This is a genomic window from Leifsonia sp. NPDC080035 (assembly GCF_040050925.1).
In the GTDB taxonomy this organism is placed as follows: Bacteria; Actinomycetota; Actinomycetes; order Actinomycetales; family Microbacteriaceae; genus Leifsonia.
Genome location: NZ_CP157390.1, coordinates 167122 through 280977, shown reverse-complemented (window position 1 = coordinate 280977; position 113856 = coordinate 167122). Strand labels below are relative to the sequence as shown.

The following is a 113856-nucleotide window of genomic DNA, read 5'->3' as shown; positions in this document are numbered from 1 at the left end:
TTCGCAACCTCCCGCCAGTTGCTTTCGGAGTGAGCCGTCGAGTCAACGGAGCATTGGGCTTGGCTGCACGAGACTGCGTATGCACTCTGGGACGTGAAAGCTAAAGCAAATAGGGAGACGATTGCGAAGAGGACTCCTAATAGGGCTATATGTAGTTTGTTCATGGCATCCCGAATTACTTGCCCAATTGGTCAATCGTGCTCTGGTCGCCCTCGTCAAGCTTCACTTCTACCTGGGAGCTGACAACCTTGCCGTGGTCGTCCAGAAGCACCTTGACGTTGCTGTTAGGGGTGCAGCTGATTGTCTGGTCTCCGATTACCAGTGTGCCGCTGTTGTCACACGTATAGTTCTTGGCTGAGTTCATAGCATCGGCTGCGTCAGAAGCGTTGGGTGTAGGGGAAGCCGGCTTGGGCGAGGTGGTACTAGATGACGTGTGTGCGGGCGTTGGCGAAACAGGGCTCGTCGCTGTACAGCCAGTGATAGTCAAAGCAGCAATGAGGGAGCCTGCGATAAGCAAGTTTCGTTTGATGTTCATGGTTCTCCAGGGTTGATAAGTCTTCTACCTATAAGTATCGGTTGGTTTCTTAAACTTGCACAAGCATAGATGTGCGGGGTCGAGTGAGGAGCGAACCTTGCTATGCAAAAGGGGGGAGCTGGAGAACTCCCCCCTTCGGTTTCACACACCGAGTACCTCTTTCGATACTTAGGAGACGGGCTGTGCCGATTTGGTGGTCAGCCCTTCACTATTACATATCGGCAGAAGTAGAAGATTTGGATGGTGTGCGGCACTGTTTGCTTGTCTAACTCCACGCCTCTTTGTAGAAGGCGAGCAGAGCTTCAGGCGAGAACTCTTCTCCGTATTCTGCGAGTTCTGCTATCGAGAACGGCGTTGTGAGGCTACGTAGTCGTTGAAGCTGTTGTTCAACGCCAGCGTTCGGTTGTACGTCACGGAAGAGGTCTTCCATTGCTTCTTGGTATTCAGCCGTTCCTCTGGCTTCTCGGTTGTCAAATGATGCCTTCATGGTGTCTCCTTGGTCGATGTGCGTTCCGCGACTTGCGGTACTCCCTATATCGGTACTTTTGGAGAAACTAGGTGAGGGGCTGAACTCTGAAAGCTTCAGCCCCTCCCGACTACTTGCGTAGGGAGAAGCCACTACTCGTGTCCGCGACGCCCATTGAGTTCAACATGGTTTGCATCGCCTTCTCTTGACCCGCGTGGAAAGCCATGTGGTCAGCCATAGCCTCATCGAGCCAAGGAAGCGGTACTCGTAGGTGGGCGGTCTCCTCTACGAAGTCCTCAACAGTCTTTACGTCTCCGAAGGCTCTTTTCATCGCTTCGTCGTTGCCGTTGCGGATGTTTTCTTGTTCGATGCGGGTCGGAACGAAGGCGGAACGGAACTTGGTTCCCTTGGGGTCACCCTCGGTGGTCATGTACGCCAGACCCTTTACGTCGAGCGGCAGCTCGTGAGCGGGAAGAAACTCTTCCTTCTGGTCAAATACCATGACTGTTTCGGCTTGGTTGGCGGTGCGTACGGAGAGACGGTTCGCGTGGTTTCCAGTGAAGGAACGCGGAGTAAGGTCTGCGGACAATCGCTGGGTAGCACTAATGAGCATGATGGAAGTCTTGCGTGCTTCTGCAGCGAGCCTTCGGTAGTTGTTACGACGGGGCACGTCGTCGCCCTTACCGTCGTTCGCTGAGAGTACTGCCGCGAGTTCGTCCGTTTCTACCAGAATCCCTGGGTATGGGAACAACGCACCATTGGGAAGGGGGAGCATGCCCCATTCGTGTGGCTCGACTTTCTTGCGACCAGTCATGGCGAGCAACTGCATTCGAAGCTGCATCTGGGTCATCAGGGCATCGAGGAGTGGTTCGACGCAACACACGCCTTTTGTGATGAAGGAGTAGCGGTCTTTCCATAAGGCGAGTTCTGAAAGGTTCGGGTCGATTCCTATCATTGCGAGATTCTCGATGTGAGCTGCTCCGATGCGAACATTCTGCTGAAGAATGGACTTCCCAAACCCAGAGGTGCCTGCGATGAGACTGTGTACTTTCAAGCTGATGGTTGCAGTAGAGCCGTCAGGCTTGGTGCCGATGGGTAAGCGTTCAATGTCGTAGGTAGCCATGATTACAAGCTTCCTTCCGACTCGCGGTATGCCTGAAGGTCTTTGGTTGCGTCTACAGCCTTCTCTAGTGCGAGAGTGAATACGACGTTGCCTGGAGTGGGGTCTTCATCCTCAATATCCAAAGCGTGCATCCCCAGGTTGTTGGGCAACGTCTTCAGAATCTTCACGAGGTCGTCGTCTGTCTTGCCTACGACGTTGTTTCTGATTGCGACTTGGATTGCTTTGCCGCCGTCAACGTAGTCAATGAAGTAAATGTGGTCGGAAGCGGCTCGAAGTCTTGCTTTCTCATCTACTTCTGTCTTGCCGTCGCGGTTGGTCTTTTTGAACTGCGATGGTGGGGAGAAGTAGTCAACAGTACAGCGAGCAATTTCCTGCTTGATGGACTTCAAGTCGCGAGGTGTGTTGTCTCTGCTGGAGTGGTTGAGTCCCCAGTCAATGAGAAAGACAAGGAAGAAGTAGAGAGTCAACCAAAGGGCGGTCGCCACGCTCGCGAATATGAATAGGCTTGCAACGAAGGCTGCAAGTGTGTAGATGACCACGACAAAGCCAGCAGTGTGAAGAAGGCTGCGAAGTGCAGCGAAGAACCGACTGGTTCGTAACTCAATCTCACGAACAGTGAGGTTTGTTGAAGTTCTCGCGAGAACGATTGCCACTAGTACGGCGACCAGGAAGCCGAGAAGCAACCACGCCTTGAGCGTGATGGTAGGGGCGTACTGCGAGTTGTCCCAGTGCGAGAAGAATAGAACAAGGATGAGGGCGAACCCCCAAGTGGCGAACACGGCTAGTGGCGTTGCAACTAACCGCCACGTGTCTCTTACGGTGTGTGTGATGTGTTTCATCAGTTTCCTTTCGTGTCGATGAACAGTGAGCTGGAATGGTGCTCAGCTTCTATATCGGCATTTGTGAGGAAACTGGAGAAACGGGGTTACCTGCCGTATTGGGTAAGCGTGCGAACGCCTTCTGAATTGTTGAAGACGTACTGTTGCACGCCTGCCTGGTATGTGTGAGTGGCTTCTGTCAAGCCGCCTCCTGCCAGCCAGTGAACGATTGTGATAGTTGCGAAGAGGATGAATAGGGAAAGGTAGATGTGGTTTGCGATGAACTTGAACATGATGTGTCTCCAGGTGTGTGAATAGAGGCTGTTGTTGCCTCATAATTCATCCCTAACAACCCCGTTTCTTGAGATGCACACTTATGAGTGGTTTCGGCAGGCTTTCTCCAAACTCGTGCGGGGAGTTTGTCCTTTGCGTGCGGGAAGAAAAGGAGCACTCGCAGGGAGAAGCCCCCGCCTGGACTTAGGCGGGGGCTTCTCCCTGCATCCAGTCGCTTCGCTACTCCCAAATCACGCCTGTAGGCAGTGAAATGCCACTGGGTGGAGGTGTCGATTTGGGCGGCACAAGGACAGGTGGTAGGGGTGGCAGAGGCGGTAGTAGCTTCAACTCGGAGTTCCTCGGTGTTCCCGCTGACTCTCCTTGTGCTGCCATCGCCTTGAGCTGTCTTTCCATATCGTCGTTCTTCTTGATTTCCACTACTCGTGACTTGGAGCGTTTTGTTGCCCGCTCCTCCTTGCGTGCCTTCTTGTCTGCCTGAGCTTGGTCGAATGCTCGTTCCTCATCCTGAATGGACGGAAGGGTGGTGTGTTCATCTTCGGGTGACTGGCTCGCCTTCGCATAGCCGTAGATAAGCTGCTCGTGCTCCTGGAGGGGTCGCCCGCCGTTTGATTGTGGCTGGCTCTGGAGGTAGTCGAACATGGCGACGGTTGTCGACCAGCGATGTGGCAGACGGAGTGCTTCCCCCATCCCTAGTGCGTCGTGAACAAGCATCGAGAATGAGTATGGTGTCTCGGTGCCTCTTGAGAGCGGCGTTTCCATCAACCTGCCTATAACCGCCTTGAGTGCGGCTACCAGCTTCTGCGTATAGCTCGGGTCTTTCTGGGCGGCAGCCGTCGAGCGGAGAAACAGCCCAATATCGTGTGCGGCATGTGCCTCTCTGCGTAGGGCGTCGAAGTTAGCCAGTCGTTCACGCAACTCAGCGGAGTCTGCCCGCTCTTGGCGTGTAGCGTCCGACAGCTCCACGTAGCGTGCGATTAGCAGTTGGCGGCGAGCGTAACCGCGTCTCTCATCTGGAGTCGGTTCGTACCCCTGGAGAATCTTCTCTTGGTACTCCTCGTAATTCTTGCGTTCTGCATACCCAGTCTCGACGGCGAGGAGGTCGAAGGCTTTCTGATTTGCGAAGAACTCCTCTTTCGCCTTCTCAAGCTCGCCCGCTTTGCGTTGGCTTTCGGGTGTGTTCTTGATTCGCTCGTATTTAGCTTTCGATTTCTGGTAGTACGGGATGGTGTGGGTCTGGCATCTCAGCCCTGGTCTTGTGTTACACATGTGTCTCCTTCGGTTTCGATCTCTATATCGGAAGAAACCAAGGAGTTCGGTTGAGCATCTTTCTTGCCGCAACCAGCAGACACCTCCCAAACGGTGGTGCCCTCCTAAGTGGCTGGTCTTTGGAGGGCACTACTGTCTCTTAGCAGTTAGCTGCAAGGGCGTGTCTTATGAGGTCGTGACCGCCTCCCGACTTTGCAATTGCGTAGAGGGACTCGGTGTCGTCGTGGTCGAATAGCCACATCACCAGTTCTGCGGTCGGTGTGTACCCTGCTCGAAGCAGCTCCTCCATGTACGCGGCACGCGACTTGTATCGCTGGCTCTCCAAAGCGGCGGGTTCGATGTCGTGATAGCAAGCACTGAATTGGCGTTCCCATTGGTCGCCTGCCTGTCGGATTCGGTCGGGCTGTCTCATGCCGCCCGCCCTTGCACTTGAGCCAACGAGCAAGAGGAGCAGAGAAAGTCAGCCCATCCTGATTCAGCTTGGTACAGGCTGAGGTTTGCAGTTGAACCGCATTCATCGCAATTGCCGTAGGTGTGGAAGGTCATTTGGAATCGCCTCGCACCACTTTTAGAACAAGTCCAGTGATGTAGCAGGGTACTGGAATGAGTGTGATTGCTAGAGCAGCGGGAATTGCGGAGTCTGGGATTGTAAAGTTGATGCCCTGGACTACCATCGTCGTTCCAAGGAGGAGGCACACAACGCCTGCAAAGAGGTAGATGATGCGTGCCTCGGGGGAGAGCGACGACAAAGCGGAATCCAGGTATCTCGCCACTGGGTTAGCAGCCTTGGCGGGAGATGGGATTTGCTTGTATACCGCGTCCACTTGTTCGGTCGAACTGCCGTTTGGTGGGGTCGTGAGAATAGACATGATGTCTCCTATGTGTGTGAGTTATGAGGCGACCACCGCCTCATAATTCATCTCTAACAACCCCGTTTCTCGAGATGCACACTTTGCGGAGCAAAAGGTATGGCGGTACAAATAGCCCCCCGAGCGGTGACCACTCGGGGGGCTAATCGGTCGGATGCGGTGCTATGCAACGGTTTCTGCCTCCTCCACCGTCGAACCGTCAAAGACCCTTAGGCTGCCCAAATCCACACCGCCGTGTTCCGTCACATCTACGGACACCATCCCTGCGGGGGAGTCGAAGCCCCCAGCACGAGCGAACCAGTTAGAGCCAGCGTCCAAAGCCATGCCCTGAAGCCATGTGCGGGGAACTCCGCTCGCGGTTGTTCCTAACGAGGTGAAGAGAAGGTGGTGGTAATGCCCCGTCAGAAGAAGTTCAGTGTTGACTAGTTCCCCCGAAGCAGTCTTCTTGGCTAGCCAGCTTGCCATTCCCTGGCTGCCTGGGCGGGACTGGTCTCCGTGGTGGAGAGCGATTTCGTGCCCCCAGAGGTCTAGGGAGGCAATGTCATCCCACATGCTTGCGGGCGAGTGATAGCTGATTTGTAGACCGCCAGCCTTTGTCGTACGCTCCACGAGCTGGTGTACGGTCAGCCCCCAATCGTCGCCAACCCTCCCGAGCTGTTCTTTGCCGCGACGCCACCGAGAATGGTTGGAAGGGGTGACCATCACATCAAGTTCCTGGACGCCGCGATGCACTGTCGTGATTAGCTCGTGGAGCACTGCGGCGTAGATGTTCACGGCTTCTGGCTCCGAAACGTCACTGGTGAATAGCTGGCTTGTCTGCTGATTGACGCTCTCGATGCCGTCGCCGCCGTCTGCGACTACAGCCCTCTGCACAGGGCGAAGCTTCAAGTCGCGAGTGACTTCGGCTCGAATACGGTTCATGCGTTCTATGAACTCGGGTGTTCCACTCTGGACGCCGCGTCGCGAATCGACCTTGCCTATCTGGGGGTCGGTAAAGAGGTAGACCCGTGCTCGCCCTTTGGCAGTGGGCTTCTGCTGAAGGGGGCGAAGCTTGCGACCCTTCGTAGCCGTATAGAACAAGCTGAGGTCGATGTTGTCGATGGATGGTTCTGGCTCGTAATAGCGAACAGCCTCTCTCCATTCACCGCTTGGCGTCTGCCAGCGACTTCGGCGTACGCCGTTTGAGCCTTGTGGCACTTCTGTATTCATTAGAGATTCCTCCGTGTGTGAGCTGGACAGAAGTTGTCCAGTGGAGGGTTCCTAACGACTGCGTTTCCCGAAGTGCACACTTTTGGGTAGTGGACGGGATGAGGAGCAATTGCAAGAGCCTGTGCCCTCACGTTTGGTACTAGTGATATAAACAGTGAAGGCTTGAACAAGCACAAGTAACCCAAGTCCAGGAGGAAGAGCAATGGCTGAGGCAACCGTCGAGACCGTTTCTGTCAATGAAGCATCGAAGCTGACGGGGTACAGCCCGCAGCGACTGAAGAACCCCGAAGTTCGTGCGTTCCTCATCGAGCAAGGTGCAACCTTTGCCACTAAGAAGGGCGAGCAGAGCGTAATCCCGCGTACCGCCGTGGACGCCCTCGTGGACAAGTTCGGTGCTGCTCGCACTCGCTCCAGCTCGAAGGCTGCAGCGTCGGTTGCTGGCAGTGACGGCGAGCTGGCTCAGTTCAAGGCTGATATCGCCGCCCAGGAGAAGAAGGTCGCTAAGGCTCAGCAGCGGCTGGACGACGCAAAGGAGCGGCTCGCAGAGGAGAACAAGACGTTGACGAATCTCAACCGTGAGTTCAAGAGCCTCAAGCGGAAGAAGGAGCAGACGCTCGAAAAGCAGATTGCCGAGCACAAGGCAGCCATTGAAGCTCTCCTCGCTGAGAAGGAGATTGCCAGCGAGGACTAACCAGTCCTTACACAGAGAGAACCCCACCGCCTTACTTCTGGCGGTGGGGTTCTCTCTGTGTAGGGACTACTTGCGTTTGAAGCCGAACACCGAACGCTTGCTCTGCTGCTCACGGAGCGAGGCAAGCTCCGCCTCCAGCTCTGCAATTCGAAGCTCCGCACGCTCTAGGGCGGAAGGCTCGGGCACTGCACCCTTCGGGGGCTTGACGCCGATCCAACCAAGCTGTCGCAATGTGGAGTGGGGGATACGCCACCCTTCAGCATCGACCTTCGCTCCAGCCTCAATAAGGGCAGCCTTGTTGTAACGAAACTTGCCGAGTGAGAAGCCCGTAACGGTTGCCGCTTGTGCAAGTGAGTAAACACGTTCGGTGCTTCCCATTCTCGTTCTCCATTCTGTTGCCTCTTGTAGGGGGTAATACAAACGTAAGAGCTACGTCTGACATAGCTAGTACGTTCGCGACTGTGGGCAGTTCGCGAGGTTGAAGCGTCCAAATCGCTTCTCATTTGGGAAGCGAAAGTGCAAATGCCACCGAGAGGGCAAGAAACGCCCCTCTCGCAGACTTTCTTAGGAAACGAGGGTGAATGTGTCACTGGCGATGCTCAACGCCGTAAATGGCGAAAAGTGCCTGCGTTGGGAACTATGTCCTCTTAGTGCGGTAGGTAAGTCATGGCTGATGAAACGTGCTGTGGCGTTTGCAGGGGTAGGTGCAACGCATCAACCAACGCTTGTGTAGTCGCCTGTTACAGAGTCGTACATGTACGTGTAAAGCGAGCCTCGTGACTGTACGCCCGTGCTTCTTGCGATGAAGTGTTGGCCGTTACCTGTGGCGATGAAGCAGTAGTTCTCGGATACCGAGACGGACAGTCCTGGCTCCGAGTGCGTAGTGCCCCCGCATCCTTGGGAGCGAATGTCGATGGTTCGCTCTGGATTGTCAACTAGAAAGCTGGTGATAAGGGGGGCGTTGGTCTGCACGTCACTTCGAATGAGGAACGTACTCGATGCATCCAAAGCCGTGACTTGCGTGTTCACAACTGCGGTCATCACCACCAGCATCATGCTGAGCGAGACGATGGCTTCAAGAAGTGTGAAGCCCGTTTCTTTGCCCGTGCTTTTGGCTCGACTGCGTAGTTCATGGATTGCGTTCATGGGGTCTCCTCGTGTGTATCCACCTCCTATATCGGGCGTTTGACTGGAAGAAGCCGGCTTGGTCGTATCCGTCCGATTCGTGCGGGATGAATCTGCCGATATCACTCCTGACAGGTTGAACAGTTTGACCCGTCAGGAAGGTACGAGATGTGTTACTCAATCGCTGAGGGCGGACGAAGATGTTCGACAGGTAAGGCACTGCGAGACAAGCGAGCAGGAGCCAAAGAACGGCTGGAGACATGGAGCCGCCGATTGCATGAAGCAGAGAACAAACAAGAGTTCACCGCCCTGAACAATCGAGAGAAGGAAGTCGCCAAGCGGGGGATAGAAAGAGAGCAGAAGAAGCTCCAGGCACTGGACAATGCCATAGCTCAGCACGAGCAACTAGAGCAACGTAAGGCTCAAGAGAAGGCACAGCGAGCATACGCAGCTAAGAAACGTGTAAGGGAAACAGCTAGTGCGGCATTCACGGCTAGCGAGTGGCAGGAAATAGAAGACCGTGCCAAGGCGGAGGGAAAGTCCGTTGCCGAGTGGTTCAGGGATGCCAGTATCCGCTTACCTCAATTCACGAACCAGACTGCCGAGCACAGGCGTAGGAAGGTCGGCGGAGGAACTATGGGACGCCCAGCCTCTGAGACGAATGTAGACAGGCAGAGTGGAGACCACCTCAGGGTTTCCCGAACCATCAACGTTGACGCAGAGACCAAACAGCGGCTCTACGACGAGCGGGCACTATTCGGTGAAGCCGAGACGTACGACAAGCGTTCTGGCGAGGCACTAGGTAAGAAACCCTACATAAGTGAGAGTGACTACTTACATGCTCTTGCGTTCAACCAAGACCCAGCGGCGATTCGAGGACATGTAGCGGCGAAGAAGGCTGACGCTGTATACGACCATATGAGCAGGATGGAACGAGAGAACAACGTGGAGCAGGAAGACGTTGCTGCATTCTGGACTGCTCGCATTCTGGAGGTACGAGCCAAGCATGGGCTGCCGACTCTTGAATAGGCGTCATCCAACTGACCCCCGCTGAACTCAATTCAGTGGGGGTCAGTTGCGTTATTGAGGGGGAAATGCGGCAAGTGTCTGGCTCGCCGCAACTGCAATGCTGTGGTCAGCATCGGCGGTGAGCAGTACCAACGCGTCACGTGGGGCGTTTGGGTCTAACGCAGTAAAGAGCTTGAGCGTAAAGTCCTTGCTCTTCGCCCACCTGCGGAAAGTTGCGGGAGGGGGAGTCGGGCAGGAGGGAGTGTCCTCTAGTACTGGCATTGCTGGTGTGTTCATTCGGTTCCTTTCGATTTGGCTCCTATATCGGCACTTTCAGTCACGAGAGCTTTCGTGACATACGTGAGCGGCAAATCAAGAAGCTCTGGGTGATAGTCGCGGAGGTAGCCATCCAGCTCCGCTTGCTTGATGCGGCGTGATGCACCACCTCGGAGGGCGAGGTTGCTCGAAGACGCGAGCACAACCAGACCAACCGTTCGTCTGTGAACAGTGTCTGCTAGCTCCCGCAGCAGCGACTCTGCTGCGGGCACGAGCCGTTTGGCGGCGTCCTGAAGTTCGGCGTGGCGGTCAGCCCCAGCCTCACCGCTTATGCCGAGGGCGAGGGTTTGAAGGAGACCTTCAGCGTCCATGTCGCGATAGCTCATAATTCCCAGTCTCCATCTATGCCGTCGAAGAGGGTCAGCTCTGCCTGTGCGTCGTCAAGTTGGATTTTCTTCTTGCTACCGCTGATGGTGAGCGACTCACCTTTGAGGTAGCGAACGGCTTGTTGTTCGGTTAGCCAGTACGCAAGTCCATCCCGAAGCAGGAAGAAGACCTTGTTGTTGGCGAAGTTGTAGTTGCCGTCGAGGGCAAAGTGGTAAGGCTGGAAAACCGCCCTATTCCCCGTGGGCAGTCTGTCGAAGTACGTGTAGCCGTCGAGTTCTCGTCGCCCGTTGTACACGTGCCCTTCTGTTCGTGCTACCAAGAGCCTGTCGTTTTCGACTCCGTAGACGGGGCGGACTTGAGGATTCGGGTGACCTTGGTTTGAACTGAAGTAGATGGGTCGGACGTTGGGGCGGGTCTGTGCCGAATCGAATGAGAAGTATGTGCCTCGGGAAAGTTCCCACTTTCGCTGTGGTGGCTTGATGTGAATTGTCATTGCTAGTTCTCCAGATATCAGGGCTGGTTGAGCCTCTACGTGATATCTATCGGCTCGCGTTTCTTGACGTGCACATTCGTGAAGCAGCAGGCGTAAGCACGAGTGCCCCCTCTCGATGAAAGGGGGCACAGGGCGTGGTGCTTGGTTTTATGGCTGCCAGTGGAAACTGGTCACTTGGGTGATGCTTCTTTGGGCTGAACGAGCGTCCTCAGTGGAGAGGTAGAACTTCCCGTTGAACTCGATGAGGTACAAAGGGTGCTCGACGGTGTACGAGTAGCCTTTGTCGTCGTCCCCCCATGACGGTTCGTGGGCAAGTGAGTCACTTAGTGCCTGGGCGGTCTGGTCATCGAGCTGGACGATGTAGCAGCCGTACCCAGATGTACCGTTGTCCATGTGTGCCTCTAACTGAGACGAGGTAAGAAGACGGACAGCGGTTGCGTCACCTTGGCTCACGCCGTGGAAGCAGACGTTTAGCCATTTGGCATCGTGGATGGTCGCGAAGCTCGCGGAGTTCACGGGCGTAACGTTCTCAATGTTTGTAATCCTGTCACCGTCAAGCTGACCTGAAGCTCCGCCTGCGTAGGCAATAATGGTCGTTGACGAGGAAGTATTAGATTCGTTGAGGTTTTGCTGAATGGCATATGCGAGTTGTGAGGCATCGCTGGCGTTCACAAATGTGCTACTTGTCAGAGTGACCCAGTAACCGTGCGTGAAGAACTGAGCTTCACCAACGTTCTCGGATTGGTTGAAGAACCCAGTGACGATGGAAGGGTTGCCGTAGTTCACGACCTTCTGCGAGTTGCTGTTGGCTTCGTTCTCGTACTTGAGCACCTGGCTCGGGGAGAGGTGAACCACTGAAACACCGAGTGCGTCTCCACCGATGGGGTTCTTCCATTGACAGTAAAGCCCTCCGCGGTCAAGGGCGGCTGCTGGGCTACCGACTGGACGGGCGGGCTGCTCTACGGGCTGGTAGTTAGGGTTGAATGCCGCGACCTGCTCGGAAGTGAGCACTGTAGGGCATGAAGCTGGTTGCGATGGTGAGGTGCTCTTCGGGCTGGACGTTGGTGTTGGGCTGGACGCTGATGTTGTGCCAGTTGTAGTTGGTTTTGGGAGCACTAGAGCAACGACTGCTACTAGGGCAATGAGAATGCCGAAGACTACTAGGGCGATTTGTGCGATGCGGTGACGCTTCGCTTGTTGATGGTTTTGGGACATTGTGGTTCTCCTTGGTGTGCCTCCAATCTGAAGGGCTACTAGTAATATCGGCAGTTTCGAGAAATGTTGAGAAACGAAAGAGAACCCCACCGCCTCGGGTATGCGGTGGGGTTCTCGTCTATGGGGTCATTAGCCTCTGCTGCTAATAGACCAGGAGAAGAAGAGCTCCTCTTCTCGGGGAGGCGGGTCTGGCACGTGTCGGTGATCGCCTGTGCTGCCCGCGGATCGCTTTGAAGATAGTGGTGGGCTATCTGAGATTGCAAGCTCTGGCTGACGAGTAAATGCGGCATCGTTGAACTGGTGCGGATGTATGACTTTCTTCCCGCCCAGTAAAGACAGATGAGCAACAATCAGTACGCACTTGAAAAGGCTGACGGTCGCTCTCGGTCAGTGGCTTGGTTCGGAGAGCGGGACTCCTGCGAAGTACAAAACTGAACCTTGTCCTTGGGTGGTGAGGCAATCCGCAAGGAAGAACGGATCAAACGTCACGCCGTCCTCGGTCAGAATCTGAACCGCCGCTAAGAGCAGATGAGCGGCACTGGCATTACTCGGTTCAAGGAACCAACCGCCTATTCGGAAACTATCTGGGGTCTCAGCGTGTAGGTCTGTTACGAAGTCGACCCGCCCAGGGATGTTCTCCTGGAGACGGTGTGCGATGCGGTGCCCCTGTTCGACTGTGATGTGCATAGTTGTTCCAATCTTGTTGAGTGATTCACGGTGCACACCATTGGGAGGTGCACCGTAGGTGGGACGCTAGAAGCGTTGATCGCTTCGAGCCTCTCGGATAATGCGAGCCATCTGGCTAGAAATCTCGTGTGTCTCCAGCTCCGTACGTTCAGGAAAGAGCGATTCCAGGAAATCGCGGACTTCCTGATACACCGCTTCCTCCTCTTTAGTGGCGGCGTTCACACTTGTAATTGCATTGGTTCCGATGCGTCCATTGGTAGTCATTGCGGTTCTCCAGGATTCGCTGAGCTTTTGCCTCATAGTTCATCCCTAACAACCCCGTTTCTCGGAATGCACACTTTGGGGTGGTTTCGGCGGGCTATCTCCAAACTCGTGTAGGCAACCTGTCTTGAGCGTGCGGGAAGAAAGTCGGACGCAGCATGAAGATGCCCCCCGCTGAGTGGATTGCGGGGGGCATCTTCATAGGCAAGGACTTACTTACGAGCTAGCTTTACTCGCCAAACGACGAGCACAATTCCAGAACCCATTAGAAGTACCGCCAAGCCGAGCCAGAGATAGCTGAAGTCAGAGCCTGTGTGAGCGAGAACTTCAGGGGTTGCTGCTGCTGGCGTAGGAGCGGCAGTTGGCGTCTCCGACTGTGCTGGAGTCGGGGTGACAGTTGGTGTTGGCGTGGGGGTCACTGGAGGGGCTACTGCCTTCGTGACAAGTGCACAGCTTGCCGTTTCGTCTCCTCCCTCTCCGCCGAGGGTTACCTGAACAGTGAAGTCGGACACAGAGCCGTCGTACGGGAAGGTGATAGTGAGTGGCTCGCTTGTCGCGGTTATCTTGTCGCCGTCCACCGCGACAGCTCGCGTAGCGGTCTCCTCGCTAGAGAAACCTGATAAGTCGATAGCGACTGGTTCGCCTGACCCGTCCGAATAGGTTGCTCCAATGGTAGAGCTGTGGAAAAGGTAGCTATTAGTATCTGTTCCGTTGCTCTCCGTAAAGCGAGCTGGGGATACGGACGGGTCGAACTGTAAGCCTGTGCTGCCAGCTAGTGGCGTGTATGCACCTGAAGCGGTGAAGACAACGGAAGCACTCACTTTGCCGTTCTCATTCTTGGCGTCTTTCACTTGGCAAGTGTTCTGAAGCCACTCGTCGTTGGTGTTTCCCCCATTGGCGATGATTGGTTCGGCGGCAACTGGCGTAGAGGTGCTGAAGCCTTGCAATGCGTATCCGTTGGAGGTGACGCAAATGGTTCCGTTTTCGCAGTCAGATTCCTGTACCGCGAACTTGGAGAGGTCGTAGTACCAGTCGCTGTGAACTTCGACTAGTTCGTGAAGTGCAATCATGTAGCTACTACCGTCGGCGGCTTGTGCCTGAACGTAGATTGTTATTACTCCTTCATAGCCATATGCGTTCAAGTGGGAGCCGTTGGCGTCAGTGGTGGTGTACTTGAAGGTGGCTGATGGGAACACGAGGCGGACATCCTTAGAGAGTGTGGTGTTCTCCGCGACAAGGACTCCGTTGGCGTCAGTAAAGCTTGCTGGTACGTAGGTGCCTCGGGCTACAACGGGGATGCGGGTTGCGTCAGCGTCTTTGCCAAGGTACGGGTTGGCGGGGTTTGCGACTTGCTCTGTACTTGTGGAGTAGTCCTTCCATGTGCTTGTTGGCTGTACCTGGCTCTCAACCCCTAGGACTCGGACGCTCTTCGCCCAATCGGTGGAGCGGCTGAGGGAGAGGTGGACTGTTGAAGTGAGCGGGATGTTCGCTTGGTCAGTGTTACCGTCCGCTTGAACATAAGTGTCGCCACTGACCACGGTTCCTTCGGGAACAACGGAGGAAGGCTTAGAGTCTTGGTTTCCACCGCCTAGAAGGACGGTTCCGAAGATGCTTCCTCCCACGGGAATCTTGCGTGATGCGGCGGGGAAGCTGCTTCCAGTCTTGCTGCCCCATGCGTCGGTCGGGTATGCCTCGCACGTGGTTACAGCGGCATCGTCTGTATAGCAGTACTTGTTTGTCTCGCTCGCTGCGTCAGGTGCGGCTTGTGCCGCTGGAGCTGCAACGCGTACCTGAGGGGCTTTCATCGGCTGAGGTGCAGACTGCGATGGGGCTGGTGCGGCTGGCTCTACCGTTGGGGCAACAGGAGTCCCTTTGCTTGCGTCTGGAAGGTTGGGGGCGACGAAGTTCGCAACGGTGCTCAATTCTTTGTTCTGATTGGCGGCATTTCGGATGTTGTCTAGCACCGTGATGGTGGCGAAACCTACTGCATGTGAAGGCACGCTGTCGTAGATGGTGAAGCCGTTGTATCGCTCTAGGAGGGTTCCGTCTGCGTTCTTCTGAGAGGCGACGGACGACCCTAAGCCTGGGTTTGCCTTCCAGTTCGGATTGCTGAGGTTGTCTTGTGCGGCAGCGTATTGAGCTTGGCAATTGGCGGAAGTGTTCGCCAAGGTGGAAAGGACGATTCCATTCCACGTGCAGGTGTACAGACCATCGGCGTTCTGGGTAGTGCTTTCGGTTGGTGCTGTTTCTGCAACGGCGGCGGGGGCGGTGACGACCACCGTTCCGAAGGTCATCGCGAGTGCTGTGAGCACTGTAAGTAGTTTCTTCATTGTGTCTCCATTTGGTGTTAGGCAAAACGGTTTTCATGCCTCACGTTCTATATCGGCATTTGCGGAGCAAGTGGAGAAACGAAGTTTGTACATAGCGTCAGAGGTGCTGTCTAGGTTCGAACTAAGGCATGACAAACGGAGGACGCAAGTGATTGAGATTCAGCGTGAGCGGCGTGGTTACGACTTTGTACCTACGGAAGCAACGGAGTGGGCGAAGCTGTACAGCACCGAGAACGTCAAGGCAGGAGAGAAGCTCCTGGTCGCTCATTACTTCATCGGCGGGATGGATTGGTATGTGGCGGAAATCGACGTCGAGGCGTCGCTAGCTTTCGGTTATGCGATGCTGCGACAGGGAGGTGACGAGTGGGGCTACTTCTCGTTGGATGAGTTGGAGAAGATCGCCGTTCATCCGATTGCGGTTGTTGAGCGTGATCTGTACTGGACGCCTAAGCCGGCTAGGGAGGTTCTACCTCCAGAAGCTTGGGACTGGGGTGAGTGACCTGCACACCCCAACACGCGAAGAGACCCTCGTTGACGTAAACCGACGAGGGTCTCTTCGCGTGTTGTCGAGAAACAGGGAGGTTCGGCGGAAGTCATAGGAGTTGAACGAACGAACGATGACCTTGAGAAACGAGAGAGTCGTTGGGCTACATGTCGGGAAACGAGGAAGCGAAGCTCAAGTCAGGAAACGGAGGATCGAGAAACGGGATGTCGAGAAACGAGGGAGTTAGGAAATCAACAGCTACAGACGAGGCGACAGACCAAGCTAATGCCGAGGGCTTGTCCCGAAGGCAGTGCGACGGGCTGTAGACGAAGGCTGTGCTGTTGATTTCCTAACTCCCTCCACTAATTTCAATTTGTGAGAGGGCTTGTATGTGCAGGGTACGAGCTGGCGATAGACAGACCTGTGCTTTGTACAGCTGCCCGAAACCTTCAATCAAGCCCAGTGGTTGTAACCAGCTCTGACCCTGATTGCGAAGCAATCGAACCCCCTTGGGGGGCAGTCACTGGGATGCTGCGGAGCAGTGTTCCAGTGGGTGATGGTTTACTTCAAAGCGAGTGGCTGTGGAGGGCGAGCTGTTCGGCTCGCGGTTGTGTGTTCTCAGTTGTCGGTGCGTTACCCCGTAAGTGCCCATAGCTCTAACCCCCCCTGTTCGGAAAACTGGCATAAATCGGGGATCATTTTCGTCACAGGGCACGACCTTGCTTAGGGGTCGTATGGAACGGTCGGGTATTACTCGCTCTTATGCTTCGTTGAAGCACTTATCCATCAGGGCTGGGGGTCTCCACCACAAGGGTGGAGTTTTGTGAACAATGCTCTCCCCCGCTCGGAGTACTGGGATGTAACGTAAACGCTGCGAAGCCTGGCTTGATTGCGTCAACATTGTTCTCGCACCAATGGGCTGTATCTTCCCAATCTGCCTCTTCCTGCTTCCGCATTTTCGGTTCTTCGTTGAACTTTCTAGCTACGTTCGTCGGCTTACTAAACCCGCTTGGTCATGTTCAGGACGATGCCCTGCCCACCTCTTGGCGGTCGCACTAGCCTTCCCTCCTCCAGTGGGGAGGAGTTAGACACGGTGCTGCATGCCCGTGCCATGTGGCTCATGTTGTTCGGTCGCTAAGGGATACCTCCCAGAGCTATGTGTGTGATGCTTTCACTTCTTTATCGGCAGAATTGCGTGAAGTGATTTGTGCAAGTGTTTTTGGGCTGCTTGCTGCGGTCGCGGGTGGGGTGCTCCAGAATGACTACCAACGTGAACCTCAACGATTGGTGACTGGTGAGCATAGAGAAGTTGGAGCCAGGTAAGACCCTCAGCGGGTTCGTGATCGACGGGGTGGAGGAAACTCCGTACGTCGTGGGCACGTTGACGCTTGATGAGCGAGGCGTTGAGGTGGAGCTTCCCTATCTCCCTCATCTGCCCACGAAGCAGTTCGAGACGATTGAGCAGTGGGTGGACGGGGAGGCACTCCCAGCGAACCTCATCTTTGAGACGCTTGGTGGACGGGTTTCGCTGTACGGAAACCGCAGCACTGGCTGGACTTCAGGCAATATCTCGCAGGGAAGGTTCCGCCCTGACGAGGCGGTGCTCGGTGATCGCATGGGGGATTTGCAAGAGCCGCTCACCGTGACCGAGGTCAAGTCCACTCTCGATGGACTGTCCGAGTGGACGGGATTCAAAGCAATCAAGCAAGAGACGCACGTAGACGAGCAGAGTCGTGTCAAGCGGATTACCGCTGAGGTCGAATCTGTCGATGAGTTCACCTGGCAGCAGGGCGACGCCAAGATGACGATTACGACTCACTGGCACGGTGACGGCAAGCGGAACGGTCTTCACATTGACGAGTGGGTCGTGCTGACGACAGAGTTCCCGACTTCCCGCCCGTTCATCAACCACCTGATGGAGCAACGGAAGGTGCGTTCCTTGCTGACTCTCATGCTCGGTGCGGGAATCGCCTGGCGTAAGCACGAGGTGAGGGATGAAAGGTTCGCTGTGGTGATGCCTGACGGCTCGCTCCTCCCTCTCTTCTACGAGGTGATTAGCCGCCGAACAGTCCGTGACTACGCCTTGCCCGTTCCCGACCACACAGCTTTGCGGCGGGATGGCGTTGCCTACTTGCCGCAGCTCCAGCCAGCAGCTCTTACTAGGTGGGCTGCCTTGTACGAGGAGTGGAGCCGTGTCATAGACCCCACCGTTGGAGTGCTGAGCCGCTCAGGGGCGTTCGCTGAGGATATCGTCATCAGCACGAACCTCAGCTTGGAAGCGGGCGGTCACCTGCTTCCCGCTTCTAAGGACGAGGAAGCTCTCTACGGCAGCAAGAAGTCAACTTCGCGGCACATCTTCCGTTGCCTGGAATCGCTGGGGTTGGACTGGAGTGAAGCGGCGGATTCCCTGTGGGGTTTGGCTGAAGCAATCGCTGATAACTACAACACCATCAAGCACTATGACCGTGGCGAGATGCCACCGACTCAGGAGACGTATGTGATTGGGCGGCTCTCGCTCGTAGTGGTGCGGCTCCTTGCCCTGAACCTTTTGGACGAGACAGGTCAGCTTGTGAAGGCTTACGGGGAGAGTTGGCAATTCCAGCGGCTGCTCCGCTACTTCGCGGACTCCAACCTCCACATAGATTGGAAGGGCGACTTCGTTCCTGCTTCGGCGTAGGCGAGCCGAGTAAGCGATTGGTGGCTCGCTACAGTCGTCATATGCGACGAAGGCGTGATGTACCCATTCGCGATGACGCTGCCGCCGAGAGGCGAGCGTGGGACGTGTATCACGCCCACGCTGAGTGGATTGCTCGCGTCGATACCAAGGCTTCGATCTTGCTCGCCCTCCAAGGAGTCGGGCTGGGTGTGGTGCTGACGCTGAGCGGCAAAGACGGAGTATTCGCCTCGCTACCGCACTGGTGGGATGTGCTCGCCTTCGTGGCTGGTGTTCTCCTCTTGCTCGTGGCGATTGCCCTCGCGGTGCTGGTGATCGCTCCACGCGTGACCGCTGGTCGCCCCTCAAGGCGGGCACTGCATGACTACATCTACTTCGGTCACACGAGGTGGTGGAAGCCAGAGGACTTGTCGGAAGCATTGCGGGACAGTGCCGTGCCCGTCTTGAGCCGACAACTAATCATCTTGGGTCGAATTGCGTGGAAGAAGCACCTGTACGCGATGTTCTCGACGTGGCTGTTCCTGGCAGCCGCAGTCGTTCTTGTAGGTCTGGCAGCGGTTCGAGTTTTGGGGGAGTAAGTGGAGTCGAAGTATCGGGCTTATAGCTTCGTGGATGGAGCATCTCGCATCAGGCAGATACTCAATCAGTCCGACATCGACTATCAGGAGCGAGACAGCCTTCCCCCAAGAGACGCCCTAACGTTCAAGAACGGCTTCTACGCAAACTGCTCCGCTCTTTTCATCGACATTCGAAAGTCGTCCGAACTCCCCGCGAAGCACAAACGACCAGTCCTCGCTCGTCTATACCGAGCATTCGTAAGTGAGATGGTCGCTGTTCTCTGCGGCGATGTGGATGTGAGGGAGGTGAATATCGTCGGTGACTGCGTGTGGGCGATCTATGACACCCCATTACAGCGAGACATAGATGGAGTTTTCGAGCGAGCATTCACCGCCAATTCGATGGTGAAGATACTCAATAAGGAGCTTTCCAATCGCGGAATCACAACCATCCAGGTAGGTCTTGGCATGGCTTGGGGTCGAGCCTTGATGGTAAAAGCGGGGTACGAAGGCAGCGGAATCAACGACGTTGTCTACATGGGAGACGTGGTGAACCGAGCGGCAAAGCTCGCCGCACAAGGGAACAAGACCTACTTTGACGACACGCTCATGGTCGATGACGTTTTCTACTCGAATCTCAACGAGCACAATAAGAGCCTTTTGCGGTGGAACCAGAGTCGGGGATGCTGGCACGGTGAGGTGATCCAGACAGGCATCGAGGAGTGGACGAACGAGCAATACTCGTAGCAATTCCCTGCCATAGTCGTCGTATGGCGACCGCTCTAACGACTGACTCTGCGATGCGTGGGCTTCTCTTCGTACGGCTGATGAATGCCCAGGGCATCAAGCCGAAGGTCTCGGAGGTCGAAGCCTATGCGTCAACGCCGCTGCCTGCGGGCGTGATGGACTATCTGGGGCAAGCCTGGGGCTTCAATCGGCAGGTGAATATAGTGCAGTACCTCACCGATGCGGGCTTCGTGATTGTGGTCGGTAGAGAAGTTCACATCACACCGATAGGAGTCGCATTCTGCGACGCAACGGAAGAGCTGCCATCTGCTCGAAAGTCTGTCGAGGCGAAACCGTTGGAGGTCGTCGGTCGGCTCGAAGACCCTGTGACCTACGCGGAGCTTTTGGCGGAAGTGGACAAGTGTAAGGACTCCCTTGTAGTCGAGCCGTACATACCGCCAGCCGAGTTTGCGTCGCTCCTCAAGCTTCCAGAGGTGAAGCGGGTTCTCACGAAGGAGACATACATCATCCAAGGCGGCAAACGAGTGTCCGTCACTGATCGGCGTCGCAACCTCGCCATCGCCCTAGGCGGTCGCTCGGATGCGGAGCTACGGGTGCTACCCAAGGAAATCAAGGAGCTTCACGACCGATATGTTCTGCCCTCTTCGGGTAGCGGTTTGATGGTCGGCACGTCACTTGGAGGCAGTCAACTCACTGTGGTTGTGCATCTGAGTGAGGATTCCACGCAAACGCTTCTCCAGCACTATGACGAGCTGTGGGCGAAAGCTGAGGTCGTGGAGCCAATTGGTCGTGAAGCCCTCGACTCGCCCACGGGTGATGCCTAGGCGACCTGGGGGAGGTCGAGCACGACGCTGAAGAGCACTCGTGCTCGCCTGGTGGGTGCTAAAGTCTCATTGCCTCCAGGGGCACCTTTGTGGCTTACTGCAATTTCCAACGCATTCCTTGCGGCCGGAAATCAGGGAGCTGATAAGAGTGCTCAGTGGGCCGTCGAGATCGACGGCCTAGATTCTTGTTGGCACTCCTGCGTGGCACCGAGCCTCCGACACGGCACCAGCAGTAACCGTCTTCGCATCGTTGGCCTTCATGACGATTGACCATCCGGACTGACTCGTGAGCACCTCGCGCATCGGGGTATGAAGCTGGTCACCGACGACTTCCTCGTGGACCACATAGATGTGGGCGAATGCCGCCTGAATCAACAAGCGTCACGTCTGATCGCTTGCATGTCGATGGCGCTGGTACGGATTGGGCAAGAGGTCTAGACGGGCGTTGACGAATGCCATGCCTGACCCTCCAACTGTGAACGCAGGAACTTCTGGGCGCCTACTTAGTTATCGAGCGTTGCCTGCCGACTGGCATTTGCGAGTCGACTTATCGTGCGATCGATAGAGTCGGAAATGAGCGGCTCCTTCGAGACGCCGACTAGTTGCAAGGAATGGCCGCCGAAGTGACTAATCCAGACCTGCGGAAAGAGGGCACGGCCCGGTGACACAACCAGAGTGGACGTCCGACGGTGTCGCCCTGCCGCGCATGGTAGAAGAAGCCCTGGGCGCGAACGAGCTCGTGTTCTTCTGCGGGGCCGGTGTTTCGTCTGCACCCCCATCAGAGCTTCCAGGGTTCCGTGGCCTTGCCCGGGAGGTGGCGATCAGCTTGGCACACCCCGAGCTGGTTCCGGAGGACAAGCGTGTCCCGGTTCAATTCGATGTTGCGATGGGCAGGCTCGACAGAATCAGCAGCGACATCCACAGCCGCGTGAGTTCGCTACTCAAGGCCGCGGTGACTCCGAACGACTATCACCGCGATATTTGGCAGATCGCGACCGCTCACAGCAGGTCGCCAAGACTCGTCACCACCAACTTCGAACTTGCTCTTCGAAGGGGCCGCAACCGAACTCTCTATCCACGCGAACTCGTATGTCGCCCCGACGCTACCCCTGGGAAATGACTTCTCCGGCCTTGTTCATTTGCACGGCATTGTGGACCCACCGCCCAGCACACGCATGGTGCTCACAGATCAGGACTTCGGACGCGCTTACATTACAGAGGGGTGGGCGACCCAATTCCTCACGCGGATGTTCGCACGCTATACCGTTGTGCTTGTCGGCTACAGCGCAGAGGATTCCATTGTCCAGTATTTGAACCGCGCGCTCCCGTCCGGAACGAGACGATTGGCGTTCACCAAGAAAGCGTCCGACTACGAGCTCTGGGACCGACTGGACATCACCCCAATCCCATTTCCCTCCACTCCGGAGAACGAATACGGAGCATTGCAGTCGTTTCTGAGGAGCTGGCGCGAACGCGAGACTGCCGACGCAGCCGATCGCTTTGACCAGGTGCAACGGTTCATCGATGCAGGCGTCGACGCGGCGCAGGAGGATGTGTCAACGGCGCAGTGGCTGCTGTCAGACCCCGAGCTTGGCCGCCACTTCCGCACCCATGCCCGCTCATCCGAATGGCTTGCGGCGCTTGACTCGCTTGGCGTGTTGGACGACGTCTTCGCCAGTTCGACCGAGGAATCTCAGGACACGCTTGAGTGGGCCCAGTGGATACGAGCGTCCATCGACGACGATGATGGGGCGACGCTGCTGGCAGTACTTGCCGGCCATGAGGGGCGGTTTCACGCCGCCCTGTGGTTCCAGATCTGGCACAAGCTGTATGGCGACTTCAACGGGTCACTGGCGCATCGAAAGCTCGCGTTTGTGCTGGCCGCCGCGGAGCGGGAGCGTGACGACAGCCGGCTATCTGCCCTGGTGTCGCAAATCGTCGATAAGGACCCGATCACGGCGGAGCGCCTCTTGGTACACCTTCTCGAACCGACGCTTCACATGAAGGTCTCAAACGGCTGGGGTTTTTGGGACGACTCGCTCGAGACCCGACTGCGGCTTCGCTGGAGAACTTCAGCCCTCAACAACGCGTGGCCACGATTGATGCCGGTATTGCAAGACAGGGGCCACCTCTTGTCCGCGATCCTGAATCTCATTCGGACGGTGGAAACCACCGACGCGTTCTTCACCGGGCGAGGCCACCCGCAGGCGATCTCCGTTCGGAGGCAACAGGTCGAGGACGGTGGTCTCTCTCTTCGTGACGATGCATATGTGCTTGTTGTCGACATGGGTCGGGATCTCCTACGCGAAGCGGTGCGCGATCACGGGGTGGCCGAGGCTATGCGGCTTCTGGACGATCAGTCCGAAATGAATCGAAGGCTCGCTATTGACGCGCTGGCTGATGCGCGCAGCTCAGAGGCGGACGAGCTGATTGTTGTGCTGATTCAGCGGGGACTGCCCTTTGTCTTTCGGAGCCGCCCCGAGGTGTTTCGGCTGATCGCCTTTGCTTACGAGAACGCGAGTGAGGCGTCGAAGGCCGCCTTCATCGACTACGTGCAGACTGCGAGCCGGTCACCTGAAGAACACGAAATCGCCGACTACGACCGGTACAACATCTTCGTGTGGCTGAGTAGCCGCGCTCCTCAGGACGACCCTGTCCGCAGTGTTCGAGACGAGATTGAACGACAACGAGGATTCGAGCCGGATCCGTCGCCTAATCTGACCATGGGCTTTAGCCTGACCGATTCGGAACCGTCCACAGACGCGAAAGGGATCTTCGAACACCTGAGCGCGGAAGAGCTCGTTTCGGAGTTGGCTTCTATTGAAGCTCTAAGGGACGATTTCCGCAGTGGGGTGTTTCTCCGGGAGCTCAGCGCATACTTCGAGAAGTGGCCCGACCGTCATCTGACGGTCCTTGACGCGATGATCGCCGCACAATACTGGGATGACGCGGTGTGGAAAACCGTCGTCGAAGACCTCGTTCGACAAGACGCCTGGGTTGCAAGCGAAATACTCGATCGCCTAGACGCGCACCAGCCCAGTACTGCGCAGATCGGTGCCCGGATTGTCTTCCCCGTGGCTTATCCGACAAACGAGCTAGGTGGCCCCGTTGACAATCCGGTTGAGAGAACACGCCTCCTCCTGGGGTTATGGAAGCGGTCCTCGCACGAGCAGTCGGTTGTCCCGTCGACAGACTTTTCCGAAGCCCTCGGCTCGGGTCGGGGTTCCCTGGCGCACTATTACGTGGAGACGCTCCTGCGCGCGGCGCAGCAAGAAGGGGACGAAGCGAGACTCACGGAAGAGGGCACCGCAGGACTTCTTCTTCTCCTTGATGGCCAGAACGACAACCCGGCTGACCCGAGCCCGATGATGATCGCCGAGTACGCCAGCTTCCTCGCGTACCGCGCACCCGAGTGGTTCGATGAGCACTTGGCGCCGAGGCTCGACGTGCTAGACGGCACGCCGCAATCACTCACGCTCTGGGCCGGCCTATTGTCACGGGGACTTCGTCGGGCGCAGATGCGGCAGCGCTTCCGCGACCAAATACGTGGCGGCTACGCACGAGTCAAAGCATCCCTGCCGTCGCTCGTCGAGGACTACATTCAGCGCCATGCGGAGTGCTTCACGATGGATTCAAAACCCGAAGACCTGGCGTGGCCGGATGCATTCCTGGCGCACGCGGCGCCGGACGTTCGTGCGCGGTGGATCCGTGCCGTCGCGTACTACCTCGACACCGAAGAACCGAGCTTTCAACCGCTGCTGTTCGGCCACTGGCAGCACCGCCTGGACGGGCAACCGGTGATCACGCCGGAGGAGCAACCGGCGCTCCTCCGGTGGCTCACACTTCCAGGCATCAACGTGGTTCGAGCGACGCAACTCTTCACTGGCGGTCCAACCGTGACCGCGGGCAACGATTCGCTTTACGACTACTACGACCTCGAGGATTTCCCACGCGCCGAGTATCCAGCAGAGTATCTCCGCGTCGCTAAACACTTGATGGCAGGGAACCGCTTCCCGCCACCGTTTGCCGGCCAGCTCGTCGAGGTCGCACGCGGTGTCGGTGCTGACGATCCCGTTCTCGCGCGCGACGCACTCAACATGGTCCTGAGTCTTGGCTACTCGCCAGCTCGAGGCGCATTGCAAGAGCTCGACAACCAGTGACGGATCGGCCGCCGCTCGGCATGGCCGGAGCACTAGTGATGCTTCCGCCGTCGATCCTGCACGTCCACACTCGCCTGACGCAGCGCCTTCTTGACGGTCTTGTCATTGAACCCCCAACTCGATCCCGATCTGCCGCAGCGATTCGCCCTCGCCGTAGAGTCGGGTAGCGTGGCGACCTCGGCTGGGGGAGAGGCCACTTGTTTGTCGTTCGACCCCCATGCGGTTAAGGCGGTGATGAACTGTTTACTCGGTTGTGTCGACCTCCCGCGCGATATCAACGGGACGCATCCCATACCGGTAAAGCTCGACGATTTGAGTGCTTTGGCTCGTAGTCAGGCGCGTCGTACGACGAGTTCGCTGTAAATGTTCCCGCTCAACGTACTCAGAGGTCGCTTGGGTACCGGGGTCCCGCGGGCCGGAATCGCAGCGCGGTGACACTCGAGCGGAAGTCCTGGCGGTCGACAGAGTCGAGCTGGACTCTCTCGCGCAGGCCGGCGAGCAGCGTCGGCCCGTGGCCCGCTAGGACGGGCTGCACTACGAAGACGTATTCGTCGATCAACCCTAGGTTCGCCAGCGCGAGGGGGAGCGTCACCCCGCCGACGAAGAGCCCATCGCCCGGCTCCCGCTTGAGCCGCTCGACCGCTTCACGCAGGTCGCCCTGCAGCAGCTCTGCGTTCCAGTCGACCGACGGAAGCGTGCTCGACACCACATGCTTCTTTGCGCCGTCGATCGCCTCGGCAAAGGGGATCTGCCAGTCGTCCATCCACTCGGGCCAGGTGCCGGAGGCGGGGCGGCGCCAGGCGGACTCCATCATCTCGTAGGTGGTGCGGCCGAAGATAAGGGCGTCGGCTCGCTGCATTTCGGCGGTCCAGAAGCGCATTGACTCCTCGTCGGGTGGGAAGCCCGCCTCGTGGTGGACGCAGCCATCGAGCGTAACGTTGATGGCGTAGCGGAGGGGTCTCATCGTGTTCTCCCTTGATGCACGCGGACTGTTCTCACCGGACGTTACTGGGCGGGTTAGCATTTTGGAATGACCAACCAGGCTCCGACCGAAGACGTCTCGATCGGTGGGGACAGCATCCGGCTCGGGCAGTTCCTGAAGTTCGCCGGGCTGCTCGACTCCGGCGGGGACGTGAAAGAGGCGATCGTCGACGGCGAAGTGACCGTGAACGGCGAGGTCGATCGGCGCCGCGGGCGGCAGCTGCAGCTCGGCGATGTCGTCACGTTCGAGGGGCACAGCGTCCGCGTCTGCGGTTGATGGTGCACGTTCCAACCACGTAACCCGACATCAGCCTTCGACATGACTACCGCGCCAGCGCCGATGCACCACGTTTTTCGTGCCTGGCTGAGCGGAACTAGGTACTTCACCTGATGGGATACGGCAGAGTACGAAGGTGACACTCACGACAGACGACGCGCAATCACTGGTCCCCATCTGGCCCGCATTCGTAATCCCCGTCCTCTCGATCCTCGCGAACGGCGAGACGATGCAACGCCGTGAGCTGCATGACGCGGCGGCGGATGCTGTCGGACTGTCCGCCGATGCTCGGACGGAAACGCTGAACTCTGGTGGCACCCGCTACATGCAGCGAGTCGGCTGGGCGCTCAGCAATCTGTCGAAGGCGGGATGGATCGACCGGCCGGCTCGCGCTCAGTACGCAATCACAGACGCGGGGCGCGAGGCTCTCCGCCTGCACGCGGATGGGTTCGATTACGCCAAGGCGCGGGAGGTATTTAGGCAGTACTGGCCCGAACGACCAGTCCGGGCAACGAGCATTGAATTGAGCGACGCTTCCCCGGTCGATATCGCCGACCCCGTCGAGCAAATTGAGGACGGGATCAATCGCATCGAAAGGGAAGTCGGCGAGGAGCTCCTCGCACGGCTTCGCGAGAGCCACCCAGACTTCTTCGAGCAGGCCGTCGTCGACCTGCTTCTGGCGATGGGTTACGGCGGAGCGGAGCAGCGCGGCAAGCGAATCGGTGGTCCGAACGACGAGGGCGTCGACGGAATCATCGACCAGGACGCGCTCGGCCTCGACCGGATCTATGTGCAGGCCAAGCGCTACAAGGACGGGAACACCATCGGACGGGAAACGATTCAAGCGTTCGTCGGCGCCCTGCACGGGTTCGGTGCGAGCCGCGGGGTGTTTCTCACGACGAGCAGCTTCACATCCGGGGCCATCGAGTATGCCAGGAATGTGCAATCTCGCGTGATCCTTATCGACGGTAAGCGTCTGGTTAGCTTGATGATCAAGTACCGTGTCGGGGTGCAGGTCAAGCGCACCTACGCGACCGTCGAGGTCGATGCTGACTTCTTCGATGAATAGTCGGGACAGACGTGATCACGCCACTCTCGCTCGATGATTCCGATTCGGCCACCGATGATGAGGTGGTCGCGGCCTATGTGGCTGACGGCATGGATGAGGACGGTGCGCGGGCGTTTCTCGCCGTCCTCCGAGGACGCGTCCCGACGGATTGGCCCTTTGATTGAGCGCTGACATGTTCTGAGCGCAGTCATGTCTGCGGAGTCGCTCCATGCGAGGCCGCCTCAGCGAGCCGGTTGCCTAACTGTCCGCCGTCCCAGCTAGGTTCGATATGTCACGCTCGTCATGCGGCGGGTGTGCAAACCAAGGAGACCTCACCCCCGTCATGACACCTGTCACAAAAGAAGGCCAGCGCGCCGAACTACACAAGACGATTTGGCGAATCGCGAACGATTTGCGCGGAAGCGTCGACGGTTGGGACTTCAAGAGCTATGTGCTCGGCATGCTCTTCTACCGATTCATCTCGGAAAACCTTGCCGCCTACATCGACAAGGGCGAACACGAAGCCGGAGACGCGAACTTCGCGTACGCGAAGCTCTCCGACGAGCAGGCCGAGCTTGGTCGAGTCGAGACGGTACGGGAGAAGGGCTTCTACGTCCTCCCGTCCGAACTGTTCAGCAACGTCCGTGCGCGCGCAGCCGGCGACCCGAACCTCAACGAGACACTCGAGCGCGTGTTCAAGAACATCGAGGGCTCGGCGCTCGGCACCGATAGCGAGGAGGACCTCAAAGGCCTCTTCGACGATCTCGACGTCAACAGCTCCAAACTGGGGAACACTGTCGCCAGGCGCAACGAGAAGCTGGTGAAGCTCCTGAACGCCATCGGCGATCTTCCACTCGGCAACTTCGAGGACAACTCGATCGATCTGTTCGGTGACGCCTATGAGTACCTGATGCAGATGTACGCGTCCCAGGCCGGGAAGTCGGGTGGCGAGTACTACACCCCGCAAGAGGTCTCCGACGTTCTGGCGCGGATCACCGTGATGGGCAAGACGCGCGTCAACAAGGTGTACGACCCGGCGTGCGGGTCTGGCTCGCTGCTGCTCAAGTTTGCCAAGGTGCTGGGCGCGGACAACGTCGGCGGTTTCTACGGCCAGGAAATCAACCTGACGACGTACAACCTGGCCCGGATCAATATGTTCCTGCACGAGGTGAACTACGAGAAGTTCGACATTGCACACGGCGACACCCTCATCGAGCCCCAGCACTGGGACGATGAACCGTTCGAGGCCATCGTGTCGAACCCGCCCTACTCGATCAAGTGGGAGGGCGATGCGAATCCACTCCTCATCAACGACGAACGTTTCTCGCCCGCCGGAGTGCTCGCGCCGAAGTCGAAGGCCGACCTCGCCTTCACGATGCACATCCTGAGCTGGCTGGCGGTGAACGGGACGGCGGCGATCGTCGAGTTCCCCGGCGTGCTGTATCGCGGGGGAGCGGAACAGAAGATCCGCAAGCACCTCATCGACAACAACTATGTGGACGCCGTGATCCAGCTGCCCCCGGACCTTTTCTTCGGCACGACGATCGCGACCTGCATCATCGTGCTCAAGAAGTCCAAGTCGGATAACGCCGTGCTGTTCGTGGACGCGTCGGCGGAGTTCACACGAGTGGGCAACAAGAACAAGCTGACGTCGCACCATCAGGACAACATCCTGCGTGCTCTCACGAATCGCGAAAACGATGACCACTTCGCGACGCTTGTCTCGAATGAGGAGATCGCGGCCAACAACTACAACATCGCGGTGTCGTCGTACGTCACGGAAGAAGACACTCGTGAGGTCGTGGACATCGCCGCGCTCAACGCCGACATCGCGCGGATCGTCGCCCGGCAGACCGAGCTGCGGGCGTCGATCGACGCCATCGTCGCTGACCTGGAAAGAGGCGCCGTATGACGGATGAGCCCTCCGGAGAAGTGATTCTCTACCAGCGCGACGACGGCTCACCCGCGATCGAGGTGCGTCTCGATGCGGACACGGTGTGGCTGAGTCAGCAGCAGATCGCGGACCTGTTCCAGACGTCCCGCACAAACGTCGTCGAGCACATCCAGCACATTTACGAGGAGGGTGAACTCGACGAGGAACCAACCTGTCGGAAATCCCGACAGGTTCGCACCGAGGGCTCTCGTCAGGTCGCCCGCGAAATGCGCTTCTACAACCTCGACCTGATCATCTCCGTCGGCTACCGCGTCACGAGCAAAGTCGCGACCCAGTTTCGCGTCTGGGCGACCGCGCGTCTCCGCGACTACCTCGTACAGGGTTACGCGATCAATGAGCGGCGACTCGAGCAGCTCGGCTCTCTCGTGCAGATTCTCGCCCGCTCCAGTGACGAACTGGTTGCCGGGGTTGCCGACGTGCTCGGTGAGTACCTGCCGGGCCTCACCTTGCTCCGCGACTACGACGAAGGACGCATCGACACCGCTCCCGGTGCCGTTCCCGACTGGACGCTCACCCTCGACGAGGCCCGGTCGGTCGTCTCCCACGTGGCCGCTGAGTTCCCCGACGACGGATTGCTCGGCAAGGAGCGCGGGGACGCGCTCGACGGCGTGATCGGAGCGATCTACCAGGGCTTCGGCGGGCAGGATCTGTATCCGACCGTCGAGGAGAAGGCGGCGAACCTGCTGTATCTGGTCGTCAAAGACCACCCGCTCGCGGACGGCAACAAGCGCAGCGCCGCGGCGCTGTTCGTCACCTTCCTCGCCCGCAACGGACTGCTCTTGGGTGCAGGCAGTGCACCGCGCATCACTAACAACGCTCTTGCCGCGATCACTCTGATGGTCGCGATGAGCGACCCCAAGGAGAAAGACATCATGATCGCCCTCCTCATCCGCATGATCACGGAGAGTGGAGCATGAGCCGCATCGACGAGCTGATCGCGCGACACTGCCCGGATGGAGTGCCGCGTCGGCCTCTCAGCTCTCTTGGAAAGCGGAATAAGGGCACTGCCATAACTGCGTCAAAGATGAAGGCGATCGGCGATGGCGGGCCAGTCCGAGTGTTTGCGGGCGGACAGACCGTCGCTGACGTCGCTGAGGACGTGATCCCTGCGAAACACGTGGTTAATGTTCCGAGTATCATCGTGAAGTCTCGCGGGCATATCGGGTTCAGCTATTATGAGCGCCCTTTCACACACAAGAATGAGCTTTGGTCGTACTCGATCAACGATGCGGATGTTGATCAGAAGTTCGTGTACTACTACCTGCTAACGCAGGTCGATAAGCTTCAGGGACTGGCCCGTGCAACGTCAGTGAAGCTCCCACAACTGAGCGTCAAAGACACCGACAATCTCCGAATCCCCGTGCCGCCTCTCGAGGTGCAGCGCGAAATCGTGAGAGTCCTGGACCAGTTCACTCAGCTGGAAGCGGAGCTGGAAGCGGAGCTGGAAGCGCGAACGCAGCAGTATTCTCACTACCGCCTCCGCATGCTGAACAGCATCGTTGGAGAATCTGTCTCGCTGGATAGTCTCGGTAAGTGGCAGGGCGGGGTGACCCCATCCAAAGCCGATCAGCGCTTCTGGGACGGCGGCCACATTCCCTGGCTCGCGTCGATGGACATCAGTGACGAGAGCACCGAGGAGATCCGGGGGCGGGTGACGAACGTGGCAATATCTGAGACGTCGCTCAAGGTTGTTCCCGCTCCTTCCGTGGCCGTCGTCATGCGCTCGAACATTCTCCGTCGACGCCTTCCCATCGGATTGATTCACGTCGACACGACAGTGAACCAGGACGTGCGGGCGCTCATTCCGCGCCCAGGTGTTGATGCGGCATACGTGTACCAGGCTCTTCGGTCGGTGGAAGAAGAGATTCGCGCGGTGTGCGTTCGAACGGACGGATCGATGGCGGCGGTGAACTCGGCAGCTTTCTTCTCGTGGGAGATACCGCTGCCTTCACTTGAGGAGCAACGTCGCGTGGCTGAGCGTCTTCGAGCGTTTGACGCGCTCGTCAATGACCTCAGTGTGGGCCTGCCGGCTGAGATCGCGGCTCGCCGCAAGCAGTACGAGTACTACCGCGACAAGCTCCTGACCTTTGAGGAAGCCGAAGTATGAGTGACAACCGCCCCCTCACCTCCGTTCCGCTCGTCGTCTCAGACGAATCGACGGTCGTCGCCGAGTTCGAGGCCGAGCTGAGTGGCGCATCCGGGTACCAGTCGGAGGCGGTCCTGGAGCAGGAGTTTATTCGGCTGCTGGAGTCGCAGGCATATGAGTACGCGCAGATCTCATCCCCCGCGCAGCTGGAGGCGAATCTGCGTGCCCAGCTTGAGATTCTTAACGACATCACCTTCAGCGATGCGGAGTGGAAGGGGTTCTTCGAGACGCGGATCGCCAGTGCGAACGATGGCATCGTCGAGAAGACCGTGCGCATCCAGGAGGACCACGTCCAGCTCCTGAAACGGGACGACGGGTCGACGAAGAACATCGCGCTGCTGGACAAGGCCAACATTCACAACAACAGGCTGCAGGTCATCAACCAGTACAAGCTCGGCAAGGGTGAGGGTGGCGCGATCTACGCCAATCGGTACGACGTGACCGTGCTCGTGAACGGGTTGCCGATGGTGCACATCGAGCTGAAGCGTCGCGGAGTGGACCTGCGACAGGCGTTCAACCAGATCGAGCGCTACCAGCGGGACAGCTTCTGGGCCGGATCCGCCCTGTTCGAATACGTGCAGCTGTTCGTGATCAGCAACGGGACGCTGACCAAGTATTACTCGAACACGACTCGCGACCGGCACCTCAAGGAAATGCAGAAGCCGGGGCGAGGCCGCAAGACCTCCAACTCGTTCGAGTTCACCTCGTGGTGGGCGGATGCGCAGAACAAGCCGATTCGGGATTTGGCCTCGTTCGCGCGGACGTTCTTCGCCAAGCACACGCTGCTGAACATCCTCACTCGCTACTGCGTGTTGACCGCCGATCGTCTGCTGCTGGTGATGCGGCCGTACCAGATTGTCGCAACGGAGCGGATTCTCCGGAAGATCGTCGTCTCCACCAACTACAAGCAGTTGGGCTCGGTCGCCGCTGGCGGCTACGTGTGGCACACCACTGGTTCCGGCAAGACACTCACGAGTTTCAAGACTGCGCAGCTGGCGACCGCGCTGCCGGGCGTGCACAAGGTGCTCTTCGTCGTGGATCGCAGAGACCTCGATTATCAGACGATGCGGGAATACGACCGGTTTCAGAAAGGGGCCGCGAACTCCAACACATCGACAGCGGTGCTGAGGTCGCAGCTCGAGGATCCGGACGCGCGGATCATCATCACGACGATTCAGAAGCTCTCCTCGTTCATCAAAGCGAACAAGGGCCACGCGATCACGAGCGAGCATGTGGTGATCATCTTCGACGAGTGCCACCGGTCGCAGTTCGGCGACATGCACACGGACATCACGAAGGCGTTCAAGCGCTACAACCTGTTCGGCTTCACGGGAACGCCGATCTTCGGGGTGAATGCGGCCTCCGGTGGGAACCCACAGCTCAAGACCACCGAGCAGGCGTTCGGGGAGAAGCTGCACACCTACACGATCGTCGATGCGATCAACGACAAGAATGTGCTGCCGTTCCGTGCCGACTATGTGGACACGATCGCGGTCGGCGCGGTCATCGACAAGGATGTGCCGGCGGTCGACACCGAGGGTGCATTGTTGGCGCCGGGGCGCATTCAGCAGATCGTCCACTACACGCTGCAGCACTTCGCGCAGAAGACCAGGCGTGCCTCCAGCTACGAGCACTCCATCGTCACCAACGTCGCCGAGTCCAGTCGCGCTCGCCGCCAGGTCGAGGCCGTGCGCGAGCAGCGGCGCGTGCGCGGATTCAACGCGATCTTCGCGACCGCCTCCATCGATGCCGCGCGCCGCTACTACAGCACCTTCCAGAAAGAACAGCAGGACCTGGCGCCGGCCCAACGCCTGAAGATCGGCCTCATCTACTCCTACGGAGCAAACGACGCCAGCGACGATGGCATCATCGAGGACGAGGCCTTCGACACGGATGCGCTCAGCCTGGACGCGCGGGGGTTCCTCGAAGAAGCGATCCAGGACTACAACGATCTGTTCGGCACGAGCTATGACACCACCGCCGACCGCTTCCAGAACTATTACAAGGACCTCTCGCAGCGGCTGAAGAACCGGGAGCTCGACCTCGTCATCGTGGTCAACATGTTCCTGACTGGCTTCGACGCCACGACCCTCAACACGCTGTTCGTCGACAAGAACCTTCGGGCGCACGGCCTTATCCAGGCGTTCTCGCGGACCAATCGCATCCTCAACTCGGTCAAGACGTATGGCAACATCGTCGCTTTTCGCGACCTCCAGAAGGCGACGGACGATGCGCTCGAGCTGTTCGGAAACAAGGATGCGAAATCGGTCGCTCTTCTGGGGCCGTACTCCGAGTACTACGACGAGTACGCGGTGAAGGTCAACGAACTGCTGACTACGTTTCCTGTTGACGAGCGGATCATTGGCGAGGCTGCTCAGAAGGCGTTCATTCAACTGTTCGGACAGATTCTGCGTCTGGAGAACATCCTCGCCTCGTTCGACGAATTCGCAGGAAACGAGATCCTCACCGCGCGGGACATCCAGAACTACCGCAGCGTCTACTTGGACCTCTACTCGGAGTTCCGCAAGGACAAGGACGCGGAGAAGGAGCCCATCAACGATGACCTCGTCTTCGAAATCGAACTGATCAAACAGGTCGAGATCAACGTCGACTACATCCTGATGCTTGTTCAGAAGTACCGCGCCGAGCATGGCGATGGCGAGGATACGGAAGTCCGTGCCCGGATCAGTCGTGACATCGACGCCAGCCCGACGCTTCGCAGCAAGAAGGACCTTATCGAAGCGTTCGTCGACTCCGTCTCGGTCGACGGGGCGGTCGACGAGGAGTGGGAAGCGTTCATCGCGGGCCGCCGCGAATCCGAGCTCGAGGCGATCATCCGCGACGAGAGCCTTCGTCCGAACGAGACGCGGGCCGTCGTCGAAAGCGCCTTCCGAGCTGGCACACTTCGCACGACGGGAACGGAGATCACACGGGTGCTTCCGCCCGCGTCTCGGTTCTCCGCTGACGGTGGTCATGGTGAGAAGAAGCAGCGCGTCATCGACACGCTCAGCGCCTTCGTCGAGCGATTCCTGGGGCTCGCATCCTCGGTCGACCCGGAATGACGGGTCGTACGGGGATGAGCTCCGTACTGGGGCGCCTCGAGGGCCCGAATCGCGGTCCAGACCGGTGCCGCGCTCCGCGAAGAGCGCGGCACCGATCTCGCAGCGCTAACTCAGCATCACGTCGGCCTGATCGCCGCCCAGGAACTCGAGCGGGTGGACGGTGTCCTCGTCGTCCATGACCCACAACCGTGCCTCCGGCGGGCAGTGCGAGAAGAGCTCAACCAGATCCGCGATCGTCCAGTGCTGGTACGTCGGTGATTCGAGGATGCTTCCATCAGTGGTGGGCGCGAGCCGGTATCCCGAGGGGACCTGCGACATCGGGTTCTCCTGTCAGTACAACGCGATCAGCGTTGGCAGCGCTCCCGATTCATGTTCGCCATTCTGGCAGGTCTGCATAAGTGGCGCAGCGCCCCCCTTGCCACCCCACCCCGCGACGCGGCATAGTCGCGCGCGTGGACCTACACCTTTCCGGCGCGAACGCCGTCGTCACCGGGGCCAGTCGCGGCATCGGGCTCGCGACCGCCCGCGCCCTGCTCGCCGAGGGCGCCTCCGTCATCGGGGTTGCCCGGAAGGGCACGCCCGAGACCGACGAGCTTGCGGGGGACGAGCGGTTCCGGTTCGTGGCCGCCGACCTCTCCGATCCCGGGCAGATCGACGGGCTGCGGGAACAGACCGAGCGGGTGGATGTGCTGGTCAACAACGTCGGGTCGGCGCCTCCTCGGCCGGGCGGGTTCGCATCCATCACCGACGACGACTGGATGCGCACGTACGAGCTGAACGCGCTCGCCGGGGTGCGCGTCACCCGGGCGCTGCTCGAGAGGATGCCGGACGGGGCGGCGATCGTCACGATCGCGAGCGAGAACTCGATGCTCGCCGATCCGCTCGTCATGGACTACAGCGCGGCGAAGGCGGCGGCGCTGAGCTTCTCCAAGTCGCTGTCGAAGGAGCTCGGTCCGCGCTGGATCCGCGTCAACTCCATCAGTCCCGGGCCGGTCGCCACCGCGCTCTGGCTGGGCGACGGGGGAGTCGCGCAGACCGTGTCCGCGGCCGGCGGCGGCACGCCAGACGAGGTGCGACGCGGCGCGGAGCAGGCGATAATCACCGGGCGGTTCACGACGCCGGAGGAGGTGGCGACGCTCGTTGTCATGCTGGCGAGCCCGCTGCTCGGGAACCTCACCGGGGCCGACGTGGTGATCGACGGCGGGATGCGGCAGACGATGTGACGCACGAACAGGAGAAGAGCATGGACGACCTTCGAGGATCCGCGGCGGAACGCCTCGCCCAGCTGGATGCGCTCGGGGCGGGAGACGTCACGGACGAGTGGCTGCGCCGCCAGCTGCGGGCGGCCCTGCACGAGCTCGCGCAGGTGGAGCCGGTGGCCGACGCCGAGGCGGAGCGGCGCGAAGACTTCTGAGGCGGCGTCCCGCTCACTCGTGTTCGGGCAGCAGCGGCGTCGACCATCCCGGGTCGCGGCCGAGCTGTGTTGCGCGGGCGACCGAGGACGCGCCGAAGCGGTCGCGGACGGCGTCGAGCACGGTGTCCAGGCGTGCGCCGTCCTCCCACTCGATCGGCAGCTCGGGCTGGAAGCTGTCGGAACGTCCCAGCTGTGACAGCGAGACGCCGATCAGGGTGATGCCGCGCGCCGCGATGTCCGGCCGGGCGGAGGCGAGAAGACCCCGCGCGATCGTGAGCAGCACGGAGGTGCGGTCGGTCGGGTAGCCGAGCGTGCGCGACCGCGTGGCCTTGGCGAAGTCGCCGAAGCGGAGGCGGAGCACGACCGTGCGGCAGGTGCGGTCGCCGTCGCGGAGCCGGCGGGCGAGCCGGTCGAGGATCTGCGTGAGGATCACATCCAGCTCCTCCGGCGTGCGCGGGCGGGAGCCGAGCGCGCGCTGCGAGCCGATGGATCCGCGGCGCTTCGTGGAGTCGACTGGACGCGGGTCACGCAGCCGGGCCAGCGCGTGCAGGTGCGCGCCGCTGGCCTTGCCGAGCAGCCGCTCGGCGGCGGACTCCTCCAGCTCGGCGAGCTGACCGACGGTGCGGATCCCGAGCCGGTGCAGCTTCTCCGCGGTGACGGCGCCGACGCCCCACAGCCGCTCCACCGGGAGCGGAAGCAGGAACTGCTCCTCGCGGTCGGGCTCGACCAGGAGCAGCCCGTCGGGCTTGCTCACGGCGCTGGCGACCTTGGCGAGGAACTTGGTGCGCGCGATCCCGACCGAGATGGCGAGGCCGACCTCGGCGCGGACGCGCTCGCGCAGGTGCGTCGCGATCTGCTCGGGCGAGCCCGCGATGCGCCGGAGGCCGCCGACCTCCAGGAACGCCTCGTCGATCGAGAGCCCCTCGACGAGCGGGGTCGTGTCGCGGAAGATCGCGAACACCGCCTTGCTCGCCGCCGAGTACGCGTCCATCCGCGGAGGAACGATCACGGCCTCTGGGCACAGGTCGCGCGCCTGCCGGCCGCCCATGGCGGTGCGTACGCCGCGCGCCTTCGCCTCGTAGCTCGCCGCCAGCACGACGCCGCCGCCGACGATGACGGGGCGGCCGCGCAGGTGCGGAGCGTCGCGCTGCTCGACGGATGCGTAGAACGCGTCGAGGTCCGCGTGCAGTACGGTCGCCTCGCCGCGCATCCCGCTCTCCGATCGGTCCTGTCCCCAGGGGAATGGTCGCAGGGACCGCGGACATCGGCGGGGCGACGGGGAGCGACGGGGAAAGGAGCGGGCGTCGGCTCAGCCTGCCGCGGTGCGCCCGGTCTCGTGGATGAGTTCCGCGACGCGATCGACGCCCGCAAGCACGGCACGGGGCGCGGCCGAGAGTTCGAGGGCGTGACAGTGGATGGCGACCGGTGCCCCGATGATGTCGAGTGTTCGGGGCTTTTCCTGGCCTGCTGCGTAGACGAGGTGACCGTCCCTCAGACCGTAGCGGGTGCAGTAGGTGACCATCTGGTACACATCGACGTTCGGGTAGCCGGCCGGCCGCTCGGACTTGTACTTGGCGTCGGCCACGGCAGCGATACGATCGCCCCGCTCCCAGACGATGTCGGGGCGCACCACTGCGTGTCCGTCGACATCGAGACGGTCGCTTCTCTGGCTGATCACGCGTCCACCGAAGCGTTCCAAGGATTCGCGCAACGCCTCAGAGACGAAGTCCTCGAAGACCTGGGCGACGTCGACAAGGAACGCCGACGCTGTGTGTCCGCCTGGCCTGTGCTCGATGGACGTGTCCGCGAGGATGAGACGGGCCAGGGCCAGCGCCGGCTGGTAGTGCTCTGTTCGGCGATCGGCGAGCGTCACCGGCGCCGGAAGACCGCGCGGGAGGGCTCCGACGTCGGCGAACATCCCCCGGAAATGGAGTAGCGAGCGCCTCGCGTCGGGCGCGAGGAGGGGGAGTCGGAGCAATCGATGGATCGCGGCCGCGAGGATCCGGTTCTCGTCGATGTCGACAGTGAATTCGTCGAAGCGCAGCTCCAACGGCGAGGCGAGTCCCGGCCTGCGCGTGAACTGGTCGACGAATTCGATGCGTCCGCGCACCACCGTGTCGGTGTCGTACCGTTCGCGATACCCCCGCAAGAGGCCCTGGCCGACTGCCGCGCTCAGCTGCCGGAGGAATGCGTCTGCGACGGCCGGAACGAGGCCGTCAGCGGAATCGAGTGCCGTGTGTTCCGGCTGCCAGATCTGCCGGCGGTGCGCGTAGCCGAGAAGGAAGAAGAGTCTGCTGATCGCAAGCTTGGGCCGGATGTCGACCTGGTGGCCGTCGATCGTAAGCGATCCGACCTTGCGCACCTGGCTCACGGTCCATCTGCCGTCCGTCCCGGACGGGACGACGGTTGCGATCTGGCGAGCATGGAGCGCGACGGCCACCGACCGCGGGAGATCGAACTCCTCCGGCGCGTCCCACTCTTTCAGTACGACGTGCATGCTCAGGCGGTGCGCTTCTGCAGCTCGGCCCGGAGCGCCTCCAAGCCGTAGCGCCCCGCAATGTCCGTCCCGTCCCCATAGTGGTGTTCGGCGAGCAGCGGCAGCAGCTCGTACGTCCAGATCTCCTGGAGTCGCGCCGACCCGAGGTCGCGGTCGGACGCCATCAGGTAGCTCGGGCCCACCCGGAATTCCCGATCGTCGATGCGCTCGTTGAGAAGTGCGAACAGCTCGCCGATCTCAGCGGGCAGGTCGTTTGCATCCAGCCACGCCGGAAGCACCTGGGCGACGGGTGCCTCACCGGGATGCAGTTCGAGGAAGGCGAAGCGGCGGCGCATCGCGGCATCCATCAACGCGATCGAGCGGTCGCTCGTGTTCATCGTGCCGATGATGTAGACGTTCGCGGGAAGGGTGAAGGTGGTGTCCGGCTCGTAGAGGAGGCTGACGCGTTCGTCGCGATACTCGAGCAAGAAATACAGCTCTCCGAAGATCTTCGCGAGATTGCCGCGGTTGATCTCGTCGATGACCAGGACGTAGTTGAGCTCGGGGTTCTTCGCCGCCTCGTCCGCGATGCGCTTCATCGGTCCCGCCTGGAGCGTGTACACGAGCGCACCGTCCTGCGTGGCGGGCCGCAGGCCCTCGAAGAAGTCCTCGTAGGAGTAGCTCGGGTGGAACTGGACGAGCCGAACGCCGCCATCCCCGCCGGCGATGTGGTCGGCCAGGGCGCGGGCGAGGTAGGTCTTCCCGGTGCCGGGAGGTCCGTAGAAGATGATCTGCTTCCGACGGCGCAACACGGCCAGAGTGCGATCAAGCCAGTCAATGCCGATGAACACCCGCGCCGCGAGTTCTTCCGTGGCCGCGGGAAAGGTGGCCTTGTCGAGGGGTAGTTCCGAATCTGCCATTGCATCGGCTGTGTCCGTTTCGTCGCCCCGACGCCACACACGCGCGTACGTGTCGTCATAGAAGTCGACCGCCCTGCCTGCTTTCACTTGGAGGGCGCGCGTAATGCGATTGAGGTCGACGTCGATATCGCCCTGCTCGCCGCCCACCTCGCCTACGAATGCGTCTCGGATCGCGAGCTTCTGGTCGACGGCGACGATCGACTGGAAGTAGTCGGGACGGATCAGATACAGGAGCGCGTTACGTTGCGTGGGGGAAGACGGCCCCTGCACCTCGTCCCTTATGAAGTCTCGCAGGAGAAGCGGATCGTCGAGGAGGGCTAGTTTCCGCTCCGAAGCCAGCCCGACCCACAGGTTCAGCGTGTGGATGATGATCGACATTGCCCCGAACAGTTGGCCGCCCATCCATCGGCCCGGATTGAAGGCGCCCGTCGGCAGGGCTGCCAGTACGACTTCAGGAATGGTGACCGGGTGCTCCATCAGTCCGAGCACCGCCTCGATCCGCTTTCGCTTCCTCGTTTCGCCGATGGTGCGCCTCCAGATGGGAAGCAGCTGCCACGTGACGAGCTCGGCCATCAGCAGCTTCACGTCGTCGGACGCTCCGTCCAGCTGGATCGCAAGCTTGTCGATGAAGTCATCGCCCTCCACGTCCGGCCGCCCCACGAATCGAGCCATCAGCTCGGCGACGTTCGTCGACGTCCAGATCGCGCGCCCGGGAACGAAGACCGACTCACCGCGTCTGAGACCGTTGTCAACGAAGAGTGCCGCGGCGTCCCGCAGCGCCTGGTCGCCTCGCCCGTTGGGAACGATGATCGACGCAAGCTGCGTGTCGACGTCATCCTTCTGGACTGAGGGGGTCGGGATCTCGGGAGAGCTCATTCTCGTCCTTTCGCGTGCACAGGCGGCATTGAGCACGATATCGGCATACCGAGCGGCCGGAACTCGAACGGCGGTGGGTTCCCGCGTTCTGGGGGAACGGGCGCAGGCACCTCTGGCCACTAGTCTGAGATTCGCCGGCGCCCGAGCCGCGCTCCCGACCAGAAGGACCCCGACGATGGACGACGAGATTCAGCTGATCAGCGACGGAGACGGGCTTGCGGTGATCGGCGATCCCGCCGCCGTTGACCGATTCCTTGCTGCCGAGGGACTGGCGTCGTCTGACCTCGGGTTGCCGCGTCTCGGCGCGATCGCACACGTCGCGTCCGCTGGCCTGCAGGCCGGTTCGGAGATCGCCGCCAACTCCGGCCGGTGGGTCAAGCTGACCGAGGAGTCTGCACAGCTGGTCAAGAAGTACGGGCTGATGAAGAGCAAGGACAGCGGGCTCGATCTCGGAGTCGTCTACTCGAAAGGCGACGCCCACGGAATCAAGGCGATCGTCCAGTTCGCGAAGGGGCCAGGTGCGGCTCTGACGAATCCGGCGATCCTGGCCGGCGCCGCGGGCATCATGGCGCAGCTCGCTATGCAGCAGACGATGGACGAGATCATCGGCTACCTGCAGACCATCGACGAGAAGGTCGACGATATCCTCCGTGCGCAGAAGGACGGGGTGCTCTCGGAGATGATCGCTGCGCACCTGGTGATCGAGGAAGCGATGCTCATCCGTGACAACGTCGGACGTGTCTCGGAGGTGACCTGGTCCAAGGTCCAGACCACCTCGATATCGGTCGCGAGCACGCAGATGTACGCCTTGCGTCAGCTCGATGCGCTCGCCGAGAAGCTCGAGAACAAAGCCAAGGCGGGAGACCTGGCCAAGGCGGTTCAGGACGCGGAGGCACGCGTCCGTGAGTGGCTTGCCGTGCTCGCCCGCTGTTTCCAACTGCAGGATGCGCTGGCGGTGCTCGAACTCGACCGGGTTCTGGACGCATCTCCCGAGGAACTCGACCGCCATCGCCTCGGTCTGCGTGCTGCGAGGAGGACACGCATCGAGCAGGTCTCCCGCAGCACGGGACAGTTGTTGTCCCGTGTCGAGAGGACGGCCGCGCGCGCGAATGCCAAGGTGCTCCTGCACCCCGGCGCCTCACGTTCCGCCGTCGGATCGAGCGAGAAGGTCGCAGCGGCGCTTGCCGACTTCCACGCTCTGCTCGGAATCGAGAGCGCCCGCGAGCAGCTCACGGCAACCCGATGGCGGGATGCGGCAGCGGACGCCAAGGACAAAGCGATCGAAGCGGGCGCAGACGGCGTTGACGCGGCACTGCGCATCGGGAACAGCGGGGTCGATCGGGCCAAGGCGGTGGTGGGACGGTTGTCCGACGAGGTCGCAGAGCGGACGCACAGGAACCGCGGACCGTCCGGTCGCGACGGCTGAACGTTCGACGTTCAGCCGTCCGTGGCGATCCCGATGCCGAGGCAGCCGGGCGCGGCCGGAGCGCCGGCGATCACCGTCTCGTGAACGCCATGGCGGCGGCCCGCATCAGCCCGAGGACCGTCCCCACGATTGTGCTTCCGCCCACGGCGACTCCGATCAGCATGAGCAGTGGCTTCCAGGCTGCATACATCGACGGGATGATGCATCCCGTCGGCGATGTGCACGGCTGGTTCGCGATCCCACGCAGGATGAGAATACCCACCAGGACCGCGGTTGCGACGGCCCACAAGCGAAGGACGTGCAGCAGAATCGCGCGCCGCGTTGGCCGGGGCTGGCTGGTCCGACGGGCTGGCGGGCGTCGCTTCTTGCGCGGTGCCGGTGTGTTCGCGTTCGCGCCGGACTCAGGGAGCCCGACCCTCGCGACGAGGCGCTCGAATCGCTGCATGACCCTGAGGGTGTCGGCCGCTCTCGGATCGACGTGCCAGGTCCCCGGCTCCTCTGCGGCCAGTTTGATGAGTTCACGTTTGGTGGCAGCGAGAGGCGTGGACTGCGCCGTCAGCCATGCGACCAGAGAGTGCGCATCCACAACCGCGATCGATCGATCGCGCGGCGACCGTGAGTCCTTCAGCGATGAGACTCCGACGAGCGCGATGACGGAGGTGACCGGCACCGGGAAGCCCGACTTCACCGAGAGCCGGCGACCGACGTCGGCGCCGTCGCGGTGGGCCGCTGACAGATACGGCTTGTTCGCGCCGTTCACACGCAGGACGCGATCGCCAACCCACACGGCGGCGCCGGCATGGTGCTTGGTATTGATGGCGAAGACGCCGCCCGGTCCGATGACAAGGTGATCGACATCCTTCGTCCCGGCGCCGATCGGGACCGAGTGCCGGACGAACCACTCCGGTCCGAGTTCCTGCAACAGGGCACCGACCGCGATCTCACCAAGCGCGCCTCGGTACCACGGCCACGCGTCGCCGTGGAGGATCACACGTTCCTCGGTCCGGAGGGAAGGGTTCTGCTGCTCTGCAGCATGCTGCACTTCGAGGCACTTGAGGGCCACCGCGTAGCCGGCAGGGCGCGACGACAGCGCGTTGATGCCCGCGAAGTCTGTGCGCGTACCTGCGGTCGTGACCGCTTCGGCCGGAACATCCCCCATGGATGGCGACGCTATCGAAATCGCCGCCGCGCCACTCACCCCAGTCGAGGGGATGCCGCCCCCGAGGCGTCCGCGAGGCGAGGGGCGACGGGCGCGACGGTTGTCGACCGCCGGCTCAGCAGAGCGAGCTGCCGTCCGACCGTCCCGCCCCACGGAGCACCGCCGACCCGGAGCCGAGCTCGGACCATCCTCCCGTCACGCCGAACTCGGCGATGCCCGCGGTGCGCATGACGACGGCGTCGCCGGCGAGGAGGGAGGCCAGCTGCTCCATCCCTGGATTGTGGCCGACCAGGACCACGGTGCGGACGTCGTCCGGCACGTCGCCGAGGACGTCAAGGAGCTGGTCGGTGGATGCCGCGTACACGCGGTCGTCGAGTCGTGCGGGAGGAACGGTGGGGAGTTCCGCGGACGCGAGCTCCCACGTCTCGCGTGCGCGGCGCGCCGGGGAGACGATGGCCAGGTCGATCGAGTCCGCGCGGCTCGCGAGCCAGCGCCCGGCGAGCGGAGCCTGAGCGCGGCCGCGCTCGGCCAGCGGCCGGTCGAGGTCCGCGAGGGACCCCGACCAGTCCGACTTGGCGTGCCGCAGGAGAAGGAGGGTGCGCTCTGTCGTCGTCACCCACCCAGTGTGGCGCAGGGCCGTCAGTTCCAGGCGTCGATCTTCTGATCGCGCGGGGCCGGTGCGCCCGCCCCGGTCTCCAGGAGGGACTTGAGACTCATCAGGAAGACGCCCCACTTGGTGCTGCAGTGGTGCATGAAGGGGACCGGCTCCGCCCATCCCTCGTGGATGAAGCGGACGAGGGTGTAGTCGCCGTCCGGCTCGATGGCGAAGTCGACGTGGGTGCCGATCCACTCGGCGGGTCCGTCGACCACCTCCCAGCGGACGTGGGAGCCGGGGTCGAGCGCGACGACCTTCATGTCGATGTCGCCCGGCTCGAAGCGGAACTGGATGACGCCGTCCAGCGACGGGTCGCCAGAGGTGTTCTCGGTCCACCAGCCTGAGAGGCCGTCGAGGGTGGTGAGGGCGCGGTAGGCCTCGTCGGCGGAGGCGTCCTTGACGCCCACCTGATGCAGGATGTCGACCATTCTTCAGTGTCCTTTCGTGATGGGTTGCGCGGCGTAGGCGGCGAGGCCGGTCAGGCAATCCGTCCAGCCGTCGCCGTGCGCATCGACCGCCGCCTGGTGCGGCAGGCGCTCATGGGTGATGACCACCTCGGTGCCGGATGCGCGCGGCTCGAAGTCGACGGTGACGAGCGTGTCCTCGTCCTCGGTGACGGGGGAGCGCCAGGTGAAGGCGAGGCGGCGCGGCCGGTCGATGGTCAGGTAGGTCCCGCGGTGCACGATGGGCGCCTCCAGCGTGTGCATGATGATGCGGAACTCGCCGCCGACGCGGGGGTCGGCGGTCACGTCGGAGTGCGTGGTGGGGCCGGGACGCATCCACACGGCCAGGGCCTCCGGGTCGAGCCAGGCGTCGAAGAGCGGCTCGGGGGCGGCGGCGATGAGGCGGGAGACGACGAGCGGGGCGGTCATCGGGCGTCCTCCGGCGACGTGTCGGCGTCCGTGACGGCGCCCGGGCCGGTGCCCGAACCGGTGACGAAGCGGTCGAGGGCGGCGAGGCGGTCGGTCCAGAAGGCGCGGTAGTGGTCGATCCACGCGGCCGCCTCGGCCATGGGATCGGCGTTGAGCGAGAGAACGTGGTTGCGGCCCTGGACGGTGCGGGTCACGAGGCCGGCCTGCTCGAGCACGCGCACGTGCTTGGAGACGGAGTTGAGCGAGATCGTGAAGTTGCTCGCGACGTCGGTGACGCGTTCGTCGCCGGCGGCGAGCCGGCTCAGGATCTCCCGCCGGGTCGGATCGGAGATGGCGCCGAAGACGCGGTCGAGTGTGGCTGTTTGATATTCACCCATGTGGGTGAATATAGCATGGCGAGGGAGATGCCGCTACCGGCCCCCGAACTGGTGGCGGGTTGCTCGGAGGCCCACGGCGCGGCCGCCCATAGGGTCCATCGAGTGACGGAGATCAGGGACGCGGTGGACGCTGCGATCGCGGGGACATTGACGGACGCAGGATGGGCCCAGCTGCTACGGGAGGGCATCGCGTCCGGGCAGGAACTGGACTTCATGCCCCGTGCCCGTGACTACCGGGTGATCTCCCGGCTGATCCGGCTCGGGCACGTTCCTGCGGTCAGCGTTGCCGCGCCGGTCGTCCGCGAGGCGCTGCTGAACCACGCGGCGCACGACCCGAACGGGCTGCTCGTGCGGGGGCTGCGCATCGTGGGCGAGCTGGACCTCGACTTCGCGACGCTCGGCTTCCCGGTCCGGATGACGGGCGTGCGCATCGAGGGCGACCTCGGGATGACGTCGCTGCGGGCGGGGGATGTGGAGTTCGCCGGGTCCTGGATGCGGAACGTCCGGCTGAGTCATGCCCGCGTCGAGAACGACCTCTCGCTGGTGGACTCGGTCGTCGACGGGAGCATCGACGCCACGGTCGCGTCCTTCGGCGCGCTGAATCTCGGGGGAGTCCGGGTCTCCTCGCTCGAGAACGCGGCGAAGGCGCTGGTGATCGAGCTGGCGGACGTCGCCGGAGACCTCCAGCTGGGGGACGCGGACATCCGCGGGGCGGTCTCCGCGATCGGCGTCGATGTGCGCGGCTCCTTCCTGCTGGACGATGCCCGGCTGGGGATGCCGGTGCCGGTCACCCGCGGCCGGGGCCGCCGCCCCTCGGCCGCTCCCCGGCCCCGGAGGCCGCGCAACCCGGCAGAGTGCATGCTGTGCCTCGACAGTGCTCGGATCGGGGGAGTGCTCGACCTGTCCGGCGTGGTCTCGGGGGCGTCCATCCTCGCCAGAGGCGTCACCGTGGGCGGCCAGGCGAAGTTCTCGCGCCTGCAGATCCGCTCGTTCGGCGCTGCTCCCTCCGTGCTCTCCCTCGACGGGACCACGGTCGTCCACGACGTGTTCCTCGACAGGATCGTGGCCCCGCAGGTCTCGATGACCGGCGGATCCATCGGCAGCGACCTCTCGCTGCGCGAAGCCCGGTTGACGCACGTCGACTCTGTGTCCGCGCGATTCGACGAGACCACCGTCGGCGAATGGCTGATCCTCGACGGGAGCACCATGGCGGCCCGGTTCCAGCTGCGCGGCGCCGCAGTCGGCGCCCAGCTCTCGGCGGTGCCGTCGGGAGCGCACGTCACCCGGATCGAGCAGATCGACCTGTCGCGCAGCACCATCGGCGGCGACGTCACCCTTGCGGCCGAGATCCCTCAGGGCCTGATCGCGAACCGCACCGACATGCGGAGCGTGTTCCACCTGAACCGTGCGGTGCGGATCGGTCCGCCTGCGGCCGCCGCCTCGCCGGCGGGCGCGGTCGTCATCGCCCGGAACGCGACCATCCACCGGCTCCAGCTCGGACTCGACATCCCGCTCGACGGTCCCCTCGACCTCTCCGGCGCGCGCATCGACGTGCTGGACGTCGGGGAGTTGACGGACGAGAACACCCCGGTCGGAGCGCATGCGGACGGCGCCGGGGAGGCGGACCCCGCGACCCGCTTGCCATCCATCCGCCCCACCGGGACCATCGAGATCGGGTCGGTTTCGGGGTTCCTCAACGACGGCTGGCGGCACGCGGCGGCCTGGCTCGACGGTCGGCCGGCGCCGAAGCCGGCACCCGAGTCGAGACGGACGGACGACGCGAGGGCGCAGCGACGCGGGCGCACCTTCGGCATCCAGCCCTGGATGGCGCTCGCCGCCGTCTTCGAGAACTCCGGACGCGAGTCCGAGGCGCGGCGCCTCAAGTTCGAGGCGACCGACCGATTGTTCCGGCACCGCTCCAACTGGTTCTCGTCGGCGGTCTGGCGCCGCATCACCAAGATCACGATCGGTCACGGCTACTACTCGCAGCTCGCGCTGGTGTGGCTCGCCGGCCTGTGGCTCGCGACGACGATCCTGATCGCGGTGAACCCGGCGGCGTTCTCGCCGACGGACCGCGAGGCGGCGATGGAGCAGCCGACGGCCGTCTCGACGGTGGTTCCGGACCCCGTGCCGCCGGACGAGAGCGTCGCGACGCTCACCACGGGGTCCAGCGACCCTGCGCCGACGGCCTACCCGGCCTTCTCCGCGCCCCTCTACGCCGTGGATGTCGTGGTGTCACCGGTCGGCACCGGCCAGTCGGCGGCCTGGTGGGTGAGCGGCGACCTGTGGCTGAGCGCGCTCATCACGCTGATCAAGCTGACTGCGTGGAGCCTGCTCGGCCTCTTCGTGACGGGAGTTTCGGGCATCCTGAGCAAGAGGTGACGGGGGGCGCTCCTCACCACTCCCGCAGCTTGTCCGGGTTCGCGACCACCCACACCACGGCGGCGGCGCCGACGCGGCCGGACGCGACGACGACCGCCGTCGCGGTGCCGTCGCGGCGGGCGACGATGCCGGGCGCGCCGTTCACCGAGCGGACGGCGAGCTCCCGGCCATCGGGCCGGCCGAGCACGACGACGAGGTGCGCGGCCGGGTCCGCGGTGAGGGCGGGGCTGGCGCGCAGGCCCGTGCCGCCCGCATCCACGACCACCCGCACGCCGGGACCGAGCACCCGTGCGACCGCGCACGCGTCCCCGGTCCCCAGCGCCTCGCACAGTGCCGCGGTCAGGCGGGCGTGGTCACGCCGCTCCCGCCGTCGACGACGCTCGCGCATCCGACCGCCCTTCGCCGCCGTCGTCGAGTGCGCCCGCCGCCTCCAGTGCGTCCGGTGCCACCACTGCGTCCGCCGGGCCGAGCGCTCCCGGTTGCTCCGGCACCGGGGTCAGCCGGTCCTCGAAGAAGAACCGGGAGGCGCGCGCCCGCGCCCGATCGACCAGGCGCAGGTGGCCGTCGCCGTCCGGGCGGGCGGCGTACGGGGCGGCCGCGTCGGGTCCGACGAGCCGGTAGCGCTCGTGGGCGTCGACCGCGCCGTGCACCTCCACGTACTCGCCGCCAGGCAGCCGGACGATGCGTCCCGTCTCGTACCCGTGCAGCAGGATGCTCTGGTCCTTCTTCTGCAGCGCCAGGCACACCCGGCGGGTGAGCAGGAACGCCAGCACCGGTCCGAGCACCACGAGCGCCTGGAACGAGTGCACCACCACCTCGAGCCCGATGTGCAGGTGTGTCGCCACGAGGTCCGCGCTCGCCGCACCCCACAGCGCGGCGTAGAACACGATCCCCGCGACGCCGATACCGGTGCGGGTCGGCACGTTGCGCGGCCGGTCCAGGATGTGGTGCTCGCGGGAGTCGCCGCTCAGCCACTCCTCGACGAACGGGTAGACAGCGACGAGCAGCAGGAACACGCCGACCACGAGCAGCGGCACGAGCACCGCGAGGGTCCAGGTGCGGCCGAGCCACTCGAACTCCCAGCCGGGCGGCACCAGCCGCAGCGCCCCGTCCAGGAACCCGGTGTACCAGTCCGGCTGGCTGCCCGCCCCGGCGTCGCCGGGGGAGGACGGCCCGTACAGCCAGATCGGGCCGATGGTGACCGTCGCGGCCAGCAGCACGAGGGCTCCGGTCGTCGCCGCGAGCAGGCCGCCGGCGCGCACGGCCAGGTTCGGCCAGACCGGGACGCCGACGATCACCGTCTCGCTGCGTCCCTCGCCGGGGAACTGCGCCGCCTTGTGCAGGTACGCCTCGCGCCAGCGCCCGGCGAGCAGCAGCACCAGCAGCACCGGCACGACAGCGATGTGGATCGGGTACAGGTGCTCGATGATCTGCCCGGGGAACTCGCCGCCGAACAGCAGCCACGACAGCCAGGTGCCGATCACGGGGATGCCGAGGACGATGCCCTCCACGATCCGGAGGCCCGTGCCGGAGAGCATGTCGTCCGGCAGGGCGTATCCGCTCCAGCCGCCGATCAACGCCACGATCAGCAGCCCGAACAGCAGCAGCCAGGAGGTGCGGCGCGGACGCCGGAACGCTCCGGTGAAGAAGGCGACGAGCAGCTGCATGATGATCGCGGCGGGCAGCAGCAGCGCGGCCCAGTGGTGGGCCTGGCGCAGCAGCATCCCGCCGGGCAGCTCGAACGAGATCCCGAGCGTCGACTGCAGCGCCTTCGACATCTCGGCCCCGGCGAGCGGCGCGTACGGGCCGGTGTAGGTCACGCGCGTGCTCGACGGCGCGTATGCGAACATCAGGATGAATCCGGTCACGAACAGCACGAGCAGGCAGGCGAGCGCCACCACGCCGAACATGTTCGTCCAGTGCAGCGGCGCGCGCCGGGTCGCGAGCTCCGCGCGCAGCGCGCCGAGCCGGCGACCGGCGGCCGAGCGGGACGCGACCCGCCCGAACCGGTCGGTCAGGGAGGCGTGGGTCCTGCGGTCGACGGGCATCAGCGGGCCTCCGCATCCACGAGCTCGGCGGTGCGATCCGCGGTGCGTTCGGCAGCGCGATCGGCGACACGCTCGGTCGCACGCTCGGCCGCATCCGGCTCCTCGCCGAGGAACGCCCGGCGTGGATGCTGCACCGACAGCAGCGAGACGATGTCCCGCCCGAACACCACGGCGCTCGCCCAGACCAGCAGCACCCGCACCTTTCGCTCCCACGTCGGGATCGCCAGCACGTGGTAGCCGCGGTGCATCACCCAGGCGAGGAAGCCGGTGATGACGATGCCCCGCCACTGGAAGATGCCCGTGCCGAGGCCGAGGGTCGCGACGACGCCGAGGCTGTGGTGCACGTAGTCCCTGGTCCGCTCGCCGCGCAGGCTCGCCACGATGTTCGCGGCCAGCCGCTTGCCCTGACGCACGGCGTGCTGCGCGTTCGGAACGGTCAGCGCGCCCGGCACGCCCGACGCCAGGTCGGGGACCGCCGCGTCGTCGCCCGCCGCCCAGGCGTCCGGCACCGGCTCATCCGCCGTGCCGACCCGCAGGTCGGGCCGCACGATCACCGAACCGCGCGCCGTGATCGGCAGGTCCGTGTTGTTCGCGATCACCGGGTTCGCGCCGTTGCCTGCGGTCCAGACGATGGTGTGCGCGTCGAACTCCTCACCGGTCGAGAGGACGACGTGGCCGCCCTCCGCCGACAGCAGCTGGGCGCCGAGGTGGATGCGCGCCCCGCGCTCTACGAGCGAGCGCACCACCCACGCACCCGGCTCGTCGGTGACCTCGGGGAGGATGCGGTCCCGCGCCTCCACCAGGTGGAACGACAGGTCGGAGAAGCGCAGCTCCGGATACGACTTCAGCAGCGCCGTCGCGAGCGACAGCAGCTCGGCGAAGCCCTCGACGCCCGAGAACCCGCCGCCGACGAACGTCACCGTCAGCAGCCGGGAGCGCTCGGCTCCCGGCGGGAGCAGCGACGCCCGGTCGAACGCATCCAGCAGCCGGTCGCGGATGGCGACCGCCTCCTCCACGTGCTTCATGCCGATGGCGTGCTCGATGACGCCGGGGATCGGGAAGGTGCGGGTGACCGCCCCCGCCGTCACCACGACGATGTCGTAGCCGAGCTCGAACGGGTCGCCGTCGCGCGGCTGCACGGTGACGGTGCGCTCGGCGTGCCGGATGCGCGTCACCGTGCCGTGGATCAGCCGCGCCCGGCGCAGGTGGCTGCGCAGCGAGATCGCCGCGTGCCTGGCCTCGATCGACCCGGCCGCCACCTCCGGGAGGAACGGCTGATAGGTCATGTACGGCCGCGGGTCGACGACCACGATCTCGGCCTCGCCCTTCCGGAGCTTCTTCTCCAGCTTCCAGGCCGTGTAGAAACCGGCGTATCCGCCGCCGACGATGAGGATTCGACGCATCGTTCTCGACCTCCTGTCCTCATTGACTAAGACAGACGAGGTCGCCGATTTGTGACAGCCGGGCGGAAAATCCTTACGCGGGGACGGGGATGCGCGCCAGCTTCTGCGGGTTCAGCACCCAGAGCAGGCGGCGGATGCCGTCGGCGGTGGCGTCCACCGTGACGAACGCGACCACGGCGTTGTCGCGGACGAGCACCGCGGCCGGCTCGCCGTTCGACTCGACGATGTGCACCGTGCCCTCCCAGAACCGGTTCGCGAACGCCCGCAGGTACTTCGCGACCACCGTGCGGGTGCGCACCGGGATGCGGGAGGCGCGGGCGAGACCGCCGCCGTCCGAGTAGCTGATGATGTCGGCGGTGAACAGCTTCTCCAGCTCCACCATGTCGCCCGACTGCGCGGCCTCGAGGAACGCCTCCAGCATCCGCCGCTTCTCGCTCGTTCCGACCTCGCGCACGCGCCGCTCCTCGGCAAGGTGCTTGCGAGCGCGGCTGACCAGCTGACGCGCGGAGGCCTCCGTCGCCTGGATGATCTGGGCGATCTGCGCGTACGGGTAGTCGAACGCCTCCCGCAGCACGTACGCGGCGCGCTCGGTCGGCGAGAGCTTCTCGAGCAGGGTGAGCACCGCGAACTCGAGCGCCTCGCCGCGTTCGGCGCCGAGCAGCGGGTCGGCGCTGGTGTCCACCGGCTCCGGCAGCCACGGACCGATGTAGGTCTCGCGGCGCACCCGCGCCGACTGCAGCTCGTTGATGGCGAGCCGGGTCACGGTGGTCGCGAGGAAGGCGGCGGGCTCGCGCACGCTCGCGCGGTCGTAGGTCTGCCAGCGCAGCCACGCCTCCTGCACCAGGTCCTCGGCGTCGGCCACCGTGCCCATCATGCGGTACGCGATGCCGAACAGGCGCGGACGCACGGCGGCGAAGGTCGCCGCCGCGTCGTCCACACCGTCGATGATGCCGATCCCGCCGCCGTCTTCCGCCATGGTCCGAATGCTAGCGGCCCTCCTCGAGCCAGGTCGAAAAACCGGTTTCGGCGATCCGCTGCTCCGCGATGCGTGGGTCCTGACCCGGGATCAGCGAGGTGTCGTCCACGGTGCCGCCGAAGTAGCCGGCCGCGGGATCGGTGACGACCGTCCTGGCGTCCCCGCGGGCGGCGAGGATGCGCCGGGCCAGGTCGTCCAGGCGCAGCCGCTCCGGGCCGGCGAGCTCGACGATCGCGTTCGCCGGCGCCGTCACGGCGATCTCGGCGAGAGCGGCGGAGACGTCCGCGGCGGCGATCGGCTGCATGAGCACGTCGGACAGCGTCGCGGTGTCGTCCCGGGTCGCGCCGTCCGTGAGGGCGGGCACGAACTCGAAGAACTGCGTGGCGCGGACGACGGTGTACGGAAGGCCGGAACCGGTGACGATCCGCTCCTGGGCGACCTTGGCCCGCATGTACCCGATGTCGGGCAGCCGGTCGGCGCCGACGATCGAGAGCACGACGTGGTGGCCGACGCCCGCCTCCTTCTCGGCCGCGACCAGGTTGCCGGTCGACCGCTCGAAGAAGTCGAGCACGGCGGCGTCCTCGAATGAGGGCGAGTTGGGGATGTCGACGACCACGTCCGCGCCGACGAGCACCTCGGCGAGTCCGACGCCGGTGACCGAGTCCACGCCGCTGGACGGCGACGCGGGCACCGCGTCCACCCCGCGCTCGCGCAGCAGCTCGACCAGGCGGCGGCCGATGAGCCCGGTGCCTCCGATGACGACGATCTTCATGTGCTCCTCCGTTCGGGACGCGGCGTCTCCACGCCCTGCACAAGCTCCGACCGGACAGCCTCCGCCGGTGTGACAGCCCGGCGCAGAAAACTTCGGAATCGGTGTCACGGATTCCTGGTGGAGGCGGTCGGAGCTGTTGCAGGATCGGACAAGACGGAGGGAGACACCATGACGGCATCCGGAGACGGGAGCGTCGAGTACCCGGACGAGGCGGGCTACCCGGACGGCGAGGGGACGCTGGACGAGGGGACCGGCGCGTACCACGGCGGCGACGCGAACAGCGACGACGACGGCGGAGAACGCGACGCCGAAGGCGCGGACGGCGTGGAGGTCGAGGTGGAGGAGCCGCAGGGCATCGACCAGCTGGACGAGTTCGACGCGCCGGACGCGCGCGACGAGTAGGGCCGGTCCGGCCGAGTCGTGAGGTAAGAGCGGGCACACCGGGTTTCAGGCGGCTTCCCCCGCGGGGTATGCGCCAAGCAGATCACGGCTGGTCCCACCCGCCGCCGGACCCTTGCCGGGGCGCGGACTCAGACGGTGTTCCAGCGCTTCAGCGGCGCCGGGTTCAGGCGCACCCAGATCATGCTGACGAGGGAGCCGGTGAAGTCGACCGCGATCGCGGCGAGCGGTGCGCCGGTCCGGGTGAGCATCAGCCCGGCCTGCCCGTTCACCGAGCGCTCCTCGATGCTCACGCCCTCGCCGTTCGCGAAGCCGTGGGCGAGCAGGACGCTCGCGTCGTCCGGGCCGCGAACCACCCGGATCGTGGGTGTCTGCTCGTCGCCGCGGTCGACGACGACGGCGACGCCCGGGTGCATGAGCGCGCGCATCCCGGCCAGGTCGCCGCGGGACGCCGCCCGGCCGAGCCGTCGGACCGCCTCGCGGTGCGCCGGGCTGCCGATCCAGTCCTTGACGGCCGCCCACGATTCCGCGAGCGCCGGCCGGAGTCCCGTTGCATCCATCGCCGCATCCACCCTTCGCGTCCCGCCCGGTGCGGGCTCTCACTACTCAGACCGCCGGCGGCCGCCGAATGTGACAGGTGCTGAGCTTCCGATTCGTCACGAACGCGTGCCGTTCGTGACGAATCGCGCGCATTCGTGACGAATCGAGTCGGCTACTCGGCGAGGAAACGCAGGATGCGCTCCCAGTGCCGCGCGATCAGGTCGGGGCCGCCGTCCACCCGCTCCACGGTCGCGTTCGGCAGGCCGACGGCGTACCAGTCGGCGTCGTGGACGGTCGCGTCGCCGTCGCCGGAGCCGTAGACGATCAGCGCATCGGCATCCACGTGCGGCGCCGAGAGTCCGGGCGCGGCGAACGCCCGGCGGTCGGCCGTGACACCGAGCCCGCCCTGGCGCCCGGCGTCGTCGAGCATCCTCCGCAGCCGGTCGTCGTACCCGGCGGGGCTCGCCGCCCAGCCGGGTGCCGGCGCGTCGATCGGGGGATGCTCGGCGCGCGCCGCGTTCTGCGGCGCCAGCGGGCTGATCAGCACCAGCCGGTGCAGCAGGTCGGGGTGCCGCGAGGCGAGCTCAGCGGCGTAGACGGCCCCCTCGCGCCAGCCGATCGCGCTGATCTTCCCGTAGCGGGTGGCGGTGGACAGGTCGGCGCTGCGCTCCATCGCCCGCAGGTAGCGCGCGACCGCATCCACCCAGGCGTCGACGGACACGTCCCACGGTGCGGACGATCCGTATCCGGGCCGGTCGAAGCCGATGATGTGCAGCCCGGACCGGTCGGTCACCCGCGGCTCCGGGTCGAAGGCGGATGCGCCGGGGGTGGGATGGAACAGCACGGCCAGGTGGTCGGCGACCGGATCGCCGATGCCGCTCATGCCGACGGTGTGGCCGCCGGCCAGCTCGATCTGCCGGAACGTCATTCGTCTTCTCCCTCTGCCGCAGGCCCTGCGGCGAACGCATCCACTCGATACCCCGCGGCGTCCGCCTCACGGAACCGCAGCCCGTGCCCGGGCGCCGACGCGTCCGGGACCAGGTCGCCGTGCACCACCGGCGGCACGCCGTCGAAGAACATCCTCTCGATCCGCTGGTGGTCGTGGAAGTACTCGACGTTGATCGCCTCGTCGTACGCCGCCGCGACGGACGCGTGCAGCGCGGGCGCGGTGTGCGCGCTGATCGGCACGCCGAACGATCGCGCCAGCGCGGCGGCGATGCCGAACCCGGTGACGCCGCAGCGGGTCGCGTCCGCCTGCAGCACGTCCACGCAGCCGCCGACGAGAAGGTCGCGGAAGTCGGCGGGCGTGTATCCGTACTCGCCCGCGGCGACACGCATCGGGGCGGGGATGCGGTCGCGCAGCAGGCGCAGGCCGTCGCGGTCCTGGCTGGAGACGGGCTCCTCGAACCAGGTGACCCCGTCGATCACGAACTGCTCGGCGAGGTCGAGCGCGGTCTTGCGGTCGTAGGCGCCGTTCGCGTCCACGAACAGCTCGACGTCGCTCCCGACGGCGGCGCGGGCCACCTGCACGCGGCGCAGGTCGTCGTCGGGATGCGACCCCACCTTCATCTTCACGCTGCGCATCCCCTGGGCCGCCCAGCCGCCGAGCTGCGCGGTCAGCTCGTCGTCGCCGTAGTCGGTGAAGCCACCGCTGCCGTAGGCGGCGACGCGGTCGGCCGCGCCGCCGAGGAGCTTGACCAGCGGCACGTCGAGCAGCCGCGCGGCCAGGTCGTGCACGGCGATGTCGACGGCGGCGATCGCGCTCGCGCACACGCCGGGCCAGCCCGCGTTGCGGGTGGCGCGTGCCATCGCCCAGAACAGCCGGGACGTGTCGAGCGGGTCGGCGCCGCGCACGACGTCCCACAGCGACTCGCGCACGATGCCGAGGGCCGAGGGCGACGTGTACGCGTACCCGAGACCCGTGGTGCCGCCCGCGGTCAGGCGCACGACGAGCACGCCCGTCGCATCCCACTCGATCGTGCCGTCGCTCTCCGGCCGCTCCCTACCGTCGGTCACGGTCGGGACGCAGTAGGCGCCCGCCTGGAGGGAGTGGATGCGCGGATCGTGACTCGCGCTCATCGTTTGTCGCGGTCGTCGCGGCCGTCGCGGTCGATGTGCAGCGCGTCCTTCACCCGCTCGACGCCCTCGGTGAGGAGCGAGGTGGCGGAGTCCTTGATCGCCCCCAGCCCCTCCGGGTCGCCCTTCAGCAGCGCGAGGCCGGTGTTCTTGGCGAACTCGTAGGTGATGTGCGGCGGCAGCGGCGGCACGTTCTTGCTGGTGTGCGCGTCGATCACGGTGACGCCCTGGTGCGCGAACGCCGCGTCCCAGGCCGCCTCGATCTCGTCGTCGGAGGTGACCGTGACGCCTCGGAAGCCGAGCAGCCGCGCCCATCCCGCGTAGTCCACCGACTCGACGTCCTGCGAGGTGGGCCACACCGGGTTCGCGTCCTCGGTGCGCATCTCCCACGACACCTGGGTGAGGTCGTCGTTGTGCAGCACCAGCACGATGAAGGTCGGGTTCGACCAGCGGGAGAGGTACTTCTTCACGGTGATGAGCTCGTTCATCCCGAGCATCTGGAACGCGCCGTCGCCGATCGTGCAGACCACCGTGCGGTCCGGGTACGCGAACTTCGCGGCCGTCGCGTACGGCATGGCCGCGAGCATGGTCGCCAGGCGCCCGGACAGGTCGCCGCGCATCCCGTCGCGGAGGCGGATGTGCTGGCCGTACCAGTCGGCGGTCGTGCCGGCGTCGCAGGTGACGATCGCGCCGGCGGGGAGGCGCTTGTTCAGCTCGTGGTAGACCCGGCGCGGGTTCACGCCGTCGTCGTAGTGCTGGTCGGCCTGGGCCGCGATCTCGTCGTCCCAGTCGCGCATCTTCCCGGCCACGGTCTCCTGCCAGGAGAGGTCGGCCTTCTGCCGGAGCAGCGGGAGGAGCCCGGCGAGCGTCGTCTTCACGTCGCCCCAGATGCTCACGTCGGTGGGGTAGCGCAGTCCCAGCTGCTCCGGCCGCAGGTCGACCTGGATCGCCTTCGCCTGCCCGGTCTTCGGCAGGAACTGCCCGTACGGGTAGTTGGTGCCGAGGAGGACGAGGGTGTCGCACTCCTGCATCTGGTCGTAGCTGGGGCGGGAGCCGAGCAGCCCGACCTGCTGGGTGTGGAACGGGACGTCGCCCGGCACGACCTGCTTGCCGCGCAGCGTGGTGATCACCCCGGCACCGGAGAGCCGCGCCGCCTGCAGCACCTCCTCGCTCGCGTCGGCGGCGCCGTGGCCGACCAGGAAGGTGACCCGCTCGCCGGCGTTGATGAGGTCGGCGGCCGCCTGCAGCTGCTCGGCGGGCGGAGCGATCGCCGTGGATGGCGCCACCGCGCTCGACCGGGAGACCCACATCTCCGCGCCGGGCTCGGCCATCTTCATGCCCTGGACGTCGTGCGGCAGGATGATGACGGTCGGCTGCTTGCGCGTGATCGCGGTGCGGAACGCGGTGTCGACGACGGCCTGCGCCTGCTCCGGCGAGACGATCGTCTGCACGTACTCCGCGACGTCGGAGAAGGTCTGCTCGAGGTTGCTCTCCTGCTGATTGAAGGTTCCGAACGAGTTGAGGCCCTGCTGGCCGACGATCGCGACCACCGGCTGGTTGTCCATCTTCGCGTCGTACAGGCCGTTCATCATGTGGAACGCGCCCGGGCTGGAGGTGGCGATGCAGACGCCCACCTCGCCCGTGAACTTCGCGTGCGCCACCGCCATCAGCGCGCAGATCTCCTCGTGCGTCGGCCGGATGTACTCCAGGCCCTCGCCGGCGCGCTCGGCCTTGCCGAGCATCCCGTCGAACTCGCCGATGCCGTCACCAGGGAAGCCGAACACGCGCCGCACGCCCCACTCCCGCAGCCGTCCGATCACGAACTCGCTGACCGTCGTTGCCATGTTCTGTCTCCTTCGCGTGTCGGCGCCCGCGCCGCTCAGTGCTCCGGGCGCTGGATGAGCCGGTCGGCCGCACGGGCGGCCACGGCCATGATGGTGAGCGCAGGATTGGCGCTGCCCTGGGTCGGCAGCACGCTCCCGTCGGTGATGAGCAGGTTGGGTACAGCGAACGTCCGGCAGTCGCCGTCCACAACCCCTTGAGTCTCGTCGGCGCCCATGCGTGCGCCGCCGACAAGGTGCGCGTAGCGCTGCACGGTCATCGTCTCCTGGGCGCCCGCCGCGTCGAGGATGCGCTCCATGGTCGCTTGGGCCGCCTTCGCGAGCGCGCGGTCGTTGTCGCACTGGGAGTACGAGAAGTGTGCGATCGGGAGTCCGTACCGGTCCTTCTCCTCGGCCAGCGTGATCCGGTTGTCCGCCTGCGGGAGGAACTCGCACAGCGCGCCGAGGCACGCCCAGTGCACGTAGTCGGACATGTAGCGCCGCAGGTCGGCGCCCCAATGGCCCTGCGCCATCACGTGCTCCGCCCAGGTGATCGGCAGCGGCGACACGGTCTGGATGGAGTAGCCGCGCTTGTACGGCTTCGACGGGTCGGTCTCGTAGAACTCCTCGGTGCTCACCTCGGGAGGCGGCGCCTTCCACATCCGGATCTCCTCCGCGAAGCGGCCGGCGGTCTGGGGCGCGCCCTGCACCATCAGGTAGCGGCCCACCAGGTCGAAGTCGTTGCAGAGCCCGTCCGGGAAGCGGGCCGACGCCGAGTTGAGCAGCAGCCGCGGGGTCTCGATCGAGTACCCGGCGACGGCGACCATCCGGGCGCGCTGGAACCGGGGGACGCCGTCCTTCACGTAGTGCACCCCGGTCGCCCTGCCGGTGCGCTGGTCGATCTCGATCGAGGTGACCATGCTGTCCGCCCGCACCTCGGCGCCGTGCTCGAGCGCGTCAGGGATGTGTGTGATCAGCGGCGACGCCTTCGCATTCACCTTGCAGCCCTGCAGGCAGAACCCGCGGTAGATGCAGTGCGGGCGGTGGCCGAAGCGCCCGTTGGCGATGGCGACCGGGCCGACCTTCGCGGTGATCCCCGCCGCGTACGTCCCCCGCAGGAACGCCTCGCCGTTGCCGGAGACGGGATGCGGCCGGTGCGGGTAGCCGTGCGGGTCGCCCCACGGCCAGTGCTCGCCGGCGACCGGCAGCTCGTTCTCGATGTCCTCGTAGAACGGGGCGAGGTCGCCGTACGCGATCGGCCAGTCGGCGCCGACGCCGTCGGCGCTGAAGGTGTGGAAGTCGCTGGGGTGGAACCGCGGAACGTAGCCGGCGTAGTGCACCATCGACCCGCCGACCCCGCGCCCGGAGTTGTTGGAGCCGAGCGGAACCGGGTCGTCGCCGCCGATCTGGCGCGGCTCCGTCCAGTAGAGGTGGTGGGAGCCGGCCTCGTCGCTCACCCAGTCGCGGGCGGGATCCCAGAACGGCCCGGCGTCGAACGCGACCGCGTCCCAGCCGGCCCTGGCCAGCCGCTGCAGCATCACCGATCCGCCGGCGCCGCAGCCGACGATCGCGATGTCCACCTCGTCGGTGTCGTCGAAGCGCCGCATCCGCTCGCGCAGCCGCGGCTCCTCGCGGGAGCCGTCGGGGGTGAGCAGCCAGGCGGAGTCGTTCCGTTCGCGCAACGCGCTCATCGTCCCGTCCCGTCCTTCGGCATCTCCTCCGGGCGGGTGTCGGCGACCTCGAACGGCTCGCGCCGATCGATCCCGAGGTTCTTGTAACCGCGGGGATACGCGGGACCGGCGAAGCCGATCTCGTCCCACGCGGCCGGGTGGCTGTAGAACGCGGTGCACGCGTAGCGGGTCCAGAGGCTCCAGATGCGGGCGCGATGGAAGCCGCGCCAGTCGCCGTCGCCGTCCTTGATGCCCGCGAGGATCTGCTGCTGCCGGTCCTCGGTGCACGCCGCGAAGGTGGTCCCGTCGGTCTCGCGCGCCTCGTCGTCGAGCGCGGAGAGGCTGGTGTGCCACGACTCCCAGTCGTCGGACATGTCGTCGTAGTGCCAGCCGTCGGTCTCCTTCCCGGCGAGCCGCGCATCCACCATGGCGGTCACCGGGACGATCCGCTCGTCGGGGCGCTGGTCGAGCAGCCGGTCGAACAGCGCCGTCGCGGCCGCCTCCTCCACCGCGTCGAAGAAGCGGATGTCCGGAGGGCGCCCCACGCGCGAGAAGACGACCGAGCGGGTCTCCTCGTCCCACTTCTTCGCCTGGTCGAGCACGTGGAAGCCGGGGAAGCGCTCCGGCACGTCGTCGCTGTGCGTCGTCACTTCTCCCGCCTCAGCACCGCGGCGAGCAGGCCCATCCCGCCGACGAGCGTGACAAGCAGCGGCGCGAGCAGCGGAGGCCCCATCTCCAGGTTGTACCGCGCGTTGCGCCAGCCGCCCGGCTTCTGCGCGACCCCGCGCGCGTGCAGCCAGGTGCCCTGCAGGCCGTTCGCGACGATCGTCGCGGCGGCGATGGGCAGCAGGGTCTTCGCGGCGGTTTTGCTGAACACCCCGGCGACGCCGGCGATCGCGCCGACCGGCCCGAGGACGATGGGAGCCCACATCCACGGGTCGCCGAAGCTGGCCTTGTCGTGCTCGAAGTAGATCTCGCCCGCCGTCACGACTGCGCCCACGGCGGTGAGCCCGGAGAGCGATCGCTCGAAGCGGCCCGTCTCCACATTCCTCACCAGCCGGTCGATGCCTCGTACGGCCTCGTTCCTGCGCAGTGTCGTCCGCGCCCTCCGCTTCGTGCGTCCCACAGCGCCTCCGTCCTGTGCGTCAGCGCAAGCGTCGCACCGAGCGGCCACGAGGTGAAGTGGTGCTGACGGGGTTCTCAGAAACGCCGGTCGGCGGACCGCTGTCGATGGAGCGCGAAGGGACGCGACGCGCCGTCACCCGTGAAGGTGAGCGGCGCGTCGCGTCCCCGGTGCGTTCGTCATCGTCGGGAGACGGCGGCGGCCCCGGTGTCGCCACCGGGGCCGCGCGTCACATCGTCAGTCGCCGGTCCCGGTCGCGATGCAGCTGGCGACCGCGAACTGACCGGACGCCTTCTGCTCCGAGACGACCTTGCCGTCGACGGTGATGCTGCAGGCGACGTCGCCGCCGTCCTGGCCGGCCGTCGCCGTGACGGAGAAGCTGCTGAAGTCGAACGTGCCGCCCTTCTTGACGGTGGTCGTCTTGGTCCACGGCAGCGCCTGGTCGGACGCGCTCTCCGACTTCGACCCGCCGTCCGAGTACGCCGTGTAGACGATCGACGCGGTGGTGCTGGTGCCGGTCACGTTGTAGACGACGTCGACGGGCTGCGAGGCGACGGCCTCGTCCTGCTTGATCGACTCCTTGATCGACGAGTCGACGGCCGCGGCGAACATCGCGGTGTACGCGATCGAGAGCACGATCGAGAGGATGATGGCGACGCCGGAGAGGATCGTCCCGGTGAGCGCGAGGCCCTTCGCCTTGTTCTTCTGGACCAGCCCGACGATCCCGAGGACCAGGCCGATGAGGCCGAGGAACCAGGCGCCGTAGTTGAGGAACGGGATGAACGCCCCGATCAGGGCGAGGATGCCCAGGATGAGGGCGGCGATGCCGAGGCCGTTCCCGGACTTGGCCGGGGCGGGAGCCGCGTACTGCTGTTCGGGTGCAGGAGGCGGGGGGAGCGTGCTCATTGAAGATCCTTTGCTGTGGGTGATCGTGCAGTGGAGGTTCAGGTCCCCCAAAGCCTTCTCAGACTTTCAGAATCGAGACATCCTCGTCCAACCCCCGAAGGGGGGAGCGGCGGCCGCCGGGAGAAGGGGACGCGACCCGCCGTTCCGCGGGTGCGGATGCGGCGTGTCGCGTCCCCTCGGCGAGGGCAGCGGGGCTCAGTCGGCGCAGACGCGGCGGATGAACGTGGTCACGTGCTCGCGCAGGGCCTCGATGCGCTGGAGGCGCGCCGCCTCGACGTCGAAGCCGACGTAGGCGAGGGCGGGGCGTTTGCGCACGTTGGTCGAGCACTCGAACCCGGAGCACACGAGCGTGCCGAGCGTGTTGCCGTTGCGGCCCGCGGCGCCCGCGCGCTTCGCGATGAAGAACACGACCTCGTTCGGGAGGTGCACGTCCTCGCACCACGAGCACTGCGGCCGGCTGCGGACCCCGCCCTCGGCCTTGCGGAGCAGGACGCCGACGAGCTCGCCGTCGACCTCCGCCACCACGTACCCGAGGTTCGGGTTCTTGCGGTCGCGCCAGCCGAGGAAGTCGATGTCGTCCCAGCGAGTGGCGGCCAGGTCGGGGAGGGTGAGCTCCTTGCGTTCGCGCTGCGAGGCGTTCACGAAGGAGGAGCGGAGCTGCTGCTCAGTGAGGGGAAGCATGGATGAATGTCCTGTCTGTCGTATCCGGCAGGGGTCGCCGACGGCGCCGCAGACCGGTGGATGGGATGCTCGCGACGCGGCGGCGGCACGACGGCACGACGGCACGGCCGCACGATGGCGCGCGGCTGGCCGACGGCGCGGCGCCGCGCTGACGCGAGCGGGGGCGCGCCCGAGAGCGGGCGCGCAGGATCACCGGAACAGGTGCAGGGCTATCTCACGCCGGCGATGACGACGCCGACGACCTCCAGACGCCCCGAGGGCGGAGACGAGATGAGCTGATTCACCCGGACAGTCTACGACACGCCCGGGATGCCGCGACGACCTGGGGATGGACGCGGTGTCGATTCGGTCGAGAGGAATCGCCATCGTGTCGATACACGCGGGGCGGCCGCGCTGCCTAACATCCTCTGCATGACCAGCGTTGCCATCGAAGACGAGCCCGACACCGACAGGCTGCGGATCGAGGACGTGGTCATCCTCGGCTACGACTGAGCACGAGGGCCGGGAAGGGAAGCGCGGCGGCGACCGGCACACCCGAGATGCCGATCGCCGCCCACCGGGAATCGCAGTACTGCCGCCCGTCCCCATACGGTCCGGCCTGCCGTCCGGTTGCTTAGTGCACACAGTAATCGGGCGGAACGGGTTGTCAACCCCGGCGGCGGAACATCCTCACTCGACCTCGGCGGCGAGTGCCGTGATCGCGGCCGCCACCGGCCCCGGCGCCTCCCACGCGGTGAAGTGCCCGCCTTTCGACAGCCGCTCGAAGCTGCGGATGTCCGTGTAGCTCTTCTCGGCGAGGCTCCGCGGGTACTCCGCCTCGTGCCGCTGGACGAGGATGCTCGCAGGCACCTCGATCACGGGGTGCAGCTCGTCGCCCGGCGGGGACTCCGTGTACGGCCGGAAGCTCGTCCCGATCGACCGGGTGACCCAGTAGAGCGCCACGTTCATCAGCAGGCCCTCCGGGTCGTCGTCGACAAGGGCGTGCCCGTCGCTCCACGCCCGTACCTTCTCGGCGATCCAGGCGAGCAGGCCGCTGGGGGAGTCGACGAGGGCGGCGGCCAGCGTGTCCGGACGGGTGCCCTGCTGGTGCGCGTAGCCGGACTCGGCGGGCACCGCGACCGACGCGAGGAACGCGCGCTCCTCGTCCGTCAGCTCGACGCCCTCGCGGCTGCGGGCCGAGAACGACGCGTGCGTCGCGACGATGCCGACCGCGGCCGGATGCGCGCCCGCGAGCCAGTCGCTCACCCCGGCCCCGACGTCCTCTCCGTAGGTGAGGTAGCGGTCGTAGCCGAGTTCGCGTGTCATGAGAGCGTCCCAGCGATCCGCGACCGCCGCGGCGGAGAACGGGACGGGCAGCGCGCCCGAGAAGGCGTACCCGGGCAGCGACGGGACCACCACGTCCCTGCTGCCGCCCAGCGCATCCAGCAGGGGGAGCATGCTGGCGAACGAGTACGGCCAGCCGTGGGTCAGCACCACCGGCAGCCGCTCGGGATGCGCGCTGCGCACGTGCACCAGGTGGATGCGGCAGCCGTCGACGGTCGTGACCGCCTGGTCGTACGCGTTCAGCCGCGACTCGGCCGCCCGCCAGTCGAACGCGCGCCAGCGCTCCACCAGGGAGCCCAGCACCGCGGGCGGGATGCCGGCCGACCAGTCCGGCCCCGGCGTCTGCTCCGGCAGGATGGTCGCGTCGAGGCGGCGCTGCAGGTCGGCGATCACGTCATCGGGCACGGCGATGCGGAAGGGTTCCATGCGCCGACGCTACGGGTGACCACCGACAGTCCGCGCGTAATGTGGAGGCATGGCCGAGGACCGCGGACAGGACAGCGATCCCCGCCTGGAGGCCGTCCGCTACCGGCTGCGCCGCGACGCGGAGGCCCGCGGGGAGAGTGTCGAGGAGAACAACGCCGGGCAGCCGACGATGGACCAGAGGGCGCACGTCATCGAGAACGCCATCCAGCAGGCGATCCGGCGCGGCGAGTTCGACGATCTGCCGGGCGCGGGGAAGCCCTTGCCAGGCCTCACCGGCACGCACGATCCCGACTGGTGGATCCGCCGCAAGATCGAGCGCGAGCAGCTGACCGGCCTGGGGCCGCCGGCGTTGACGCTCCGCACCGAGGACGCGGGCCTGCACGCGAAGCTGGACGGCCTCGGCTCCGAGCGCGCCGTCCGGGAGCACCTCGAGGACTTCAACCGCCGCGTCGTCGACGCGCGCCGCCAGCTGCAGGGCGGCCCTCCCGTCGTCACGCCGACGCGGAACGTGGATGCCGAGGTGGCGGCGTGGCACGACCGCCGTACCGAGCGCATCCGGGCGGCCGAGGCGGCGCGTCGGGCGGAGGAAGAGGCGATGGCCGCGCTCAGCAGGCGCGAGCGGAGGCGGTTGCGCAAGGGGCGCTGACCGCGCCCCGCGCTCACTCCGACAGGTGCTGGTTCGTGTTCGTGTAGACGATGGAGTCGGCCGTCGCCCCGACGAGCCCGAGCGTCACGCGCAACAGCTGCGGCGGGAGGCCGTCGTTCGGCGGCGGGGTGTCCGCGCCCAGGGTGTAGGAACGGCCGTCGGCCGTCGTCGCGGTGATCGAGTCGAGGTAGACCTGCACGTGGCCCTTCAGCGTCATCCTGTCCGCCGTGGTGGCCAGCGACGGCCCGGTCTGCTTGCGGACGGTCAGGCTGAAGCCGTCGATGGTGATGCTGTCCGCCGTCAGCTTGAGCACCGTGGTGCGCGAGCCGTCCGCGAGCGGGACGGTGACGACCGAGATACCGGGGAGTCCGGTGAAGGAGAGCGACCGGCTGCCGAGCTGCGCGGGCGGCTGCGTGAACACCGGGGCGCCCGCGTCCGGTCCAGAGGGGGCGACAGGAGTCGGCGTCGCGGAGGGTGCGGGGGCCGGGGTGCCCGACGTCCCGGGGCCGGCGGGCGTCCCCGGGACGCCGGGCACGCCGGGGAGGCCGGGCACACCGGGCAGCGTGGCGGTCGGCGACGGCGTCGGGGTCGGTGTCGGCGAGCTGCACGGCATGATGATCGGGATGCAGAAGGCCGTGCGCGCCGAACCGGATGCCGGCACGGGTGCGGCGCCGAGCCCGGCCACCGCGACCGTGGCGCACGCGAGAACGGCGCCGGCCAGGGTGCGAAGACGGGTGGTCCGCGCCGCGTTCACGCCGTCGCGTCCTTCGGTTCCGGTTCCGCGTCCTCCGCTGTCGCCGTCGCGGCGGGCTCCGACGCCTGCTTCGGCATCCACGCCACCGTGAGCACGCCGCCGACCGCGGCCAGCAGCATCCCGACGAAGAACCCGCCGAGGTTGACGCCGACCAGCGAGTAGACCGCGACGGCGAGGGCGATCACGCCGTAGAAGATGCGGTGCGCCGGCATCGCGATGACGAGGATGCCGAGCAGCACGAGCAGGAGCGGGATGATCGTCGCCTGCAGCCCCTCGATGCCGAGCTGGACGTGGATGCGCCCGATGTCGAGCTGGCCGGAGAAGAACATCTCGATGCCGCCGAGTGCCGTCAGCACGCCGCCGACGAACGGGCGGCGCTTGCGCCACACGCGGAATCGGGCCCAGGCGCCCGAACCGTCGTGCGCAGCAGCGCGGCGGACGGCGTGCGCGTTCAGAAGCATCCCTTCGAGCCGTCCGTGAGCTGGACGTGCATGCCGCTCAGCGTGAAGACGGAGGCCTGGGTGCTCCACGCCGTCTGCTTGAGGTTCGAGATCGTGACGGTGTCCGCGTCCTGGGCGAAGTCGCCCGCGGTGCCCTTGGCGGCGGTGTTCACGGTGGAGGCGTCGACGCCGATCCGGATGTTGTGGAATTCGGACTCGCCCTTGAGGTCGGTCATCCCGATCTGGAGGTCGGACGCGGAGGCGGGGTTGCCGCCGCCGCCCGCGGTGATCAGCATCCCGACCTTGCCGAGAGGCGTGTCCGTGACGACGGACTGGCAGAGGTCCGCGAGGGTTGCCGACTTGATGTTCGCGATCGCGACCTGGTGCTCCTTGCCCGCGGTGTCCGGGGCGACGCCGGCGTACTGCGAGAAGCCGGTGCCGTCGAGCTTCGACGCGCTGATCTGGAACTGGCTGCCGGAGACGGCGAACGAGACGGGGACGGCGCCCTGGGCGACGCCGGTCATCAGGACGGTGGAGACCACGGCCACGGGCACGGCGGCGAGCACGATGCGTCCGGTGTGCGAGCCGGCGAAAGAGCGGAACTTCATCGATCCTCCTGTTCGGGGGACTTGACAGCGACGGTGCAATCAGCCCTCTGCGAGCATAAACGCTATTGACCGATTGTCAATAGCGGGGCTCGCGCCGCGGCCAGACCGTGTAGGAGACGGCCCAGAGGGTATCGATGAGGAGGATGATGCCTGCGATCCGACCCGCGTCGAGCAGCGCCTGCGTCCGTGACGGGTCGCCCGCGAGCACCCACAGCAGGCCGAGAACGGCTGCGGTGATCGCGACGGCGAGGAGCGACCTCCCCACATGCAGCCAGCACGCCTTCGTGTACGCGGCTCCGAACTTCTTGCGGGGAGCGTCGCCGCCGGCGAAGCGGTGCGCGAACCGGACGTCCGCCCAGCGGATGAGCGCCCGGCCGTACGCGACCGAGAAGCCAAGGTAGATGGCGGCGAGGCCGTGCGCGAAGGTGGCGGTCGCGCCGGCGCGCAGATCCAGTGCCGTCGCGGTGAGCAGGACGAGGTCCGCGGCGGGGGAGAGGGCGAGCAGCACGGCTCCGAGCCGGGGGCGGCGGAGCAGGTAGCGGGCGCTCAGCCCGAGGGCCAGGAACACCCAGAACAGCACCTCGCACGCGACGACGACGACGATCAGCACGGATCCCCCTGTTTTTCTAGCACGACCGTATTACAACGAAGGATGCTAGCACGCTCGTGCTACGCTCCGCTGCGTGCCAAGGACGATCGACCACGACGCGCGCCGCGCCGACCTCGCCGAGGCGGTCTGGCGCATCATCCTCTCGCGCGGCATCGGGGCGGTGTCGGTGCGCACGGTCGCGGCGGAGGCGGGCGTCGCCGTCGGCTCGCTGCGCCACCTCTTCCCGACCCGGTCGGGACTGATCGCCTTCTCGGCCGAGCTGATGATCGCGCGTGCGACCGAGCGCGTCCGCTCGGTCGTCCAGCGTGGCGACCCCGCCGGCGACGCGCTCGCCCTGCTCCGCCAGCTGCTGCCGCTGACCCCGGAGAGCAGGGCAGAGCTGGAGGTGAACCTCGCCCTGATCGCCGAGACGCCGGCGCTGCCGGACCTCGCGGACATCCGCGACGAGGCGGCCGCGCAGATCCGGCAGCTCTGCCGGAGCGTCGCGCTGTCGCTGACGGGCGCCTCCGCCGACGCGGCCGGGCTGGAACGTGACGCGCGCAGACTGCACGCCATCGTCGACGGACTCGCCCTGCAACTGCTGCACGGCCCCGCCGCCGACGGTCTCGCGTCGCCGGCGGAGCAGGCGGCGGCGCTGGACGTGCTGCGCGCCGAGATCGCACGTCTCGGCGCAGAGGCCGGCCGTTAAGCTCGAACCATGGAGACCGACCGGCGCACCCGGCTGACCCCGGACGAGCGCCGGGCCCAGCTTGTCGCGCTCGGGGTCGCATTCCTCGCCGACAACGCGCTGGACGAGCTCACCATCGAGGACCTGTCGGCGCGCGCCGGCGTCTCACGCGGACTGCTCTTCCATTACTTCGGCTCGAAGCAGGGCCTGCATCGCGAGGTGGTCCGCACCGCGCGCGATAGCATGCTGCACGCGACCGAACCGGTGGCCGACCTGCCGCCGCTCGATCGGCTCCGCGACACGCTGGCGCGCATCGTGGCGTTCGTGCGCGAGCACCGCGGCACCTTCTACTCGCTCGTCCGCGGTGTCGCCAGCGGCGACGAGGAGGTGCGCGCGGTCGTCGAGGAGGCGCGCGGCGAGCAGGCGGAGCGCGTGATCGCCGTGTTCCTGGAGCTCGGCGTCCCGGACGGACCGCTGCTGCGCATCGCCCTGCGCTCCTGGATCGCCTTCGCCGAGGAGGCGCTCGTCGAGAGCGCGATCGGCACCGACATCCCGGACGAGCGCATCGTGGCCTTCCTCGAGCGCAGCGCGCGCGGTGTGGTGGATGCGGTGGAGCAGCCGGCCTAGATCCCCTCCTCCTCCACGTCCTCCTCGGTCAGGATCCCGTCGTCCGGATCCTCCTGCGCGTCGTGCTCGTCGTACTTCGGCTGCGCCTCCGCGCCGGGGTCGTTGCCCCAGACCGTGTCGCCGGCGACCGCGTCGTTGGTCACCAGCTCGTCGGCGAAGTCCGCCTCGGCGATCGGGTCGTCGGCCGCGTAGTCCACGTCGCCGTCGTCGACGTCCGTCCAGCCCGCGGTGTCGCCCGCGTCGGCGTCGCCGATCTCGGGTGCGTCCGCGCCGTCGTCGGGAATGCGATCCATGCTGGTCTCCTCTCGTGGGGTGGATGCCGCGACCGTACACCCGGGACCAGGACGCGCAGAAGGCGGCCGATCGGGTGATCGGCCGCCTTCTGCGTGGTGCGGGAGGGGAACTACTTCGACGGGGTCGGGAAGGTCACCGATCCGCTGTTGCCGGCGTCCTTGACCGCGGCGGCGACGAACGCCGTGAACTGCTGCGCGTTCGTGAAGCCGCCCTGGTAGCGCTCGCCGTTGACGAACACCGTCGGGGTGCCGAAGCCGCCCTGGGGACCGGCCAGCTGCTTGTCGCCGACCGCGTCGTTCGTGCGGTTGGTGATGAACTTCTCGAAGGTCTGCTTATTCACGCAGTCCGTGATCGTCTTCGACTCGACGCCGTTGTCCTTGAAGATCGAGAGGATCTCCGCGTTCGTCAGGCCGGTGCCGGTGGACTCGTCCGGCTGCTTGGCGAACAGCGCGCTGTTGAGCGCGAAGAACGTGTCCGGCTGCTCGTCGGCCACGCAGGCCATCGCGGCCGCGGCGCGGGTCGAGTACTGGTTGTTCTTCGCGGAGTCGAGGATGGCGACCGGGTGGATCTCCAGCGTCGCGCTGCCGTCGTCCATCATCTGCTTCATCTGCGCCGCGTTCGTGGTCTCGAACTCGTTGCAGTAGGGGCACTGGTAGTCGAGCCAGATCTGGATGTGCGCGGTCTTGCCGTCCAGCGTCTGCTTGGTCGGCGTCGGCTGCGCACCGGATGCGATGGCGGGCGTGGTCACCGCCTTGTCCGACTTCTCGAGCAGGAGGCCGCCGCTGAGCATGTTCTTCGGGTTCGCCACGTTGCTGGAGGCGCTGACGCTGGTGAAGATCACCACGCCGACGATCGCGAGCACGGCGACGATGCCGACGATCACCGAGCTCTGCACGATGACCTTGCGGCGCTTCGCCTTCTTCGCAGCCTCCTCGCGCATCCTCCGGGCCGTCTCGCGCGCCTCCTCGCGGCGGTCGCGCTTCGTCGGGCCCGAAGCACCCTTACCAGTAGCCATTGGCGTTTCTTCCATTCGACGGAGGACAGATTCCCTGACGATCGTATGGGGAAATAGCTTTGGATGCGCTGAGCCGGGTGGCCTAGCGTAGAGGGCGTGACAGCGAGCGGGGGAGCCCGATGACGACAGGCGATCAGGACGACCGCAGCGAGGGCTCCGAGACCGCCGCCGCCGACTACGCGCAGAGGCTCCGCCGCCTGGAGGGCGCGCGCTGGCGCAGGCTCCTGAACGTGCAGGCGCCGTACCGCTGGAACATCCGCCGCCTCGGCCTCGGCCGCGTGCTCGACATCGGCTGCGGCCTCGGCCGCAACCTGGCCCACCTCGACAACGACAGCGTCGGCGTCGACCACAACGCCGATTCGATCGCCATCGCACGTTCGCGGGGCCTCACGGCGTTCACGAGCGCGGAGTTCCCCGGCAGCGGCTACGACGTGCCCGGTGCGTTCGACTCCCTGCTCTTCGCCCACGTCATCGAGCACGTCTCCCCGGAGTACGGCGTCTGGCTGGTGAAGGAGTACCTGCCGTACCTGAAGCCGGGCGGAAAGGTGTGCTTCATCACCCCGCAGGAGGGCGGCTTCGCCAGCGACGCGACGCACATCACCTTCACCGACTTCGACGGACTCCGCCGGCTGAGCGACGCCACCGGCCTCACCGTCGACCGTCAGTTCAGCTTCCCGCTGCCACGGTTCGCGGGCAAGGCGTTCCGCTACAACGAGTTCGTGATGGTGACGCACCGGCCCGAGTGACGGGCGCTTCCGGTCGAGCCGTCCCTCCGACGGGGACGTTGTGCCCGGATGCGCCGGGCCGGGATACTCGCCACGAGGATCGGAGGGATCGTGGCGAGGGTGAAGCTCGGTCGGAAGGGCTGGATCGCCGTCGGCGCCGGCGCGGCGCTTGCGCTGGTGATCGGTGTCTCCGCGACGGCGGCCGCGCATCGTTCCGGCCCGGACGACGCCGAGCAAACGTACAAGGCGGTCGCGAGCTTCTCGGACGACACCGGTCCGTCGGCATCGCCGACGCCGGTCGTCGAGACCGCCACGGTGACGGCGACCGAGCCGGTGCCGTTCGCCGAGAAGACCGTCGAGGACGCGAACCGGGATGCCGGCACCAGCACGGTGACGACGGCGGGCGTCGCCGGGGTCCGCACCAAGACCTACCGCGTGACGACGACGGACGGCGTCGAGACAGCGCGCGAGCTCATCTCCGACACGGTGACGACCGCACCGGTCGATCAGGTCACCACCGTCGGCACCCGCCAGGCGCCCGTCGAGGCACCCGCTCCCCAGGCGCCGGCCGCGCAGGCTCCGGCGTCCTGCGACCCCAACTACTCGGGCGCCTGCGTTCCGATCGCCTCGGACGTCGACTGCGCGGGCGGAAGCGGAAACGGCCCCGCCTATGTGGCAGGGCCGGTCCGCGTCGTCGGTCAGGACATCTACGACCTGGACAGGGACGGGGACGGCGTCGCCTGCGAGTGACCCGCCACCGGCACCAGGCGCTGCAGCTGCGTGACGTGTGCCGGCGTCAGGTCGGCGAGGGTCGGCACCTCCAGCAGCTTCATGGTGCGCACGATCTGGTCCTGCAGGATCTGGATGGTGCGGTCCACTCCCGCGCGCCCGCCCGCCATCAGCCCGTACAGGTAGGCGCGGCCGATCAGCGTGAACTTGGCACCGAGCGCGTAGGCGGCGACGATGTCGGCGCCGTTCATGATGCCGGTGTCGATGGCGACCTCGGTGCGGTCGCCGACCGCCTCCACGACCTGCGGCAGCAGGTGGAACGGGATGGGAGCGCGGTCGAGCTGGCGTCCGCCGTGGTTGGAGAGCACGATGCCGTCCACACCGAGGTCGACGAGCTTCCGCGAGTCCTCCACGTTCTGCACGCCCTTGACCACGATCTTGCCCGGCCACATGCCGCGGATGACGTCGAGGTCGGCGAAGCTGATCGAGGGGTCCATCGCCGCATCCAGCAGCTCGCCGACGGTGCCGCCGGTGGACGACAGGGAGGCGAACTCGAGCTTCGGAGTCGTGAGGAAGTCGTACCACCACCACGGCCGCGGGATCGCGTTGACGATCGTGCCGAGCGTCAGCTGCGGCGGGATCGAGAAGCCGTTGCGCTTGTCGCGCAGGCGGGCGCCGGCGACGGGGGTGTCGACGGTGAAGAACAGGGTGTCGAAGCCGTTCGCCGCGGCGCGCCGGACCAGCTCGTAGGAGATCTCGCGGTCGCGCATCACGTAGAGCTGGAACCAGTTGCGTCCGGTCGGATTGGCGGCCTTCACGCCCTCGATGGAGGTGGTGCCGAGCGTGGAGAGCGTGAACGGGATGCCCGCCGCTCCCGCAGCACCGGCGCCGGCGACCTCGCCCTCGGTCTGCATCAGCCGGGTGAAGCCGGTCGGCGCGATGCCGAAGGGGAGCGCGGAGGGTCCGCCCCAGATCTCGCACGAGGTGTCGACGGTGGACACGTCGCGCAGGATCGACGGGTGGAACTCGATGTCCTGGAACGCCTGGCGGGCGCGGGCGAGCGAGATCTCGCCCTCGGCCGCGCCCTCTGTGTAGTCGAAGGCGGCCTTCGGCGTGCGGCGGCGGGCGATGCGCTGCAGGTCCTCGATGGTGAGGGCGGCATCCAGCCTGCGCTTCTTGGCGTCGAGCTCCGGCTTCTTGAACTTCATGAGTTCCAGGAGCTCGGCGGGCTGGGGGAGCTGTCGTGTGACCATGTGCTGCCTAACGGGATTCGTGGATGGGTGCGGACGGGGATGCATCGCGGTAGTACCCGCTGATGTGGTCGTGGATGCGGGTGCGTGCGGCGGCCGGGTCGCCGGAGGCGATCGCGTCGATCACCGCGCGGTGCTCGCCGCGGAGCCGCTCGGCCATGTCCTCCCAGACCGGGATGCGCGCGAGCCCGGCGATCACGTAGCCCTCGATGGAGCTGCGCAGCCCGGACATCATCGCGGCGACGACCGTGTTGCCGGACGCGTCGGCGAGGGAGAGGTGGAACTGGGCGTCGAGGGCGAGGAACTCCTCCGCGGTGAGGGCGGGGTCGTCCATTGCGTCGAGCAGCTGGCGAGCATCGGCGAGGTCTGCCGATCCGCGATCGGCGAGGTCGGCCGCGACCGCCGTCTCCAGCAGGAGCCGGGTGCGGACGACGTCGGCGACGGGGAAGCCGCTGGCCGCGACCTGCAACCGCATCAGCGCCTGCATCCCGCCGCCCGGCCGGGCCACGATGATCGCGCCGGAGCTCGGACCGGATCCGGTCTGGGTGCGGACGAGGCCCATCGCCTCGAGCACGCGGATGGCCTCGCGGACGCTGGAGCGTGCGACGCCGAGCTCGGCGGAGAGCGCGCGTTCGGCGGGGAGGTGGTCGCCGGGACGCAGTCGGCCGTCGACGAGGCGTGCCTCGATGTGGGCGAGCACGCCCTCCCAGGCCCGCGGCTCCGCGGTCATCGCGCCTCCTGTGGTCCGACCATGTGGTCCGACCACAGTAGCACGCGCTCGCCAGGGCTGACATTTGGCACAAATGGCGTTCCCGAGCGGCGCGAAACCGACATTTGGCACAAATCGCGCCGAAAGGGGTCGACGCCATTCGGCGCAGATCGGCGCGAAGGGAGGCGGGGTGGCTACTCGGCGGGAGCGGCGGTGCGGCCCATCTCGACGTCCTCCACACGCGAGCGCGGCATCGACAGGCCCGCGACGATGGTGAGCACCGCCGCGATGGCCACCGCCACGAAGACCGCGGTGGATGCGCTCTGCACCGCCGCCGGATCGTGCGCCCCGGACGCGGAGGCGCCGATGATCGCGTTCGCGATCGCACCGAAGACCGCCACGCCGACGGCGCTGCCGATCGAGCGCGCGAACATGTTGGTGCCGGTGACGACGCCGCGCTCGTTCCACGGCACGCTCGACTGCGCGGCGATCAGCGTCGGGGTGGCGATCAGGCCCATCCCGAGTCCGGCGACGAAGCAGCTGATCGCGACGAAGAGCACGCTCGGGTGCGTCGACGTCAGGGCGAGCACGGCCGTGCCGACGATGGCGATGCTGGTGCCGAGCAGCGCGGTGCTGCGGAAGCCGATGCGGAGGTAGAACCGGCCGGAGAGGCTGGCGGCGATCGGCCAGCCGAGGGTGAGCGCGGCGACCGCGAGGCCGGAGACGATGGGCGGAACGCCGACGGTCCCCTCCAGATAGGTGGGCACGTACGAGGTGAGGCCGATGAGGATGGCGCCGACGCCCAGCGAGATCAGCGTCGTCGTGACCAGCAGCCGGCGCGAGAACACCCAGAGCGGCATGACCGGCTCGGCCGCCCGCCGCTCCACGAGCGCGAACGCGACCAGCAGCAGCGCGCCGAGCGCGAACGCCCCGATGCTCCACACCGAGTTCCACGCCCACGCCTGTCCGCCCTCGAGCACCGCCAGAATGATCAGCGTCATGCCCGCGGTGAGCAGGATCGAGCCCGCGTAGTCGATGCGGTGCCTGCGGCGCTCGATCGACTCGTGGAAGGTGCGGATGAGCATCCATCCGGCGAGGATGCACAGCGGGATGTTGACGAAGAAGATCCAGCGCCAGGAGAGGAACTGCGAGAAGACGCCGCCGAGCGTCGGCCCGACCACCGACGAGATCGCCCAGACGCTCGCGAGGTAGCCCTGCGTCTTCGCGCGCTCGGCGACGGTGTAGATGTCTCCGGCGATCGTCATCGACATCGGCTGGATGGCGCCGGCGCCGAGACCCTGGACGGCGCGGAATGCGATCAGCGCCGGCATCGACCAGGCGAATCCGCACAGGATCGACCCCACCAGGAACAGCGCGATGCCCACGAGCACGATCGGTTTGCGGCCGAGGGTGTCGGAGAGTTTCGCGTACACGGGCACCGAGACCGCCTGCGCGAGCAGGTAGACGGAGAACAGCCACGGGAACTGCGCGAACCCGCCCAGGTCGCTCACGATCGACGGCACCGCGGTCGCCAGGATCGTCGCGTCGATGGCGACGAGGCCCGTGGTCAGCATCAGGGCGATCAGGATGGGGCCGCGCTCGGAGCGGAAGCCGACGCTCGCTCGGGTGGGTTCGTTCACACGGGACAACAACACGGTGAGGGGGCGAGCATTCCCGCTTGACGTGAAAGAAGGGAGCGCGCACAATCTGAAACATGTCTTTCACATCCCGTCCGGAGCGCCGGGCGACGGTCAGCGACCCGAGGGCGCTGCGCGCGCTCGCGCACCCGCTCCGGCTGGCCCTTCTCGACTACCTGCTGGCGTTCGGCCCGCGCACGGCGAGCGAGTGCGCCGAGGTGGTCGGCTCCACCGCATCCAACTGCAGCTACCACCTGCGCGCCCTCGCGAAGTTCGGGCTCGTGGAGCGGGTGGATGCGGAGGACGGCCGCGAGCGCCCGTGGCAGACCACGGCGACCGGCCTGCAGTTCGGCCGCACCGACGACCCCGGCTTCCGGCTCGGCTCCGACACGACGGAGCGCTTCCTCGCCGACCGTCAGGTGGACGAGGAGGCGGACCGCGTCCACCGCGCCATCGCGCAGCGCGACGACCTGCCGCCCGCGTGGCGCGACGCCAGCATCCTCTCCGCCTACGCGCTCCGCATCGCCCCGGACGAGCTGCGCGAGCTGGGGGAGCGGCTGGATGCGCTCATCCGCCCCTACATCGCGCTCACCAGGGAGGACGCCCCGGCCGACGCCGACGTCGTCGCTCTGCACCTGAACGCCTTCCGGCACCCGGACGCGCCATGAGCGGGACGACGACGACCGAGCGCACGCGCTCGCCGCTGCTGAGGCGCGACTTCGCCCTGATCTGGTCCGCCGGCCTCGTCTCCGACACCGGCGACTGGCTGCTGATGATCGCCCTGCCGCTGTTCGCGTTTACGGCGACCGGGTCGGCGCTCGGCGCGTCGACCGTGTTCCTGGCGGAGCTGATCCCGATGCTGCTCGTCGGCTCGTTCCTCGGGGTGCTCGTCGACCGCTGGGACCACCGCAGGACGATGGTCGTCACTGCATTGCTGCAGTCGGTCGCGCTGCTCCCGCTGCTGGCGGCGAGCGCCGACCGGATGGGCATCGTCTACGCGGTCGCGGCCGTGCAGGCCTGCCTCGGCGCCGTGATCAACCCTGCCAGGCAGGCGCTCGTCCCGAGCCTGGTGGGGCCGCAAGATCTCGGTCGTGCGAATGCTCTCATCGCCGTGAGCGACAACCTCGCCCGGCTGGTCGGCTCCCCGCTCGGAGGCCTCGCGTTCGCCACGCTCGGCCTGCCCGGCGTCGTAATCGTGGACGCGGCGACGTTCGTGGTCACCGCCCTCCTGGTCGCGCTGAGCAGACCGCCGCGCCCCGCCGCCGCAGTTGCGCGGGAGGGCGTCCCCGCCGTCGAGCGCCGGCTGCTCCGGCAATGGCTGGAGGGGCTCGGCGAGGTCGTGCGGTCCAGGACCCTGCGGACGATCGCCGTCGTCACCGCGCTCGGCAGCGTCGCGCAGGGTCTGTTCCTCGTCCTCTTCATCGTCTATGTCACGCAGGAGCTGGGCGCGGGAGACCCCGAGGTCGGGCTGCTGCGCGGTGTGCAGGCGATCGGCGGCGTGCTCGGGGGCCTGCTCACCGGGCTGCTGCTGCGCCGGTTCAGCACCCGGGCGCTCGTCGGCGTCGGCTACCTCGTGTTCGGGGCGCTCTCCCTGCTCACCTGGAACCTGGCGCCGGTCACGACGGCGGTGTGGGTCTACGCCGCGCTGTTCGTGGCGATGGGCATCCCGGCGGTCGCGACGGCGACCGGCGAGATCACCCTCGTTCAGACGGTGACCCCCGGTGACCGGCTCGGACGGGTGATCGCCGCGATGACGACGCTCGCAGGCGCTGCGCAGGGTCTCGGCCTGCTCGCCGGCGGCGTGCTCGCGGAGTGGTTCGATGTGGTGCCCGTGCTCGATGTGCAGGCGTCCCTCTATCTGCTGTGCGGTGTGCTCGCGATCGTGTTCCTCGGCTCGCGGAGGGTCGCCGCGCGGCAGGGAGACGGGGAAGGCTAGCCGTTTTGCTGCGAAAACCCGCCGGAGTTGCCGGGGGTTTTGCGGTTCGGCACGTAGGGTGTCGGTGTGTGGCGACTGGATAGGAAGAGCGAGGACGACGACATGGCGTCGGCCGTGCCTGACGGCGACGCCATGCGACCGGCCTCCAACACGACGGCTCCGCACTCGCTGAGCCTGGGCGACCCCGGCCTGGTCGCCGGCAACATCGCCGAGCCGGTCTGGCTGAAGTGGCGCGAGGAGATCGCGGCGATCGGCGGTGTCTCGCCGCTGCTGCACTTCGAGGACAGCCCGCGCACCCGCATCGAGCTGAGCACCACGCATCCCGGCGGCCTTCCCCAGTTCATCACCGGGCGGAGCACGCTGCTGTCGAGCCTGATCCGCGACGAGCTGGCGCTGCGCACCGCGCGCGCCGCCGCGAACGCGATCACGGCGAAGGGGATCGAGCTGCGCTCGGTGCGCGGCATCGAGTCCGTCCACCTCGCGATCGGCCTCGCCCAGTGGCGGCACGGCACGGAGGAGTACAGCGCTCCGATCCTGCTGCGCCCGCTGGCCATCCGCCGCTACGGCCGCGACTTCGAGCTCAAGCTCAAGGGGCAGCCGTTCCTGAACCCCGAACTCTCCCGCGCGCTGGCTGAGCAATTCCAGATCACCCTCGACGCGGACGCGTTCGTCGCGCTCGCGCTCGACAACGGCGCCTTCAAGCCGCAGCCGGTCATCGACCGCCTCCGCGGGCTGACCTCGCACCTGCCCTGGTTCAACGTGCTGCCCCGGCTCGTGGTCTCCTCGTTCGCCGACGTCGCACCGGAACTGCGCGCCGAGGCCGACGACCTTGACACCCCGCTGCTGGACGCCCTCGCCGGCAACCCCACCGCCCGCATCGCCATCGAGAGCGCGTTCAACCCGGTGGAGCCGATCCGCCAGGACGAGCGCCCGCCCGCCACCGACTCCCTGCTGCTGGACGCGGACGAGGAGCAGGAGAACGTCGTCGCGCAGATCGCGGCGGGCAACTCCCTCGTCGTGAAGACGCTGCCAGGAACCGGCGGCACGCAGACCATCGTGAACGCGATCGGCGCCCTCGTCGCCCAGCACAAGCGCGTGCTCGTGGTGACCCCGCGCCGCTCCAGCCTGGAGGACATCGCGCAGCGCTTCGCGAAGGTCGGCCTGCCCGGCCTCGCGGTGACGCCGCGCACGCTCCGCCGGGACCTCATCCAGTCGATCGGCCGCAACGAGAAGGCCGAACAGCCGAGGGTCACCGACGTGGACGAGGCCCTCGTGCGGCTGCGCAAGGTGCTCATCGACTACCGCGCCGCGCTCGCCCGCCGCGACCCGGTGCTCCGGGTGTCCGTGCTGGATGCGCTCCGCGAGCTCTCGCGCCTGGCGCTGCTGCCGTCGCCGCCCTCCACCACCGCGCGCCTCGGCCGCCGCTCGATCGAGATGCTGGCGAGGGACCGCGACGCGGCCGCCGACGCCCTCATCCGCTCGGCGCGGCTCGGCGAGTTCCGCTACGGTCCGAGCGACTCGCCCTGGTACGGCGCATCCTTCTCCACCACGGAGGAGGGCAAGGCCGCGCACGACCTCGCCAAGAAGCTGAACCGCGCGGAGCTGCCGCGCCTGATCGAGCGCGCCAAGGCGCTGATCGGCCAGACCAGGATGCGCCCCTTCGAGTCCATCGCGGAGCTCGGCGTCTACCTGCGGCTGCTGCTCGACGTGCGCGAGACGCTCGACAAGTTCACCCCCTCGGTCTTCGACCGGTCGCTCGCGGAGCTGATCGCGGCCACCGCGTCCCGGCGCGAGTCGCCGGCGATGTCCGGCGCGAACCGGCGGCGGCTGCGCAAGCTGGCGCTCGAATACGTGCGTCCCGGCGTTCACGTCACCGACCTCAACGAGAGCCTGCGGCGCATCCAGCAGCAGCGCATCCTGTGGAACCGCTTCGCCGTCGCCGGCGTCGTGCCGGAGGTGCCGGTCGGCATCGCCGACGTGCAGGTCGCGTTCCAGCGCGTCGCCGAGGACCTCGCGCGCCTGGACATCCCGCTGCGCCGCACCGGGACCCCGCAGTCCCTCGCCGCGCTGCCCATCGACGAGCTGACCAGGCAGATCGCCGGCCTCGCCGCCGAGTCCGAGGTGCTCGCGAACCTGCAGGAGCGCACCGCGCTGCTCGACCAGCTGCGCGACCTGGAGCTCGACCCGTTGCTCTCCGACCTGTCCAACCGGCACGTGCCGGAGACGCAGGTCTCCGCCGAGCTGGAGCTCGCCTGGTGGCAGTCGGTGCTGGAGGCGCTGCTCGCCGGCGACCGCGCGCTGCTGAGCGGCAACACGTCCGTTCTCGATCGGCTGGAGGCCGACTTCCGGCTCGTGGACGAGGCGCACGCCTCCGCAACCGGCAAGCAGCTGGCGTGGATGCTCGCCGAGACCTGGAAGATCGGCATCGTGGACTGGCCGGACGAGGCCGCCGCGCTCAAGCGTCTCCTGAAGTCGGGGACGCCGACCGCCGCCGCCCTGAACGACGCGGCGCCGCACCTGGCGCGCCCGATCGCCCCGGTCTGGCTGGTGTCGCCGTACGAGGTCCCGGCGATCCGCGCCGACGTCGCCTTCGACGCCGTGCTGCTCGTGGACGCGGGTGCCGCGAGCCTCGCCGAGTGCGTCCCTGTCATCCGCCGCGCCAGGCAGATCGTCGCCTTCGGCGACCCGGTGACCCAGACGCCGTCCCGCTTCGACATCGGCGTGCACGAGTACGGCACGACGACGGGAACGGTCGACGTGGACGAGCTGCACGCGGACTCCGCGCTCGCCCGGCTCTCCGAGCTCCTCCCCGTGTACACGCTCACCCGCAGCTACCGCGCCGGGGGAGAGGACCTCGCCGAGCTGGTCAACCGCCGCTTCTACGGCGGCATGATCGACTCGCTGCCCTGGGCAGGCACCTACCTCGGCCACGGCAGCCTCGCGCTGCACTACGTGACCGGGGGCCAGGGCATGCCGGACAGCGACACCGGCGCCGTGGAGAGCACGGACGCCGAGGTCGCGCGCGTCGTCGAGCTGGTGCTGCGGCACGCGACCGAGCGGCCGCGCGAGTCGCTGATGGTGATCACCGCGAGCGAGCGGCATGCCGTCCGGGTGAACCAGGCGGTGCTGTCCGCCTTCGCCAAGCGCAGCGAGCTGGCCGACTTCATCCTCGGCGACCGGCCGGAGCCGTTCACCGTCGTGACGCTCGACCAGTCGGTCGGGCAGAGCCGCGACCGCGTCATCTTCTCGATCGGCTACGGGCGCACCCCGCACGGCCGCCTGCTCTCCAACTTCGGGGCGCTCGCGGAGCCGGGCGGCGACCGGCTGCTCGCGGTCGGGATGACCAGGGCGCGCCGCGGCATGGACATCGTCTCCTGCTTCCGCCCCGACGACATCGACGAGTCCAGGATGCGGCACGGCATCGCCGCGCTCGCCCAGGTGCTCGGCGAAGCGGACCAGCTGCAGGCCGCCGTGCCCGCGTACCTGAGCCCGGACGCCGACCCGATGGTCGCCGACCTGGCCAAGCGTCTCGCCCGCAAGGGTCTGGATGTGCAGCTCGGCTACCGCGGCAAGCTCACGCTCGTCGCCTCGCACGAGGGCCGCGCGGTCGTGGTCGAGACCGACTCGGACGTGAACAGGGGGAGCCTGCGCGAGACGCTCCGGCTGCGTCCGGACGTGCTGCGCCGGCTCGGCTGGCACTACCTTCGGGTGCACAGCTTCGAGCTGTTCGCGGACCCGGACGCCGTGGCCTCGCGCATCGCGGCGCTCATCGGGGCCGGCGAGCCGAGCGCCGAGACGGCGCCGATCACACTTCCCGTCCTCTGAGCCGGGGCACCCGGGTTAGCCTGGAACGGTGAGCACCAGCACGCCCTCCGAGGACCGCCCCGCGCGCCGGCACCGCCGCGTCCAGCGTGAGGGTGCGCCCGGCACCGACCCGGCGCCGCGCGTGCCGGACCGCGACCGCGAGGACGGCGCCTGGTCCCCGAACGACGACCAGCTGCGCCGCGACGTCCCCCCGCACTGGTAGCAGCGCCTCGACCGCGGCGGCGAGTGTCCCTTCCTGGTACGAATGCCCCCGCGAGCAGGGCCGCAACGTACCGAACGCCCACAGTCGTGGGCGCGCGCGACGCTCGCGGGCTAGACCTGGGGGTCGGCGTGCTTGCCGGGGGTGGCCGGCGGCGCCTGCTGCGCCTGCAGCAGGTCGCGGATCTCGGTGAGGAGGTCGAGCTCCGTGATGGGCGCGTCCGGCTCCACAACGCCCTTGTTGCGCAGGCGCTCGGCGCGCTGCTTCAGCTTGTTCAGCGGGAAGACGAACGCGAAGTAGACGACGACCGCGACGATCAGGAAGTTGATGACAGAGCCGATCACCGCGCCGAACTTGATCTGCGAGTGGTTCAGCTCGACGATCAGCGCGTTGTCGAGCTGGTCGGCCTTGAAGAAGGAGCTGATCAGAGGGGTGATCAGGTTGTTCACGATGGAGGTGACGATGGCCGTGAACGCCGCGCCGATGACGACCGCGACGGCCAGGTCGAGGACGTTGCCCCGCAGGATGAACTCTTTGAAGCCCTTGATCACGACCGATCCTTTCGCCGGGTGGGTGGTGGGGTGGCTAAGCGGCGGAGCCGGACGAGGACGACGACGATCCGGACGAGGACGACGATCCGGATGACGACGAGGACGAGCCCGACGAGGACGAGCCCGACGACGACGAGCCGGACGACGACGAGCCGGACGACGACGATCCGCCTCCCGACTTCGCCCCGCCGCGCGAGTCGGTCCGGTAGAAGCCGGAGCCGTTGAACGTCACGCCGACCGTGCCGAAGACCTTGCGCAGGTGCCCGCCGCAGTTCGGGCAGACTGTGAGCGCGTCGTCGGTGAAGGCCTGCTGGATGTCGAAGGCGTGACCGCAGTCGCGGCACGTGTAGGAGTAGGTGGGCATCGTCTTCCGTGTTCTCGGGCGGATCAGGTGAACTGGACGATCCGGGTCGGCGTCACGGCGCCGTCCACCGGCTGGTCGTGGCGCTCGCGCGGGACCTCGTCCACGAGCTCGCCGTCGAAGAGGACGGCGTACACCGGGGGACATTTTTCCATGCTGCCCAGCGTCTTGTCGAAATACCCCCGGCCCCAGCCCATCCGCATCCCGCGCGCGTCGACCGCCGCTGCCGGGATCAGGATGAGGTCCACGTCGTTGATCGCGATCGGGCCGAGCAGCTCGCCGACCGCCTCCGGCATCCCGAACAGCCCCTCGGTCTCCGTCTCGCCGTCGCCGGTGGTCCAGTCGAGCAGCCCGTCCTCGCGGGAGATCGGGAGCAGCACCCGCAGCCCCTGCGCGTGCGCCCAGTTCAGGAACGGGCGCGTGTCCGGCTCGATGGGGGTCGAGAGGTAGCAGGCGATGGAGCGGGCGGAGAGGTCGGTCGCGAGGTCGACCAGGTGCCGCGTGATGCCCGCCGTTGCGGTGTCGCGCTCCGTGGTCGTGAGGTTCTGTCGTCGCTCGCGCAGTTCGGCGCGCAGGGCGCGCTTGCGATGGGCGGCAGTATCCGAGTCCATAGCCCAATCCTAGAAGATCGCTCCGCGGCCTCCAGAAGTACGGATACTGTAGCTGGCATGGTGAACCACGTCACGAAAGCAGTCATACCCGCAGCGGGACTGGGGACGCGCTTCCTCCCCGCGACGAAGGCGATGCCCAAGGAGATGCTGCCGGTCGTCGACAAGCCGGCCATCCAGTACGTGGTCGAGGAGGCCGTCGACGCCGGCCTGCACGACGTCCTGATGGTGACCGGGCGCAACAAGAACGCACTCGAGAACCACTTCGACCGCAACGCCGAGCTCGAGGAGACCCTCATCAAGAAGGGCGACACCGACCGGCTCGAGAAGGTGAACTACTCGACGGCGCTCGCCGACCTGCACTACGTGCGCCAGGGCGACCCCAAGGGCCTCGGCCACGCCGTACTGCGCGCCAAGATGCACGTCGGCCGGGAGCCGTTCGCGGTGCTGCTCGGCGACGACATCATCGACGCCCGCGACGAGCTGCTGTCGAAGATGCTGGATGTGCAGAACCGGTACAACACGACCGTCGTCGCCCTCATGGAGGTGCCGCCGGAGTCCATCCACCTGTACGGCGCCGCCGCGGTCGAGGAGACGGGTGAGGAGGACGTCGTGCGCATCACGGGCCTCGTCGAGAAGCCGAAGCGCGAGGACGCCCCCTCGAACTACGCGATCATCGGCCGCTACATCCTGCGCCCGGAGGTCTTCGACGTTCTGGAGCGCACGGAGCCGGGGCGCGGCGGCGAGATCCAGCTGACCGACGCCCTCGAGTCGATGGCCCAGGCGCCCGACTGGACCGGCGGCGTCTACGGCGTCGTGTTCCGCGGCCGCCGCTACGACACCGGCGACCGGCTGGATTACATCAAGGCGATCGTGCAGCTGGCGGCGGACCGCGAGGACCTCGGCCCCGAGCTGCGTCCGTGGCTGCGCGAGTTCGCGGACGGCCTGGCGGACGAGCCGGAGGAGATCGTCGAGGAGATGCCGGCCGAGCCGGCCGAGCCGCTCGAGTCGGTCGCCGACACGACCCGCTGACGGCCGAGGCATAGAAGGAGCACGCCGTGGCGTTCGTCATCCCCACGCTGAGCGAGGGGCGGATCGGGTTGCGCCCGATCCGCCTCCGCGACGCGCGCCCTCTGGAGCGGTCGCTCCTCGACAATCGCTCCTGGCTGCGCCAGTGGGAGGCGACGAGCCCGTATGCGCCCGGCGCGTTCGACACGCGCGCCAGCATCCGCTCCCTGCTCGCCAACGCCAGGGCCGGGCACGGGCTGCCGTTCATCGTCGAGTACGACGGCCGGCTCGCGGGCCAGCTCAACGTGTCATCGATCGCGTACGGCTCGCTGTCCAGCGCCACCATCGGCTACTGGATCGCGGAGGAGTTCGCCGGCCGCAACATCACGCCGACCGCGGTCGCCCTGGCCACCGACTACTGCTTCTTCCAGCTCGGCCTGCACCGGATGGAGATCTGCATCCGCCCGGAGAACGCGCCGAGCCTGCGCGTCGTCGAGAAGCTCGGCTTCCGCTACGAGGGCCTGCGCAGGCGCTACATCCACATCAACGGCGACTGGCGCGACCACTTCTCGTTCGGGCTGGTGTCGGAGGAGCTCCCGCAGGGCGTGCTGCGCCGTTGGCTGGACGGGAACGTCCCCGAGGACGCCGCGACCATCACGGCCGAGGACCGGGCGGCGGCGGCCATCCCGCTTCCGGTCGCCCGCCAGCACTGAAAGAAGCCCCATCCGGGCAACACACCCGCGCGCCGACCGTGGCCCAGCGGAGGCGACCCCTACCGTAGAGGCATGAACGGGGATGTGATGGGCGGTGGGGTGGTCGTCGCCATCGCGGCCGCCCTCTGGCTGGCCTATCTGATCCCGGTGTGGCTTCGCCGTCGCGAGTACCTGGCGACGGAGCGCAACGCCGTGCGTCTGCAGCAGACGCTGCGCATCCTCGCCGAGACGAGCGAGCTCCCACACGAGGTGCGCGTGGAGGCGAACGCCAGGACCGTGGCGGAGCACCAGCGCATCCTGCGCCGCTCGGAGGAGCGCCGCCTCGCCGAGGCCCGCGCCGAGGCAGCGGCCCACGCTCGCCGCGAGCAGGCCATCGCCGAGGAGCGCCGCCTGCGCGCCGAAGAGGAGGAGCGGGCCGCGGCCGCCGCGATCGCCGTCGAGCGCGCCGCCCGCGCCGCCGCCGCCGCGCGGGCCCGCGCGCTTGCCGAGTCCGCCTCCCGTCCCGCGCTCTCCCCGCAGCGCCGCCGCCGGCTCCGCCGGGCCCGCGCGCTCTCGACCCTGCTCCTTGTCGTCGGCGTCGTCGGCGTCATTGCTGGCACGCCCGTCATGGTCGCGACCGGCACCTGGATTCTGCCCGCCGCCTCCGCCGTGGTCGCCGTCGGTGCGCTCGGGATGCTGGGCAGGCTCGCACGCCCCGCCGAGACCGCCGCGAACGCGGACGCCCCCGCCGCGCGGCCGGTGTCGCCGGTGCTCTACGACGACGCGCAGCACGACGAGCTGCCGGTGCAGGAGCGTCTGCGCCAGAGCTGGACGCCGCGCCCGCTGCCGAAGCCCCTCCACCTCTCTCCCGGAACCGTCGCCGCCGCGGCGATGGCGTCCGTGGATGCGGCTGCCGAGCTGCGCAGGGCGGCCGCACGCGCGGACTTCGACCGCAAGGCGGCGGACATCGCCGCCGAGGCGGTCCCCGCCCCCGTGCCGCTGCGCGCGGTCCCGGCGGCCGAGCCCGCCGCGGAGCGTCCGGCCGCTGCCGCGGCTCCCGCCGTCGCTCCCGCTCCTGCTGCCGCGCCCGCCATCCCCAGCCGCTTCGCGAGCATGGGCATCGTGGACGCGGTGGACGACGGCGCCCTCGACCTCGACGCCGTCCTCCGGCGCCGTCGCGCGGCGAGCTGAGCGGTGCTCGATTTCGACTCGGCGCAGCTGGGGTGCTAGGCTAACTGAGCAGTTCCCCGGGGCTATGGCGCAGTTGGTAGCGCGCTTCGTTCGCATCGAAGAGGTCAGGAGTTCGAATCTCCTTAGCTCCACCACCACCGAGAAGGGCCGCCAGAAATGGCGGCCCTTTTCGCATCCCGGTCCGTGGCCCACGCGAGGCCGTCTTCTGCTCGTGACCCGGTTCCGCGCCCGTCGCGGGTTCGTTTGTGGCCGGGGTCGTGACCGTGATAGGTCTCTTAGTTCGACGGCTCGCAACGCGGGAGCCGGTAGCTCCGGCGGTATGGGGGTGGGCCATGGATGCTCTGTTCGTTCCGATCGGCTTCGCGTCGCTGCTGCTGATCGTCGCGTATCCCATCGGCAGCTCCTTCTTGGCGGGCGCGTGGCTGCGTGATGTTCACTGGGAGCGCTCGTTCGCACATCTCGGCGAGGACCTCTTCAGGAGCCTGCGCGAGGCCGATGGCCCGCTTCAGGGCTGGGAGAAGGGGGTCCTGCGGACCCTGACGGTCGGCCGAGACCTGCCGGTGCATCGCTCCGACGAGGGCGTGATCCGTGCGGTCGGCCTGCTGACCGGTGGCCTGCGAACATCATCGGAGCGCGACAAGATGCTCGCGCTCCGGGACATCCTCCTCTACCGCGCGGTGTTGAGGGTGCTTGACGAGGTGAGCGACGCTCCGTATGACCGTGATCTCGCCAGACGCTGGCTTCGCGCACGCGCTCGGCGGGACGGCACGATCGTCGCCACGAGTCGCAGCACGTTCCTCCGGATGTGGTCGCGGCACACGGCCGTGCTGGTGGGCACGATCTCCGCTGTCGCGCTGTTCCTCGGGACGTTCTTCGGTCTCGCGTGGTGGGTCGTCCAAGCGATGATCAACGGAGGAGCCGGCCCGGAGATCACCGCCGACTGGACGGGACTGACGGGTGCGGTCGTCACCTTCGCCACCGTCGTCAGCGTCGCGGCCGCCCTCACCTGGAGGCTCGTCCGTGCGCTCGTCGCCGTCTACCCTGGGCCGGCCAGGATGATCCGGAAGCTCGTGCTCTGGGTGGGCGCGCTGGCGCTGCTGGCGCTGACCGCGCAGTTCACCTTCGCGTTTCTGCATTACGACCCGAACACGTGGGAGGACGCCGATCCGTCCGTCAGCCGGGTTGCCAGCTCACTGTTCCTCGTGACCGTGCTCGGGGCGGTCCTCTACGGCTGCATCCGCTACGCGGTTCGGCCGCGCACGCGTGCCGGAGTGCAGAAGAGCATGAGCCTGCGGGTCTTCGCCCTCACCGGGGTGTCCTATGCCGGCGCGGGGCTCGTCGCGGTGCTGGCCGCCGCCGTTCCTCCGGTGGCATGGCTGGCCGCGGTGGTCGGCTGGTTGCTGGTGGTCCTTCTGCTCGGAACCGTCGTCAGCGGGGTCGCGGCGGGATCGGTGTACCTCCATGAACGCTTCGCGAGGTGGCGGGCGCTCGCGGACGACGGCGTGGTGATCGGCCGGCTGGGCTTCCGGGAATGGCAGGCCTGGGCATGGCTCGGCATCGCGGGCGCCCCGCTCCTCGCCGAGTGGCTGTTGGCGGCGCTGGGGGTGAAGGGCGACAGCGCCGTGGCGCTCTACGTTTCGGTCGGAGCCGTGCTCCTGGCGGCCGCGGCGATTCTGTGGTTCGTCGTATTCGGTGTCCTCGGCCTGGTCTTCCTCGTCCGCGTCAACGTGGCCTACTCGCGGGCGCACCCGCCGGCACCGGCGGATGCGCCCGTCGTCATGGTGAGCTACGACCGGCTGGTGCACGAGGCGTTCGTGGAGCATCCGCTCGGGGTGCTTCAGCATGGAGCGCAGCGCTTCCTCGTCGAGGACCCCCGCCAACCGGGCACATTGCGCGTCGCCGCCCGTGATGCGGGGGAGCGCGGCGCAGAGCCCTCCGCTACTTGATCGCCTTGTTGAAGCCGGTCACGGGCTGGTTCTCGTCGAACGCGGCGACCTTGCGGCGGAAGCCGCGGGTCAGCACGAGCAGGTAGACGAAGCCGATGGCGGTCCAGATCACGCCGCCGATGAGCGCGTCGGCGTGCAGGTTGGCCCAGAGCACGCCGGTGAGCAGCATGCCGATGCCGGGCAGCACGATGTAGGAGAAGATGTCCTTCGGCGTCTTGCGCATCCCGCGGCGGATCGCGAACCAGGCGATCACCGAGATGTTCACGAACGTGAATGCGATCAGCGCGCCGAAGTTGATGAAGGCGGCGATCAGCTCGAGCGTGAAGGCGGCGGCCAGGAGGCTGATGAGCCCCACCAGGACGATGTTGAACGTCGGCGTGTGGGTCTTCGGGTTGATGTAGCCGAAGAAGCGCTTGGGCAGCACGTTGTTGCGGCCCATCACCAGGAGCATGCGCGAGACAGAGGCGTGCGAGGCGAGGCCGGAGGCCAGGGTCGCGCAGAAGCCGGCCGCTGTCAGCACGGCCTGCAGCACCGGGCCGCCGACCTGGAGGCCGATCTCCGGCAGCGTGCTGTCCTCGATCGCCTCGGTCGGGAACACCGAGGAGGAGGGGAACCGCAGCTGGGTGAAGTAGGCCGCGATGAGGAAGATGGCGCCGCCGATGATCACGGTCAGCAGGATGGCGCGCGGCATGATCTTCGGCGTCTTCGCCTCCTCGGCATACATCGTCACCGCGTCGAATCCGATGAACGAGAAGCACACGATGGTGGCGCCGGTGAGCACGGCGCCGAGCGTCACGCCGTCGTGGAAGAACGGCTGGACCAGCGGCACGGACTGCCCGTCGGCGGAAGCGTGCGCCAGCTGCGCGATCACCATGACGACGAAGACGGCCATGACGACGATCGAGAACACCAGCAGCATCATGTTGATGTTCGACGTGCCGCGCATGGTCAGGTAGATGACGGTGGTGACGACCGCGCAGTAGATGACCACCCAGATCCAGCCCGGGATCTCCGGGAACAGCGCCTCGAGGTAGCTGCGGATGATGAGGCAGTTCACCATCGGCAGCAGGACGTAATCGATCAGCGACGTCCAGCCGACCATGAAGCCGACGTTCGGGTGGATGGACTCGCGCACGTAGGTGTACGCGGAGCCGGCGCTCGGGATGGCGCCCGACATCTTCCCGTAGCTGATCGCCGTGAACATCATGACGATCAGGGCGACCAGGTAGGCGAGAGGGACGACGTTGTTGGTGTCCCTGGACACCATCCCGAACGTGTCGAAGACGACGGTGGGGGTCATGTACCCGAGCCCGAGGCCGACGATGGCCCACAGGCCCAGCGAACGTTTCAGCGTTCCGCCTCGGGAGCGCGTGGCTGTGGTACCGGGGGATGTCGTCATGTTCTCTCCTTCGGGAACGTGGCAGCGGCGCCGACGTGCGTCGGCTCCGGGCAAGCGGGTGCGACGTGCTGACCATTATGCCGGGAATGCGGATTTCGTCGTCCTTTTCCGGGCGGCCCGCGGAATTGATCGCGGAAATTCCGTACTACGGACGGATTCAGCCGCCTCGCTCCGTAGTCAAGACGCGCTGGACTCCGCTCACACCACGAGCAGTACCGCCAGCACCACCATCAGCACGGCGATCCCGGCGTCCAGGACGCGCCACGCGATCGGGCGCGCGAACACCGGAGCGGCGAACCGGGCGCCGAAGCCGAGGATGGTAAACCAGAGCAGGCTCGCGGTCGCGGCTCCCGCGCCGAAGACCCAGCGTCCCTGGTCGCCGTGTGCGGCGGAGAGCGAACCGAGCAGCAGCACGGTGTCGAGGTACACGTGCGGGTTCAGCCAGGTGATCGCGAGGCAGGTGCCGATCGCCGCGACGAGGGACGCCGCCCCCGCCCCGGCCGCCGACAGGCTCGTCGGCCGCAGCGCCCGACGCGCTGCGACGAACGCGTAGCCGAGCAGGAACGCGAACCCGGCCCAGCGGACGATCTGCAGGGCGAGCGGCGCCGCCCTCACGAGCACGCCGATCCCCGCAACGCCCGCGGCGATCAGCGCCGCGTCGCTCGCCACGCAGATCAGCACGATCGGCAGCACGTGCTCGCGGCGCAGGCCCTGCCGCAGCACGAACGCATTCTGGGCGCCGATCGCCACGATGAGCGAGGCGCCGGAGCCGAGTCCGGCGAAGAAGGGAGCGAGGGAGGCGAGCACACGACGACGATACGTAAGGGAGTTGGTTCAGTACAGCTCAGGTTTCTTACGAAGCATTAGCATTGCTGTCCATGGAGACGAACGCCGAGCAGCTGCGCACCCTCGCCGCTGTCGTCGACCACGGCACCTTCGAGCGCGCCGCAGCTGCCCTGCACATCACCCCGTCCGCGGTGAGCCAGCGGATCAAGGCGCTCGAGGAGCAGAGCGGGCGGGTGCTCGTCCGCCGCAGCAAGCCGATCGAGCCGACGGAGGCGGGCGCGGTGCTGGTGCGCCTCGCCCGGCAGGTCGCCCTACTGGAGGCGGAGGCGGTCGCGGAGCTGGCCGGGTCCGACCAGGACACGACCGCGGCCATCCCGCTCGTGGTCAACGCCGACTCGCTCGCCACCTGGGTGCTCCCGGCACTCGCCGCGCTGCCGGGTCTCTCCTTCGACGTCGTCCTCGACGACCAGGAGCACACCCTGGACCGGCTGCGCGACGGGACGGCGATGGCCGCGATCAGCTCCGACCCCGAGCCGGTGCAGGGCTGTGTCGTCAGCCCCCTCGGGGCGATGACCTACCGGCCGACGGCGAGCCCCGCGTTCGTCGACCGCTGGTGCCCGCGCGGCTGGACCCCGGACACGGCGGCCGCGGCGCCGATGCTGGTCTTCGACCGCAAGGACACGCTGCAGGACCGGTACCTCGCGCGGTTCGCGCCGGGCGCGCATCCACCACGGCACCACATCCCCGCGTCCACCGAGTTCGTGCGCGCCGCCGAGCTGGGTCTCGGCTGGGCGATGCTGCCCGACCTGCAGGCGGACGAGCCCGTCGCGGAAGGCCGGCTCGTCGTGCTCGATCCCGACGGCGCGCTGGACGTCCCGCTCTACTGGCAGCAGTGGTCGCTCCGCTCGGCGGTGCTCGGCCGGGTCGCCGCCGAGATCGACGCCGCGGCCGCCCGGACGCTGCGCCGGCCTCCGGCGTCGTGAGCCCTGTCTCGGGGGCTACAGCGTCGCGAGCACCAGGTCGAGCGCGTCGGCGAACCGGTCGGCGCTCTCCCGCGTGATGCACAGCGGCGGCTTGATCTTCAGGACGTTCTTGTAATCCCCGGTCGGCTGCACGATCGCGCCCTCCGCGAGCATCCGCTCGCAGATCAGCGCCGCCTCGGCGCTGGCGGGCTCGAGCGTCTCCCGGTCGCGGACCAGCTCGACGCCGAGGTACAGGCCCATCCCGTGCACGGCACCGACGATCGGGTGCTGCTCGCCGAGTGCGCGCAGCCGGCCGGCGAGGTGGTCGCCGACCGTCGCGGCGTTCTCCTGCAGGCCCTCGTCGCGCATCACGTCGAGCACGGTGAGGCCGACGACCGAGCTGACCGGGCTGCCGCCCGCGGACGAGAAGAAGCTGCCCTCCGCGGCGAACGACTCGGCGATCTCGCGTCGGGTGATCACCGCCCCGAGCGGGTGGCCGTTGCCCATCGCCTTGGCCACCGTGATGATGTCCGGCACGACGCCCTGCTGCGCAGAGCCCCAGAAGTAGTGGCCGAGCCGGCCGTAGCCGACCTGCACCTCGTCGGCGATGCACACGCCGCCGCGCGCCCGGATCCGCTCGTAGACACCGGCGAGGTAGCCGTCCGGCAGCATCAGACCGCCGGCGTTGCCGAACACCGGTTCCGCGATGAAGCCGGCGATCGGCGTTCCAGAGGCGTCGAGTTCGGCGAGGTCGGCGTCCAGCTCGGCGAGGTAGGCGGGACCGGAGTCGAGCCCGCGGTGCGCGCCGTGGAAGACGTTCGGCGATGCGACCAGCCGCACCCAGTCGGGCCGGGTCTCGAGAGCGCGCGGGTTGTCGCCCAGGGAGGACGAGACGGCGTCCGCCCCGACGGTCCAGCCGTGGTACGCCTCCGTCACCGCGAGCACGGTCCGGCGACCAGTGTGCACCTGGGCGAGCCGCAGCGCGAGGTCGACCGCCTCGCTGCCGCTGTTGACGAGGAAGACGGTGTCCAGCCCGTCGGGTGCGACCTCCGCGAGACGCTCCGTGAACCGGGAGAGCTCCTCGTAGTGGAAGCGCGAGTTCGTGTTCAGCCGTGCCCACTGGTCGCGCACAGCGTTCACGAGCCGTGGATGCGCGTGCCCGATCTGCGTGACGTTGTTGACCATGTCGAGGTAGCTCTGCGCTCGGGTGTCGACGAGGTGATGCCGCCAGCCGCGCTCGATCAGCGGAGGCTCGGCGAAGTAGTGCTCCTGCACCTGCGCGAAGCTGGAGTCGCGGCGGGCGAGCACGTCCGCCGGGTCGGAGGGGTCCGCGGCGAGCTCGATCCCGAACAGCGCGGACGGGTCGGGGGAGACGGCGCTCCACACCGGGAGCGGGAAGGCCGGGGTCACGAACGCCGGAGGGCGGCGTCCGGGGATGCGGCTGAGCTGAACGGTCAGCCGGACCGCGGTGCCGAGCTCCTCGCCGGCGGCGACGGTCGCGGTGGTGAGCGGCCGGGTGAGGCCGTCGAGCCAGAGATCGATGCCGTCGCCGCCGAGCAGCCAGGAGCCCTCGACGAGGGAGAGCTCGCCGGCGAACGGGGCGAGCACGCTCATCCCTGCGGGGACGTCCAGGGAGACGCCGAGCGCGATGGTCGCCGACGGGGCGCTCCTGTCGACCGTGGCCCTGGTCAGGCGCGCCTCGCCGTAGCGGGTGACGGCGTGGCCGCTGTCACGGCACACACGCGCGAGGACGGCATCCTCTGCTCCCTCGACCAACCACGCGCCCTCGTCGAGGTCGCGCGAAGTGACGGAGAGGTCGGCGACGTTGTCCGCCGTGCTCTCCACCCCGACGACGCGGCCGAGGGCCGGTGCCGCTGACCTCGGACCCCACAGTCGGGCGCGGATGAGCGCCTCCAGCTCGTCGGCGTCGAGGCGCCGGGCGACGTCGAAGGCGACCCACTCGTGCGCGCGGTTCTCGTCGGCGTAGGCGTTGTCGCCGTCCAGCGCCACCTGCTGCTCGCCGCTGACGACGAGCACCGCGCCGCGCAGAACGACCAGCGGCCAGAGGGCGGCGACATCCACGTCGTCCAGCGGTGCGTGCTCGTGGAAGGCCTCGATCACGTCCAGGACCGCGAGCGGCGTATCCGGCAGGTGGTGCAGGGCGCTGGTGACGGTGGAGGCGAGCTCGGCGACGAGCCAGCCGTCGGCCACATCGCCGAAATCGATCACGCCGGGGCCGTCCTCGCCGAGCACGATGTTGTCGTCGGTCACGTCGCCGTGGACGGCCTGCACGCGGAGGCGGTCGCGCAGCGGCGCCAGGCGCGCGAGCGCGTCCGCCGCGGCCTCGCGCACGGCTCGGCGCTTGGCGGGCTGCTCGACATGGTCGAGGAGCAGCTCGACGACCTCGCCGCCGATGCGCGCATCCCACTGGGTGGTCCGGACGAGCCCGGGGTGGTCGAGGTCGGCAAGGCCGGCCGCGACCGAGCCCGCCAGGGCACCGAGCGTCCGCAGCTGGTCTGCGGTGGGTCGCTCGACATCGGTGAGGGGGTCGCCGTCGAGGTAGCGCAGCACGCGCGCGAGCAGCGTGCGGCCCTGCACCTCCACCTCGATCACCTCGTCGCCGACCAGGGACGGGACGACCTCGGGGATGCGGATGCCGGAGCCCGCGAGCGCACCGAGCGCGGCGTTCTGCGCGTGCAGCTCGTCGGCCGAGAAGACGGGGTTGGCGATCTTCAGCACGAAGCGCTCGTCGCCGGTGTCGACCAGGAAGTTCCTGTCCTGGTTGCTGCCGAGCTCGCGGATCCGGCCGTTCAGACCGAACGCGCGCGCGGCGATGCCGGCCGCGTCGTCGGCGCCGACGTCGGGGCGGGGGAGCGAGGGCTGGGCGAGGAAGTCGGAATTCGGCACGGGGGCTCCAGGACTCGGCGGTGGGCTCGATCCCCAGTCTACTGAGCGGGCACCACCCGCCTCGCGTCCAGGGAACCCACGGGCGGCGCCGCGTAGCATCGACCGCGTGAAATCCTGGAGGACAGCGCTCGTGGCGTTCGTGATCGACGCCGTCCTCGTCACCGTGTTCGTGCTGGTCGGCCGCCGCAGCCACGGCGAGGCCGGCAGCCTGCTCGGCGTCCTCACGACGCTCTGGCCGTTCCTGGTCGGGCTGGTCGCTGGCTGGCTTGTCACCTGGGCATGGCGGCGCCCGCTCGCCGTCGTCTGGCCGGGCATCCCGATCTGGCTGATGACCGTCGCGCTCGGGATGCTCATCCGCACCTCGGCGGGTCAGGGCGTGCAGCCGAGCTTCATCGCCGTCGCGTTCGCGGTGCTCGGCGTCTTCCTCGTCGGCTGGCGCCTCCTCGCGCTGCCGTTCGTGCGCCGCCGCACCCTGCGCCGGGCATAGCCCCGCCGAGGGGCACGTTATTGTCGCTTCCGCGTGCAAAAAAGCGACAACAACGTGCCCCTCGGCGGTCGGCGCGCTGCTCAGAGGGCCGCGGAGATGGCGGTGGCCACCGCGTAGATCGCGAAGCCGGCGAGGGCGCCGACGACCGTGCCGTTGATCCGGATGAACTGCAGGTCGCGGCCCACCTGGGTCTCGATCTTGTCGGTCGTCTCCGCCGCATCCCAGCCGCGAACGGTGTCGGAGATGATGCTCGCGATGTCGTGCCGGTAGGTGGACACCAGGTGCAGGGCGGCGTCGGCGAGCCGGGTGTTCAGCGACGCCCGCAACTCGGGGTCGCGGGTGACGCGCGCGGCGGCATCGGCGACGGCGGCCGTCGCCCGGCGGCGCAGCTCGCTCTGCGGATCGGACAGCGCGTCCACGGCGGCCGCCCGGGCGGCCGACCAGGCGGAGGCGGCGAGCTCGCGGATGCGCGGGTCGTCGAACGCGCGCGCCTTGGCGTCCTCCAGCCGCTCGATGGTGGCCGGGTCGTTCTGCAGCCGGGCGGCGACGTCGGCGAGGTAGTCGTCGAGCGCGTGCCGCAGCCGGTGGTCGGGGTCGCGCCGAACGTCGGACACGAACCGGCGCAGTTCGGCGTGCACGCGGTCGTCCACCAGTCGGTCGACGAACGACGGCATCCACGACGGCAGCCGGCCCGAGACGAGCTGCGCCAAGGCCTCGGGATGCGCGGCGAGCCAGTCGTCCAGCCGGTCGAGCAGCAGGTCCACCGCCTCGCGGTGTCCGCCGGAGGCGAGCACCCGATCGCCGAGGCGTCCGAGCGGCGGGCCCCATTTCGGTTCCACGATGTGGGTGCGGACCACCGCCTCCACCGCATCGCGCATCCTGTCGTCGTCGAGCAGTCCGGCGATCCCGGTCAGCCCGCCGGAGACCTCGGTGACCACCCGCCGCGCGTTGGCCGGTCGGGCGAGCCAGTCCGCGATCGCGCCGGCCAGGTCGAGCGTGCCGAGCCGGCCGGCGACCACCTCGTCGGAGAGGAAATTGGTCTCCACGAACTCGCCGAGGCTCTCGCCGATCTCGTCCTTGCGGGTCGGGATGATCGCCGTGTGCGGGATGCGCAGCCCGAGCGGGTGCCGGAACAGCGCGGTCACCGCGAACCAGTCCGCCAGCGCACCGACCATCGCGCCCTCGGCCGCGGCCCGGACGTAGCCGAGCCACGGGTAGCGCTCCTGCAGCGCGAACGCCACGGCGAACACCACCGCGGCGACGATCAGCAGTCCGGTCGCCAGCAGCTTCATCCGGCGGAGCGCCCGCCGTCGCTCCGCGTCGCGGTCGGCCGTCGCTGCCGTCACTGGACGATGTGCAGCTCGCGGCTGGTGTTGTTGAGGCGGTGGGCGCCGTCGTGGTCGGCCACGACGATGTCCTCGATCCGGACGCCGAAACGGCCGGGCAGGTAGATCCCCGGCTCGATGGAGAAGCACATCCCGGCCTCGATCGGCCGCTCCTCGCCCTCGACCATGTACGGCGGCTCGTGGGTGGTCATCCCGATGCCGTGGCCGACGCGGTGGATGAAGTACTCGCCGTATCCCGCGTCGGCGATCACCGCCCGCGCAGCCCTGTCGATCTCCTGGCACGCGACACCGACGGCGACCGCATCGAACGCGGCCTGCTGGGCGCGCTTGACGACCTCGAAGACCTCGTGCTCCTCGTCCGTCGGCTCACCGACGTGCACGGTGCGGGTGGTGTCCGACCCGTAGCCGTCCATGATCCCGCCGAAGTCGAGCACCACCATGTCCCCGTCGAGGATGGTGCGCTCGCCTGCCTCGTGATGCGGGTTGGCGCCGTTCGGGCCGGACCCGACGACGGTGAAGTCCACCTGCGCGTGCCCGTGCTCGCGCAGCAGGTGCGCGAGGTCGGCGGCCACCTCGTTCTCGGTCCGTCCCGCGAACCGGACGCCGAGGATGTCCTCGAAGGTCGCGTCGGCGGCGGCGCCTGCGGCGGCGAGGCGGTCGATCTCGTCGGGGCCCTTCACCGCGCGCAGCATCGGCAGCGCGTGGGAGAGGGACTCGAACCGCGCCTCCGGAAGCTTCTCCTGCAGGCCGAGCAGGTGCATGGCCCACAGGGCGTCGGAGACCGCGTACCGGCCGGCGGCGTTGAGCAGCGCGGCGGTGGGGACGTACTCGTCCTGGCCGTCGCGCCAGTCGACGATGCGGAAGGTGCCCGCTGCGGTGGTCTCGGCCGCGCTGTCATGCTCCAGCACGGGGACGATCATGGTCGGCTCGCCCTCGGCGGGAACGACGAGCAGCGTGATGCGCTCGGTGGTGGCGATCGGGAGGTAGTCCGCGAAGTACGCGAGGTCTGGACCCGGCGCGATCAGGAGCCCGTCGAAGCCGGCCTCTCTGGCGTGCTCGGCGCCGCGGGAGAGCCGCGTGGCGAAGTCCTGGGCGGTGATGGGGCGCATCCTGCTCCTCTCAGTCCTCCGCCGGGCCGAGCCAGGCGTTGGCGACGGTGTTGTGGGCCGACTCGGCGTCGGAGGGGTGGAACAGCCCGGCCAGCACGTCGCGGTACAGCCGGCCGAGCTCGTTCCCGGAGAAGTAGCTGGAGCCGCCGGAGACCCGGATGGCCTGGTCAACGACCCGCCGCGCGGTCTCGGTGGCGCGCACCTTCATGCCGACGAGCTTCGGGAACCACTGAGCGCCGTTGTCGGCGAGGGTGTCGACGTCCCTGGCGATCGCGTCCAGCTGTGGGAGGAGCGCATCCTGATCGATCGCCGCCTCGGCGACCCGCCAGCGGATGTCCGGGTCGCTCGCGTAGCTGCGGCCATCGTTCTTCAGGCTCTTCCTGCGGTGCGCGGAGGCGACCGCGAGCTCGAGCGCCCGCGCGCCGATGCCGGTGTAGACGGCGGCGAGCAGGATCTCGAAGTTCGCGAAGATCGCGAACACGAGCGGGTCGGGGTTGGGACCGGGGTCGAGGCGGCGGACGACGCGGTCGGCCGGAGCGAGCGCGCCGTCGAGGACGGTCGTGTTGCTCTGCGTGGCGCGCATCCCGACGGTGTCCCAGTCCTCGCGGATCTCGAAGCCGCCGCCGGTGCGGTCGATGAAGCCGTAGACGATCTTGGGCGCATCAGCGCTCGTCGTGTCGAGGCCCATCGTCCCGAGTCGCGTCCAGGCGGGGGAGAGGGAGGTGAAGATCTTGGTGCCGTGGAAGCGGTAGCCGCCGTCCGGCTGCGGACGCGCGTCCGTCGTCGAGCCGAAGAGGACCAGGTCGTTGCCCGCCTCGCTCAGCCCGAACGCGAAGACCTCACCCGCGCCCGCCTCGCGCAGCAGGAACTCGAGGGAGTCGTCGCCGCGGTCGCGCAGGGTCTTGGCGATACCCGTCCAGACCAGGTGCATGTTGACCGCGAGCGCCGTCGCGGGCGCCGCGCCGGCCAGCCGGACCTGCAGCCGGGCGGTCTGCTCGAGGGAGAGGCCGAGGCCACCGAACTCGACCGGGACCAGCGCCTTCAGGTAGCCGGCCTCCGCCAGCTCAGCGAAGTCCTCGGTGAAGAAACGGTTCTCGGCGTCGTACTGCGCCGCTCGCGCGCGGAATCGTTCGATCCGGTCATCGCTCAGGAGGTCGTCGTGCTCGGTCACGCTCCTCAGCCTAGGGGAGCGTGACCGGGCACGGCAGGGGATCACTGGGCGGTGTAGCCGCCGTCGACCAGGTGGTAGCTGCCGGTGATGAAGCTCGCGGCGTCCGAGGCGAGGAAAGCGACGAGGGCGGCGACCTCCTCGGGCTCGCCGAGGCGGCCGAGGGCGTGCTTGCTCTCCAGGAACTGCAGGGCCTCTGCGCTCATGTTGGCCTCGACGAGCGGGGTCTTGATGAAGCCGGGGCCGACGGCGACGACGCGCACCTTCTTGTCGGCGTACTCGAGCGCCGCGTTCTGGGTGAGGCCGACGAGGCCGTGCTTGGCAGTGACGTACGCCGACGAGTTCGGGAAGCCGACCGCGCCGAGGATGGACGCCATGTTGACGATGGCGCCTCCGCCGTTCTCCGCCATCGCGGTCAGCTGCGGCTGCATCGAGTAGAGGACGGCGTTGAGGTTGACCTCGATGACCTTCCGCCAGCCGTCGAGCGAGTAGTCGGCGACGGGTGCTGCCTCGCCGCCGATGCCGGCGTTGTTCACCGCGATCTTCAGCGGCGCGAGCTTCTGCGCGGCCTCGACACTGGCGGCGGCGAACGCGGGATCGGTGACGTCGCCGGCGAGGGCGGCTGCGGTGCCTCCTGCCGCCTGGATCTCGGCGACGACCGCCTGCGCGCGCTCCTCGTTCAGGTCGGTGACGAGAACGGCGGCGCCGCTCGCGGCGAGGGTGAGGGCGACGGCGCGGCCGATGCCGGACCCGCCTCCCGTGACGATGGCGGACCGGTCGGCGACATCGTACTGAGCCATGGAAATCTCCTTTCGTTATCCGACAACTGTCGGATAACTCCATTGTACGATCGTCTGGTGGATGCCAGGCAGGAGAAGACGCTCGCGAGCCTGAGCGCCGCCGTCCAGGATCTCGCCACCGCAGGCCCCATCACCGAGGTCACCGTCTCCGGCCTCGCCGCCGCGGCGGGCGTTCACCGATCGACCGTCTACACGTACGCGTCGTCGCCGGCGGAGCTGCTGCGGCGGGTTCTCCGCGCCGACCTGGATGAGCTCCGCGCCTCCTACCTCGTCGATGTGGCGCCGGAGGACGCGGTCGCCGCGGTCAGCGGGGTCACCAGGGCGGTGCTGCAGCACGTGGACGCGCACGACGCGATCTACCGCCGCGGCCTCGGCGCCGAGAGCGGGGACGCGAGCCTGCACGCCATGCTCAGCGAGCATTTCCAGGGGTCCATCGAGCTGCTGCTCGACCAGCGCAGCGTCTCGGTGCCCGCCGCCGACGACATCGACCGCCGCACCATCGAGCGCTACCTCGCCGACGGCATCATCGGTGCGATCGACGTCTGGCTGAGCCGTCCGCGGCCGCGCGACGTCGACGCGTTCCTCGCCCTGGTGGCGCGGCTCACCCCGTCGTGGTGGCCGGACGAGCGGAGCACCTAGTGGCCGAGCGGGGGCGGCTGGGCCGCGCGCTGGACCGTCTGCTCCGGCGCGCTCCGCTGCTGCACATCGCGGGCGACGAGGGCGAGGGTCCGGTGGTCGTGCTCGTGCACGGGATCGCGTCGTCGTCCGTCACCTTCCAGAACCTCGTGCCGCTTCTCGAGCCGACGCACCGGGTGATCTCCATCGACATCCTCGGCTTCGGGCGCTCGCCCGCCCCCGCCGACGCCCGGTACACGATCGAGGAGCACGAGGCGGCCCTGGCAAGGACGCTTCGGTCTCTGCGGCTGCGCGAGCCGTTCGTGCTCGTGGGGCACTCGCTCGGGAGCCTGATCGTCACGCGCTACGCCGCTCAGCATCCCTCCGCCCTGTCCCGTCTGGTGCTCGTCGGCCCGCCGATCTACGGCAGCCCGGCCGAGATCGGCGACCGGCGCGTCCGCAGCCGGGTGAGCGCCTACCTGCGCGCGTACGAGTTCCTCCGCGCCAATAAGGACTTCACCATCCGCAACGCCGGCATCCTCGCCCGGATGCTGCCGATCAAGGGCGTCTTCGAGATCACCGAGCGCAATTGGACGCCGTTCGTGCGCTCGCTGGAGAACTGCATCGAACGGCAGACGGTCGTCAGCGATCTCTCCAGGGTGCGGGTGCCCGTGCAGGTCGTCTACGGAACGCTGGATGCGTTCATCGCGCCCGGCAGCCTCGCCGTGATCGAGACGATGCGGCACGTGACGATGCACCGGGTGGAGGCGAACGACCACATCATCCGCAAGCGGCTCGCGCGGGTGGTCGCCGCGGCGTGCGGCTGACGGCCGAGGAGCGGGGGCGTCAGCCGGCCAGGTGGATGGCGCTCACCGCATCCAGATACGCGTCGCCGTCGAAGTCCTCGAAGAGCACGGTCTGCGTCATGAAGCCCTGCACGATCCCGACGTACAGCGAGCAGTACCGCTCGCCGAGCGCCCGCGCCTCGGCGGGGGAGCGGTCGCGGCCGAACCACTGTGTGAGGTAGTCGGCGAACATCGTCCGGACGCGGCCGCCGACCGCGGCGGCCATCGTGCGCAGCTCGGGGTTGATGGGGACCTGGCCCCACACCTGGATCAGCAGCTGGACCTCGCCGATCTGCGTGAGGATGCCGGTGACGAGCGTGCGGACGACCTCGCCCGGCGCGGGCAGCGGGTCCTGGGCGCGGATCTCCGCGACCTCGAGGAAGCGCGCGTCCAGGATCTCGGACACCGCGAGCGCGATCAGCTCGTCCTTGCTCTTGTAGTGCCCGTAGATCGCTCCGGCCGACAGCCCGGACTCGGCGATGATGTCAGCCATCGAGGTGGCCGCGAAGCCGTTGCGGGCGAAGCAGCGGAGCGCAGCCCGGGCGATCTGGTGCTTGCGGGCGACGCGGTGCTCCTCCGTGACCTTCGGCATCCCTTGCTCCTCCGTCGTGCACGATGCGTGCGCAAAAAGAATGATCGTTCTTGACAATACCGTGTCGCGGACTCACCATAAAGAACGAGTATTCGTTTTGTTTGGAGTTCATCATGGTCACCGACACCTCCCTCGCCGCTCCGCCCCAGACCGCGGACGGTCGACCGCCGGCGCCCGGCGCGCCAGGCCCGCGCGGCCCGCGCACGCCGTGGCCGCGCGCCCTCGTGCTCGCCCTCGGCGCCGCCGCGGCCGTCGTCGTGCTCCTGCTCGCGTTCCTCTGGCCGACGGTCACCTCCTCGGTCAAGGACCTCCCGATCGCGATCGCCGGCCCGGCCGCGCAGGTGAGCGCGGTCGAGAAGCAGCTCGACGCGGCCGCCGACGGCGCGTTCGACGTGACCGCGGTCTCGACGAGGCAGGATGCGGTCGACCGCATCCGCACCAGGGACGTCTACGGCGCGATCATCCTCGGCGACAAGCCCGAGGTGCTGACCGCGTCGGCGAACGGGGCGGCGGTGACCCAGCTGCTCACCGGGGTGGCTGGCACACTGCAGGAGCAGGCGAACGCCCAGGCGGCTGCGGCCGTGAAGCAGGCGATCGCCGCAGGGAGAGCGCCTGCCGGCACTGCGGCACCCACGATCACGGTGCCCGTCACGGACGTCGTGCCGCTCGCCTCCACCGACTCCCGCGGGGTAGGACTGACGGCGGCGGCGTTCCCGCTCGTCCTGGGCGGGATGATCGGCGGTCTGCTCATCTCGCTGCTGGTGGCAGGAAGCTGGCGGCGGCTCACGGTCGTGGCGGCGTACGCCGCCGTCGGAGGCCTCGCCATCGTGGGTATCATGCAGGGCTGGTTCGGCATCCTGCAGGGGAGCTTCTGGCTCAACGCGCTCGCCGTCGGGCTGTCGCTGTTCGCGACCGCCGCGTTCATCGTCGGGATGAACGCGCTGCTCGGCCGCCCGGGCATCGCGGTCGGAGCGGTGCTGACGGTGCTCGTCGGCAACCCGATCTCGTCGGCGGCGCAGCCGTTGCAGTTCCTCGTGGGGCCGTGGGGCGAGATCGGGCAGTGGTTCGTTCCTGGCGCATCCGTGACGCTGCTGCGCGACCTCTCCTACTTCCCGGACGCCTCCACCGCGTTCCCGTGGCTCGTGCTGCTGGGCTGGGCCGCGGTCGGGGTGGTCGCGATGCTGGCCGGGCACTTCCGCAACCAGGAGGTCACGGAGGCCGCGGCCTGACCACCCGAACCGCCGAGTACGTGGATGATCCGCGTACTCGGCGGTTTTCGGCGCACTTTCCGCGTACTCGCGTGGTGCCGCTTAGGCTGACGGGATGGAACAGCGCACGCTTGGCAGGACGGGCCGCGAGGTCTCCGTCGTCGGACTCGGGACCTGGCAGCTCGGCGCCGACTGGGGCGACGTGTCGGAGGCCGACGCGATGGCCGTGCTCGACGCGGCCACCGCATCCGGTGTCACCTTCTTCGACACCGCGGACGTCTACGGCGATGGGCGCAGCGAGCAGCTGATCGGGCGCTATCGAGCCGCGCACCCCGAGCTGCCTCTGACCGTCGCGACCAAGATGGGCCGCCGCGAGGAGCAGGACCCCGCGAACTTCACGCTCGCGAAGTTCCGCGACTGGACGGATCGCTCCCGCCGCAACCTCGGCGTCGACACGCTCGACCTCGTCCAGCTGCACTGCCCGCCGACGCCGGTGTTCTCCTCCGATGCGGTCCACGACGCGCTGGACACACTGGTCGCCGACGGCGCGATCGCGAACTACGGCGTCAGCGTGGAGACCTGCGCCGAGGCACTCGCTGCGATCGCCCGGCCCGGCACGGCGAGCGTGCAGATCATCCTGAACGCCTTCCGGCTGAAGCCGCTAGATGAGGTGCTCCCGGCCGCCCGGGAGGCGGGGGTCGGGATCATCGCCCGCGTTCCTCTGGCATCAGGCCTGCTGAGCGGCCGCTACAGCGAGACGACCGAGTTCTCCGCGGACGACCACCGCAGCTACAACCGCCACGGCGAGGCGTTCGACGTCGGCGAGACCTTCTCCGGCGTCGACTTCGAGACGGGCGTGCGTGCCGCGCGCGAGTTCGCGGCCCTCGTGCCGGAGGGCGCGACCCCCGCCCAGGCCGCGATCGCGTGGATCGTCGCGCAGGATGGCGTGACCTCGGTCATCCCGGGCGCACGTTCGCCCGAGCAGGCCCGCGCCAACGCGGCCGCGGCCGCCGTGCGCCTCCCCGACGGCTTCGACGCCGCCGTCCACTCCCTCTACGACACCCACTTCCGCGCCGCCATCCACCCCCGCTGGTGACCCGCCTCCTCTCGTAAGTCCCCGTGAGTCGCTCGTCGTTGCGGTCGACACGCCGTGGGCGACCGCAACGACGAGCGACTCACTTGGAGGAGCGTGTGGGGCGCGTGCTGAGGAGACGGCGGATGCGAATGAGGAGGGGCGCAGGGCGGTGCAGATCGTCCGCGGTGATGCGGATCATCCGCCATCCCAGATCCTCGACGCGCTCGCGACGGGAGATGTCATTCATCCAGGTGCGGCGGTCGACGCGATGGATGTCACCCTCGTATTCCAGCGCGACGCGTCGCTCCGGATAGGCGAGGTCCACTCGGGCAATGAATGCGCCGCCGGGGTCGAGGATGTTGTGATTGAGGACCGGCTCAGGAAGGCCCGCGTCCGCGATCAGCAGGCGGAGCCGGGTCTCGCCGGGCGACTCGGAACCGATCCGCACGCGATCAAGCGCCGATCGCGCGCGACCGGAACCGCGTCGACCGGCCGATGCCGCGATCGCTGCGCGGAGCTCCTCGACGGTCGCGAGCGGAGCTTTCGCGCCGACGAGGTGGTCGCCGGCGATGACGAGATCCTCGGGATGCAGCATGGTCGCCAGGTCGAGCCAGGTCTGCGCCGGCGAGGTGACGGGGAATCCTCCCACCTCCGTCACCGACCAGCGGGTGAGAGCATGTCCGACGTATCCGCTGATCGCGGGGGCTCGGGCGCCCGCGGGGACGCTGACGTGGACATCCCGACCGCAATAGAGCGGCAGCGGGATGCCGAGGAGGCGGGCGGCCGTGCTGTGGCTGAAGACGAAGTCCCTCCAGGAACGGTGCACCGCGAACGCCATAAGGCGTGCCTCGAATTCGTCCGATTCGGCGGAGATACGTACGCCGCGGATCGGACGCAGGAATGCGCGCGACCGGAGTTGCGCCGGGGTCAGGCCGTTGCGACGCCCGTCCGTCGTCGAGAACACGTGCTCAGCTGGCATCCCCCCACCCTCGCACCCACGTGAATCCCCGGGGGACCTATCCACAGCTCCCACGGTGAGTTGCTCGTTGTTGCGGATGCTGCCGGCGTGTCGACAGCAACAACGAGCGACTCACGAAGAGCTACGAGGGCTGGACCGGGACCGGCTCGGTGTCCGGGATCGGGGAGGCGTCGCGGCCGCGCAGGTCGGGGTGGAAGCGGTGCGCGAGGGCCGGGACCACGAAGCCGACCAGTGCGAAGGCGCCGGCGACCCAGAACGCGCCTATTGCCCCGCTGGAGTCGATGAGGAAGCCGGCGACGGCGGAGCCGAGCGCGGCGCCGATCAGTTGTCCGGTGCCGACCCAGCCGTATGCCTCGGCGGTGTCGGAGAATTTCACGCTCGCCGAGACGATCGCGAACAGCACCGCGAGCGCGGGCGCGATGCCGAGACCGGCGATGAGGAGCGTGATCGACAGGCCCCACCACGACCAGAGCATGAACGTGGAGAGCACGATGCCGACGAACACGATGAGCATCCGGCGTGCGGTCGCCCAGGGCCCGATCGGCACGTGGCCGAACGCAAGGCCGCCGACCAGAGAGCCGAGCGACCAGATCGCCAGCACGATTCCGGCGAGCGGCGACCCCTCGCCGAAGGTCGCGACGACACCGGCCTCGACAGCGGAGCACGAGCCGATGAGCAGGAAGCCGACGACGGTCGCGAGCAGCACGGGCGGGCGGGTCAGGACCACCCCGAACCGCCGCTTGCTGCGCGGGATGCGCACGCGCCCGACCTCGGGCGACGCGATGAACCAGAAGCCGCCGAGCAGCATGATCGCCACCGACATGAGGATGCCCTCGACGGTGCCGATCTGCGTTGAGACGAACGTGATCGCGACCGGGCCGGCGATCCAGATGATCTCTTGCGACGACGCGTCCAGCGAGAACAGCGGGGTGAGCTGCCGGGAGTTGACCATCTTCGGGTAGATCGTGCGCACGGCCGGCTGGATGGGCGGCATGCTGAGACCGGCGAAGAACGCGACGGCCATCGTGAGCGGGATCGGCATGACGAAGACGCCGATCGCCGCGACCGCCGCGGCGCAGAAGGCGAGCGTCGTCCACAGCACGGCGCGCATGCCGAGCACGCCCATCAGGCGGCTCGTCATCGGGCCGGCGATCGCCTGACCGATGCTCATGGCGCCGAGCACGAGTCCGGCCGCTCCGTAGGAGTGGTGGATGCGCTCGATGTGGAGCAGGAACGCCAGCGAGAGCATGCCGAAGGGGAACCGGGCGGTCAGCTGGGCGGCGATGATCCGCGCGACGCCCGGCGTCTTCAGAAGGCTCGAGTAGCTGCTCACAATCCTCCAACTCTATCGGTCGGCACCGACTCCGAAAGAGGCCGGGAGGCGTCGCGAGAGGGTGTGGAAATGTGCATAACTTTCCCACATCTGTGGATGACACGCCCACTAGATGTGGGGGCATGGAAATGTCGGGGGCCCGCTATATAGTGGTTCAGCACGGAGACGCACCGACCGGTTCCCGGGGATGATCGGGCGTGGATCCGCAAGGCCTGGCCGCTCACGGGAGCGGCGCATCGAGAGGGAGAGAACGTGGCTATCACTGTCGTGAAGCGCAACGGCGAGCGCGAGCCGTACGACGCGAACAAGATCAACCTGGCGATCGAGCACGCCGCCGCCGGGCTGGACGAGAACATCACCTGGGTCACCCAGATCGCGAGCGAGCTCGAGCTGACCCTGTTCGACGGCATCACCACCCAGCAGCTGGACGAGGCGGTCATCCAGGTCGCCCTCCAGAATGTGAAGGACGACCCCGCGTTCGACACGGTGGCCGCGCGCCTGCTCCTCAAGACGATCTACAAGCGCGTCCTCGGCGACTACGAGAGCTTCGACGAGCTGGTCGAGCTGCACACCTCCCACTTCCGGGCGTACATCGAGCGCGGCGTCTCCGAGACCCTGCTCGACTCCCGCTTCACGGGCCTCTTCGACCTCGACCGCCTCGCCGGTTACCTCGACCCGTCGCGCGACGAGCTGCTCAAGTACATCGGCGTCGTGACCCTCAACAACCGCTACGGCATCAAGGCGCGCAACGGCGACTCCCTCGAGGTCCCGCAGTACTTCTGGATGCGCATCGCGATGGGCCTCTCCCTCAACGAGGCCGACCCCACCAGCCACGCGATCGCGTTCTACGACAAGATGTCGAAGCTCGAGTACCTGGCCGCCGGCTCCACGCTGGTGAACGCCGGCACCGCCTACCCGCAGCTCTCTAATTGCTTCGTCATGGAGATGCAGGACGACATCGAGCACATCGCCAAGTCGGTCCGCGACGTCATGTGGCTCACCAAGGGCACCGGCGGCATCGGCCTCTCGGTCACCAAGCTCCGCGCCCAGGGCTCGCCCATCCGCTCCAACAACACCACCTCCACGGGCCCGATCCCGTTCATGCACACCATCGACTCGGTGCTGCGCGCGGTCAGCCGCGGCGGCAAGAAGTTCGGCGCCCTCTGCTTCTACATGGAGAACTGGCACATGGACTTCCCGGAGTTCCTCGACCTGCGCCAGAACTCGGGCGACCCGTACCGCCGCACCCGCACGGCGAACACGGCGGTGTGGATCAGCGACGAGTTCATGAAGCGCGTGCAGAACGACCAGGACTGGTACCTCTTCGACCCGCTGGAGGTCGCCGACCTCAACGAGCTCTACGGCAAGGAGTTCTCGGAGCGCTACCAGCACTACGTCGACGAGGCCGAGGCCGGCAACCTGCGCATGTTCAAGAAGATCAGTGCGCGGTCGCAGTTCAAGGACATCCTGATGAGCCTGCAGACCACCAGCCACCCGTGGCTGACCTGGAAGGACACCATCAACAACCGCGCCCTGAACAACAACACGGGCACGATCCACCTCTCCAACCTCTGCACCGAGATCACGCTGCCGCAGGACCGTGACAACGTCTCCGTCTGCAACCTGGCCTCGATCAACCTGTCGCGTCACCTGGTCGACGGCAAGATGGACTTCGCCCGCATCGAGGAGAGCGCCCGCCAGGCGGTCCGCCAGCTGGACAACCTCATCGACATCACGGTGTCGAGCGTCCCGGAGGCGGACTTCTCCAACCAGCAGAACCGCGCGATCGGTCTCGGCGTGATGGGCTTCACCGACGTCGTCGAGAAGCTCGGCCTCAGCTACGAGAGCGAGGAGGCGTACGCCCTGATCGACGAGATCATGGAGCACGTCTCGTACGCGGCGATCGACGAGAGCGCCGACCTCGCCCAGGAGCGCGGCGCGTACCCGAACTTCGAGGGATCGCGCTGGTCGCAGGGCCTGGTGCCGTACGACTCGATCGCGCTCACCGAGGCCGACCGCGGCACCCCGATCACGGTGGACCGCACGATCCGCCTCGACTGGGACCGCCTCCGCGAGAAGGTCAAGGGCGGGATGCGCAACGCGACCCTCATGGCCATCGCGCCGACCGCGTCCATCGGTCTCGTCGCCGGCACCACCCCCGGCTTCGACCCGCAGTTCTCGCAGATCTTCAGCCGTTCGACCTCCTCGGGCAAGTTCCTCGAGGTCAACCGCAACCTGGTCAGCGCGCTGCAGGAGCGCGGCCTCTGGGAGGAGACCCGCGAGTCCATCCTGCGCTCGCAGGGCGACATCCAGGGCATCGCGGCCATCCCGGACGAGATCAAGGCCGCCTTCAAGACCAGCTTCCAGCTCTCGCCGTATGCCTTCATCGAGGTGGCGGCCCGCGCCCAGAAGTGGATCGACCAGGCGATCAGCCGCAACATGTACCTCGAGACGCGCGACCTCGGCGACATGATGGACATCTACTACGCCGCGTGGGAGAAGGGCGTCAAGACGACCTACTACCTGCACATGAAGCCGCGTCATCAGGCCGAGCAGTCGACCGTCAAGGTCAACAAGTCCGAGGAGATCTCGGGAGGACGCAAGGGCTTCGCGAGCGTCGGTGCTGCCGCGCCCGCCACCCCGGCCGCCGAGAGCGCATCGGCTCCGGCCCCCGCTGCTCCCGCCCGCCGCGGGTTCGGCTTCGGCGGCCTGAGCACCAACACCGCGGGAGGTGACAAGTGATGAACAGCACCCGCGTCGAGGAGTACTACGTGCCGGTCGACCCGATGGACGACCTGCAGTGCGAGTCCTGCCAGTGACCCGACCCGGCAACCGAGCCTGAGCAATAGAGGAGAGAGAAACACCATGGGCATCCTGGGAACGGGAATGCCGGTGAGTGGAGTCCTGCTGCTCGTCAGCCGGTGAGCAAGTAGAAGTGAGCGAGGAGAGAGAAACACCATGGGCATCCTGGGAACGGGAATTGAAGAGGGCCTGCTGCTGAAGCCGGTCAAATACCAGTGGGCGATGGACCTGTACGACCAGGCCGTCGCGAACACCTGGTTCCCGAACGAGATCCAGCTGGGCGAGGACATCGCGGACTTCAAGAAGATGACCGACGAGGAGCGTCACGCGGTCACCTTCCTGATGAGCTATTTCAACCCGAACGAGCTCCTCGTGAACAAGGCCCTCGCCTTCGGCGTGTATCCCTACATCAACGCGGCCGAGGCGCACCTCTACCTCGCCAAGCAGATGTGGGAGGAGGCGAACCACTGCATGTCGTTCGAGTACGTCCTCGAGACGTTCCCGATCGACCGCGAGCAGGCATACAACTCCCATGTCGACGTGCCGTCGATGGCGAAGAAGGAGGAGTTCGAGGTCACCTTCATCAAGCGGATGACCGAGCAGGCGCTGGACATCACGACGACCGAGGGCAAGCAGGACTTCATCCGCAACCTCATCGCGTACAACGTGATCCTCGAGGGCATCTGGTTCTACTCGGGCTTCATGGTGGCGCTCTCGTTCCGTCAGCGGAACCTGCTGCGCAACTTCGGCTCGCTGATCGACTGGGTGGTGCGCGACGAGTCGCTGCACCTCAAGTTCGGCATCAACCTCATCCTCACGGTGCTCGAGGAGAACCCGGACCTGCAGACCCCGGAGTTCGCCGCCGAGATCAAGCAGATGATCCTGGACGCCGTGGAGATGGAGGAGCAGTACAACCGCGACCTCCTGCCCGGCGGCATCCTGGGCCTGAACGCCAACTACATCAACCAGTACGTCAAGTACCTGGCCGACCGCCGCCTGGAGGAGCTGGGCTTCGAGGCCGAGTACAAGGTCTCCAACCCGGCCAAGTGGATGGCGACCGCCAACGACACGCTGGAGCTCGTGAACTTCTTCGAGTCCACGAACACCTCGTACGAGTCCAACGCGAAGGCGTCCACCGGCCGCTGAGCGGAGACACCGCAGGCAGGGTTCCCGCACGAACGGGTGGCTTCCAATTCTCGAAGTCACCCGTTTTTGCGCGTCTGCAGGTATTTCGGCCCCACTAGGATGCACCTGGGCTCGGCGCTCGAGCCCGCCTATCTCAAGGGGGAACGATGATTCGTCGCGCAGGTGCGGCCGTGACTCTGGTCGCGGCGATCGGTCTGCTTGCGGGGTGCGCGAGCGCGCCCACCGCACCGCAGGCCGTCGGCAGACAGGCGGAACCGGCAGGGCTCACGGCGCCGAAGCCGTCGACACCCGCCGACACCGGTACCCCGGCCCCGGCGCCGGCACCGGGCCCGGGCGGCGCAGCCGACACGACGCCGCAGCCGGGCGGACCGTCCGACCTGCCGCAGGGCCTGAGCGCGGCGGTCCAGCGCGACCTCGGCATCTCGCCCCAGCACTACCTCGACCAGGCGCAGACGGCCGCGACGGCCTCGAACATCCTGCCGGCGCTCGAGAAGAGCGGCGTCAAGGCCGCCGACGTCTGGATCGACGACACGACGATCCGCGTGCACACGACGAGCGCCACACAGGAGCGCGCGGTCTCGGCCCTCGGCGCCGACCCGACCGCCGCGACGCCACCGACGGCGCCGGAGGTCTCGACCTCCTTCTCGTCGTACGACAACCTGGACAACGGCCAGGGCTGGTACCTCGAGCTGAACGCCGACTACATCTCCATCTGCTCGACCGGCTTCAACGGATACCGCTCGGGCGCGAAGGCGCTCGTCACGGCCGGCCACTGCCTGCTCGCGAACGACCCGGTTCCCGCCGACCCAGTGACGGCCTACCGCTACAACCAGACCAAGCCGAACCAGGACGCGACCGCGGCCGGCCTGCCGATCGGCAACCTCGACTCCACGTCCTTCCAGTTCGGAGGCGGACGCGACGCCGGCATCATCCCGGTGACCGGCGGCGCGCAGACACCTCGCCCGCTCACCTCCACCTGGAACGGCAGCACCCTTCCGGTGCGCGGCACGATCACCGCCACCAATGGCGCCTCGATCTGCAAGTCCGGACGCACCACCGGCTGGACCTGCGGCAAGGTCGTCGCGGTGAACGAGACGGTGACCGTCGACGACACCAAGACGGTCAACTCGGTGGTCACCACGATGTGCATGTACCACGGCGACAGCGGCGGCGCGGCGATGATCGGCAACTACGCGGTCGGCATCAACTCCGCCGGGTCGTGGTCCTCCGTCGCGTGCAAGGACAAGGGCGCCTTCTCCACGGTCTTCCCGATGCAGGGCGCGCCGGACAGCGTGATGAGCGCGCACCCGGACTGGGAGCCGGCGGTGCAGCTGGACGCGCCGACGGTCGCGACCTCCGCCGGGGCGGCGGGTTCCGCCGCGGTGACCGGCAAGCTCACCAACGCGACGACGGCGGACTCCGTGTCCGTCTCCGTCGACGGGACGCCCATCGGCACCGCGCCGGTCGCCGCCAACGGCACCTGGAGCGTGCCCGCCACCTCCGTCACTGCTGGGATGCACCTGGTCACCGCGGTCTCCCGTTACGGCGCGAACAGCGCGTCGGCGACCACCACCGCGGCCGTGCAGGTCGGCTCGGTCTCCTCCCGCCGTCTCTCGGGCCTTGACCGGTACGCGACGGCCGCGGCGGTCTCGCAGGCCGGGTTCCCTGACTCGTCGACCCCGGTGAAGACCGTGTACATCGCCAGCGGCGAGAACTTCCCGGATGCCCTCGTGGCAGGTCCGGCCGCCGCCGCGGAGGGCGGCCCTGTGCTGCTCACCAAGCCCACCACCCTGCCCACCGTCATCGGGACGGAGGTGCAGCGCCTGAACCCGGGGAAGGTGATCATCGTCGGCGGCACGGGCGCGGTGTCGGCCGGTGTCGAGAAGAGCCTGAGGACCCTCCTCCCGGACGCCACCGTCGAGAGGCGACAGGGCGCCGACCGGTATGCGACGGCGCGCGCCGTCGTCGCGGGTGCGTACACCGGCACGCCGATCGCGAACCTCTACATCGCGACCGGCCAGGACTTCCCCGACTCGCTGTCGGCCTCCGCGGCCGGTGCCTTCAACGGTTCGCCCGTGCTGACGATCCCCGGCAACGCGAACACCCTCGACGCCACGACGAAGGCCTTCATCCAGAGCCTGCACCCCGCCGCCATCTCGGTGGTCGGCGGAACCGGTGTGGTCACGGCGCCGATCTACACCCAGCTGGCGGGCCTCGTCACGGGTAGCGCGGCCAACCTGCACCGGTACAGCGGGCCGGACCGGTTCAGCACGTCGCAGGCCGTTGCGCAGGCCGCCTTCCCCGCGGGGAGCGGCGGCACGGTGCTGCTGGCCAGCGGCCTGAACTATCCGGACGCGCTGGTCGGCTCCGCCCTCGCGGGCGCCCTGCACCAGCCGATGCTGATCACCCTGCCGACCTGCGTCGCGAACGCCACCGCGCTCACCATGGGCGGCTGGAAGACCACCGCGATCACCCTGCTCGGCGGGGCCGGCTCCGTCTCCGATGCCGTGGCCGGGATGAAGCGCTGCTGACCCGTGGATGCGAGGATGGTCCGGTGACCCCGTTGATCGACGCAGCCGAGCTCGCCGGCCTCCTCGCATCCACCGCACCGCCCCGGGTGCTCGACGTCCGCTGGAAGCTCGGCGGTCCTCCCGGGGCAGAGGAGTTCGCGAAGGGCCACATTCCCTCTGCCGTATACGTCGACCTGGACACCGAACTCGCCGGCCACGGCGAGCCGACGGACGGCCGGCATCCGCTTCCGGATGAGGCCGACTTCCAGGCGGCGGCTCGGCGCTGGGGACTCCGGAGCGGCGATGCCGTCGTCGTCTACGACGCCGTCTCCGGCACCTCGGCCGCCCGGCTGTGGTGGCTCCTCCGGCACGCGGGCGTCAGCGACGTGCGCGTCCTCGACGGCGGTCTCGAGGCCTGGGTCGCGGCCGGCGGCCGGCTGGGGGCGCAGGGAGCGCGTCCGGAGCCCGGCGACATCCGGCTGCGGTTCGGCGCGCTTCCGACGCTCGACGCCGACGCGGCGGCCGCGCTGCCCGGGCGCGGGGTGCTGCTGGACGCCCGCGCCGGCGAGCGGTTCCGCGGCGAGGTGGAGCCGGTCGACCCGCGCGCCGGGCACATCCCCGGGGCGGTGAGCGCGCCGACCTCCGCCACGCTGGCGCCCGACGGGCGGATGCTCGCGGCGCCGGAGCTGGCCGCGCACTTCGCGGCGCTCGGTGTCGGCCCGGACACCGCGGTCGGCGTCTACTGCGGGTCCGGTGTCACCGCCGCCCACGCCGCGCTCGCGCTCGAAGCGGCGGGACTCCCGGTGCCCGCGCTGTATCCCGGCTCGTTCTCCGCCTGGTCCAACGACCCGTCCCGCCCGGTCGCGACCGGGGCCTGAGCGCGGCCGCCCTGTAATACGGGGCAACAGCGGGTGCGCATCCCAGGATGCGCGCCTATCGTTCCTGCATGACCACGCTCCACCTCCGCGCCGCCGACGCCCCCGGGAATCTGCCCCTGGGCGAGGTCTGCGATTCCGCCGCGGCGCTGATCGGCAACACACCCGTGGTCGAGCTGCACGCGCTGCCCGCGGGTCTCGAGTCGCGCGTGCTCGTGAAGCTCGAGGGCCGCAACCCCGGCGGCTCGTCGAAGGACCGCATCGCGCTGAACATGATCCGCACGGCGGAGGCAGCCGGCGCGCTGGCACCCGGGGCGACGATCGTCGAGGCGACCAGCGGCAACACCGGGATCGGCCTGGCCCTGATCGGCAGGCTCACCGGGCATCCCGTCGTGATCGTGCACAGCTCCGACATCTCGGACGAGAAGCGCAAGGTGCTCGCCGCCTACGGCGCACGGCTGGTCGAGGCCGACTGGGAGGCGGGGCCGGACGACCCGGCGAACCCGCGGGCCGTCGCCGACCGCATCGCGGCCGAGACCCCGGGCGCCTGGCGGCCCGCCCAGTTCGCGAACGCCGCGAACCCGGAGGCGCACTACCGCGGCACCGGGCCGGAGCTGTGGCGGCAGACCGGCGGTCGGATCACCCACTTCGTGGCGTCCATCGGCACCGGTGGGACCGTCAGCGGCACCGGCCGGTACCTCAAGGAGGTCAGCGACGGCCGCGTGCGCGTCGTCGGCGCCAACCCGGTCGGCTCGACCTACGGCGGAGGACAGGCCGGCCGCATCCTCGTCGACGGCGTCGGCACGGCGTGGCCGCGCGACTTCTGGCCGGACACCTTCGATCCGGCAGTCGTGGACGAGGTGCACACGATCGAGGACGGGGTCGTCTATCGGACGCTCCGCCGGCTCGCCGCCGAGGAGGCGCTGCTGCTCGGGCCGTCGTCCGCGCTCGCGGTGGCGACAGCGCTGCGGCTGGCCAGGGAGGCGGCACCGGACTCCGTGATCGCGGCCATCGCCCCGGACGGCGGGATCAACTACCTCACCAAGGCGTTCGACGACGCGTGGCTCACCGCCGCGGGCGTCGGCGCCGACTGACGAAAGGCGCGACGGGCGCAACCCATGGCACTTCTGCACTTCGGCTGGTTCCTCGGCGCGGGCTTCGGCGTCCAGGGCTGGGGCGATCCCACGTACGGCATCGGCTACGACTGGCGGCAGCCTCCCGTGTATCAGGACGCGGCGCGCGCGTTCGAGGGCGCCGGCTTCGACCTGTTCATCATCGAGGACGGCGTCGCCGTCCCCGACACTTACGGCGGGACGGCCGAGGTGAACCTCGCGGCCGCCCGCTTCGTCCCCAAGCACGACCCGCTGCCCCTGGTTCCGTACCTGCTCGGCGCCACGAGCCGCCTCGGCGTCGTGCCGACCCTGAGCGCGAGCTTCTACGAGCCGTTCTCCGCGGCCCGGCTGTTGAGCACGCTGCAGCACTTCGCGGGCGGCCGGCTCGGTTTCAATGTGGTGACCAGCGGCTCCGATCTGGCGGCGCAGAACTACGGTCTCGACAAGCAGGTCGAGCACGACCTGCGCTACGACCGGGCTGACGAGTGGGTCGAGGTCGTCCGCAAGCTCTGGCGCAGCTGGGAGCCGGACGCCATCGTCGAGGACGCCGCGAACGGCGTCTACGCCGACTTCCGCAAGGTACACACGATCGACCACGAGGGCCGGTTCTTCCGCGTGCGCGGGCCGCTGAACACCGCCCCGGCGGCGGAGGAGCCGGTGATGGTGCAGGCGGGCGCCTCCGGCCGCGGCCGAGACTTCGCCGGCAAGAACTCCGACGTGGTGCTCGCCCTCGCCTCGACCCCGGAGCGGATGCGCGAGTACCGGGACGGCATCCGCTCGGTGGCGGCCGAGCACGGCCGTGACCCGGACGCGATCCGGGTGCTGTTCGTCGTCCAGCCGATCCTCACCGCCAACGCCGAGGAGACGGCGAGCGTCCGTGCCGCCCGGGCGGAGCTGACGCAGGCCGCGATCGACGAGCAGCTGCAGTCCATCTCCTACCTCTCGGGCGTCGACTTCAAGACGTTCGATCTGGACGCGCCGCTCCCGGAGGTCTCGACGAACAGCAATCGCGGCACGCTGGAGAACTTCGTGCGCTCGGCCCCGGAGGGCTCGACGCTGCGCGAGATCCTGCAGACCAGGGCGAAGAAGGACGGCCTGGCGATCGTCGGCACCGCCGACGAGGTGGCCGACCACCTCGCCGAGCTGGGCGAGGCCGTGGGCGGCGACGGCTTCCTGTTCACCGGGCAGGTGCATCCCGCGAACGTGCACCGGACGCTCGACCCGCTGGTCCCGGCGCTCCGCCGGCGCGGGGTGCTGCGCGAGGAGCTGGGCGACGGCGGACTGCGGCAGAACCTGCTGGACTTCTGATGGTCGTCCGCTTCGGCGACCGGCCGCCGACGGTGGACGACATCGTCGCGATCGCGGCCGGCGAGCGCGTCGAGCTCGGGGCCGACGCGCTGGAGGTGCTGGTCGCGTCCCGCGCGGTCGTCGAGCGCGCCATCGCTGCGGGGGAGCCCGTCTACGGACTCAACAGGCGGCTCGGGGCGGGCAGGGACGAGGCCGTCGACCCGGCCGAGTTCGCCGCCTTCCAGCGCCGGACGATCGCCAACCACCGCGGCGGCGTCGGCGATCCGCTGCCGACGGAGGAGGCGCGTGCCGTCGTCGCCGCGCGGCTCGCGGGCTTCACCCGCGGCGGCGCAGGGGTGCGGCCCGAGCTCGCAGAGGCGTACGCCGGGATCCTGAACGCGGGGCTGGCGCCGCGCATCCCATCGCGGGGCAGCGTCGGCGCGGCCGACCTGACGATGCTCGCAGAGGTGGCGGCGGTGGTCACCGGGGAGGGGCGCGTGCTTCCGGACGAGCCGGCCCTGCGCGCCCTGGTCGCGGCGGGGCTGCGGCCCATCGAGCTCGCGGCGCACGAGGCGCTCGCCGCCCTCAGCTCCAATGCGTACAGCGTCGGGGTCGGAGCGCTGGCCGTGACAGTGGCGGAGGGGCTCTGCGAGGCGGCGGATCGTGCGGTCGCGCTGTCCCTCGAAGCGGTGGGAGCATCCGGACCGGCCGGCAATCTCAGCCCCTTCTCCGCCGTCGTCGCGGAAGCGCGCGGGGGAGCAGGCCAGATGGCCTCGGCAGCGGAGGTGCGCGCCGCCC

The 113856-nt window shown here is 67.0% G+C and carries 107 protein-coding genes and 1 tRNA gene (1 of these 108 only partly in view); 49 read left to right on the top strand and 59 right to left on the bottom strand.

The window, feature by feature from the left end:
* Nucleotides 1–800: 800 nt before the first annotated feature.
* The 5 genes from AAME72_RS01365 to AAME72_RS01345 form a co-directional block, all read right to left on the bottom strand.
* Entirely contained in the window at nucleotides 801–1022 is a 222-nt protein-coding gene (locus tag AAME72_RS01365; protein ID WP_348788470.1) for a hypothetical protein, read from the bottom strand.
* Between the two features lie 109 nt (nucleotides 1023–1131).
* Nucleotides 1132–2124, bottom strand: a complete 993-nt coding sequence (locus AAME72_RS01360) for an FtsK/SpoIIIE domain-containing protein (protein WP_348788469.1) — start codon at nucleotides 2122–2124, stop codon at nucleotides 1132–1134.
* Between the two features lie 2 nt (nucleotides 2125–2126).
* Nucleotides 2127–2963 (bottom strand): hypothetical protein, encoded by an 837-nt coding sequence (locus AAME72_RS01355; RefSeq protein WP_348788468.1) that lies wholly within the window; start codon nucleotides 2961–2963, stop codon nucleotides 2127–2129.
* Between the two features lie 492 nt (nucleotides 2964–3455).
* Nucleotides 3456–4502 carry a hypothetical protein gene (locus AAME72_RS01350; protein WP_348788467.1) on the bottom strand — a complete coding sequence of 349 codons (1047 nt, stop codon included), beginning with the start codon at nucleotides 4500–4502 and terminating at the stop codon, nucleotides 3456–3458.
* A 1031-nt stretch (nucleotides 4503–5533) separates the two neighbouring features.
* Nucleotides 5534–6580 (bottom strand): hypothetical protein, encoded by a 1047-nt coding sequence (locus AAME72_RS01345; RefSeq protein WP_348788466.1) that lies wholly within the window; start codon nucleotides 6578–6580, stop codon nucleotides 5534–5536.
* Nucleotides 6581–6782: 202 nt separating this feature from the next.
* On the opposite strand from AAME72_RS01345, the gene AAME72_RS01340 reads away from it, so the two are divergent.
* Nucleotides 6783–7271, top strand: coding sequence for a hypothetical protein (locus AAME72_RS01340; RefSeq protein ID WP_348788465.1), 489 nt, complete (start codon nucleotides 6783–6785; stop codon nucleotides 7269–7271).
* A gap of 66 nt (nucleotides 7272–7337) precedes the next feature.
* Here AAME72_RS01340 and AAME72_RS01335 read toward each other — a convergent pair whose 3' ends face one another.
* A complete protein-coding gene (locus AAME72_RS01335; RefSeq protein ID WP_348788464.1) occupies nucleotides 7338–7649 on the bottom strand; it encodes a hypothetical protein in 312 nt (103 codons plus the stop codon).
* A 336-nt stretch (nucleotides 7650–7985) separates the two neighbouring features.
* Complete coding sequence (locus AAME72_RS01330; protein WP_348788463.1) at nucleotides 7986–8417, bottom strand: hypothetical protein; 432 nt, start codon at nucleotides 8415–8417, stop codon at nucleotides 7986–7988.
* 252 nt (nucleotides 8418–8669) lie between these two features.
* Here AAME72_RS01330 and AAME72_RS01325 point away from each other — a divergent pair, with 252 nt between their 5' ends.
* On the top strand, nucleotides 8670–9425 hold the full coding sequence (locus AAME72_RS01325; protein WP_348788462.1) for a hypothetical protein: 756 nt from the start codon (nucleotides 8670–8672) through the stop codon (nucleotides 9423–9425).
* Between the two features lie 272 nt (nucleotides 9426–9697).
* On the opposite strand, the gene AAME72_RS01320 is transcribed toward AAME72_RS01325, so the two are convergent.
* The 5 genes from AAME72_RS01320 to AAME72_RS01300 all read right to left on the bottom strand — a co-directional run bounded on the left by AAME72_RS01320 (nucleotide 9698) and on the right by AAME72_RS01300 (nucleotide 15053).
* On the bottom strand, nucleotides 9698–10066 hold the full coding sequence (locus tag AAME72_RS01320; protein WP_348788461.1) for a hypothetical protein: 369 nt from the start codon (nucleotides 10064–10066) through the stop codon (nucleotides 9698–9700).
* Nucleotides 10063–10560, bottom strand: coding sequence for a hypothetical protein (locus tag AAME72_RS01315; protein WP_348788460.1), 498 nt, complete (start codon nucleotides 10558–10560; stop codon nucleotides 10063–10065). The genes AAME72_RS01320 and AAME72_RS01315 overlap by 4 nt, the downstream gene beginning before the upstream one ends.
* Nucleotides 10561–10707: 147 nt before the next feature.
* Entirely contained in the window at nucleotides 10708–11775 is a 1068-nt protein-coding gene (locus AAME72_RS01310; RefSeq protein WP_348788459.1) for a hypothetical protein, read from the bottom strand.
* A gap of 753 nt (nucleotides 11776–12528) precedes the next feature.
* Nucleotides 12529–12762, bottom strand: a complete 234-nt coding sequence (locus AAME72_RS01305; RefSeq protein ID WP_348788458.1) for a hypothetical protein — start codon at nucleotides 12760–12762, stop codon at nucleotides 12529–12531.
* Between the two features lie 173 nt (nucleotides 12763–12935).
* The gene (locus tag AAME72_RS01300; RefSeq protein ID WP_348788457.1) at nucleotides 12936–15053 is read right to left on the bottom strand and encodes a hypothetical protein; all 2118 of its coding nucleotides are present in this window, start codon (nucleotides 15051–15053) and stop codon (nucleotides 12936–12938) included.
* 148 nt (nucleotides 15054–15201) lie between these two features.
* Here AAME72_RS01300 and AAME72_RS01295 point away from each other — a divergent pair, with 148 nt between their 5' ends.
* The 7 genes from AAME72_RS01295 (at nucleotide 15202) to AAME72_RS01265 (ending at nucleotide 24499) form a co-directional block, all read left to right on the top strand.
* Nucleotides 15202–15552, top strand: a complete 351-nt coding sequence (locus AAME72_RS01295) for a DUF2958 domain-containing protein (protein ID WP_348788456.1) — start codon at nucleotides 15202–15204, stop codon at nucleotides 15550–15552.
* A gap of 1279 nt (nucleotides 15553–16831) precedes the next feature.
* Nucleotides 16832–18214, top strand: a complete 1383-nt coding sequence (locus AAME72_RS01290; protein ID WP_348788455.1) for a hypothetical protein — start codon at nucleotides 16832–16834, stop codon at nucleotides 18212–18214.
* A 104-nt stretch (nucleotides 18215–18318) separates the two neighbouring features.
* Entirely contained in the window at nucleotides 18319–18789 is a 471-nt protein-coding gene (locus tag AAME72_RS01285; RefSeq protein WP_348788454.1) for a Pycsar system effector family protein, read from the top strand.
* Nucleotides 18790–19515, top strand: a complete 726-nt coding sequence (locus tag AAME72_RS01280) for an adenylate/guanylate cyclase domain-containing protein (RefSeq protein ID WP_348788453.1) — start codon at nucleotides 18790–18792, stop codon at nucleotides 19513–19515. It begins immediately after the preceding gene.
* Nucleotides 19516–19538: 23 nt separating this feature from the next.
* Nucleotides 19539–20339 (top strand): hypothetical protein, encoded by an 801-nt coding sequence (locus tag AAME72_RS01275; protein ID WP_348788452.1) that lies wholly within the window; start codon nucleotides 19539–19541, stop codon nucleotides 20337–20339.
* Between the two features lie 661 nt (nucleotides 20340–21000).
* Nucleotides 21001–21459, top strand: a complete 459-nt coding sequence (locus AAME72_RS01270; protein ID WP_348790213.1) for a hypothetical protein — start codon at nucleotides 21001–21003, stop codon at nucleotides 21457–21459.
* Nucleotides 21380–24499, top strand: coding sequence for an SIR2 family protein (locus AAME72_RS01265; RefSeq protein WP_348788451.1), 3120 nt, complete (start codon nucleotides 21380–21382; stop codon nucleotides 24497–24499). Before AAME72_RS01270 ends, AAME72_RS01265 begins: the two co-directional genes overlap by 80 nt.
* Nucleotides 24500–24881: 382 nt before the next feature.
* Here AAME72_RS01265 and AAME72_RS01260 read toward each other — a convergent pair whose 3' ends face one another.
* On the bottom strand, nucleotides 24882–25463 hold the full coding sequence (locus AAME72_RS01260) for a dihydrofolate reductase family protein (protein ID WP_348788450.1): 582 nt from the start codon (nucleotides 25461–25463) through the stop codon (nucleotides 24882–24884).
* Nucleotides 25464–25529: 66 nt separating this feature from the next.
* On the opposite strand from AAME72_RS01260, the gene AAME72_RS01255 reads away from it, so the two are divergent.
* The 7 genes from AAME72_RS01255 to AAME72_RS01225 all read left to right on the top strand — a co-directional run bounded on the left by AAME72_RS01255 (nucleotide 25530) and on the right by AAME72_RS01225 (nucleotide 33967).
* Nucleotides 25530–25757, top strand: coding sequence for an RNA-binding S4 domain-containing protein (locus tag AAME72_RS01255; protein ID WP_348788449.1), 228 nt, complete (start codon nucleotides 25530–25532; stop codon nucleotides 25755–25757).
* 136 nt (nucleotides 25758–25893) lie between these two features.
* Nucleotides 25894–26826 carry a restriction endonuclease gene (locus tag AAME72_RS01250; protein ID WP_348788448.1) on the top strand — a complete coding sequence of 311 codons (933 nt, stop codon included), beginning with the start codon at nucleotides 25894–25896 and terminating at the stop codon, nucleotides 26824–26826.
* A gap of 11 nt (nucleotides 26827–26837) precedes the next feature.
* Nucleotides 26838–26990: a hypothetical protein gene (locus tag AAME72_RS01245; protein ID WP_348788447.1), complete on the top strand. Its 153-nt coding sequence runs from the start codon at nucleotides 26838–26840 to the stop codon at nucleotides 26988–26990.
* Between the two features lie 158 nt (nucleotides 26991–27148).
* A complete protein-coding gene (locus tag AAME72_RS01240; RefSeq protein ID WP_348788446.1) occupies nucleotides 27149–28717 on the top strand; it encodes a type I restriction-modification system subunit M in 1569 nt (522 codons plus the stop codon).
* Nucleotides 28714–29676 (top strand): RhuM family protein, encoded by a 963-nt coding sequence (gene rhuM, locus AAME72_RS01235; protein ID WP_348788445.1) that lies wholly within the window; start codon nucleotides 28714–28716, stop codon nucleotides 29674–29676. The genes AAME72_RS01240 and rhuM overlap by 4 nt, the downstream gene beginning before the upstream one ends.
* Nucleotides 29673–30866, top strand: a complete 1194-nt coding sequence (locus tag AAME72_RS01230; protein WP_348788444.1) for a restriction endonuclease subunit S — start codon at nucleotides 29673–29675, stop codon at nucleotides 30864–30866. The genes rhuM and AAME72_RS01230 overlap by 4 nt, the downstream gene beginning before the upstream one ends.
* Nucleotides 30863–33967: a type I restriction endonuclease subunit R gene (locus tag AAME72_RS01225; RefSeq protein ID WP_348788443.1), complete on the top strand. Its 3105-nt coding sequence runs from the start codon at nucleotides 30863–30865 to the stop codon at nucleotides 33965–33967. The genes AAME72_RS01230 and AAME72_RS01225 overlap by 4 nt, the downstream gene beginning before the upstream one ends.
* A 105-nt stretch (nucleotides 33968–34072) precedes the next feature.
* Here the strand turns inward: AAME72_RS01225 and AAME72_RS01220 are convergent, their stop codons facing one another.
* Nucleotides 34073–34285: a hypothetical protein gene (locus AAME72_RS01220; RefSeq protein ID WP_348788442.1), complete on the bottom strand. Its 213-nt coding sequence runs from the start codon at nucleotides 34283–34285 to the stop codon at nucleotides 34073–34075.
* Between the two features lie 134 nt (nucleotides 34286–34419).
* Between AAME72_RS01220 and AAME72_RS01215 the strand changes: the two genes are divergently transcribed.
* Together AAME72_RS01215 and AAME72_RS01210 are read left to right on the top strand one after the other, a co-directional pair.
* Nucleotides 34420–35190 (top strand): SDR family oxidoreductase, encoded by a 771-nt coding sequence (locus tag AAME72_RS01215; RefSeq protein WP_348788441.1) that lies wholly within the window; start codon nucleotides 34420–34422, stop codon nucleotides 35188–35190.
* A 20-nt stretch (nucleotides 35191–35210) separates the two neighbouring features.
* Entirely contained in the window at nucleotides 35211–35381 is a 171-nt protein-coding gene (locus tag AAME72_RS01210; protein ID WP_348788440.1) for a hypothetical protein, read from the top strand.
* 13 nt (nucleotides 35382–35394) lie between these two features.
* Here AAME72_RS01210 and dinB read toward each other — a convergent pair whose 3' ends face one another.
* The 3 genes from dinB to AAME72_RS01195 form a co-directional block, all read right to left on the bottom strand.
* Nucleotides 35395–36591: a DNA polymerase IV gene (dinB, locus tag AAME72_RS01205; protein WP_348788439.1), complete on the bottom strand. Its 1197-nt coding sequence runs from the start codon at nucleotides 36589–36591 to the stop codon at nucleotides 35395–35397.
* 99 nt (nucleotides 36592–36690) lie between these two features.
* A complete protein-coding gene (locus AAME72_RS01200) occupies nucleotides 36691–37878 on the bottom strand; it encodes a restriction endonuclease (protein WP_348788438.1) in 1188 nt (395 codons plus the stop codon).
* Nucleotides 37879–37880: 2 nt separating this feature from the next.
* Nucleotides 37881–39653 carry an AAA family ATPase gene (locus AAME72_RS01195; RefSeq protein WP_348788437.1) on the bottom strand — a complete coding sequence of 591 codons (1773 nt, stop codon included), beginning with the start codon at nucleotides 39651–39653 and terminating at the stop codon, nucleotides 37881–37883.
* 175 nt (nucleotides 39654–39828) lie between these two features.
* Between AAME72_RS01195 and AAME72_RS01190 the strand changes: the two genes are divergently transcribed.
* A complete protein-coding gene (locus AAME72_RS01190) occupies nucleotides 39829–41079 on the top strand; it encodes a hypothetical protein (RefSeq protein WP_348788436.1) in 1251 nt (416 codons plus the stop codon).
* Between the two features lie 70 nt (nucleotides 41080–41149).
* On the opposite strand, the gene AAME72_RS01185 is transcribed toward AAME72_RS01190, so the two are convergent.
* The 5 genes from AAME72_RS01185 to AAME72_RS01165 all read right to left on the bottom strand — a co-directional run bounded on the left by AAME72_RS01185 (nucleotide 41150) and on the right by AAME72_RS01165 (nucleotide 44142).
* A complete protein-coding gene (locus tag AAME72_RS01185; protein ID WP_348788435.1) occupies nucleotides 41150–42238 on the bottom strand; it encodes a nuclease-related domain-containing protein in 1089 nt (362 codons plus the stop codon).
* Between the two features lie 115 nt (nucleotides 42239–42353).
* The gene (locus tag AAME72_RS01180; protein ID WP_348788434.1) at nucleotides 42354–42854 is read right to left on the bottom strand and encodes a histidine phosphatase family protein; all 501 of its coding nucleotides are present in this window, start codon (nucleotides 42852–42854) and stop codon (nucleotides 42354–42356) included.
* Nucleotides 42855–42877: 23 nt separating this feature from the next.
* On the bottom strand, nucleotides 42878–43321 hold the full coding sequence (locus AAME72_RS01175; RefSeq protein ID WP_348788433.1) for an SRPBCC domain-containing protein: 444 nt from the start codon (nucleotides 43319–43321) through the stop codon (nucleotides 42878–42880).
* A gap of 3 nt (nucleotides 43322–43324) precedes the next feature.
* Complete coding sequence (locus AAME72_RS01170; protein WP_348788432.1) at nucleotides 43325–43765, bottom strand: SRPBCC domain-containing protein; 441 nt, start codon at nucleotides 43763–43765, stop codon at nucleotides 43325–43327.
* The gene (locus tag AAME72_RS01165) at nucleotides 43762–44142 is read right to left on the bottom strand and encodes a helix-turn-helix transcriptional regulator (protein ID WP_348788431.1); all 381 of its coding nucleotides are present in this window, start codon (nucleotides 44140–44142) and stop codon (nucleotides 43762–43764) included. The genes AAME72_RS01170 and AAME72_RS01165 overlap by 4 nt, the downstream gene beginning before the upstream one ends.
* 102 nt (nucleotides 44143–44244) lie before the next feature.
* Here AAME72_RS01165 and AAME72_RS01160 point away from each other — a divergent pair, with 102 nt between their 5' ends.
* On the top strand, nucleotides 44245–46524 hold the full coding sequence (locus tag AAME72_RS01160) for a hypothetical protein (protein ID WP_348788430.1): 2280 nt from the start codon (nucleotides 44245–44247) through the stop codon (nucleotides 46522–46524).
* Nucleotides 46525–46537: 13 nt separating this feature from the next.
* Here the strand turns inward: AAME72_RS01160 and AAME72_RS01155 are convergent, their stop codons facing one another.
* From AAME72_RS01155 to AAME72_RS01135, 5 genes are all read right to left on the bottom strand, one after another.
* A complete protein-coding gene (locus AAME72_RS01155) occupies nucleotides 46538–46912 on the bottom strand; it encodes a hypothetical protein (protein WP_348788429.1) in 375 nt (124 codons plus the stop codon).
* Nucleotides 46878–48572, bottom strand: coding sequence for a cytochrome b N-terminal domain-containing protein (locus tag AAME72_RS01150; RefSeq protein WP_348788428.1), 1695 nt, complete (start codon nucleotides 48570–48572; stop codon nucleotides 46878–46880). The genes AAME72_RS01155 and AAME72_RS01150 overlap by 35 nt, the downstream gene beginning before the upstream one ends.
* Complete coding sequence (locus AAME72_RS01145) at nucleotides 48572–49975, bottom strand: NAD(P)/FAD-dependent oxidoreductase (RefSeq protein ID WP_348788427.1); 1404 nt, start codon at nucleotides 49973–49975, stop codon at nucleotides 48572–48574. Before AAME72_RS01145 ends, AAME72_RS01150 begins: the two co-directional genes overlap by 1 nt.
* Before the next feature lie 73 nt (nucleotides 49976–50048).
* On the bottom strand, nucleotides 50049–50951 hold the full coding sequence (locus AAME72_RS01140; RefSeq protein ID WP_348788426.1) for an RNA polymerase sigma-70 factor: 903 nt from the start codon (nucleotides 50949–50951) through the stop codon (nucleotides 50049–50051).
* A gap of 10 nt (nucleotides 50952–50961) precedes the next feature.
* Nucleotides 50962–51723, bottom strand: coding sequence for an SDR family oxidoreductase (locus AAME72_RS01135; RefSeq protein WP_348788425.1), 762 nt, complete (start codon nucleotides 51721–51723; stop codon nucleotides 50962–50964).
* A 168-nt stretch (nucleotides 51724–51891) separates the two neighbouring features.
* On the opposite strand from AAME72_RS01135, the gene AAME72_RS01130 reads away from it, so the two are divergent.
* Nucleotides 51892–52125: a hypothetical protein gene (locus AAME72_RS01130; RefSeq protein WP_348788424.1), complete on the top strand. Its 234-nt coding sequence runs from the start codon at nucleotides 51892–51894 to the stop codon at nucleotides 52123–52125.
* A gap of 128 nt (nucleotides 52126–52253) precedes the next feature.
* On the opposite strand, the gene AAME72_RS01125 is transcribed toward AAME72_RS01130, so the two are convergent.
* The 9 genes from AAME72_RS01125 to AAME72_RS01085 all read right to left on the bottom strand — a co-directional run bounded on the left by AAME72_RS01125 (nucleotide 52254) and on the right by AAME72_RS01085 (nucleotide 60938).
* On the bottom strand, nucleotides 52254–52682 hold the full coding sequence (locus tag AAME72_RS01125; RefSeq protein WP_348788423.1) for a hypothetical protein: 429 nt from the start codon (nucleotides 52680–52682) through the stop codon (nucleotides 52254–52256).
* 152 nt (nucleotides 52683–52834) lie between these two features.
* Nucleotides 52835–53590, bottom strand: coding sequence for an alpha/beta fold hydrolase (locus AAME72_RS01120; protein ID WP_348788422.1), 756 nt, complete (start codon nucleotides 53588–53590; stop codon nucleotides 52835–52837).
* The gene (locus tag AAME72_RS01115) at nucleotides 53587–54741 is read right to left on the bottom strand and encodes an enolase C-terminal domain-like protein (protein ID WP_348788421.1); all 1155 of its coding nucleotides are present in this window, start codon (nucleotides 54739–54741) and stop codon (nucleotides 53587–53589) included. The genes AAME72_RS01120 and AAME72_RS01115 overlap by 4 nt, the downstream gene beginning before the upstream one ends.
* Nucleotides 54738–56582 carry a thiamine pyrophosphate-requiring protein gene (locus AAME72_RS01110; RefSeq protein WP_348788420.1) on the bottom strand — a complete coding sequence of 615 codons (1845 nt, stop codon included), beginning with the start codon at nucleotides 56580–56582 and terminating at the stop codon, nucleotides 54738–54740. Before AAME72_RS01110 ends, AAME72_RS01115 begins: the two co-directional genes overlap by 4 nt.
* A 35-nt stretch (nucleotides 56583–56617) precedes the next feature.
* Nucleotides 56618–58249, bottom strand: coding sequence for a GMC family oxidoreductase (locus AAME72_RS01105; RefSeq protein WP_348788419.1), 1632 nt, complete (start codon nucleotides 58247–58249; stop codon nucleotides 56618–56620).
* Nucleotides 58246–58878 (bottom strand): gluconate 2-dehydrogenase subunit 3 family protein, encoded by a 633-nt coding sequence (locus AAME72_RS01100; protein WP_348788418.1) that lies wholly within the window; start codon nucleotides 58876–58878, stop codon nucleotides 58246–58248. The genes AAME72_RS01105 and AAME72_RS01100 overlap by 4 nt, the downstream gene beginning before the upstream one ends.
* Nucleotides 58875–59354, bottom strand: coding sequence for a hypothetical protein (locus tag AAME72_RS01095; protein ID WP_348788417.1), 480 nt, complete (start codon nucleotides 59352–59354; stop codon nucleotides 58875–58877). The genes AAME72_RS01100 and AAME72_RS01095 overlap by 4 nt, the downstream gene beginning before the upstream one ends.
* Before the next feature lie 234 nt (nucleotides 59355–59588).
* Nucleotides 59589–60257: an MmpS family transport accessory protein gene (locus tag AAME72_RS01090; RefSeq protein ID WP_348788416.1), complete on the bottom strand. Its 669-nt coding sequence runs from the start codon at nucleotides 60255–60257 to the stop codon at nucleotides 59589–59591.
* A 195-nt stretch (nucleotides 60258–60452) separates the two neighbouring features.
* Entirely contained in the window at nucleotides 60453–60938 is a 486-nt protein-coding gene (locus AAME72_RS01085; RefSeq protein WP_348788415.1) for an FBP domain-containing protein, read from the bottom strand.
* A gap of 6 nt (nucleotides 60939–60944) precedes the next feature.
* On the opposite strand from AAME72_RS01085, the gene AAME72_RS01080 reads away from it, so the two are divergent.
* Nucleotides 60945–61217, top strand: a complete 273-nt coding sequence (locus tag AAME72_RS01080; RefSeq protein ID WP_348788414.1) for a hypothetical protein — start codon at nucleotides 60945–60947, stop codon at nucleotides 61215–61217.
* 390 nt (nucleotides 61218–61607) lie between these two features.
* Here the strand turns inward: AAME72_RS01080 and AAME72_RS01075 are convergent, their stop codons facing one another.
* The gene (locus AAME72_RS01075) at nucleotides 61608–62687 is read right to left on the bottom strand and encodes an epoxide hydrolase family protein (RefSeq protein WP_348788413.1); all 1080 of its coding nucleotides are present in this window, start codon (nucleotides 62685–62687) and stop codon (nucleotides 61608–61610) included.
* A gap of 49 nt (nucleotides 62688–62736) precedes the next feature.
* On the opposite strand from AAME72_RS01075, the gene AAME72_RS01070 reads away from it, so the two are divergent.
* Complete coding sequence (locus AAME72_RS01070) at nucleotides 62737–63333, top strand: DUF1992 domain-containing protein (RefSeq protein WP_348788412.1); 597 nt, start codon at nucleotides 62737–62739, stop codon at nucleotides 63331–63333.
* 13 nt (nucleotides 63334–63346) lie between these two features.
* Here the strand turns inward: AAME72_RS01070 and AAME72_RS01065 are convergent, their stop codons facing one another.
* The 4 genes from AAME72_RS01065 to AAME72_RS01050 form a co-directional block, all read right to left on the bottom strand.
* Nucleotides 63347–64087: a hypothetical protein gene (locus AAME72_RS01065; RefSeq protein ID WP_348788411.1), complete on the bottom strand. Its 741-nt coding sequence runs from the start codon at nucleotides 64085–64087 to the stop codon at nucleotides 63347–63349.
* Nucleotides 64084–64548 (bottom strand): DUF6114 domain-containing protein, encoded by a 465-nt coding sequence (locus AAME72_RS01060; RefSeq protein WP_348788410.1) that lies wholly within the window; start codon nucleotides 64546–64548, stop codon nucleotides 64084–64086. The genes AAME72_RS01065 and AAME72_RS01060 overlap by 4 nt, the downstream gene beginning before the upstream one ends.
* Nucleotides 64539–65135, bottom strand: a complete 597-nt coding sequence (locus AAME72_RS01055; protein ID WP_348788409.1) for a DUF6230 family protein — start codon at nucleotides 65133–65135, stop codon at nucleotides 64539–64541. Before AAME72_RS01055 ends, AAME72_RS01060 begins: the two co-directional genes overlap by 10 nt.
* A 76-nt stretch (nucleotides 65136–65211) precedes the next feature.
* Entirely contained in the window at nucleotides 65212–65745 is a 534-nt protein-coding gene (locus tag AAME72_RS01050) for a hypothetical protein (RefSeq protein WP_348788408.1), read from the bottom strand.
* Between the two features lie 73 nt (nucleotides 65746–65818).
* On the opposite strand from AAME72_RS01050, the gene AAME72_RS01045 reads away from it, so the two are divergent.
* On the top strand, nucleotides 65819–66433 hold the full coding sequence (locus AAME72_RS01045) for a TetR family transcriptional regulator C-terminal domain-containing protein (RefSeq protein WP_348788407.1): 615 nt from the start codon (nucleotides 65819–65821) through the stop codon (nucleotides 66431–66433).
* Between the two features lie 9 nt (nucleotides 66434–66442).
* The gene (locus AAME72_RS01040; RefSeq protein ID WP_348788406.1) at nucleotides 66443–67039 is read left to right on the top strand and encodes a TetR/AcrR family transcriptional regulator; all 597 of its coding nucleotides are present in this window, start codon (nucleotides 66443–66445) and stop codon (nucleotides 67037–67039) included.
* Here AAME72_RS01040 and AAME72_RS01035 read toward each other — a convergent pair.
* Together AAME72_RS01035 and AAME72_RS01030 are read right to left on the bottom strand one after the other, a co-directional pair.
* Complete coding sequence (locus AAME72_RS01035; RefSeq protein WP_348788405.1) at nucleotides 67036–67332, bottom strand: hypothetical protein; 297 nt, start codon at nucleotides 67330–67332, stop codon at nucleotides 67036–67038. The genes AAME72_RS01040 and AAME72_RS01035 overlap by 4 nt on opposite strands.
* Before the next feature lie 110 nt (nucleotides 67333–67442).
* Entirely contained in the window at nucleotides 67443–68348 is a 906-nt protein-coding gene (locus tag AAME72_RS01030) for a thioredoxin domain-containing protein (RefSeq protein WP_348788404.1), read from the bottom strand.
* Nucleotides 68349–68467: 119 nt separating this feature from the next.
* On the opposite strand from AAME72_RS01030, the gene AAME72_RS01025 reads away from it, so the two are divergent.
* Entirely contained in the window at nucleotides 68468–69094 is a 627-nt protein-coding gene (locus AAME72_RS01025; RefSeq protein ID WP_348788403.1) for a class I SAM-dependent methyltransferase, read from the top strand.
* A 90-nt stretch (nucleotides 69095–69184) separates the two neighbouring features.
* On the top strand, nucleotides 69185–69823 hold the full coding sequence (locus AAME72_RS01020; protein ID WP_348788402.1) for a G5 domain-containing protein: 639 nt from the start codon (nucleotides 69185–69187) through the stop codon (nucleotides 69821–69823).
* Here AAME72_RS01020 and AAME72_RS01015 read toward each other — a convergent pair.
* The 3 genes from AAME72_RS01015 to AAME72_RS01005 form a co-directional block, all read right to left on the bottom strand.
* The gene (locus tag AAME72_RS01015; RefSeq protein WP_348788401.1) at nucleotides 69781–71055 is read right to left on the bottom strand and encodes an alpha-hydroxy acid oxidase; all 1275 of its coding nucleotides are present in this window, start codon (nucleotides 71053–71055) and stop codon (nucleotides 69781–69783) included. The genes AAME72_RS01020 and AAME72_RS01015 overlap by 43 nt on opposite strands.
* Before the next feature lie 7 nt (nucleotides 71056–71062).
* On the bottom strand, nucleotides 71063–71782 hold the full coding sequence (locus AAME72_RS01010; RefSeq protein ID WP_348788400.1) for an FCD domain-containing protein: 720 nt from the start codon (nucleotides 71780–71782) through the stop codon (nucleotides 71063–71065).
* A gap of 173 nt (nucleotides 71783–71955) precedes the next feature.
* On the bottom strand, nucleotides 71956–73401 hold the full coding sequence (locus AAME72_RS01005) for an MDR family MFS transporter (protein WP_348788399.1): 1446 nt from the start codon (nucleotides 73399–73401) through the stop codon (nucleotides 71956–71958).
* 74 nt (nucleotides 73402–73475) lie between these two features.
* Here AAME72_RS01005 and AAME72_RS01000 point away from each other — a divergent pair, with 74 nt between their 5' ends.
* The 4 genes from AAME72_RS01000 (at nucleotide 73476) to AAME72_RS00985 (ending at nucleotide 79361) form a co-directional block, all read left to right on the top strand.
* The gene (locus AAME72_RS01000; RefSeq protein WP_348788398.1) at nucleotides 73476–74066 is read left to right on the top strand and encodes a helix-turn-helix domain-containing protein; all 591 of its coding nucleotides are present in this window, start codon (nucleotides 73476–73478) and stop codon (nucleotides 74064–74066) included.
* Nucleotides 74063–75334: an MFS transporter gene (locus tag AAME72_RS00995; protein ID WP_348788397.1), complete on the top strand. Its 1272-nt coding sequence runs from the start codon at nucleotides 74063–74065 to the stop codon at nucleotides 75332–75334. Before AAME72_RS01000 ends, AAME72_RS00995 begins: the two co-directional genes overlap by 4 nt.
* A gap of 66 nt (nucleotides 75335–75400) precedes the next feature.
* Nucleotides 75401–79159, top strand: coding sequence for an AAA family ATPase (locus AAME72_RS00990; RefSeq protein ID WP_348788396.1), 3759 nt, complete (start codon nucleotides 75401–75403; stop codon nucleotides 79157–79159).
* 28 nt (nucleotides 79160–79187) lie between these two features.
* Complete coding sequence (locus AAME72_RS00985; protein ID WP_348788395.1) at nucleotides 79188–79361, top strand: hypothetical protein; 174 nt, start codon at nucleotides 79188–79190, stop codon at nucleotides 79359–79361.
* Nucleotides 79362–79471: 110 nt separating this feature from the next.
* Here the strand turns inward: AAME72_RS00985 and mscL are convergent, their stop codons facing one another.
* Genes mscL through AAME72_RS00970 form a run of 3 tightly spaced genes read right to left on the bottom strand, consistent with a single transcriptional unit; the run spans nucleotide 79472 to nucleotide 80881 of the window.
* Entirely contained in the window at nucleotides 79472–79909 is a 438-nt protein-coding gene (gene mscL, locus AAME72_RS00980; protein WP_348788394.1) for a large conductance mechanosensitive channel protein MscL, read from the bottom strand.
* Nucleotides 79910–79943: 34 nt separating this feature from the next.
* Nucleotides 79944–80273, bottom strand: a complete 330-nt coding sequence (locus AAME72_RS00975; RefSeq protein WP_348788393.1) for an FmdB family zinc ribbon protein — start codon at nucleotides 80271–80273, stop codon at nucleotides 79944–79946.
* Between the two features lie 23 nt (nucleotides 80274–80296).
* On the bottom strand, nucleotides 80297–80881 hold the full coding sequence (locus tag AAME72_RS00970) for a 5-formyltetrahydrofolate cyclo-ligase (RefSeq protein ID WP_348788392.1): 585 nt from the start codon (nucleotides 80879–80881) through the stop codon (nucleotides 80297–80299).
* Between the two features lie 57 nt (nucleotides 80882–80938).
* Here AAME72_RS00970 and galU point away from each other — a divergent pair, with 57 nt between their 5' ends.
* The 5 genes from galU (at nucleotide 80939) to AAME72_RS00945 (ending at nucleotide 85715) form a co-directional block, all read left to right on the top strand.
* Nucleotides 80939–81910, top strand: a complete 972-nt coding sequence (gene galU / locus AAME72_RS00965; protein ID WP_348788391.1) for a UTP--glucose-1-phosphate uridylyltransferase GalU — start codon at nucleotides 80939–80941, stop codon at nucleotides 81908–81910.
* A 26-nt stretch (nucleotides 81911–81936) separates the two neighbouring features.
* Nucleotides 81937–82599 carry a GNAT family protein gene (locus AAME72_RS00960; protein WP_348788390.1) on the top strand — a complete coding sequence of 221 codons (663 nt, stop codon included), beginning with the start codon at nucleotides 81937–81939 and terminating at the stop codon, nucleotides 82597–82599.
* Nucleotides 82600–82671: 72 nt separating this feature from the next.
* On the top strand, nucleotides 82672–83769 hold the full coding sequence (locus tag AAME72_RS00955; RefSeq protein WP_348788389.1) for a hypothetical protein: 1098 nt from the start codon (nucleotides 82672–82674) through the stop codon (nucleotides 83767–83769).
* 58 nt (nucleotides 83770–83827) lie between these two features.
* A tRNA-Ala gene (locus AAME72_RS00950) sits at nucleotides 83828–83903 on the top strand.
* A 111-nt stretch (nucleotides 83904–84014) separates the two neighbouring features.
* Nucleotides 84015–85715, top strand: a complete 1701-nt coding sequence (locus AAME72_RS00945) for a hypothetical protein (protein WP_348788388.1) — start codon at nucleotides 84015–84017, stop codon at nucleotides 85713–85715.
* Here the strand turns inward: AAME72_RS00945 and AAME72_RS00940 are convergent.
* Nucleotides 85708–87048 carry an APC family permease gene (locus tag AAME72_RS00940; RefSeq protein WP_348790190.1) on the bottom strand — a complete coding sequence of 447 codons (1341 nt, stop codon included), beginning with the start codon at nucleotides 87046–87048 and terminating at the stop codon, nucleotides 85708–85710. The genes AAME72_RS00945 and AAME72_RS00940 overlap by 8 nt on opposite strands.
* A 264-nt stretch (nucleotides 87049–87312) precedes the next feature.
* Nucleotides 87313–87921 (bottom strand): LysE/ArgO family amino acid transporter, encoded by a 609-nt coding sequence (locus tag AAME72_RS00935; protein WP_348788387.1) that lies wholly within the window; start codon nucleotides 87919–87921, stop codon nucleotides 87313–87315.
* A 71-nt stretch (nucleotides 87922–87992) separates the two neighbouring features.
* Here AAME72_RS00935 and AAME72_RS00930 point away from each other — a divergent pair, with 71 nt between their 5' ends.
* Entirely contained in the window at nucleotides 87993–88883 is an 891-nt protein-coding gene (locus AAME72_RS00930) for a LysR family transcriptional regulator ArgP (RefSeq protein WP_348788386.1), read from the top strand.
* A gap of 15 nt (nucleotides 88884–88898) precedes the next feature.
* On the opposite strand, the gene AAME72_RS00925 is transcribed toward AAME72_RS00930, so the two are convergent.
* Nucleotides 88899–91769, bottom strand: a complete 2871-nt coding sequence (locus AAME72_RS00925) for an aminotransferase (RefSeq protein WP_348788385.1) — start codon at nucleotides 91767–91769, stop codon at nucleotides 88899–88901.
* Between the two features lie 106 nt (nucleotides 91770–91875).
* On the opposite strand from AAME72_RS00925, the gene AAME72_RS00920 reads away from it, so the two are divergent.
* Nucleotides 91876–92256, top strand: a complete 381-nt coding sequence (locus AAME72_RS00920) for a DUF3054 domain-containing protein (protein ID WP_348788384.1) — start codon at nucleotides 91876–91878, stop codon at nucleotides 92254–92256.
* 80 nt (nucleotides 92257–92336) lie between these two features.
* Here the strand turns inward: AAME72_RS00920 and AAME72_RS00915 are convergent, their stop codons facing one another.
* Genes AAME72_RS00915 through AAME72_RS00900 form a run of 4 tightly spaced genes read right to left on the bottom strand, consistent with a single transcriptional unit; the run spans nucleotide 92337 to nucleotide 96679 of the window.
* Nucleotides 92337–93602 carry a DUF445 domain-containing protein gene (locus AAME72_RS00915; protein ID WP_348788383.1) on the bottom strand — a complete coding sequence of 422 codons (1266 nt, stop codon included), beginning with the start codon at nucleotides 93600–93602 and terminating at the stop codon, nucleotides 92337–92339.
* Entirely contained in the window at nucleotides 93599–94711 is a 1113-nt protein-coding gene (locus tag AAME72_RS00910) for an aminopeptidase P family protein (RefSeq protein WP_348788382.1), read from the bottom strand. Before AAME72_RS00910 ends, AAME72_RS00915 begins: the two co-directional genes overlap by 4 nt.
* Before the next feature lie 10 nt (nucleotides 94712–94721).
* Nucleotides 94722–95882, bottom strand: a complete 1161-nt coding sequence (locus tag AAME72_RS00905) for an acyl-CoA dehydrogenase family protein (protein ID WP_348788381.1) — start codon at nucleotides 95880–95882, stop codon at nucleotides 94722–94724.
* A gap of 41 nt (nucleotides 95883–95923) precedes the next feature.
* Nucleotides 95924–96679: an SDR family NAD(P)-dependent oxidoreductase gene (locus AAME72_RS00900; RefSeq protein ID WP_348788380.1), complete on the bottom strand. Its 756-nt coding sequence runs from the start codon at nucleotides 96677–96679 to the stop codon at nucleotides 95924–95926.
* Between the two features lie 57 nt (nucleotides 96680–96736).
* On the opposite strand from AAME72_RS00900, the gene AAME72_RS00895 reads away from it, so the two are divergent.
* Both AAME72_RS00895 and AAME72_RS00890 read left to right on the top strand, forming a co-directional pair.
* Nucleotides 96737–97318: a TetR/AcrR family transcriptional regulator gene (locus tag AAME72_RS00895; RefSeq protein WP_348788379.1), complete on the top strand. Its 582-nt coding sequence runs from the start codon at nucleotides 96737–96739 to the stop codon at nucleotides 97316–97318.
* Entirely contained in the window at nucleotides 97318–98121 is an 804-nt protein-coding gene (locus tag AAME72_RS00890; RefSeq protein WP_348788378.1) for an alpha/beta hydrolase, read from the top strand. Before AAME72_RS00895 ends, AAME72_RS00890 begins: the two co-directional genes overlap by 1 nt.
* A 19-nt stretch (nucleotides 98122–98140) precedes the next feature.
* Here the strand turns inward: AAME72_RS00890 and AAME72_RS00885 are convergent, their stop codons facing one another.
* Nucleotides 98141–98731 carry a TetR/AcrR family transcriptional regulator gene (locus AAME72_RS00885; RefSeq protein WP_348788377.1) on the bottom strand — a complete coding sequence of 197 codons (591 nt, stop codon included), beginning with the start codon at nucleotides 98729–98731 and terminating at the stop codon, nucleotides 98141–98143.
* A 113-nt stretch (nucleotides 98732–98844) separates the two neighbouring features.
* Between AAME72_RS00885 and AAME72_RS00880 the strand changes: the two genes are divergently transcribed.
* Nucleotides 98845–99960, top strand: coding sequence for an ABC transporter permease (locus AAME72_RS00880; RefSeq protein WP_348788376.1), 1116 nt, complete (start codon nucleotides 98845–98847; stop codon nucleotides 99958–99960).
* A 94-nt stretch (nucleotides 99961–100054) separates the two neighbouring features.
* Entirely contained in the window at nucleotides 100055–101035 is a 981-nt protein-coding gene (locus AAME72_RS00875) for an aldo/keto reductase (RefSeq protein ID WP_348788375.1), read from the top strand.
* Nucleotides 101036–101114: 79 nt separating this feature from the next.
* Here the strand turns inward: AAME72_RS00875 and AAME72_RS00870 are convergent, their stop codons facing one another.
* Complete coding sequence (locus AAME72_RS00870; protein WP_348788374.1) at nucleotides 101115–101993, bottom strand: hypothetical protein; 879 nt, start codon at nucleotides 101991–101993, stop codon at nucleotides 101115–101117.
* Nucleotides 101994–102114: 121 nt separating this feature from the next.
* A complete protein-coding gene (locus tag AAME72_RS00865) occupies nucleotides 102115–103326 on the bottom strand; it encodes an MFS transporter (protein ID WP_348788373.1) in 1212 nt (403 codons plus the stop codon).
* Between the two features lie 252 nt (nucleotides 103327–103578).
* Between AAME72_RS00865 and AAME72_RS00860 the strand changes: the two genes are divergently transcribed.
* The 7 genes from AAME72_RS00860 to AAME72_RS00830 form a co-directional block, all read left to right on the top strand.
* A complete protein-coding gene (locus AAME72_RS00860; RefSeq protein WP_348788372.1) occupies nucleotides 103579–106068 on the top strand; it encodes a ribonucleoside-diphosphate reductase subunit alpha in 2490 nt (829 codons plus the stop codon).
* Between the two features lie 216 nt (nucleotides 106069–106284).
* A complete protein-coding gene (locus tag AAME72_RS00855; protein ID WP_314147501.1) occupies nucleotides 106285–107274 on the top strand; it encodes a ribonucleotide-diphosphate reductase subunit beta in 990 nt (329 codons plus the stop codon).
* 146 nt (nucleotides 107275–107420) lie between these two features.
* On the top strand, nucleotides 107421–109805 hold the full coding sequence (locus tag AAME72_RS00850; RefSeq protein WP_348788371.1) for a cell wall-binding repeat-containing protein: 2385 nt from the start codon (nucleotides 107421–107423) through the stop codon (nucleotides 109803–109805).
* A gap of 32 nt (nucleotides 109806–109837) precedes the next feature.
* Nucleotides 109838–110662 (top strand): sulfurtransferase, encoded by an 825-nt coding sequence (locus AAME72_RS00845; RefSeq protein ID WP_348790189.1) that lies wholly within the window; start codon nucleotides 109838–109840, stop codon nucleotides 110660–110662.
* Between the two features lie 68 nt (nucleotides 110663–110730).
* Entirely contained in the window at nucleotides 110731–111753 is a 1023-nt protein-coding gene (locus AAME72_RS00840; RefSeq protein ID WP_348788370.1) for a cysteine synthase family protein, read from the top strand.
* A gap of 24 nt (nucleotides 111754–111777) precedes the next feature.
* Nucleotides 111778–113079, top strand: coding sequence for an NtaA/DmoA family FMN-dependent monooxygenase (locus AAME72_RS00835; RefSeq protein ID WP_348788369.1), 1302 nt, complete (start codon nucleotides 111778–111780; stop codon nucleotides 113077–113079).
* Nucleotides 113079–113856, top strand: partial view of an aromatic amino acid lyase gene (locus AAME72_RS00830; RefSeq protein ID WP_348788368.1) — the 5' portion only. Its footprint extends 671 nt past the window's final position; only the first 778 of its 1449 coding nucleotides appear in the window; its start codon is at nucleotides 113079–113081; its stop codon lies beyond the right edge, outside the window. The genes AAME72_RS00835 and AAME72_RS00830 overlap by 1 nt, the downstream gene beginning before the upstream one ends.

What these genes read in the sequence shown, in the direction of transcription:
- AAME72_RS01365 (WP_348788470.1), bottom strand. Translation starts at nt 1,022, where the DNA reads ATGAAGGCATCATTTGACAACCGAGAAGCCAGAGGAACGGCTGAATAC.
- AAME72_RS01360 (WP_348788469.1), bottom strand. Translation starts at nt 2,124, where the DNA reads ATGGCTACCTACGACATTGAACGCTTACCCATCGGCACCAAGCCTGAC.
- AAME72_RS01355 (WP_348788468.1), bottom strand. Translation starts at nt 2,963, where the DNA reads ATGAAACACATCACACACACCGTAAGAGACACGTGGCGGTTAGTTGCA.
- AAME72_RS01350 (WP_348788467.1), bottom strand. Translation starts at nt 4,502, where the DNA reads ATGTGTAACACAAGACCAGGGCTGAGATGCCAGACCCACACCATCCCG.
- AAME72_RS01345 (WP_348788466.1), bottom strand. Translation starts at nt 6,580, where the DNA reads ATGAATACAGAAGTGCCACAAGGCTCAAACGGCGTACGCCGAAGTCGC.
- AAME72_RS01340 (WP_348788465.1), top strand. Translation starts at nt 6,783, where the DNA reads ATGGCTGAGGCAACCGTCGAGACCGTTTCTGTCAATGAAGCATCGAAG.
- AAME72_RS01335 (WP_348788464.1), bottom strand. Translation starts at nt 7,649, where the DNA reads ATGGGAAGCACCGAACGTGTTTACTCACTTGCACAAGCGGCAACCGTT.
- AAME72_RS01330 (WP_348788463.1), bottom strand. Translation starts at nt 8,417, where the DNA reads ATGAACGCAATCCATGAACTACGCAGTCGAGCCAAAAGCACGGGCAAA.
- AAME72_RS01320 (WP_348788461.1), bottom strand. Translation starts at nt 10,066, where the DNA reads ATGAGCTATCGCGACATGGACGCTGAAGGTCTCCTTCAAACCCTCGCC.
- AAME72_RS01315 (WP_348788460.1), bottom strand. Translation starts at nt 10,560, where the DNA reads ATGACAATTCACATCAAGCCACCACAGCGAAAGTGGGAACTTTCCCGA.
- AAME72_RS01310 (WP_348788459.1), bottom strand. Translation starts at nt 11,775, where the DNA reads ATGTCCCAAAACCATCAACAAGCGAAGCGTCACCGCATCGCACAAATC.
- AAME72_RS01305 (WP_348788458.1), bottom strand. Translation starts at nt 12,762, where the DNA reads ATGAGGCAAAAGCTCAGCGAATCCTGGAGAACCGCAATGACTACCAAT.
- AAME72_RS01300 (WP_348788457.1), bottom strand. Translation starts at nt 15,053, where the DNA reads ATGAAGAAACTACTTACAGTGCTCACAGCACTCGCGATGACCTTCGGA.
- AAME72_RS01275 (WP_348788452.1), top strand. Translation starts at nt 19,539, where the DNA reads ATGGCGACCGCTCTAACGACTGACTCTGCGATGCGTGGGCTTCTCTTC.
- AAME72_RS01260 (WP_348788450.1), bottom strand. Translation starts at nt 25,463, where the DNA reads ATGAGACCCCTCCGCTACGCCATCAACGTTACGCTCGATGGCTGCGTC.
- AAME72_RS01255 (WP_348788449.1), top strand. Translation starts at nt 25,530, where the DNA reads ATGACCAACCAGGCTCCGACCGAAGACGTCTCGATCGGTGGGGACAGC.
- AAME72_RS01240 (WP_348788446.1), top strand. Translation starts at nt 27,149, where the DNA reads ATGACACCTGTCACAAAAGAAGGCCAGCGCGCCGAACTACACAAGACG.
- rhuM (WP_348788445.1), top strand. Translation starts at nt 28,714, where the DNA reads ATGACGGATGAGCCCTCCGGAGAAGTGATTCTCTACCAGCGCGACGAC.
- AAME72_RS01230 (WP_348788444.1), top strand. Translation starts at nt 29,673, where the DNA reads ATGAGCCGCATCGACGAGCTGATCGCGCGACACTGCCCGGATGGAGTG.
- AAME72_RS01225 (WP_348788443.1), top strand. Translation starts at nt 30,863, where the DNA reads ATGAGTGACAACCGCCCCCTCACCTCCGTTCCGCTCGTCGTCTCAGAC.
- AAME72_RS01220 (WP_348788442.1), bottom strand. Translation starts at nt 34,285, where the DNA reads ATGTCGCAGGTCCCCTCGGGATACCGGCTCGCGCCCACCACTGATGGA.
- AAME72_RS01210 (WP_348788440.1), top strand. Translation starts at nt 35,211, where the DNA reads ATGGACGACCTTCGAGGATCCGCGGCGGAACGCCTCGCCCAGCTGGAT.
- dinB (WP_348788439.1), bottom strand. Translation starts at nt 36,591, where the DNA reads ATGCGCGGCGAGGCGACCGTACTGCACGCGGACCTCGACGCGTTCTAC.
- AAME72_RS01200 (WP_348788438.1), bottom strand. Translation starts at nt 37,878, where the DNA reads ATGCACGTCGTACTGAAAGAGTGGGACGCGCCGGAGGAGTTCGATCTC.
- AAME72_RS01195 (WP_348788437.1), bottom strand. Translation starts at nt 39,653, where the DNA reads ATGAGCTCTCCCGAGATCCCGACCCCCTCAGTCCAGAAGGATGACGTC.
- AAME72_RS01190 (WP_348788436.1), top strand. Translation starts at nt 39,829, where the DNA reads ATGGACGACGAGATTCAGCTGATCAGCGACGGAGACGGGCTTGCGGTG.
- AAME72_RS01185 (WP_348788435.1), bottom strand. Translation starts at nt 42,238, where the DNA reads ATGGGGGATGTTCCGGCCGAAGCGGTCACGACCGCAGGTACGCGCACA.
- AAME72_RS01175 (WP_348788433.1), bottom strand. Translation starts at nt 43,321, where the DNA reads ATGGTCGACATCCTGCATCAGGTGGGCGTCAAGGACGCCTCCGCCGAC.
- AAME72_RS01170 (WP_348788432.1), bottom strand. Translation starts at nt 43,765, where the DNA reads ATGACCGCCCCGCTCGTCGTCTCCCGCCTCATCGCCGCCGCCCCCGAG.
- AAME72_RS01165 (WP_348788431.1), bottom strand. Translation starts at nt 44,142, where the DNA reads ATGGGTGAATATCAAACAGCCACACTCGACCGCGTCTTCGGCGCCATC.
- AAME72_RS01155 (WP_348788429.1), bottom strand. Translation starts at nt 46,912, where the DNA reads ATGCGCGAGCGTCGTCGACGGCGGGAGCGGCGTGACCACGCCCGCCTG.
- AAME72_RS01150 (WP_348788428.1), bottom strand. Translation starts at nt 48,572, where the DNA reads ATGCCCGTCGACCGCAGGACCCACGCCTCCCTGACCGACCGGTTCGGG.
- AAME72_RS01145 (WP_348788427.1), bottom strand. Translation starts at nt 49,975, where the DNA reads ATGCGTCGAATCCTCATCGTCGGCGGCGGATACGCCGGTTTCTACACG.
- AAME72_RS01140 (WP_348788426.1), bottom strand. Translation starts at nt 50,951, where the DNA reads ATGGCGGAAGACGGCGGCGGGATCGGCATCATCGACGGTGTGGACGAC.
- AAME72_RS01135 (WP_348788425.1), bottom strand. Translation starts at nt 51,723, where the DNA reads ATGAAGATCGTCGTCATCGGAGGCACCGGGCTCATCGGCCGCCGCCTG.
- AAME72_RS01130 (WP_348788424.1), top strand. Translation starts at nt 51,892, where the DNA reads ATGACGGCATCCGGAGACGGGAGCGTCGAGTACCCGGACGAGGCGGGC.
- AAME72_RS01125 (WP_348788423.1), bottom strand. Translation starts at nt 52,682, where the DNA reads ATGGATGCAACGGGACTCCGGCCGGCGCTCGCGGAATCGTGGGCGGCC.
- AAME72_RS01120 (WP_348788422.1), bottom strand. Translation starts at nt 53,590, where the DNA reads ATGACGTTCCGGCAGATCGAGCTGGCCGGCGGCCACACCGTCGGCATG.
- AAME72_RS01115 (WP_348788421.1), bottom strand. Translation starts at nt 54,741, where the DNA reads ATGAGCGCGAGTCACGATCCGCGCATCCACTCCCTCCAGGCGGGCGCC.
- AAME72_RS01110 (WP_348788420.1), bottom strand. Translation starts at nt 56,582, where the DNA reads ATGGCAACGACGGTCAGCGAGTTCGTGATCGGACGGCTGCGGGAGTGG.
- AAME72_RS01105 (WP_348788419.1), bottom strand. Translation starts at nt 58,249, where the DNA reads ATGAGCGCGTTGCGCGAACGGAACGACTCCGCCTGGCTGCTCACCCCC.
- AAME72_RS01090 (WP_348788416.1), bottom strand. Translation starts at nt 60,257, where the DNA reads ATGAGCACGCTCCCCCCGCCTCCTGCACCCGAACAGCAGTACGCGGCT.
- AAME72_RS01085 (WP_348788415.1), bottom strand. Translation starts at nt 60,938, where the DNA reads ATGCTTCCCCTCACTGAGCAGCAGCTCCGCTCCTCCTTCGTGAACGCC.
- AAME72_RS01080 (WP_348788414.1), top strand. Translation starts at nt 60,945, where the DNA reads ATGTCCTGTCTGTCGTATCCGGCAGGGGTCGCCGACGGCGCCGCAGAC.
- AAME72_RS01075 (WP_348788413.1), bottom strand. Translation starts at nt 62,687, where the DNA reads ATGGAACCCTTCCGCATCGCCGTGCCCGATGACGTGATCGCCGACCTG.
- AAME72_RS01070 (WP_348788412.1), top strand. Translation starts at nt 62,737, where the DNA reads ATGGCCGAGGACCGCGGACAGGACAGCGATCCCCGCCTGGAGGCCGTC.
- AAME72_RS01060 (WP_348788410.1), bottom strand. Translation starts at nt 64,548, where the DNA reads ATGCTTCTGAACGCGCACGCCGTCCGCCGCGCTGCTGCGCACGACGGT.
- AAME72_RS01055 (WP_348788409.1), bottom strand. Translation starts at nt 65,135, where the DNA reads ATGAAGTTCCGCTCTTTCGCCGGCTCGCACACCGGACGCATCGTGCTC.
- AAME72_RS01040 (WP_348788406.1), top strand. Translation starts at nt 66,443, where the DNA reads ATGGAGACCGACCGGCGCACCCGGCTGACCCCGGACGAGCGCCGGGCC.
- AAME72_RS01035 (WP_348788405.1), bottom strand. Translation starts at nt 67,332, where the DNA reads ATGGATCGCATTCCCGACGACGGCGCGGACGCACCCGAGATCGGCGAC.
- AAME72_RS01030 (WP_348788404.1), bottom strand. Translation starts at nt 68,348, where the DNA reads ATGGCTACTGGTAAGGGTGCTTCGGGCCCGACGAAGCGCGACCGCCGC.
- AAME72_RS01025 (WP_348788403.1), top strand. Translation starts at nt 68,468, where the DNA reads ATGACGACAGGCGATCAGGACGACCGCAGCGAGGGCTCCGAGACCGCC.
- AAME72_RS01015 (WP_348788401.1), bottom strand. Translation starts at nt 71,055, where the DNA reads ATGGTCACACGACAGCTCCCCCAGCCCGCCGAGCTCCTGGAACTCATG.
- AAME72_RS01010 (WP_348788400.1), bottom strand. Translation starts at nt 71,782, where the DNA reads ATGACCGCGGAGCCGCGGGCCTGGGAGGGCGTGCTCGCCCACATCGAG.
- AAME72_RS01000 (WP_348788398.1), top strand. Translation starts at nt 73,476, where the DNA reads ATGTCTTTCACATCCCGTCCGGAGCGCCGGGCGACGGTCAGCGACCCG.
- AAME72_RS00995 (WP_348788397.1), top strand. Translation starts at nt 74,063, where the DNA reads ATGAGCGGGACGACGACGACCGAGCGCACGCGCTCGCCGCTGCTGAGG.
- AAME72_RS00975 (WP_348788393.1), bottom strand. Translation starts at nt 80,273, where the DNA reads ATGCCCACCTACTCCTACACGTGCCGCGACTGCGGTCACGCCTTCGAC.
- AAME72_RS00970 (WP_348788392.1), bottom strand. Translation starts at nt 80,881, where the DNA reads ATGGACTCGGATACTGCCGCCCATCGCAAGCGCGCCCTGCGCGCCGAA.
- galU (WP_348788391.1), top strand. Translation starts at nt 80,939, where the DNA reads ATGGTGAACCACGTCACGAAAGCAGTCATACCCGCAGCGGGACTGGGG.
- AAME72_RS00955 (WP_348788389.1), top strand. Translation starts at nt 82,672, where the DNA reads ATGAACGGGGATGTGATGGGCGGTGGGGTGGTCGTCGCCATCGCGGCC.
- AAME72_RS00930 (WP_348788386.1), top strand. Translation starts at nt 87,993, where the DNA reads ATGGAGACGAACGCCGAGCAGCTGCGCACCCTCGCCGCTGTCGTCGAC.
- AAME72_RS00910 (WP_348788382.1), bottom strand. Translation starts at nt 94,711, where the DNA reads ATGCGCCCCATCACCGCCCAGGACTTCGCCACGCGGCTCTCCCGCGGC.
- AAME72_RS00900 (WP_348788380.1), bottom strand. Translation starts at nt 96,679, where the DNA reads ATGGCTCAGTACGATGTCGCCGACCGGTCCGCCATCGTCACGGGAGGC.
- AAME72_RS00885 (WP_348788377.1), bottom strand. Translation starts at nt 98,731, where the DNA reads ATGCCGAAGGTCACGGAGGAGCACCGCGTCGCCCGCAAGCACCAGATC.
- AAME72_RS00880 (WP_348788376.1), top strand. Translation starts at nt 98,845, where the DNA reads ATGGTCACCGACACCTCCCTCGCCGCTCCGCCCCAGACCGCGGACGGT.
- AAME72_RS00875 (WP_348788375.1), top strand. Translation starts at nt 100,055, where the DNA reads ATGGAACAGCGCACGCTTGGCAGGACGGGCCGCGAGGTCTCCGTCGTC.
- AAME72_RS00870 (WP_348788374.1), bottom strand. Translation starts at nt 101,993, where the DNA reads ATGCCAGCTGAGCACGTGTTCTCGACGACGGACGGGCGTCGCAACGGC.
- AAME72_RS00855 (WP_314147501.1), top strand. Translation starts at nt 106,285, where the DNA reads ATGGGCATCCTGGGAACGGGAATTGAAGAGGGCCTGCTGCTGAAGCCG.
- AAME72_RS00850 (WP_348788371.1), top strand. Translation starts at nt 107,421, where the DNA reads ATGATTCGTCGCGCAGGTGCGGCCGTGACTCTGGTCGCGGCGATCGGT.
- AAME72_RS00840 (WP_348788370.1), top strand. Translation starts at nt 110,731, where the DNA reads ATGACCACGCTCCACCTCCGCGCCGCCGACGCCCCCGGGAATCTGCCC.
- AAME72_RS00835 (WP_348788369.1), top strand. Translation starts at nt 111,778, where the DNA reads ATGGCACTTCTGCACTTCGGCTGGTTCCTCGGCGCGGGCTTCGGCGTC.